98 protein-coding genes and 2 pseudogenes (1 of these 100 running past the window's edge) are annotated in these 115,343 nt (G+C 72.4%); 53 read left to right on the top strand and 47 right to left on the bottom strand.

Going from position 1 to position 115,343, the window contains the following annotated elements:
- The 3 genes in view from metH to ahcY are tightly spaced (each overlapping or abutting the next) and all read left to right on the top strand, a layout consistent with a single transcriptional unit that may run on beyond the window.
- Positions 1-876: the end of a methionine synthase gene (gene metH / locus MDN94_RS31200; protein ID WP_482729213.1), read on the top strand. It extends 2,628 nt beyond the left edge of the window; the window shows 876 of its 3,504 coding nt (coding positions 2,629-3,504); its start codon lies beyond the left edge, outside the window; its stop codon occupies positions 874-876.
- Entirely contained in the window at positions 873-1,775 is a 903-nt protein-coding gene (gene metF / locus MDN94_RS31195) for a methylenetetrahydrofolate reductase [NAD(P)H] (protein WP_441267636.1), read from the top strand. The genes metH and metF overlap by 4 nt, the downstream gene beginning before the upstream one ends.
- Positions 1,753-3,198: an adenosylhomocysteinase gene (gene ahcY / locus MDN94_RS31190; RefSeq protein WP_482729212.1), complete on the top strand. Its 1,446-nt coding sequence runs from the start codon at positions 1,753-1,755 to the stop codon at positions 3,196-3,198. Before metF ends, ahcY begins: the two co-directional genes overlap by 23 nt.
- A 214-nt stretch (positions 3,199-3,412) precedes the next feature.
- Here ahcY and MDN94_RS31185 read toward each other — a convergent pair whose 3' ends face one another.
- Complete coding sequence (locus tag MDN94_RS31185; protein ID WP_482729211.1) at positions 3,413-4,651, bottom strand: FAD-dependent oxidoreductase; 1,239 nt, start codon at positions 4,649-4,651, stop codon at positions 3,413-3,415.
- A 96-nt stretch (positions 4,652-4,747) separates the two neighbouring features.
- Here MDN94_RS31185 and MDN94_RS31180 point away from each other — a divergent pair, with 96 nt between their 5' ends.
- Complete coding sequence (locus tag MDN94_RS31180; protein WP_482729210.1) at positions 4,748-5,827, top strand: helix-turn-helix transcriptional regulator; 1,080 nt, start codon at positions 4,748-4,750, stop codon at positions 5,825-5,827.
- Positions 5,828-5,976: 149 nt separating this feature from the next.
- Here MDN94_RS31180 and MDN94_RS31175 read toward each other — a convergent pair whose 3' ends face one another.
- The 17 genes from MDN94_RS31175 to MDN94_RS31095 form a co-directional block, all read right to left on the bottom strand.
- Positions 5,977-7,596: an amino acid adenylation domain-containing protein gene (locus tag MDN94_RS31175; protein ID WP_482729209.1), complete on the bottom strand. Its 1,620-nt coding sequence runs from the start codon at positions 7,594-7,596 to the stop codon at positions 5,977-5,979.
- Positions 7,597-7,632: 36 nt separating this feature from the next.
- Complete coding sequence (kamE, locus tag MDN94_RS31170; protein WP_482729208.1) at positions 7,633-8,499, bottom strand: lysine 5,6-aminomutase subunit beta; 867 nt, start codon at positions 8,497-8,499, stop codon at positions 7,633-7,635.
- Positions 8,496-10,118: a lysine 5,6-aminomutase subunit alpha gene (gene kamD / locus MDN94_RS31165; RefSeq protein ID WP_482729207.1), complete on the bottom strand. Its 1,623-nt coding sequence runs from the start codon at positions 10,116-10,118 to the stop codon at positions 8,496-8,498. Before kamD ends, kamE begins: the two co-directional genes overlap by 4 nt.
- Positions 10,115-11,239: an L-erythro-3,5-diaminohexanoate dehydrogenase gene (gene kdd, locus MDN94_RS31160; RefSeq protein ID WP_482729206.1), complete on the bottom strand. Its 1,125-nt coding sequence runs from the start codon at positions 11,237-11,239 to the stop codon at positions 10,115-10,117. Before kdd ends, kamD begins: the two co-directional genes overlap by 4 nt.
- On the bottom strand, positions 11,197-12,609 hold the full coding sequence (locus tag MDN94_RS31155; RefSeq protein ID WP_482729205.1) for a KamA family radical SAM protein: 1,413 nt from the start codon (positions 12,607-12,609) through the stop codon (positions 11,197-11,199). Before MDN94_RS31155 ends, kdd begins: the two co-directional genes overlap by 43 nt.
- A gap of 65 nt (positions 12,610-12,674) precedes the next feature.
- Complete coding sequence (locus MDN94_RS31150) at positions 12,675-13,406, bottom strand: GNAT family N-acetyltransferase (protein WP_482729204.1); 732 nt, start codon at positions 13,404-13,406, stop codon at positions 12,675-12,677.
- Positions 13,403-14,431 (bottom strand): pyridoxal phosphate-dependent aminotransferase, encoded by a 1,029-nt coding sequence (locus tag MDN94_RS31145; RefSeq protein WP_482729203.1) that lies wholly within the window; start codon positions 14,429-14,431, stop codon positions 13,403-13,405. Before MDN94_RS31145 ends, MDN94_RS31150 begins: the two co-directional genes overlap by 4 nt.
- A complete protein-coding gene (locus MDN94_RS31140; RefSeq protein WP_441267603.1) occupies positions 14,428-14,799 on the bottom strand; it encodes a cupin domain-containing protein in 372 nt (123 codons plus the stop codon). The genes MDN94_RS31145 and MDN94_RS31140 overlap by 4 nt, the downstream gene beginning before the upstream one ends.
- A gap of 173 nt (positions 14,800-14,972) precedes the next feature.
- Positions 14,973-16,286, bottom strand: coding sequence for an ATP-grasp domain-containing protein (locus MDN94_RS31135; RefSeq protein ID WP_482729202.1), 1,314 nt, complete (start codon positions 16,284-16,286; stop codon positions 14,973-14,975).
- A 47-nt stretch (positions 16,287-16,333) separates the two neighbouring features.
- Positions 16,334-17,083, bottom strand: a complete 750-nt coding sequence (locus MDN94_RS31130; protein WP_482729201.1) for a GNAT family N-acetyltransferase — start codon at positions 17,081-17,083, stop codon at positions 16,334-16,336.
- 56 nt (positions 17,084-17,139) lie between these two features.
- Positions 17,140-18,534 carry an MFS transporter gene (locus MDN94_RS31125; protein ID WP_482729200.1) on the bottom strand — a complete coding sequence of 465 codons (1,395 nt, stop codon included), beginning with the start codon at positions 18,532-18,534 and terminating at the stop codon, positions 17,140-17,142.
- Positions 18,531-19,613 carry an SAM-dependent methyltransferase gene (locus tag MDN94_RS31120; protein ID WP_482729199.1) on the bottom strand — a complete coding sequence of 361 codons (1,083 nt, stop codon included), beginning with the start codon at positions 19,611-19,613 and terminating at the stop codon, positions 18,531-18,533. The genes MDN94_RS31125 and MDN94_RS31120 overlap by 4 nt, the downstream gene beginning before the upstream one ends.
- 42 nt (positions 19,614-19,655) lie before the next feature.
- Positions 19,656-20,996, bottom strand: a complete 1,341-nt coding sequence (locus tag MDN94_RS31115; RefSeq protein ID WP_482729198.1) for a CurL C-terminal domain-containing protein — start codon at positions 20,994-20,996, stop codon at positions 19,656-19,658.
- A gap of 8 nt (positions 20,997-21,004) precedes the next feature.
- On the bottom strand, positions 21,005-25,642 hold the full coding sequence (locus MDN94_RS31110; RefSeq protein ID WP_482729197.1) for a non-ribosomal peptide synthetase: 4,638 nt from the start codon (positions 25,640-25,642) through the stop codon (positions 21,005-21,007).
- A complete protein-coding gene (locus MDN94_RS31105; protein WP_482729196.1) occupies positions 25,639-25,953 on the bottom strand; it encodes an acyl carrier protein in 315 nt (104 codons plus the stop codon). The genes MDN94_RS31110 and MDN94_RS31105 overlap by 4 nt, the downstream gene beginning before the upstream one ends.
- A gap of 22 nt (positions 25,954-25,975) precedes the next feature.
- Positions 25,976-26,893 (bottom strand): hypothetical protein, encoded by a 918-nt coding sequence (locus tag MDN94_RS31100; RefSeq protein WP_482729195.1) that lies wholly within the window; start codon positions 26,891-26,893, stop codon positions 25,976-25,978.
- Between the two features lie 32 nt (positions 26,894-26,925).
- Positions 26,926-28,197, bottom strand: a complete 1,272-nt coding sequence (locus tag MDN94_RS31095; RefSeq protein ID WP_482729194.1) for a tryptophan 2,3-dioxygenase — start codon at positions 28,195-28,197, stop codon at positions 26,926-26,928.
- Positions 28,198-28,521: 324 nt separating this feature from the next.
- Here MDN94_RS31095 and MDN94_RS31090 point away from each other — a divergent pair, with 324 nt between their 5' ends.
- The 4 genes from MDN94_RS31090 to MDN94_RS31075 all read left to right on the top strand — a co-directional run bounded on the left by MDN94_RS31090 (position 28,522) and on the right by MDN94_RS31075 (position 31,809).
- Positions 28,522-29,361, top strand: a complete 840-nt coding sequence (locus tag MDN94_RS31090) for an NmrA family NAD(P)-binding protein (RefSeq protein ID WP_482729193.1) — start codon at positions 28,522-28,524, stop codon at positions 29,359-29,361.
- Between the two features lie 103 nt (positions 29,362-29,464).
- On the top strand, positions 29,465-30,115 hold the full coding sequence (locus MDN94_RS31085) for a hemerythrin domain-containing protein (protein WP_482729192.1): 651 nt from the start codon (positions 29,465-29,467) through the stop codon (positions 30,113-30,115).
- Positions 30,116-30,196: 81 nt separating this feature from the next.
- Positions 30,197-30,688 carry an anthrone oxygenase family protein gene (locus MDN94_RS31080; protein WP_482729191.1) on the top strand — a complete coding sequence of 164 codons (492 nt, stop codon included), beginning with the start codon at positions 30,197-30,199 and terminating at the stop codon, positions 30,686-30,688.
- Between the two features lie 125 nt (positions 30,689-30,813).
- Positions 30,814-31,809 (top strand): AraC family transcriptional regulator, encoded by a 996-nt coding sequence (locus MDN94_RS31075; protein WP_482729190.1) that lies wholly within the window; start codon positions 30,814-30,816, stop codon positions 31,807-31,809.
- A gap of 327 nt (positions 31,810-32,136) precedes the next feature.
- Here the strand turns inward: MDN94_RS31075 and MDN94_RS31070 are convergent, their stop codons facing one another.
- From MDN94_RS31070 to MDN94_RS31050, 5 genes are all read right to left on the bottom strand, one after another.
- A complete protein-coding gene (locus MDN94_RS31070; RefSeq protein WP_482729189.1) occupies positions 32,137-32,979 on the bottom strand; it encodes an alpha/beta fold hydrolase in 843 nt (280 codons plus the stop codon).
- Positions 32,976-33,461, bottom strand: coding sequence for an SRPBCC family protein (locus MDN94_RS31065; protein WP_482729188.1), 486 nt, complete (start codon positions 33,459-33,461; stop codon positions 32,976-32,978). Before MDN94_RS31065 ends, MDN94_RS31070 begins: the two co-directional genes overlap by 4 nt.
- Before the next feature lie 78 nt (positions 33,462-33,539).
- Positions 33,540-35,033 carry an FAD-binding protein gene (locus MDN94_RS31060; protein ID WP_482729187.1) on the bottom strand — a complete coding sequence of 498 codons (1,494 nt, stop codon included), beginning with the start codon at positions 35,031-35,033 and terminating at the stop codon, positions 33,540-33,542.
- Positions 35,030-36,016: a 3-oxoacyl-ACP synthase III family protein gene (locus MDN94_RS31055; RefSeq protein WP_005321909.1), complete on the bottom strand. Its 987-nt coding sequence runs from the start codon at positions 36,014-36,016 to the stop codon at positions 35,030-35,032. The genes MDN94_RS31060 and MDN94_RS31055 overlap by 4 nt, the downstream gene beginning before the upstream one ends.
- Before the next feature lie 15 nt (positions 36,017-36,031).
- Positions 36,032-36,286, bottom strand: coding sequence for a hypothetical protein (locus MDN94_RS31050; RefSeq protein ID WP_005321911.1), 255 nt, complete (start codon positions 36,284-36,286; stop codon positions 36,032-36,034).
- Positions 36,287-36,458: 172 nt separating this feature from the next.
- Here MDN94_RS31050 and MDN94_RS31045 point away from each other — a divergent pair, with 172 nt between their 5' ends.
- The 3 genes from MDN94_RS31045 to MDN94_RS31035 all read left to right on the top strand — a co-directional run bounded on the left by MDN94_RS31045 (position 36,459) and on the right by MDN94_RS31035 (position 39,801).
- Positions 36,459-37,337: a class I SAM-dependent methyltransferase gene (locus MDN94_RS31045; RefSeq protein WP_159682277.1), complete on the top strand. Its 879-nt coding sequence runs from the start codon at positions 36,459-36,461 to the stop codon at positions 37,335-37,337.
- Between the two features lie 11 nt (positions 37,338-37,348).
- Positions 37,349-38,914: a flavin-containing monooxygenase gene (locus MDN94_RS31040; protein ID WP_482729186.1), complete on the top strand. Its 1,566-nt coding sequence runs from the start codon at positions 37,349-37,351 to the stop codon at positions 38,912-38,914.
- 131 nt (positions 38,915-39,045) lie between these two features.
- Positions 39,046-39,801: an SDR family NAD(P)-dependent oxidoreductase gene (locus tag MDN94_RS31035; RefSeq protein WP_356624051.1), complete on the top strand. Its 756-nt coding sequence runs from the start codon at positions 39,046-39,048 to the stop codon at positions 39,799-39,801.
- 458 nt (positions 39,802-40,259) lie between these two features.
- On the opposite strand, the gene MDN94_RS31030 is transcribed toward MDN94_RS31035, so the two are convergent.
- Complete coding sequence (locus MDN94_RS31030; protein WP_482729185.1) at positions 40,260-40,514, bottom strand: type II toxin-antitoxin system Phd/YefM family antitoxin; 255 nt, start codon at positions 40,512-40,514, stop codon at positions 40,260-40,262.
- 147 nt (positions 40,515-40,661) lie between these two features.
- The gene (locus tag MDN94_RS31025) at positions 40,662-41,534 is read right to left on the bottom strand and encodes an AfsR/SARP family transcriptional regulator (RefSeq protein WP_441267156.1); all 873 of its coding nucleotides are present in this window, start codon (positions 41,532-41,534) and stop codon (positions 40,662-40,664) included.
- 354 nt (positions 41,535-41,888) lie between these two features.
- Between MDN94_RS31025 and MDN94_RS31020 the strand changes: the two genes are divergently transcribed.
- The 8 genes from MDN94_RS31020 (at position 41,889) to MDN94_RS30985 (ending at position 49,530) form a co-directional block, all read left to right on the top strand.
- Positions 41,889-43,106, top strand: a complete 1,218-nt coding sequence (locus tag MDN94_RS31020; protein ID WP_482729184.1) for an aminotransferase class I/II-fold pyridoxal phosphate-dependent enzyme — start codon at positions 41,889-41,891, stop codon at positions 43,104-43,106.
- 48 nt (positions 43,107-43,154) lie between these two features.
- Positions 43,155-44,390, top strand: coding sequence for a beta-ketoacyl-[acyl-carrier-protein] synthase family protein (locus MDN94_RS31015; protein ID WP_441267155.1), 1,236 nt, complete (start codon positions 43,155-43,157; stop codon positions 44,388-44,390).
- Positions 44,387-45,205, top strand: coding sequence for a MaoC/PaaZ C-terminal domain-containing protein (locus MDN94_RS31010; protein ID WP_482729183.1), 819 nt, complete (start codon positions 44,387-44,389; stop codon positions 45,203-45,205). Before MDN94_RS31015 ends, MDN94_RS31010 begins: the two co-directional genes overlap by 4 nt.
- Positions 45,202-46,536: an AMP-binding protein gene (locus MDN94_RS31005; RefSeq protein ID WP_482729182.1), complete on the top strand. Its 1,335-nt coding sequence runs from the start codon at positions 45,202-45,204 to the stop codon at positions 46,534-46,536. Before MDN94_RS31010 ends, MDN94_RS31005 begins: the two co-directional genes overlap by 4 nt.
- Complete coding sequence (locus MDN94_RS31000; protein ID WP_159682266.1) at positions 46,533-46,790, top strand: phosphopantetheine-binding protein; 258 nt, start codon at positions 46,533-46,535, stop codon at positions 46,788-46,790. Before MDN94_RS31005 ends, MDN94_RS31000 begins: the two co-directional genes overlap by 4 nt.
- A gap of 2 nt (positions 46,791-46,792) precedes the next feature.
- A complete protein-coding gene (locus MDN94_RS30995; protein WP_482729181.1) occupies positions 46,793-47,839 on the top strand; it encodes an anthranilate phosphoribosyltransferase in 1,047 nt (348 codons plus the stop codon).
- 142 nt (positions 47,840-47,981) lie between these two features.
- Entirely contained in the window at positions 47,982-48,356 is a 375-nt protein-coding gene (locus MDN94_RS30990; protein WP_441267151.1) for an ectoine synthase, read from the top strand.
- A gap of 28 nt (positions 48,357-48,384) precedes the next feature.
- Complete coding sequence (locus MDN94_RS30985; protein WP_482729180.1) at positions 48,385-49,530, top strand: acyl-CoA dehydrogenase family protein; 1,146 nt, start codon at positions 48,385-48,387, stop codon at positions 49,528-49,530.
- A gap of 31 nt (positions 49,531-49,561) precedes the next feature.
- On the opposite strand, the gene MDN94_RS30980 is transcribed toward MDN94_RS30985, so the two are convergent.
- Positions 49,562-50,932: an MGH1-like glycoside hydrolase domain-containing protein gene (locus MDN94_RS30980; protein WP_482729823.1), complete on the bottom strand. Its 1,371-nt coding sequence runs from the start codon at positions 50,930-50,932 to the stop codon at positions 49,562-49,564.
- Between the two features lie 728 nt (positions 50,933-51,660).
- On the opposite strand from MDN94_RS30980, the gene MDN94_RS30975 reads away from it, so the two are divergent.
- Together MDN94_RS30975 and MDN94_RS30970 are read left to right on the top strand one after the other, a co-directional pair.
- On the top strand, positions 51,661-52,362 hold the full coding sequence (locus MDN94_RS30975; RefSeq protein WP_482729179.1) for a beta/alpha barrel domain-containing protein: 702 nt from the start codon (positions 51,661-51,663) through the stop codon (positions 52,360-52,362).
- A gap of 100 nt (positions 52,363-52,462) precedes the next feature.
- Positions 52,463-53,314: an alpha/beta hydrolase gene (locus MDN94_RS30970; protein WP_482729822.1), complete on the top strand. Its 852-nt coding sequence runs from the start codon at positions 52,463-52,465 to the stop codon at positions 53,312-53,314.
- A gap of 67 nt (positions 53,315-53,381) precedes the next feature.
- Here the strand turns inward: MDN94_RS30970 and MDN94_RS30965 are convergent, their stop codons facing one another.
- The 3 genes from MDN94_RS30965 to MDN94_RS30955 all read right to left on the bottom strand — a co-directional run bounded on the left by MDN94_RS30965 (position 53,382) and on the right by MDN94_RS30955 (position 56,230).
- Positions 53,382-54,020 carry a DUF6875 domain-containing protein gene (locus MDN94_RS30965; RefSeq protein WP_482729178.1) on the bottom strand — a complete coding sequence of 213 codons (639 nt, stop codon included), beginning with the start codon at positions 54,018-54,020 and terminating at the stop codon, positions 53,382-53,384.
- Positions 54,017-54,616 (bottom strand): hypothetical protein, encoded by a 600-nt coding sequence (locus MDN94_RS30960; protein ID WP_482729177.1) that lies wholly within the window; start codon positions 54,614-54,616, stop codon positions 54,017-54,019. Before MDN94_RS30960 ends, MDN94_RS30965 begins: the two co-directional genes overlap by 4 nt.
- 234 nt (positions 54,617-54,850) lie before the next feature.
- The gene (locus MDN94_RS30955) at positions 54,851-56,230 is read right to left on the bottom strand and encodes a pyridoxal phosphate-dependent decarboxylase family protein (protein ID WP_482729176.1); all 1,380 of its coding nucleotides are present in this window, start codon (positions 56,228-56,230) and stop codon (positions 54,851-54,853) included.
- 260 nt (positions 56,231-56,490) lie between these two features.
- Between MDN94_RS30955 and MDN94_RS30950 the strand changes: the two genes are divergently transcribed.
- Positions 56,491-57,942, top strand: a complete 1,452-nt coding sequence (locus MDN94_RS30950) for a multicopper oxidase family protein (RefSeq protein ID WP_482729175.1) — start codon at positions 56,491-56,493, stop codon at positions 57,940-57,942.
- Here the strand turns inward: MDN94_RS30950 and MDN94_RS30945 are convergent.
- Positions 57,935-59,407, bottom strand: coding sequence for an MFS transporter (locus tag MDN94_RS30945; protein WP_482729174.1), 1,473 nt, complete (start codon positions 59,405-59,407; stop codon positions 57,935-57,937). The two genes, MDN94_RS30950 and MDN94_RS30945, sit on opposite strands and share 8 nt — an antisense overlap.
- Before the next feature lie 278 nt (positions 59,408-59,685).
- Here MDN94_RS30945 and MDN94_RS30940 point away from each other — a divergent pair, with 278 nt between their 5' ends.
- Entirely contained in the window at positions 59,686-60,342 is a 657-nt protein-coding gene (locus MDN94_RS30940; RefSeq protein WP_482729173.1) for an anthrone oxygenase family protein, read from the top strand.
- A gap of 47 nt (positions 60,343-60,389) precedes the next feature.
- Here the strand turns inward: MDN94_RS30940 and MDN94_RS30935 are convergent.
- Positions 60,390-60,737, bottom strand: a pseudogene (locus tag MDN94_RS30935) (LbetaH domain-containing protein); the annotation flags it as partial.
- 585 nt (positions 60,738-61,322) lie between these two features.
- Between MDN94_RS30935 and MDN94_RS30930 the strand changes: the two are divergent.
- Genes MDN94_RS30930 through MDN94_RS30920 form a run of 3 tightly spaced genes read left to right on the top strand, consistent with a single transcriptional unit; the run spans position 61,323 to position 63,824 of the window.
- Positions 61,323-62,687 carry an MBL fold metallo-hydrolase gene (locus MDN94_RS30930; RefSeq protein WP_482729172.1) on the top strand — a complete coding sequence of 455 codons (1,365 nt, stop codon included), beginning with the start codon at positions 61,323-61,325 and terminating at the stop codon, positions 62,685-62,687.
- Between the two features lie 28 nt (positions 62,688-62,715).
- Positions 62,716-63,075: a rhodanese-like domain-containing protein gene (locus MDN94_RS30925; protein WP_482729171.1), complete on the top strand. Its 360-nt coding sequence runs from the start codon at positions 62,716-62,718 to the stop codon at positions 63,073-63,075.
- A complete protein-coding gene (locus MDN94_RS30920) occupies positions 63,072-63,824 on the top strand; it encodes a sulfite exporter TauE/SafE family protein (RefSeq protein WP_482729170.1) in 753 nt (250 codons plus the stop codon). Before MDN94_RS30925 ends, MDN94_RS30920 begins: the two co-directional genes overlap by 4 nt.
- Positions 63,825-63,848: 24 nt before the next feature.
- Here MDN94_RS30920 and MDN94_RS30915 read toward each other — a convergent pair whose 3' ends face one another.
- Positions 63,849-64,130, bottom strand: a complete 282-nt coding sequence (locus MDN94_RS30915) for a metal-sensitive transcriptional regulator (RefSeq protein WP_085573762.1) — start codon at positions 64,128-64,130, stop codon at positions 63,849-63,851.
- Between the two features lie 75 nt (positions 64,131-64,205).
- Here MDN94_RS30915 and MDN94_RS30910 point away from each other — a divergent pair, with 75 nt between their 5' ends.
- Positions 64,206-64,775, top strand: a complete 570-nt coding sequence (locus MDN94_RS30910) for a rhodanese-like domain-containing protein (RefSeq protein WP_482729169.1) — start codon at positions 64,206-64,208, stop codon at positions 64,773-64,775.
- A 168-nt stretch (positions 64,776-64,943) separates the two neighbouring features.
- On the opposite strand, the gene MDN94_RS30905 is transcribed toward MDN94_RS30910, so the two are convergent.
- The 3 genes from MDN94_RS30905 to MDN94_RS30895 form a co-directional block, all read right to left on the bottom strand.
- Positions 64,944-65,666 carry a transglutaminase-like domain-containing protein gene (locus tag MDN94_RS30905; RefSeq protein ID WP_482729168.1) on the bottom strand — a complete coding sequence of 241 codons (723 nt, stop codon included), beginning with the start codon at positions 65,664-65,666 and terminating at the stop codon, positions 64,944-64,946.
- Positions 65,657-66,712 carry a ketoacyl-ACP synthase III family protein gene (locus MDN94_RS30900; protein WP_482729167.1) on the bottom strand — a complete coding sequence of 352 codons (1,056 nt, stop codon included), beginning with the start codon at positions 66,710-66,712 and terminating at the stop codon, positions 65,657-65,659. The genes MDN94_RS30905 and MDN94_RS30900 overlap by 10 nt, the downstream gene beginning before the upstream one ends.
- Positions 66,713-66,830: 118 nt before the next feature.
- Positions 66,831-72,182 carry a type I polyketide synthase gene (locus MDN94_RS30895; protein ID WP_482729166.1) on the bottom strand — a complete coding sequence of 1,784 codons (5,352 nt, stop codon included), beginning with the start codon at positions 72,180-72,182 and terminating at the stop codon, positions 66,831-66,833.
- Positions 72,183-72,531: 349 nt separating this feature from the next.
- Here MDN94_RS30895 and MDN94_RS30890 point away from each other — a divergent pair, with 349 nt between their 5' ends.
- From MDN94_RS30890 to MDN94_RS30865, 6 genes are all read left to right on the top strand, one after another.
- A complete protein-coding gene (locus MDN94_RS30890) occupies positions 72,532-73,158 on the top strand; it encodes a 5' nucleotidase, NT5C type (RefSeq protein ID WP_482729165.1) in 627 nt (208 codons plus the stop codon).
- A 476-nt stretch (positions 73,159-73,634) separates the two neighbouring features.
- Positions 73,635-75,329 (top strand): phytoene desaturase family protein, encoded by a 1,695-nt coding sequence (locus MDN94_RS30885; RefSeq protein WP_482729164.1) that lies wholly within the window; start codon positions 73,635-73,637, stop codon positions 75,327-75,329.
- Between the two features lie 23 nt (positions 75,330-75,352).
- Positions 75,353-76,687 carry a cytochrome P450 family protein gene (locus tag MDN94_RS30880; RefSeq protein WP_482729163.1) on the top strand — a complete coding sequence of 445 codons (1,335 nt, stop codon included), beginning with the start codon at positions 75,353-75,355 and terminating at the stop codon, positions 76,685-76,687.
- Positions 76,688-76,696: 9 nt separating this feature from the next.
- Positions 76,697-77,530, top strand: coding sequence for an NmrA family NAD(P)-binding protein (locus tag MDN94_RS30875; RefSeq protein ID WP_482729162.1), 834 nt, complete (start codon positions 76,697-76,699; stop codon positions 77,528-77,530).
- A 417-nt stretch (positions 77,531-77,947) separates the two neighbouring features.
- A complete protein-coding gene (locus MDN94_RS30870; RefSeq protein WP_441267130.1) occupies positions 77,948-78,223 on the top strand; it encodes a hypothetical protein in 276 nt (91 codons plus the stop codon).
- Between the two features lie 86 nt (positions 78,224-78,309).
- Positions 78,310-78,807 (top strand): GNAT family N-acetyltransferase, encoded by a 498-nt coding sequence (locus MDN94_RS30865; protein ID WP_482729161.1) that lies wholly within the window; start codon positions 78,310-78,312, stop codon positions 78,805-78,807.
- Between the two features lie 886 nt (positions 78,808-79,693).
- Here the strand turns inward: MDN94_RS30865 and MDN94_RS30860 are convergent.
- The gene (locus MDN94_RS30860) at positions 79,694-80,425 is read right to left on the bottom strand and encodes a helix-turn-helix transcriptional regulator (RefSeq protein ID WP_482729821.1); all 732 of its coding nucleotides are present in this window, start codon (positions 80,423-80,425) and stop codon (positions 79,694-79,696) included.
- Between the two features lie 113 nt (positions 80,426-80,538).
- On the opposite strand from MDN94_RS30860, the gene MDN94_RS30855 reads away from it, so the two are divergent.
- A complete protein-coding gene (locus tag MDN94_RS30855) occupies positions 80,539-80,976 on the top strand; it encodes a hypothetical protein (protein ID WP_482729160.1) in 438 nt (145 codons plus the stop codon).
- A 75-nt stretch (positions 80,977-81,051) separates the two neighbouring features.
- On the opposite strand, the gene MDN94_RS30850 is transcribed toward MDN94_RS30855, so the two are convergent.
- A complete protein-coding gene (locus MDN94_RS30850; protein ID WP_482729159.1) occupies positions 81,052-81,675 on the bottom strand; it encodes a hypothetical protein in 624 nt (207 codons plus the stop codon).
- 481 nt (positions 81,676-82,156) lie between these two features.
- Here MDN94_RS30850 and MDN94_RS30845 point away from each other — a divergent pair, with 481 nt between their 5' ends.
- Positions 82,157-82,765 carry a superoxide dismutase gene (locus MDN94_RS30845; RefSeq protein WP_482729158.1) on the top strand — a complete coding sequence of 203 codons (609 nt, stop codon included), beginning with the start codon at positions 82,157-82,159 and terminating at the stop codon, positions 82,763-82,765.
- Positions 82,766-82,991: 226 nt separating this feature from the next.
- Here MDN94_RS30845 and MDN94_RS30840 read toward each other — a convergent pair whose 3' ends face one another.
- Complete coding sequence (locus tag MDN94_RS30840) at positions 82,992-83,783, bottom strand: class I SAM-dependent methyltransferase (protein WP_482729157.1); 792 nt, start codon at positions 83,781-83,783, stop codon at positions 82,992-82,994.
- Positions 83,784-84,164: 381 nt separating this feature from the next.
- Between MDN94_RS30840 and MDN94_RS30835 the strand changes: the two genes are divergently transcribed.
- Both MDN94_RS30835 and ctaD read left to right on the top strand, forming a co-directional pair.
- On the top strand, positions 84,165-85,808 hold the full coding sequence (locus MDN94_RS30835) for an alpha/beta hydrolase (RefSeq protein ID WP_482729156.1): 1,644 nt from the start codon (positions 84,165-84,167) through the stop codon (positions 85,806-85,808).
- 182 nt (positions 85,809-85,990) lie between these two features.
- Complete coding sequence (gene ctaD, locus MDN94_RS30830; RefSeq protein WP_482729155.1) at positions 85,991-87,724, top strand: aa3-type cytochrome oxidase subunit I; 1,734 nt, start codon at positions 85,991-85,993, stop codon at positions 87,722-87,724.
- A gap of 139 nt (positions 87,725-87,863) precedes the next feature.
- Here the strand turns inward: ctaD and MDN94_RS30825 are convergent, their stop codons facing one another.
- On the bottom strand, positions 87,864-89,267 hold the full coding sequence (locus MDN94_RS30825) for a DEAD/DEAH box helicase (protein WP_482729154.1): 1,404 nt from the start codon (positions 89,265-89,267) through the stop codon (positions 87,864-87,866).
- A gap of 220 nt (positions 89,268-89,487) precedes the next feature.
- Between MDN94_RS30825 and MDN94_RS30820 the strand changes: the two genes are divergently transcribed.
- Positions 89,488-90,021, top strand: coding sequence for a GNAT family N-acetyltransferase (locus MDN94_RS30820; RefSeq protein WP_482729153.1), 534 nt, complete (start codon positions 89,488-89,490; stop codon positions 90,019-90,021).
- A 368-nt stretch (positions 90,022-90,389) separates the two neighbouring features.
- On the opposite strand, the gene MDN94_RS30815 is transcribed toward MDN94_RS30820, so the two are convergent.
- Entirely contained in the window at positions 90,390-91,247 is an 858-nt protein-coding gene (locus tag MDN94_RS30815) for a hypothetical protein (protein ID WP_482729152.1), read from the bottom strand.
- A 428-nt stretch (positions 91,248-91,675) separates the two neighbouring features.
- Here MDN94_RS30815 and cas1e point away from each other — a divergent pair.
- Positions 91,676-92,500 (top strand): annotated as a pseudogene (cas1e, locus tag MDN94_RS30810) (type I-E CRISPR-associated endonuclease Cas1e); the annotation flags it as partial.
- Between the two features lie 33 nt (positions 92,501-92,533).
- The gene (cas2e, locus tag MDN94_RS30805) at positions 92,534-93,094 is read left to right on the top strand and encodes a type I-E CRISPR-associated endoribonuclease Cas2e (protein ID WP_482729151.1); all 561 of its coding nucleotides are present in this window, start codon (positions 92,534-92,536) and stop codon (positions 93,092-93,094) included.
- A gap of 43 nt (positions 93,095-93,137) precedes the next feature.
- Here the strand turns inward: cas2e and MDN94_RS30800 are convergent, their stop codons facing one another.
- Complete coding sequence (locus MDN94_RS30800) at positions 93,138-94,310, bottom strand: RNA-guided endonuclease InsQ/TnpB family protein (protein WP_482729150.1); 1,173 nt, start codon at positions 94,308-94,310, stop codon at positions 93,138-93,140.
- A 322-nt stretch (positions 94,311-94,632) separates the two neighbouring features.
- Between MDN94_RS30800 and MDN94_RS30795 the strand changes: the two genes are divergently transcribed.
- The gene (locus tag MDN94_RS30795) at positions 94,633-95,985 is read left to right on the top strand and encodes a glutamine synthetase family protein (RefSeq protein WP_482729149.1); all 1,353 of its coding nucleotides are present in this window, start codon (positions 94,633-94,635) and stop codon (positions 95,983-95,985) included.
- 251 nt (positions 95,986-96,236) lie between these two features.
- Here MDN94_RS30795 and MDN94_RS30790 read toward each other — a convergent pair whose 3' ends face one another.
- Positions 96,237-96,833, bottom strand: a complete 597-nt coding sequence (locus tag MDN94_RS30790) for a TetR/AcrR family transcriptional regulator (RefSeq protein ID WP_482729148.1) — start codon at positions 96,831-96,833, stop codon at positions 96,237-96,239.
- Between the two features lie 159 nt (positions 96,834-96,992).
- On the opposite strand from MDN94_RS30790, the gene MDN94_RS30785 reads away from it, so the two are divergent.
- Both MDN94_RS30785 and MDN94_RS30780 read left to right on the top strand, forming a co-directional pair.
- Complete coding sequence (locus MDN94_RS30785) at positions 96,993-97,955, top strand: alpha/beta hydrolase family protein (protein WP_482729147.1); 963 nt, start codon at positions 96,993-96,995, stop codon at positions 97,953-97,955.
- 357 nt (positions 97,956-98,312) lie between these two features.
- Positions 98,313-98,957, top strand: a complete 645-nt coding sequence (locus MDN94_RS30780) for a dihydrofolate reductase family protein (RefSeq protein WP_482729146.1) — start codon at positions 98,313-98,315, stop codon at positions 98,955-98,957.
- A 278-nt stretch (positions 98,958-99,235) separates the two neighbouring features.
- Here the strand turns inward: MDN94_RS30780 and MDN94_RS30775 are convergent, their stop codons facing one another.
- Positions 99,236-99,418, bottom strand: coding sequence for a hypothetical protein (locus MDN94_RS30775; protein WP_482729145.1), 183 nt, complete (start codon positions 99,416-99,418; stop codon positions 99,236-99,238).
- A 373-nt stretch (positions 99,419-99,791) separates the two neighbouring features.
- On the opposite strand from MDN94_RS30775, the gene MDN94_RS30770 reads away from it, so the two are divergent.
- Both MDN94_RS30770 and MDN94_RS30765 read left to right on the top strand, forming a co-directional pair.
- Positions 99,792-99,965, top strand: a complete 174-nt coding sequence (locus MDN94_RS30770) for a hypothetical protein (protein ID WP_482729144.1) — start codon at positions 99,792-99,794, stop codon at positions 99,963-99,965.
- Positions 99,966-100,425: 460 nt separating this feature from the next.
- Positions 100,426-100,836, top strand: a complete 411-nt coding sequence (locus tag MDN94_RS30765; RefSeq protein ID WP_482729820.1) for a RidA family protein — start codon at positions 100,426-100,428, stop codon at positions 100,834-100,836.
- A 122-nt stretch (positions 100,837-100,958) separates the two neighbouring features.
- Here the strand turns inward: MDN94_RS30765 and MDN94_RS30760 are convergent, their stop codons facing one another.
- Together MDN94_RS30760 and MDN94_RS30755 are read right to left on the bottom strand one after the other, a co-directional pair.
- Positions 100,959-101,099, bottom strand: a complete 141-nt coding sequence (locus MDN94_RS30760) for a hypothetical protein (protein ID WP_482729143.1) — start codon at positions 101,097-101,099, stop codon at positions 100,959-100,961.
- The gene (locus tag MDN94_RS30755; RefSeq protein ID WP_482729142.1) at positions 101,096-101,404 is read right to left on the bottom strand and encodes a hypothetical protein; all 309 of its coding nucleotides are present in this window, start codon (positions 101,402-101,404) and stop codon (positions 101,096-101,098) included. Before MDN94_RS30755 ends, MDN94_RS30760 begins: the two co-directional genes overlap by 4 nt.
- Positions 101,405-101,844: 440 nt before the next feature.
- Here MDN94_RS30755 and MDN94_RS30750 point away from each other — a divergent pair, with 440 nt between their 5' ends.
- From MDN94_RS30750 to MDN94_RS30735, 4 genes are read left to right on the top strand one after another with little or no spacing between them, the layout of a single operon-like run.
- Positions 101,845-102,183, top strand: coding sequence for an antibiotic biosynthesis monooxygenase family protein (locus MDN94_RS30750; protein WP_482729141.1), 339 nt, complete (start codon positions 101,845-101,847; stop codon positions 102,181-102,183).
- Entirely contained in the window at positions 102,180-103,067 is an 888-nt protein-coding gene (locus MDN94_RS30745) for an NAD(P)-dependent oxidoreductase (protein ID WP_482729140.1), read from the top strand. Before MDN94_RS30750 ends, MDN94_RS30745 begins: the two co-directional genes overlap by 4 nt.
- The gene (locus tag MDN94_RS30740) at positions 103,064-104,047 is read left to right on the top strand and encodes an amidohydrolase family protein (RefSeq protein ID WP_482729139.1); all 984 of its coding nucleotides are present in this window, start codon (positions 103,064-103,066) and stop codon (positions 104,045-104,047) included. Before MDN94_RS30745 ends, MDN94_RS30740 begins: the two co-directional genes overlap by 4 nt.
- Entirely contained in the window at positions 104,044-105,276 is a 1,233-nt protein-coding gene (locus MDN94_RS30735) for a cytochrome P450 family protein (RefSeq protein WP_482729138.1), read from the top strand. The genes MDN94_RS30740 and MDN94_RS30735 overlap by 4 nt, the downstream gene beginning before the upstream one ends.
- Before the next feature lie 467 nt (positions 105,277-105,743).
- Here MDN94_RS30735 and MDN94_RS30730 read toward each other — a convergent pair whose 3' ends face one another.
- Entirely contained in the window at positions 105,744-106,874 is a 1,131-nt protein-coding gene (locus MDN94_RS30730) for a hypothetical protein (protein WP_482729137.1), read from the bottom strand.
- A 255-nt stretch (positions 106,875-107,129) separates the two neighbouring features.
- Between MDN94_RS30730 and MDN94_RS30725 the strand changes: the two genes are divergently transcribed.
- The gene (locus MDN94_RS30725) at positions 107,130-107,546 is read left to right on the top strand and encodes a hypothetical protein (RefSeq protein ID WP_482729136.1); all 417 of its coding nucleotides are present in this window, start codon (positions 107,130-107,132) and stop codon (positions 107,544-107,546) included.
- A 155-nt stretch (positions 107,547-107,701) separates the two neighbouring features.
- Positions 107,702-111,382 carry an nSTAND1 domain-containing NTPase gene (locus MDN94_RS30720; protein WP_482729135.1) on the top strand — a complete coding sequence of 1,227 codons (3,681 nt, stop codon included), beginning with the start codon at positions 107,702-107,704 and terminating at the stop codon, positions 111,380-111,382.
- Between the two features lie 148 nt (positions 111,383-111,530).
- Here the strand turns inward: MDN94_RS30720 and MDN94_RS30715 are convergent, their stop codons facing one another.
- On the bottom strand, positions 111,531-111,680 hold the full coding sequence (locus MDN94_RS30715; protein WP_482729134.1) for a hypothetical protein: 150 nt from the start codon (positions 111,678-111,680) through the stop codon (positions 111,531-111,533).
- A 220-nt stretch (positions 111,681-111,900) separates the two neighbouring features.
- Here MDN94_RS30715 and MDN94_RS30710 point away from each other — a divergent pair, with 220 nt between their 5' ends.
- Positions 111,901-112,785 (top strand): hypothetical protein, encoded by an 885-nt coding sequence (locus tag MDN94_RS30710; RefSeq protein ID WP_482729133.1) that lies wholly within the window; start codon positions 111,901-111,903, stop codon positions 112,783-112,785.
- 606 nt (positions 112,786-113,391) lie between these two features.
- Entirely contained in the window at positions 113,392-113,832 is a 441-nt protein-coding gene (locus MDN94_RS30705) for a hypothetical protein (protein ID WP_482729132.1), read from the top strand.
- The last annotated feature ends 1,511 nt before the right edge of the window (positions 113,833-115,343 follow it).

Below are 115,343 nucleotides of genomic sequence, written 5' to 3'. Positions count from 1 at the left end.
AAGGCCACGACCACGATCGTCGACGAACGCCCCCCGGAGCGGCCCACCCGCTCCGACGTCGCCACCGACAACCCCGTCCCCACCCCGCCCTTCCGGGGCACCCGGGTCGTCAAGGGCATCCCGCTGGGGGACTACGCCTCCTGGCTCGACGAGGGCGCCCTCTTCAAGGGCCAGTGGGGCCTGAAGGCCGCCCGCGGCACCGGCCCCACCTACGAGGAACTGGTGGAGTCCGAGGGCCGCCCGCGGCTGCGCGGCCTGCTCGAGCGGCTGCAGACCGACAACCTCCTCGAAGCGGCCGTCGTCCACGGCTACTTCCCCTGCGTGTCCAAGGGCGACGACCTGATCATCCTCGGCGACGACGGCTCCGAACGCACCCGCTTCACCTTCCCCCGCCAGAGCCGCGGCCGTTACCTGTGCCTGGCCGACTTCTTCCGCCCCGAGGAGTCCGGCGAGACCGACGTCGTCGCCCTCCAGGTCGTCACCGTCGGCTCCCGCATCGGCGAGGAGACCGCCAAGCTGTTCGAGGCCAACTCCTACCGCGACTACCTCGAACTGCACGGCCTGTCCGTCCAGCTCGCGGAGGCACTGGCCGAGTACTGGCATGCCCGGGTGCGCGCCGAACTGGGCTTGGCCGGCAGCGACCCCACCGGCCTCGACGGCATGCTCCGCACCGAGTACCAGGGCTGCCGTTACTCACTCGGCTACCCCGCCTGCCCCGACCTCGAGGACCGCGCCAAGATCGCCGCCCTCCTCGAACCGGAACGCATCGGCGTACAGCTGTCCGAGGAGTTCCAGCTCCACCCCGAGCAGTCCACCGACGCGATCGTCGTCCACCACCCCGAGGCGAGCTACTTCAACGCCGGAGGCCGCTCATGAGCACCCTGCGCGACGCTCTCGCCTCGGGCCGGCCCTCGTTCTCCTTCGAGTTCTTCCCGCCGAAGACCGAGGCCGGCACCCGCACCCTGTGGAACGCCGTCCGCCGCATCGAGCCCCTCGCGCCGACGTTCGTGTCCGTCACCTACGGAGCCGGCGGCTCCTCCAGGGACCGCACCGTCGCCGTCACCAAACGCATCGCCGCCGAGACCACCCTGCGCCCCGTCGCCCACCTGACCGCGGTGGACCACTCGGTCGCCGAACTGCGCCACATCATCGGCCAGTACGCGGACGCCGGCGTGCACGACGTCCTCGCCCTGCGCGGCGACCCGCCCGGCGACCCGAACGCCCCCTGGACACCGCACCCCGACGGCTTCACCCACGCCCACGAACTCGTCTCCCTGGTACGCAGGTCGGGCGACTTCAGCGTCGGCGTCGCCGCCTTCCCCGAACGCCACCCCCGCTCCACCGACTGGGACGACGACATCCGCCACTTCGTCGCCAAATGCAAGGCCGGCGCCGACTACGCCATCACCCAGATGTTCTTCCACACCGAGGACTACCTGCGCCTGAGGGACCGGGTCGCGGCCGCCGGCTGCGACACCCCGATCATCCCCGAGATCATGCCGGCCACCGACGTGAAGCAGATCGCCCGCTTCGCCCAGCTGTCCGGCGCCACCTTCCCGGCCCACCTCGCCGCCCGCCTCGACGCGGCCCGCGACAACCGGGCCGACGGCCACCGCATCGGCGTCGAGTACGCCACCGCCATGGCCGAGCGCCTCCTCGCGGAAGGCGCCCCCGGACTGCACTACATCACCCTCAACCGCTCCACCGCGACGCTCGAGATCCACCAGAACATCCAGAACTCAAGGAGTGCACATGCCCTCGCAGCCGGCCGCTGACTTCACGGATTTCAAGGTCGCGGACCTTTCCCTCGCCGCCTTCGGCCGCAAGGAGATCACCCTCGCCGAGCACGAGATGCCCGGCCTGATGTCGATCCGCAAGGAGTACGCCGACGCCCAGCCGCTCGCCGGCGCCCGCGTCACCGGCTCCCTGCACATGACCGTGCAGACCGCCGTCCTCATCGAGACGCTCGTCGCGCTCGGCGCCGAGGTCCGCTGGGTGTCCTGCAACATCTTCTCCACCCAGGACCATGCCGCCGCCGCCATCGCGGTCGGTCCGAACGGCACCCCGGAGAACCCGCAGGGCATCCCGGTCTTCGCCTGGAAGGGCGAGACGCTGGAGGAGTACTGGTGGTGCACCGAGCAGGCCCTGACCTGGCCCGGCCACGCAGGCCCCAACATGATCCTCGACGACGGCGGCGACGCCACCCTCCTGGTCCACAAGGGCGTCGAGTTCACCAAGGCCGGCGCGGTCCCCGACCCGTCCACCGCGGACAACGACGAGTACCGCGTCATCCTCGAACTCCTGCACCGCTCCACCCTCGACTGGCCCCGGCTCGCCGCGGAGATCCGCGGCGTGACGGAGGAGACCACCACCGGTGTCCACCGCCTCTACGAGATGCACCGCGACGGCGCCCTGCTGTTCCCGGCGATCAACGTGAACGACGCGGTCACGAAGTCGAAGTTCGACAACAAGTACGGCTGCCGGCACTCGCTGATCGACGGCATCAACCGCGCCACCGATGTGCTGATCGGCGGCAAGACGGCGGTCGTGTGCGGTTACGGCGACGTGGGCAAGGGCTGCGCGGAGTCGCTGCGCGGCCAGGGCGCCCGGGTGATCATCACCGAGATCGACCCGATCTGCGCGCTGCAGGCGGCGATGGACGGCTACCAGGTCACCACGCTGGACGAGGTGGTGGAGAGCGCGGACATCTTCATCACCACGACCGGCAACAAGGACATCATCATGGCCTCGGACATGGCCCGGATGAAGCACCAGGCCATCGTGGGCAACATCGGCCACTTCGACAACGAGATCGACATGGCCGGCCTGGCCGCGATCGACGGCATCGTCAAGGACGAGGTCAAGCCGCAGGTCCACACCTGGACCTTCCCCGACGGCAAGGTCCTGATCGTGCTGTCCGAAGGGCGCCTGCTGAACCTCGGCAACGCGACCGGCCACCCCTCCTTCGTGATGTCCAACTCGTTCGCGGACCAGACCCTGGCGCAGATCGAGCTGTTCACCAAGCCGCAGGAGTACCCGACCGACGTCTACGTGCTGCCCAAGCACCTCGACGAGAAGGTCGCCCGGCTCCACCTCGACGCCCTCGGCGTCAAGCTCACCACCCTGCGCCCGGAGCAGGCCGCCTACATCGGCGTCGACGTCGACGGCCCGTACAAGCCGGACCACTACCGCTACTGACGCCTGTCGGCGTCCACACCGACAGGCAGGGGAGGGCCGCCGCCGCCGGCCCGGCCCTCCCCGAGGGGCGCTCGCACACCGTCCCACGAGGCAGCGGTACTACAGGCTGCCGCGGTCGCCGGCCGTGCCCTCGAGCTGACGAACGGCGTCGCGTCCGTTCGGCCCAGGAGACGGCTTCAGCCGGTACTTGAGCGGCTTGCACCGACACTGATCGTCAATGGCGCAGCCGGGCTGCCGCGGCCAGGATCGGGGTGGCCACGGCGGTAGCGGCGGCGCCGAGTGTGGTGTCGGTGGCCAGGACCAGGCGGACCGTTCTCATGGCCAGGGTGAGGATCTCGCTGCCGCGCTGGCGCGTGCCCGCCTCGAATCGGTTCACGGCCTCGGTCAGCATGGTACCGCCGTCAGTGACGTCGCCCAGGTGCTGAAGCAGGGCGGCAGCATCGCGGATGGCCGCGCCTGCGCCCATTCCGGCGGTGGGCGGTGTGGCGTGAACGGCGTCGCCGAGCGCGGTGATGCGGCCTGTGGGCCATGGTGCGAGATCGGTGGCTCGGGTCGAGGCGGCGTTGAAGCGGTACGCGGCCAGGCTGTGCGGGTCGGCGCGGGCGATGACCTCCAGCGTGTGCTCGGCCCAGCCCCGCTCGCCAAAACGTCTCACCAGCGCGGCCTGCAACGCGCCGTCGCGCAGGCCGCGTAGGGAGTCGGTCGCGGCGGATTCGGGGAACATGGCGCCCCAGATGTAGGTGGGGCCGGTGGTGAGGGACATCCGCAGTTCGGGTGCGTCGAGCGCGGCGTTGCCGACCGGGTCGAGGAAGCCGACGTAGAGTGCCGCCCCCCGTGGGCCGATCGCCAGCCCTGATCGTCGTCCGAGCCGTTGCTGTTCACTGGGACCCAGGTCGGTGCGCAGCGTGCGGCCGGAGAACCCGATGATGCCCGCCGGGCTGTTTGTCGGGCCTCCCGCCAGGTGTTGGGCAACCAGGGAGTGGGTACCGTCCGCGCCCACCACCAGATCCGCCGAGACAGCTGTGGCGTCGGTGAACAGCACTCGGGGCGCGCCGTCGTCGCCCTGGCCGACGCCGGACACGGTCCGCCCCAGATGCAGGTCGTCGCCGACCGCCTCGGCCAACAGCATGCGCAGGGTGATCCGGTCGATGTCGACGCCGGCAGCGCCGCTGAGATCCGGCCCGCGGCCGAGCAGCCGGCCGCGGCGGTCCCAGAACGCCTCGCGGTCGCGCAGCCGCAGCGCCGAGGCCGATGCCAGCAGCCGCCGCATGATCTGCGGCGCCACCAACTCCCGCAGCGCCGATTGGGCCCGCTCGTCCAGGGTGATGTGGTAACCGCCTGTCGCCGCCACGTCGGTGTCGCGGTCGAACACCGCCACCTCGTACCCCCGGCGGCGCAATCCCGCCCCCAGCGCGAGTCCGCCGATCCCACCACCGACCACCACAACACGCATACCGAACCGTCCTCTTCCGCCACCGCTTGCCTCAACGGGCCCCACCCTGACACCGGTAGTGGACACCGAGTGGCCACTACCGGTCATGATGGGACGATGGCGAACACCTCACGACGGGCACTTCGGCTCCTGTCCCTGTTCGGATCGCGCCGACTGTGGCCACTTCGTGAACTCGCCAGCAGGCTCGGAGCCAGTGAGCGCACCGTCCGCCGGGACATCGAGACGCTGCGCCGGCTCGGATACCCGATCACCACCGTCCACGGACCCGATGGCGGATACCGGCTCGACGCAGGGCACCCCCTCCCCCCACTCGTGTTCGACCACGATCAGGCCCTCGCGGCCGCGGTGGCCCTGCAGACCGCGCCCAGCACAGTGCTCGGCCTGGGAGACGACGCGGCGCGGACGCTGGCAACCCTGGAACAGGCCATGCCCGCGGCGTTACGGGCATCCCTGAAGTCCCTACGTCTGACCAGGCTGCAGAACTACTGGGAGTTCCTGGCGCCCCCCATCGACCCGACCGCGCTCACCGCCGTGGGAGCCGCGGTGCGCCACCGCCACGTCCTCGTCACCGAAACCCTCCGTGCCGATGGCTCACGCCCCGAAACCGGCGACGACGACTTCCTGCCCGCCCGCCGCATCGAGCCCCACCATCTGGTCGTCTGGGCCGGCCGGTGGTACCTGGTCGCCTACGACCTCGAAGACGACCAGTGGCGAGTGCACCGTGTCGACCGGCTCCGCCCCCGCCCCACGACACATCCCTTCAGCGCACGCGAGCTCCCCCACGACGACCTCGCCCGCTTCGTCATGAGCAGTCACGACCGCGGCGACACCGTCGCCGCCTGGCCGTGCACCGGCACCGCGCGACTCCACCTGCCGGCCGACGTCGTCGCTCGCTGGGCACCAGGTGGCTCGGTCGTCGAACACCTCGACACCGAGCACTGCCGGCTCACCCTCGGAGCCTGGTCCTGGGCCGGCGTCGCCGGAATCCTCGCCACCTTCGACACCGAACTCACCGACCTCCACCCGCCCCAACTTGCACAGGCATGCCGACGCGTTGCCCGCCGATTGGCCACCAGCGCGGTCGGTCCGGCGGCGCCGGAGCCGGACGGGGTTGCTGAGCCGCGCGGATCCGCAGCCAAATCCCCGTCCAGCAGCGGCAGTGGCGCCACGAAGTAGTCGCACACGGCGGTGGCGCTGATCTCTTCGACGGGATCGCCAAAGCACCGGACGCGGAGAGCACGGCTTCCACGCATGTGAGGGGCTCATCGGGGTTGATGGCCCCGGAGCACACCCGGGGAGCCGCCGGGCCGGTGACCGCCGCGCGCCTACCCCGGCAGCGCGGCCCGGTCGAGCTTGCCGTGGGCGGTCACCGGGAGACGGTCCAGGTGGCGCACCTGCTGGGGGACCATGTGGGCGGGCAGGCGGGCGGCCAGTGCCGCGCGGACCGTGGCCGCCGGCACGTCGGCGCGGTCGGCGACGACGTACGCGGCGAGCGACTGGCCGCCGTGCCGGTCGGTGACGACCCGGCAGGCCGCGCCCGCCACGCCCGCGACCTGCCGCAGTGCCGCCTCGATCTCGCCGAGCTCGATGCGGAAACCGCGCAGCTTGACCTGCCCGTCCTGGCGGCCCGCGTAGTACAGATGGCCGTCGGGGCCGGCGGCGGCCCAGTCGCCGCTGCGGTAGAAGCGGCCCTGTTCGGTGTCGACGAACCGGTCGGCGGTCAACTCCGGCCGCCCGAGGTAGCCGTGGCCGACCCCGGGGCCGCCGACCCAGACCTCACCGGGCTCGCCCAGCGCCACCGGCCGGCCCTCCCCGTCGCGCAGAGAGACAGTCAGATGCGGCAGCGGCACACCGATCGGGGTGTGTCCGGCGGCCGCGGCCACGAGCACGTCCGGCGTGAGCGGGCAGTAGGTGACGTGGACGGTGGTCTCCGTGATGCCGTACATGTTGACCAGCTGCGCACCGGGCGCGATGCCGGCCTGCCACCAGCGTTCGACGTCGGCCGCCACCAGCGCCTCGCCGCCGAAGACGACGCGGCGCAGCGCCGGCAGGCGCAGGTCCTCCGCGACGGCCTCCGCGGTCAGGTTCGCGAACGCGGAGGGCACCTGGTTGAGGACGGTGACGCCCCGGTCCGCGAGCAGACGGGCGAACTCCAGCGGGTCACTGGCCGCTTCGCGGTCGACGACGACCAGCCGGCCGCCGGACAGCAGCGGACCGAACAGCTCCCAGACGCTGAAGTCGAAGCTCAGCGAGTGGAACAGCGTCCACACGTCCTCAGGGCCGGCCTCGAGCAGCGGCAGGGCCGCGTCGAGGAGGGCCAGCACCTGGGCGTGGCCGACCATGCAGCCCTTGGGGTCCCCGGTGGAGCCGGAGGTGTAGATGACGTAGGCGGTGTCCTCGGGCACCGGCGGCGGCCCGGACGGGCCGTTCTCACCTGCCGGGGCGGCCGGGCGGGTGGCGAGGACGAAGGGGCCCGCCTTGGCGAGCGGTGTCTCGCCGTCGAGCAGTTCGCCGTCGGAAAGGATCAGTTCGGCGCCCGAGTCGTGGAGCAGGTACTCCTGGCGGGCGGCCGGGTAGGCGGGATCGACCGGCAGGTAGGCGGCGCCGGAGCGCAGGACGCCCATCACGGCGGCGGGCGCCCAGCGGCTGCGGGCCACCCGCAGGGCCACCAGCCGGCCCGGTCCGGTGCGGCCCTCGAGGCGGCGGGCGATGTCGTCGGCGAGGCACTCGAGTTCGAGGTAGGTGACGTCGCCGTCCGCGTCCACGGCCGCCGTACGGGCGGCGTTGCGGGCGGCGGTGGCGGCGAAGCGGGTGTCGATGCGGTGGGCCGGCTGCTCGGCGGCGGTCCCGGTCAGGCCCAGGACGTCCAGCAGGGCGCCCACGTCGCCGGCGAGCCGGTCGAGGTCGGGCGGTGTACCGGGATTTTCGCCGGTGTAGGCGTTCAAAGGACCCTCCTCAAGGGGCGGTTGCGGGTCGACGGTTCAACCGACGCCCTGGAGAACAGCAGAACCTGCGGAACCTGCGGAACCTGCGGAACCCGCAGAACGAGCAGGAACGGCAGGAACCTCGGGACCGGCGGGGCCGGCGGCACGCGGCGGTGCGACGGCCAGAGCGTGCACCAGGTAGCTGGCGACGTCGCCCGGGGTGGTGCCGCGGCCGAAGACGCGGTCCGCGCCCAGCGTCTGCGCCGACCGTGCGTCGAACCGGGGCCCGCCCACCACCAGCAGCGGCCGCTCGTCGTCGGCGAACTCGGCCCGCAACTCGGCGCTGAGCTCACGCACGTTGGTGAGGTGGGCGTCCCTCTGGGTGACGGCCTGGGACACCAGCACGGCGTCCGCCCGCTCGGCGCGAGCCGCGCGCACCAGGTCACCGACCGGGACCTGCGCGCCCAGGTTGATGACCCGAAGCTGCTTGTAGTACTCGAGGCCCTTCTCGCCCGCGAAGCCCTTGATGTTGAGGATCGCGTCGATGCCGACGGTGTGCGCGTCGGTGCCGATGCAGGCACCGATCACCACCAGCCGGCGGCCCAGCCGGTCGGCCACCACCTGGTCGGCCTCCTTGGCCGACAGCAGCGGATAGTCGCGCTCGGCCACGGTGACCTCGGCCAGGTCCACCGCGTGGGTGACGGCCCCGTAGACGACGAAGAAACTGAAGTCGGTACCGCCCACCGCGGTGCTGTGCACCAGCAGCGGGCGCTCCATCCCCATACGGCCGGCCAGTTGGAGGGCCGCGCCCTCGGCGCGCGGACCGTGCGGCAGGGGCAGGGTGAACGACAGCTGCACCATGCCGTCGTCGGGGGTGTCGCCATAGGGCCGGACCGCGCCGGCGGCCGGGAACGGAATGCTCATGTCGCCTCGCTCGTGTCGCGGTCGGTCTCGTGCGGTCGGTCCAGGAGTTCCAGGGCCGGATTGCGGTAGCCGGGCGCGCGGGGCACCACGCCGTCCGCGCCGCGCCCGCCCCCGGCCGGGCGCCGCACCCCGCCGAACGTGCCCTGCCCGATGGCCTCCAGCAGGCCCCGGTCGCAGATCCGCTCCAGCAGTCCGACGGCCTCGTCGAGGACCTGATGGGCGCGGCGGACGATGAACCCGTCCGCGGCGGGACGGAAGTCCTCCGCCAGCGAACCCGCCGCCCCGAGCACGTAGCGCACATTGCGCAGCGCCAGGTCGCGGTCGGCGATCAGCGGCGTGACGACGGCCTCGGTCATCATCCCGACCAGCAGGATGCTCTGCCCCGTCAGCGCCCCGGCCAGGTTGAAGAAGCCGTTGAGGAGGTAGCCGCGGAACACGTCGCCACTCATGTGCCGTGTCGGCGGCATCCACTTGAGCGGCGCGTCGGGAAACACCTCACGCGCCAGCAGGGCGTGCGCCAGCTCCAGCCGGAACGACTCGGGCCGCTCCGGGTCGATCTCGAAGGCGTGCCCCAGCCCCAGCTGCCCGTCGGCGAGCCCGGCCTCCTTGGCGAAGTACTCGTTCAGCAGCTGACTGGCGGTCACCGTGTGCGCGGCGTCGACCGCGTCGGCAGTGGTGAGGTAGTTGTCCTCGCCGGTGTTGATGACGATGCCCGCCCGTGCGTGCAACTGCCGGGAGAACCGCTGGTCGACGAAGGTGCGCACCGGGTTGATGTCGCGGAACAGGATCCCGTACATCGAGTCGTTGAGCATCATGTCGAGCCGCTCCAGGCCCGCCAGTGCCGCGATCTCCGGCATGCACAGCCCGGACGCGTAGTTCGTCAGCCGGATGTAGCGGCCCACCTCGGCCGACACCTCGTCCAGCGCGGCGCGCATCAGCCGGAAGTTCTCCCGGGTGGCGTACGTGCCGGCGAACCCTTCGCGGGTGGCGCCCTGGGGGACGTAGTCCAGCAGCGACTGGCCCGTCGAGCGGATCACCGCGATGACGTCCGCGCCGCCGCGGGCCGCCGCCCGGGCCTGGCGGATGTCCTCGTGGATGTCGCCGGTCGCCACGATCAGATAGATCCACGGCGCGGGCGGATTTCCCCACCGTCCCGCCATCCGCTCCCGCTCCGCACGCCGCGCGTCGATGACGCCGATCCCGCCGGCCACCGCCCTTTGTGCCTCGGCGGCCGCCGCCTCGGCGGCCGCCCCGTCCGGGAGGCGGAAGCGCACCGTGCGGGCAGCCGCGCAGGCCGCCAGGTCGGCCAGGTCCCGGTATCGGCCGCCGCGCAGCGCGTCCCACACCGGCAGGCACACCCCGTGCTCCAGGCCCACGGTGTCGGCCACCGCGTCGACGAGCCGGTTCACCCACGGGATGCCTTCGGCGTCCGCGCCGTCCAGCCCGGCCAGCCGCAGCGTGGCGCGCTCCACCGACACGGTGGTGCGGGTGCGGGCCAGTTCGACGACCGGCCCGCCGGCGCGGGCCGCCAGCGCACGGGCACGGGCCACCGTGCGGGCGTCGAGGCCCAGCTTCCCCGCCACGGCGGTCGTCGGCACCGGGGCCGTCACCGAGGTCATCGCACGGCCCCCGCCCCTGCCCGCGCGGGGCCGCAGGTCCGGTCGAACAGGGCCCGTACGCCCGGCTCCTGGCGCACCAGGTCCAGCGCGAGTGTGTGGTGCCCGGGCTGGTAGCCGTTGCCGATCAGCATCGTCACGTCGCGGGCCATGCCCTCCGCGCCGAGGGCCGCCGCGCTGAAGGAGGTCGCCATCGAGAAGAAGACCACCGAGCCGCCGTCCGCCGTGGCCAGGATCGCCGCGTGCTCGCAGCCGGCGACATCGGTGCACACGACCGTCACATCGGCCTCACCGCCGTGCCGCTCCAGCGCCGTGCGCAGGGCCAGAGCGTCCCTGGCGTCGGCCCGCACCACCGTGTCGGCGAGGCCGGCGGCCTTCAGCGCCGCCTCCTCGGCCGCATCCGGCACCACCCCGGTCACCCGCCCCGCCCCGGCCCGCCGGGCGGCCGCCAGCGACAGCGACCCGGACTTGCCGGACGCGCCGAGCACCAGCACCGAAGGGGCACGTCCGCGCCGCGCGTACGAGGCGACGACCCGGCCGGTCAGCGCGGGCGCGCCGCACACGTCCAGCACCGACAGGGCCAGCGGGTCGGGCAGGTCACCGGGCAGCCGCGCGGCGATCGACCGGCCGAACAGGATCGCGTGGCCGCGGGCCGGCACCCGTTCGCTCAGCCCGTCCCAGTCACGCAGCCCGTCGGTGATCACGAGCGGGGTCAGCGTCAGCGACACCAGCGTGGCCACCCGGTCGCCCACCCGCAGCCCCAGCGGCGAACGGGGCCCGCACGCGGCGACGGTGCCGATCAGCATGCCGCCGGAGCCGGTCACCGGGTTGTGCATCTTGCCCCGCTCACGCACCAGTTCGCACACGTACGCCCGTACCGCGTCACCGTCGCCGTGGTGCCTCTCGCGCAGCTGCCGCAGCGACGCGGCGTCGAGGTTCAGGCACTCCACCGCGACGCGGACCTCGTCCGCCGCCGGCCGCGGGTCGGTGTCCAGCCGCAGCGCCGCCTGCGGCAGCACCCCGCGCGGTTCGCGCACCCGGTGCAGCCCCAGCGGCGAACAGGCCTGCGCCCCGGGGCCGTTCACGACGCCCCGCAGATCAGGGAACTGGCGCTTGTCCACCACTGCCGGCCGCTCTCGGGCAGCGTGTGCACCGGGTCGTAGTAGTGGTGCACCCGCTCCAGACCGGTCGGGTCGTCCTGGTCGAGCGTCGTACGGTAGTTCTTCGTCCACGACGAGATCCCGCGCTCACGGTCGTAGGCGTCCACCTGGTCCACCCACCGCTTGCCGACGTACGGCACGTCGCACACCAGCCGCGGCGTGGCGAACCCGGGCAGATATCCCATGATCGACCGCTGCAGCGCCTGGGTGCGCTCCAGCGGCAGCCGCCAGTGCTCGGCGCCGGGGACCATGTCGCAGAGGTAGAAGTAGTACGGCATGATCTGCGCCGAATCCAGCAGCGCGAAGCACAGGTCGAGCAGCGCCTCGGGTGTGGCGTTGACCCCGTCCAGCAGCACGCCCTGGTTGCGCACGTCCCGCAGACCGGCCCCGAGCAGCGCCCGCGACGCCTCTGCGACCAGCGGCGTGATCTGCTGGGCGGCGTTGGCGTGCGTGTGCAGGGCCAGCGACACGCCGCGCTCCCGGGCCTTGGCGGACAGCGCGGCGACACCGTCGAGGACCTGACCGGCCAGCCAGTGCTGCGGCAGGCCCACCAGCCCCTTGCTGGCCAGCCGGATGTCGCGCACCGAGTCCAGCTCGAGGAGCCGGTCGACGAACGACGCCAGGCGCGGCCACGGCACGTTGGCCACATCCCCGCCGGAGACGACGACGTCGCGCACCGACGGCGTCGCCCGCAGATACTCGATCATGCGGTCCAGACGGTCGGCCGGACGCAGCACGAAGCGGTACTTGGTGATCTGCGGCGTGGAGGTGCCCACCAGATCCATCCGCGTGCAGTGCCCGCAGTACTGCGGGCAGGTGGTCACCAGCTCGGCCAGGACCTTCGTCGGATAGCGGTGGGTGAGCCCCTCCACCGCCCACATCTCCGCCTCGTGCAGCGAGTCGCGGGAGGCCAGCGGATGACTCGGCCACAGCGGATGCCGGTCGGACGCCAGCGGCAGCATGTAGCGGCGCACCGGGTCCTCGTACCAGGCGGCCGTCCGAACGGCCGTGTGCGGCGCCATCGTGTTCAGCACGTGCGGCGTCAGCAGGACGGGCATCGTCGCGTGCTCGCGCTGGTCGGCCTCCAGATCGGCGTAGAACGCCTCGTCCAGGCCGCCGCCGGCGACCCGGGCCAGGTCCTTCACACCCTTGACGCAGTGCGCGCGCTGCCACTGCGGATCGCGCCACTGCTCGTCCGTGACGTGCCGCCAGCCCGGGAACCGGCGCCAGTCGGGCTCGACCGCCTCGTGCCGGGCATAGGCGTACGGCTGGGGGAGGGGCTCGGCGGCGGTGTCCGCGGTGACGGACCCGGTGCTCAGTGGACGGGACACCATGCTCCTCGGTGTGTTGTGCCTGCGGTTCGTCGGAACGTCACAAAGAAGGGGCCGGGGGAGACGGTTCAGCGGGAGAGCCGGAAGACGAGCAGCCCCTCGGCGTCGCGCCCGTCCAGCAGCTCGAAGCCCACCCGCCGCATGACGTGCTGGGACTTGGTGTTGTCCTCGGTGGTCGTGGCGACCACCGTGCTCACCCCGCTCCGGCCCAGCGCCCAGTGGGCCAGCTCGCCCAGCGCCTCGGTGGCGTAGCCGTGGCCGCGTGCCTGCTCGGCGAGGTCGAAGCCGATCTCCACGCTGCCGTCGCAGGGCGGCCCGTGGAAGCCCATCGCGCCGACGACCAGGGCGTCCTCGGCCCGGAACAGCAGATACATGCCCCAGGCGGCCACATGCGCGCCGGCACCGGCCGCCCTGTCGAGCATGCGGGCCGCGACACGGGTCTGCTCGCTCGGCGCGCCGCCCAGCCAGTTCAGTCCGGCGTCCGCGCCCGCGGCGATCTGCCGCGCCTCTTCGGGCAGCACCTCACGCAGCCACAGCCGTGCGGTGGCCAGCAGTTGCACGGCGGGCCGCCGCGCGTCCTCGGCGGCGGCCCGCCGCACCGGAGTGGGGCGGCCGTCGGTCCACAGCTCGGCGATCCGGTCCAGACAGGCCTGCTCGCCCCCCGACCAGCCGGTGGCCTGCCAGCCCGCCGGCAGGCCGGTGCCGCTGGGCCACACCGCGTACTGCTGCCGGGCGTTGACGATCACTGCATGGGTCACGGGGTGCTCCTGTGAAGGCGGTACGGGTGCGGGCCCGGTCACCGGACCGGGTCGATCACGTCGAGGGCGTCCAGCAGCCGGGTGAGATCGGCGACGGGCCCCAGGGAGACCCGCAGATGCCCGGCGAAGCCGAACCGTCCGGCGTCGCGGACGAGGATGTCGTGCTCCGCGGCAAGCCGCTGCTCCGCGGCGGCGGAGTCGCGGACCGCGACGGCGACGAAGTTGGTCGCCGACGGCAGCGACGTACGCCCGCGGGAGCGGAGCGTGCCGCGGAACCATGCGCGGCGCAGCGCGTTCTGCCGGCGCACCTCGTCCAGGTGGGGCCGGTCGGCGAGCGCGGCCACGGCGGCCGCCTGCGCGACGGTGTTGACGCTGAACGGCAGGGTGGCCTGGGCCGCGCGCAGCGCGGCGACGAGATCGGGCGAGCCCACCGCGTAGCCGATCCGCAGCGCGGCCAGACCGTACGCCTTGGAGAACGTGCGCAGCGACAGAAGCGGCGCCCCGCTGCCCAGGTAGTCCCGCACCTGCGGGGTCCCCGCCGGGGCGAACTCCAGGTACGCCTCGTCGACGACCAAAGGCGTGCCGGTCACCGCCGCCCGCTCCACCAGCATGCCGAACCGGTCCCGGTCGAGGACGGCGCCGGTCGGGTTGTGCGGGTGGCACAGGTAGACGATGCCCGCCTGCTCCATGGCGGCGGCGATCGCTTCGGCGTCCGCTTGCGCCTCCCGCAGGGGGATCTCCCTACAGCCACGCCCGGCCTGCGTCAGACAGATGCGGTAGCCGGGGAACGTCCCGGCCGACGTCACCCCGGGCCGGCCGCGGTCGCCCAGCGCGAGGGCGCTCAGCAGCACCAGTTCGTCGCTGCCGTTGGCGACGGCCACCTGGGCCTCCCCGACGCCGACCCGTTCCGCGATCGCCGCCACCGGCACGGCACGGCCCGGATCGGGGTAGACGGAAGCCGGATCGAGGGCCTCGTGCGCCGCGCGCACGGCCATCGGGCTGGGACCGTAGGCGTTCTCGCTCAGGTGCAGCCGGGCAGGTGCGACCCGGGCCGGCGCCGTGGTCATGCCGCTTCCCCCAGAAGGATGCCGAAGCAGTAACTGCCCGGCTCCGCCTCCAGGGTGACGAAACGGTGCTCGGCCCCGGCCGGCACGTGCAGCAGCGCCGGGGAGGACAGCTGATGCGTCCGCCCGTCGACCGTCACCTCGATACGCGCGCCACCGGGGCGGGGGGAGACCAGGAAGTAGATCTCGGCGACCTCGTGCCGGTGCGGGTCGGCGACCGGACGGCCCACCAGATGGTCGATCGGGCCGCCCGCGACCTGCACCGGGACCCCGCCGAACATGTCGGCCGTCAGATAGAAGGGTGCGGGTTCGTGATGACCGGCGACCGGTAGGAACTGCGGTACGTCGGTACGGATCTCAGCGGCTGCCACAGGGCCACCTTCCCTTCCGGCTACGGGCCTCGACGGTGGTGAGACTCCACGACCCGGCTCGAGCGGGACTGGAGCTGCGGTCCGGCCGCACCGGCCCCCGCGGCGAGAGGGACCGGAGCGCGGCCAGCGGCGCCCGCCGCGAGGGGAGGGGCAGCGACGCGGGCCGCGGCCGCTCACCGGGCCGGCACCGGCCCGGCGGCGGGCGCCGCGGACACCGTCTTCGGTGCGCCGCCGGGACCGGCGAACGTGAACGACAGCGCCTGAAGAGCACGCTCCGCGGCCTCGAACATCGCGCCGTGGTCGGCCACCCGGCCCTCCACCCAGGCCAGTTCACCGGTGTCCACCCCGGCCGGCAGCACCGTGCCGGGAGCGTGCCGGGCCACCACACCCACCACCCCGTCCACGGCGAGCGCCTCGCGCAGCCCCCGCATCCCCAAAAAGGTCCCGCCGCCGGCGGGGGAGGGCACCGACCGGGTGAACACCACCGGGCCGTCCGGGGCCCGCAGCCCGGACACGTCCTCACCGAGCGCCACCCGCCCGGCCAGCGTCACCGCGTCGAAGCCGCCGCTCAGATGCGCCAACTGCACCTGGAACCCGCCCAGACGCCCGTTGACCTCGATGATCCTCGGCCCGTCGGGCGTCAGCTTGATCTCGGTGTGCGTGACACCCGTCGTCACCTCCAGCGCCCGCAGCGCGCCGCTCACCAGACCGAGCACCTGCTCCCGATCCGCCGCCTCCAGCGGCGCCGGCCACAGGTGCCCGGTCTCGCGGAACGGCGGCGCCAGCGGGAACTTCCCCGTCACCGCCCAGTGCGAGACGCGGCCGCCGGTCACCGCCGACTCCACCGAGATATGGTCGCCGAACGGCCCGCAGTCCCGGCCGCGCAGATACTCCTCCAGCACCAGCGCACTCTCACCCGGCCCGCCCTCGGCCTCCCCCGCGCCGCCGGACAGCAGACGGGCGGCCAGCTCCGCCCCCCGTGAGGCGTCGGTGACCAGATGCGTACTGCGGCTGCCCTCCCCGCGCGCCGGCTTGAGGACCGCCGGCAGGCCCACGGCCGACAGCGCCGCCGACCAGTCACCGGCCTGCCGCAGCAGGAAGGACCGCACCCCCTCCACGCCGCGCTCCCGCAGCCTTGTGCGCTGCGCGTACTTGTCGCGCAGCAGCTCCACGGTGGCCGGCGAGTGGAACGGCAGCGACAGGCGCGCGGCCAGCGCGGCCGTCTCCGGCAGCCGGGACTCGCTGAAGGTGAGGATCGCGTCCGGGGCGAGTTCCCGCAGCCGGGCGGCCGTCGCGTCCAGGTCCGCCGGATCCAGCCGCACCACCGGCGCCAGTTCCTCGGCCAGCGGCGCCACCTCGTCGCTGTGCGGGGACGGGCACAGCACCAGGACCACGTCGCCCAGCACCTCCAGACCCTCCACGATGTGCAAGGGGGAGGCCGAGCCACGGTCGTAGACGACGGCGACGAGCGGGCGTCGCTGAGCCATGAGGAGGCTCCTTCACTTCGAGGGACGGGGGAGAGGGGGGCGGTGGTTCAGGCGGCGCTCTGGTCGGACTCCTCCGCGAAGCGCACCCCGGACAGCACGCTCGCCAACGGCACGCCCTCGGCCCGGCCGGACGACGCGGCCCCCGCGTCCGGGGCGACGCCCGCGCCGAAGAACGGCAACGCGTCCGCCACGCCGTGCACCTCGGCGCCGATACGCCGGTGCGCCTGCCAGCGGGGGCGGGTCAGCCGGAAGCGGTCGCTCACCACCTGCTCGCCGCGGACCGCGTTGATCTGGCTGCCGTCCCGTTCGAAGCCGAACTTGCGGCACACACCCTGCGAGGCGTCGTTGCCGCGCCGCACGACGGAGAACGCCTGCTCGGCGCCCAGCCCCGTGAACGCCAGCTCCAGCGCCGCGGCCCTGGCATGCCCGCCGAGCCCCTCGCCCTGCCGGCCGAGCGCCAGCCACGAGGTCAGCAGCACCTCACGGGTGACGCCGAAGTCCCGGCCGCCCAGGCTCTGCGAACCCACGACCTGCCCGTCGGCGACGACGACCAGATACAGCGTCCAGTCCTCGGGCGTCCAGGACGCCATCGCCTTCCAGTGACGCTGCAGCACCCGCTGGGCCACCTGGGCCGGCGTGCCGTCCGTCCACTGCGAGAAGAACGGCATGAAACCCGGTGCGTGCACCCCCTCGACGGCCCGGTCCGCGAGCGCGTCGAGATCCTCGGGCGTCGGCCAGCGCAGCTCGACGCGCCCTGTGCGCACCGTGATACCGGTGAGCGGCCAGTTGTTCATCATCGTTGGCACCTCGTCGGGACGGAAGGAAGCATGAGGGGGACGCCGGGCCGGGCCCGTCACACGGGTGAGACGGCACTCTCGGCGGGACGCGCCGCGCCGGCCGGCACCGGCTGCGGCGGTGCCGGAAGCGGCTCCTCCACCCCGGCCTCCGCCTGCGGCTCCACCCCGGCCTGTGCTTGCGGCTCGGCCTCGGGTTCCGGTGCCGGCAGGTCCGCCTGCGCGCTCAACCCCGTACGCAGCCGCACCGCCACCGCGACGACCCCGACGCAGCCACCCAGCAGGACCGCCATCAACGCGATGCCGTCCGCCCACGGCAGCGTGGCGCCGGCGAGCGCCGGGCCGGCCACCGAACCGGTCGAGATCGCCACCGACAGCAGCGCGTTGACCCTGCCCCGCACCTGCTCGGCCGCCAGATCGTTCAGCAGCGACGTCACCACCGGGAAGACCAGCGCCTCGCCCACCGACAACAGCACCACACCCGCCAGGGCGAGCGTCAGCGCCGCCGAGCCGTGCGTGAACCCGGCGACCGCCACCAGGGCCCAGGCCGCCGCCCACACCGCGCCGGAGACGGCGAGGACCGTGGAGCGGCGGATCTTCTGGATCCGCTCGGCCAGCAGGAACTGCGCCCCGACCGCGACCACGATGTTGACCGCGAACGCGCCGGAGATGCCCTCGGGGCCCAGCGCACCGCCCTGCGTCAGATAGCCCGGCAGACCCGAGCGGAACTGCCCGTACGAGACGAGCGAGCAGACCACCAGAGCGCCCAGCAGCGCCGCGATATGACGGTGCCTCAGCACCTCGCGGTAGCCCGCCGGCCGCCGGCCCCCCTGCGCGCCCTTGTCCTCGCCCGCCTGGACCACCTTCGGCAGCAGCCAGAACAGCACCGCCCCCGCGAGCAGGAACGTCGCCCCGTCCGCCAGGTACAGCGCGGCGAACCGGGCCGCCCGCGACCCCGCGTCCATCGACGCCACCACACCGCCGGCCAGGACACCCAGCCCGGTCATCGCGTTGAACACCGCGTAGTCGGCGCTGTAGGCGAGACCGCGCTCCCGTGCGGAGGCGGCCCCCGCGTACAGGAACCGCAGCACCGTGCCCACGCCGCTGATCCCGAAGCCGTACACCAGCGCCGCGACCAGCGCCGAAGGCGCCCCGTCCGCCTGCGCGTACAAAGCGGTGCCCGCTCCCGCCACGGCCATCACCAGCGGCACCGTGGTGCGTGGCGGGAACCGGTCGAGCAGCGCCCCCCACAGCAGCCCGCCGGCGACCGCGGTCGCCGCCTGGACGGCCAGGGTCACGGCGGGCACCCAGGCGGGCAGCCCGTGCACATCGCTCAGATAGATCCACAGGAAGGGCAGGACGAGGCCGCCGCCGAAGGAGTTGACGGCGTTGACCGCGAGGACGACACGCGTGCGCGGCGAGAACTCCCGCAGCAGGGCGAGGGGACTGGTCACCGTGCCTCCAGCACATAGAGCCACGAGTGGGGGGTGCCGAACGGCACCGTGCGGCGCGGCACCAGGCCGGCCGCGGCGAACAGCTCCTCGTACGTCTCCTTGGTGTGCAGCGGCACACCCATGAGCGCGTGGGCCAGTTCGTAGCCGAGCGAGAACACCGGCAGTGTCCGCGCGTCTTCCGCGTCCGGGCGCAGCATCGTGTCGGCGAACACGAAGGTGCGGGCCGCCGGGAACGCCTCGCGCAGCCGCGTGAAGGTGTGCGGGCGGGTCGCCGGGTCGGCCAGCAGGTCGTGCAGCAGGAAGAAACTCATCACCGTGTCGACCTCGGCGAGCTTGTCGTGGTGCGCGGCCCGGTGGCACACGTCGAGCACGTCGGTCCTGATCGCCTCGACCCGGCCGCTCAGCCCGGCCTCCGCGATCGTGCGGTGGCCGAGTTCGGTGGCCGGGCCGCTGATGTCCAGGCCCAGACCGCGGGTGCCGGGACGGTTGCCGACGACGCGGCTGACCCGGGCGGAGATCCCGCTGCCGAGGTCGGCGAGGGTGGAGAAGTCGACGTCGGCCAGGACCTCGTCGAGGGTGCCCGCCATGAAGGAGCGGTCGTTCTGGCCGGAGCCGAGCGCCACCATCGCCTCGTCGCGCAGCACATCGGTGCCGAACTCCGCCTCCCCGGACACGATCCGGTGCGCCTGGGCGAACACCTCGGCGTAACCGCCGACCCCCCAGGTGAAGTAGCCGCGCATGCGGATCATCTCCTGGCCGGCGGTGGTCAGCAGCGCCGTGCCGCCGTCGTCCTGAAGCCGCAGCCAGCCGCAGCCGGCGGCGGCCCGCACCACTTCGCGCAGCACCCGCTCGCGCACGGCCGGTCCCGTCTCCGCGGCAAGGGCACGCAGGTCGAGCAGCGGGTCGCGTTCCAGCCGGTCCCAGATGCCGAGCCGGTCAAGGGCGTGGACGACGGTGGCGGCGACGTAGCCGTTGAAGGCCGCATCGACGCCTATCGGGGCCGGCGCGGCACCTGCCCAGTCGGCGGGTACGGCGGCCGGCGCTGCGGGTGCTGCGGCATGGTCCAGGGCGGCGGTCATGGCGGGTCCTTCCGGTGTGCGGACGAGGGTGGACGGGGAGGTTCAGGCTGGCGCGGCGGCCGGCAGCGCGGCGGCGCCGGCCAGTTCGGCCCAGTGGGCGAGGAGCTCGTCCGCGGACGAGGCCCCGGCGACGGGGGCATAGGCGGCGAAGGCCACCGCCCAGCCCTCGCCCGCCGGGGCGAGGGCCAGACGCACAAGAGGCACGTCGGCCGCGGCGAAGGTCTGTCCGGCCACGGCGGCCCGCACCCGTTCGACCGGGTCGGCGCCGTCGTCCGGGGCGAGCACCGTCACCGGCACGGGCCGGGCCGAGGCACGGGCGTACCAGCGCCCGCCGTGCCGGGTGAAGACGGTGCGCAGCGCGGGGCGGGCGTCCAGCAGCGCGCCGAGCGCGGCCTGCGCCTCCCGAACGGCGGGCTCGGGCCGCGGCAGGACGGCCGTCGCGCACAGCGCGTGCTCGGCGGCGCTGCCCGAGCGCACCAGGTCGTGGAAGAGCCACCGCTGCTCGTGCGGGGTCAGGGCCCGCAGCCCGGCCGGCGGTGCGATGCCGGCCGCGGAGCGCGCGCGCCGGAACGGATAACCGGGCAGCCGCACCCGCCGCCCCGCCCGCCCCAGCGTGCAGTCCATGTCGAAGCCGTGCTCCCACAGTCCGGCGAACACCCGCGCGTACGAGGCGGGATCGGCCGGGTCCAGTGCGAAGACCGCACCGTCCGCGTCCCGAAACCCCCCGCTACCGGCGCCCGTGCGGCGGGCCGGGGCCCGGTCGACGGCGGGAACACCCACACGGAGCACCACCGCGCCGTCCGGCAGCGCCCCCGCCGCCGGCACCCGCGCGCCCGTCGCCGCCGCCCGCAGCGCGTCCGTCGGCGGCAGCTCGCCGCGCAGGGCCGCCGCGGCCGCGGCGCCCGCGCCCCGGCCGAGGACCGTGTCCGGGCGCAGCCCGTGCGCCGACAGCCACGCTCCAATGCCGTGCAGGGCCGCCGCCGTGCAGGCCGCGAGGCGGTCCGCACCGGCGGGCAGGGACAGATCGCCCGCCACGGCCGACGCCTGCGCGACCTGCGCCAGTTCCGGGCCGCCGCGCAGCGCCGAACCGTCCCCGAGGTCCAGGACCAGCGCCGGAACCGGCCCCGCCGGGCGCGGCCGGCCGGCCGACTCCCGCAGCGCGGCAGCCAGTTCGGCGAGGTCCGTGCCAATCACCGCATGCCGTACGGGAAACCGCTCCCGCCCGTGCGTGAGCGTGGCCGCCACGTCGTCCACCGCCGGCGACGGGTCCTGCTCCAGCCGCTGCGCGAGCCGAAGGCACGCGGCCGCGGCCGTCTCCGTGTCCCGCGCGGAGACGGCCAGGACCCGCGGCGCGTCCGGCCCCGTCAAGAACGTCGTCGTCATCGCCGACCTCACACCCTTTCCCTGACGTGTTCCTGGACGACCACATGGGCGTTGGTACCGCCGACGCCGAAGGAGCTGACGCCCGCCGTCCGCGGCCGGCCGGCGGGCACGTCCCACGCCCGGCCCTCGGCCAGCAGAGTGAACCGGCCGCCCGGCCCGGCCAGCTCGTCGATCGGCTCGCCCACGTTCGGGGTGGCGGGCAGCACCCCGTGGTTCACGGCGAGCACCGCCTTGATCAGGCCGGCGATGCCCGCGGCCGTGTTGCAGTGGCCGATGGACGCCTTCACCGAGCCGACCGCGACCTCGGGGCCCGCCGTGCCGAGCGCCTCGCCCAGTGCGGTGGCCTCGATGGCGTCGCCGAGTCGGGTGCCGGTGCCGTGCGCCTCCACGTACCCGACGGCGTCCGGGCCGATGCCCGCCGCGGCGAGCGCGGCACGGATCACCCGCGCCTGGCCCTCGACGCCGGGCGCCGAGTAACCGACCCGCGCCCGCCCGTCGTTGTTGACGGCGCTGCCGCGGATCACGGCGTGCACCGGGTCGCCGTCCCGTTCGGCGTCGCTCAGCCGGCGCAGCAGCAGCGCACCCGCGCCGAACCCGCCGACCGTGCCCGAGGCCCGCCGGTCGAAGGGCCGGCACACCCCGTCGTCGGCGTACAGGAACCCGGGCCGGTAGGTGTAGGCGCCGTCGAACGCGCCGTCCAGGGACACCGCTCCCGCCAGCGCGTAGTCGCTCTCGCCGCGAAGCAGCGCACGGCAGGCCAGGTGCACCGCGTACAGGCCGGTGGAGCAGGCGGTGTCCAGCAGCAGCGCCTCGCCCCACAGGTCGTGCAGATAGGCGAAGCGGGAGGCGACGAACGTCGGGTCGAGACTCACGACGTCGTCCACCCGCGCCTCGCCGTCGGTGCGCACCACCTTGGGACAGCCCGCGTACAGGCTGGTGCGGCGGGAGATGTCGGACAGCCGCAGCGACGCGTCCTCGACGGCCGCCCACAGCACCTCGTGCAGCACGCCCTGCTGGGGGTCGCCGCCCTCGACGTCTTCGGGGGTGAAGCCGAGCAGGCCCGCGTCGTAGCCGGTGCCGTCGGCGAGCATGCCCCAGCGTGCGATGCGGCGGGTGCCGTCGGGGTGCTCGGTGACCAGCGGCCCCGGCCCCTGACGGAAGCAGTCACGGCCCGCGACGAGGTTGTCCCAGTACGCGGCCAGGTCGGGGGCGCCGGCGAACCGGGCGCCCATGCCGATCACGGCGATCGCGTCACCGTCACCGCTGCCGCGTGCCGCGGCGCGACCGGCGCCCCGCAGCGCGGCCGTCGCCGTGTCCGTCGCCGTGTCCGGTCCGGCGGCCGCGTCGCCGCCGAGCAGCCGGGCCTGTGCCCGCACGGTGGTGTGCCGCATCAGGTCGGCGATGGACGGCCCGGTGCCGGTGGCCTCGCGCAGCGCGTCCTGGAGGCGGACCAGCAGCAACGAATGGCCGCCCGCGTCGAAGAAGTTGGTGTCCGGGCCGATGTCGGCGGCGGGCAGCACCTGCCGCCAGGCCCGCATCACCGCGTCTGCCGCCCCGCCGTCCGCCCGGGCCCTCACGCCGGCCCCGCCGGGCCGGTCGGCGGCCGTGCCGGTCCGCACGGCCGGCTGCGGAGCCCGGTGCGCCGCGGCGGGCGCCGCCGCCTCCGGCGGCACCGGCAGCCGCTTGCGGTCGATCTTGCCGTTCGCGGTCAGCGGCAGCTCGTCGACCGCCAGCAGATGCGCGGGCACCGCGAACGGTGGCAGCACGGTCCGCAGATGGGCCCGCACGGCATCCAGCGCGGCCCGCCGGCCGAGCACCGCGTATCCGACGATCTCCTTCTCGCCCCGCCCGTTGACGCGGCCGGTGACGAACGCGCCGCGCACCTCGGCATGTGCCCGCAGCGCCGCCTCCACCTCGCCCAGCTCGACCCGCTGACTGCGGATCTTGACCTGGTTGTCGGCACGGCCGATGAACTCCAGCTGCCCCTCGGCCGTCCAGCGCACCCGGTCACCCGTGCGGTACAGACGCGCGCCCGGCTCACCGCCGAACGGGTCGGGCACGAACCGTTCGGCCGTCCGCCGCGGGTCCCCCAGGTAGCCGCGGGCCACCCCGGCGCCGCCCAGGACCAGTTCGCCCGGCACATAGGCGGGGGCGGGCACCAGCGTGCCCTCCCAGACCACATGGAGGCGGGTGCCGGGCACCGCACGCCCGATCGGCACGGTCCGCGCCCCCTCGGGCACCTCCTCGATCGCGTGCCAGGAGGAGGTGAAGGAGTTCTCCGTCGGTCCGTAGCTGTGCAGCAGGGTGCCGGGCCGCGCCCAGCGCAGCGCCTTGCGGATGTGCGGCACGGAGACGATCTCGCCGCCGAAGTAGACGCGGTGCAGCGACTGCAGCAGATCCGGGGCGTCCTCGATCAGCCGGTTCAGCAGCGGGGTGGTGACCAGCAGCGTGGTCACGTCCGACTCGCGCAGCGCTGCCCGCAGTTCGCGGGGACTGAGGACCAGTTCCTTGTCGAGTACCGCCAGCCGCGCACCGTGGGTGAGGGCGCCCCAGATCTCGTACGTGGCGCCGTCGAAGTTGAGCGGGGACAGATGCGAGACGGTGTCGCCCGGGCCCAGCGGCACGAACTCGGGCCGGTGCATCATCCGCAGCACGCCCCCGTGGTGCAGCACCACGCCCTTGGGGCGGCCGGTGGACCCGGAGGTGTACAGCACGTTGAACGCCGTGTCGGGGCCTGCCGAGGTGAGCGGCGCGGACACCGGCAGCGCGGCCGATGCCGCCCGCACGGCCTGCGGCGTGTGCACGGGCAGCCCCCGCAGCCGCCCCTGCTCGCCCTCCTCGGCGATCAGCAGCCGCGGCCGCGCGTCGGCGACCACCATCTCCAGCTGGGCGTCGGGATACGCCGGATCCAGCGGCAGGTACGCGGCCCCGGCCAGGGCGACGGCGAGCATCACCGTCACGGTGTCCGTGCCCGGCCGCAGCACCAGCGCCACGATGTCGTCGGTGCGCACCCCTTGGATCCGCAGCCAGTGCGCCATCCGCGCGGCGTCCCGCACCAGCTCGCCGTAGCTCAGGCGCCGCCCGTTGTGCAGGACGGCGACGGCGTCCGGCGCCTTTCGCGCCTGCTCCACGACCAGTTCCGCGACACCGGCCGCCGCGGGCTCCGCCGTGCTCCCGGCGGCGGCCGTGTTCCCGGCCCCGGCCGATACCCCGCTCCTGGCTCCTGCCCTGCTGTTCGCCCCGGCCGTCTTCCCGGCCCCGACGAGGCTCCCGGCCGCCCCGGCTCCGCTCGTGCTCCCCGCCACGCGGGGGGAGCACGGTGCCGCCCCCGGCACGCTGCTGCCCGGCGCGTCGGCGTGCGGCGCGGACTCCGCCCCCGCCGCGGCGTCGGCGTGCGTTGCGGCCAGCGAGGCCAGCAGGTCGCGGCAGGTGCCGTCCGGCCGTGAGGAGGCGGCCCGGAGCAGCGCGTCGACCTGTTCGACCATCAGCTGCGCGGTGGCGGGCGTGTAGAGGGCCCGGTCGTAGTCGATGCGCAGCACCAGCCCGTCGTCGCCCTCCACGGCAGCGAACGCCAGGTCGTACTTGGCCACGGCACTGTGCGGGTGCAGCAGGCGCACCTCGGCGTCGGGCAGCTGCCAGGACGCGGAGCGCCGAGGTTGGTGCAGGAAGACCGCGGAGAAGACCGGCGCGGTGCCGGGCGGCAGGTCGCCCGCCTCGGCGTGCGCCTCCATCGAGGCCAGGACCTGATCGCCGAGGACGGCCGCGTGGTCGGCGAAGGGCCGCTCCGGCTCGCAGACGGAACGTACCGGCAGGACGCGGGTGAACAGGCCCACCGCGTCCTGCGTGTCCTCGTCACGGCCGGCGAACGGCATGCCCAGCAGCCCGTCCTCCTCGCCCGACCAGGCGTGCAGCAGCAGACTCCACACCGACAGCAGCGCCACGGCCGGACTGAAACCCCCCGCGGCGGCAAGGGCCCGCACCTGCGCCAGCCGCTCGAGCGGCAGCTCCCGCTCGCAGAACCCCGCCTGCCCGCGCAGGCCGTCCTCGCGGCGCACCAGGTCCGGCAGCGGCGCCAGCAGCGCCGGCTCGCCCTCCAGCAGCCGCGTCCAGTACGGATCCGGTGCCGCGGCCACCGGAAGCGGATCGGGCACGGGCACCGGCGCGAACCCGGGGTCCCGGCCCGCGGCCCTCGCCCGGTAGGCGGTGACCAGGTCCTCGGCCAGCACCTCGACCGACCGCCCGTCCGCCACGATGTGATGCACCGTCAACGTCACCAGCGCACCGTCGTCGTACCGCAGCACCTCCGCCCGCAGCAGCGGCGCCGTCCCCGGGTCCAGCGGCCGCGCCGCGGCGTCGGCGGCATCCTCGAGAGCCGTCTCGCGGTCGTAGCGCCCGGGCCGCTCCACGATCCGCAGCGGCACCACCGCGCCCGGCTGCGCCACACGCAACAGCGTGCCCTGCGCCGTCTCGAAACGCCCCGCCGGCGCCGGATGGCGCTCCAGCACATCGGCGAGGGCGGCGCGCAGCGCCTGCTCGTCCGGACGGGGGGTGAACTCCAGGCACAGCGGGATGTTGTAGCGGCCGGACTCCGGCTCGCACCGGTCGGCGAGCCAGATCTCCAACTGCGCGGAGGAGGCCGCGCTCACGCCCCGGCCCCCGCAGCGGCCGGGCCCGTCTTCGCTTCGCCGCCCGCGGCGCCGGCGCCCGCCAGGTGGGCGGCCAGCCCGTTCACGGTCGGGTGAGCCAGGAACTGGCGCACCGTCAGCGGATGCCCCAGCCGGTCCTTCAGCGCCCGCACGATCCGCACAGCGCACATGGAGTGCCCGCCGACCGCGAAGAAGTTGTCGTCGTCGTCGAACTCGTCGTGCCCCAGGCCCTCGGCCCAGGCGGTGCGCACCAGCACCACCGGCGCGGCCGGCTCGTGCGGCGTGGACGGTGTCTCAGGCATCGATGTCATGGCTGCGCGGGCTCCTTCGTTCTCAGGACGTCTCGTCGGCGGGGGCGGCCGGGGCGGCGGGTACGAACTGCCGGTAGACGGCGTCCACGGAGTCCCACAACTGCGGGAACAGCGTCCGCTCGGACATCGTCATCAGGCTCTGCGTGGACTGCCCGCGCAGGCTCGTCGGGAGCCCGTCCGCGCCCTCGCCCCGGCGGGCGCCCGCATCCTGCGGCGTGTGCGGGCACGACGGATTCCCCGGGGCGCGGTGCGCCGCCGCCTCGGGATGGCCCCCCAACTGGCCCCACACCATCCGCAGATGCAGCTGTTTCCAGTCCCCGACCGCGCCGTCCAGACGCATCAGGGCCTGACGCACCAGGGCGAGTGCGACCGCGTCCCGTTCCGCCTCGGCCGGCCGGGCCGTGCGGCCCTGCACGCGGATCAGCTCCTCCATGGGAAGAGCGGCCCGCTCCAGCGCCCGCACGAACGCCTGCCACAGCGGCTGCGCCGCCCGGCGCAGGTTCCGCGCGCCGGGGGAGTCCAGGCCGGTGGTGTTCTCCGGGAACGTCTCACGCATCGTCAGCAGCGCGGTCTGCGGTAGAAAATCGGTCAGCACGGCCAGTGCCTGCACCGGGATCCGGCCCAGGGAGGCGGCCCGCTCCAGCACCTGTGCGGCCAGCAGCGCGTCGCCGTCGTCGAGCAGCGCGAGGGCCCGCCCCATCTCGAAATGCATCGCCGCCCACGCGTACTCGGTGATCAGATGCACCGACTGGAACAGCCGCTGGTCGGGGTGGACCAGTTCGCTCTCCGGCAGCAGGGCCGACAACGCCTGCGTGAGCCGGGTGTCCTGCTCGTAGTTGCTGCCGCGGTCGTACTCGTAGACGAGCAGGTGGTCGGCCGCCTCCGGGTTCAGTGCGCGACGGGCGGCACCCGGGCGTCCGGTCATGGCACGCTTGCTCATCGGCTTCGCAGTCCTTCGGTCGGGATCGGGCATCAGCCGCCTGCCGGCTGCTGCTCCATGGCGGGGAAGAGACGGTTGGCGATCACCGATTCCAGATACGGCACACCCTCGGTGGACCCGGTGCCGGTGCGGGTGCCGATCATCCGCACCGCCAGCCGGAAGTGCGTCTGCTTCCACCGCTGGTGCACCGCCTCCAGATGCCGGGCGGCCGCCCGCACCGCGGCGGCGTCCGGCTCCGCGAGCCAGCCACTCGAGATCACGTCCTCCCACGTGCCCTGGACGCTCTCCCGCCCGGCCAGCACCTCACCGCGCACGCCCGGTACCGAGGTGAACGCGGCCGAGTCCAGCCGCGCTCGCGCCGGGGTGGAGCAGTAGCTCTCGAACCGCTTGTAGCCCTCGGACTGGATCGCGCTCGCCCCGTCGGTGAACCGCCGGAAGCTCTGGAACGACGCCGGTTGCATGGTCGCCAGCAGCGAGAACAGCGGCAGCGACTCGCGCAGCACGTCGGCGACCTCGGCGATCAGCGCGGCCGCGTCCCCGGGCCGCTCGCCGCGCAGCACCGACACCGCCGTACGCAGCGTCGCCGACATGAACGTGAACGTCGCCTCGAAACTCTGCAGCACACGCAGGAACAGGTACTCGTCGTGCAGCACGTGGACCGGCTGCACACTGGCCCGCAGCAGCAGCCGCTCGGCCTTTGTCGCCGTCGCCAGCACCGCGTCCGCCAGCTCCCCGGCCGGGGTACGGCCGGGCGTCGCCGCCAGCGCGACCGGGTCGACCGCCCCCTCCAGCACCCGCAGCGCGGCCGGCTCCATCACCCTCACCGCCAGCCGCAGCCGCTTGGTCAGCAGCACCGGCGAGGGAAGCATGCCCCGCGGGTCGGCGGGACGGCCGTCCAGGACCAGCGACTCGAAGCCGATCAGATCGGCGAGCAGCAGCAGAACCGTACGGTCCCGCCGGTCACGCAGCGCCCGCCCGCCCTCCGGCACGTCCTTCGCCGCCTCGTCCCAGCCGTGCGACAGCAGGGGCAGGGCCGTATAGCTGGGATAGTCGTAACGGCCGTCGAACTTGTCCAGCAGCACATCGAGGAACCGGTCCAGAAAGGCATCCGGAAAAGCCGCCGGATTCCGCTCCCGATTCAGTGAACGGCACGCCGCGAGAAGCTCCAGGAGTTCCCGTCCGAGAAAGTGCTTTCCCACTGCACGCAGATGGTCGATGGTGCTGTCGTAAGGAAAAGGCGCTTCACCGCCCAAGGAACGCCAGACGGCGAGTTCACGCCGCAGCGGCCCGTCGGTGACGTTCATATCGCGTATCCCTTCGCCCCACCGGTGAATGGGACGAGATTCGCCAAGGACCCTGGAGAACCACTCAAGTACCGCTCTACGAGGGGCCGTTGCCGGCCCGCCACGATCCGCGCCCGAGCCCCTCCGGCCCGGCGCCTGGAGACGCGCTCGCGACCCGCTCGAGAACCGGACCGGGCCCATGGCCGCCCCGGCACCGCGCTGCCTACCCTGACCCGGGCACCGCACCAGCACCCATCCGGCCTTCGCTCCTCCTGAGACGCACGCTTATGGAGCTGAGCGCTTGGACTATGGCTCGTCTCACCGCACTGGAGTTGACTCATCACCATGACGAACACACAGAACACGCAGACGACCGGAACGAAGACGACGCTGGTGATCGGCGGCACCGGCAAGACGGGCCGCAGGGTCGCCGAGCGGCTCACCGCACAGGGCCTCCCGGTGCGCGTCGGATCACGCTCCGGCGAGCCGCCCTTCGTGTGGGAGGACTCCTCCACCTGGGAGGCCGCCCTCGAGGGCGTCGGCGCCGTCTACGTCACCTACTACCCTGACCTCGCCTTCCCTGGCGCCGACGAGCACATCGCCGCCTTCTCCAAGCTCGCCGTCTCCAAGGGCGCCACCCGCCTGGTGCTGCTCTCCGGCCGCGGTGAGGAGGGCGCCGTGATCGGCGAGAACAAGCTCAAGGAGTCCGGCGCCGACTGGACGATCGTGCGCTCCAGCTTCTTCAACCAGAACTTCGATGAGAGCTTCTTCCTCGAGCCCGTCCTGGCCGGCGAGATCGCCCTGCCGACCGGTGACGCCGTCGAGGCGTTCGTCGACGCCGACGACATCGCCGACGTCGTCGTCGCAGCCCTTACCGACCCCAAGCACATCGGCAAGACCTACGAACTGTCCGGGCCGCGCCTGCTGAGCTTCCGCGACGTCGCCGACGAGCTCACCAAGGCCACCGGCCGCCAGATCCAGTACATCCCCATCACCAAGGACGAGTACCGGGCCGCCCTGGTGGAGCACGGCCTGCCGGCCGACTTCGCCGAGCTGTTCGAGAACGTCCTCGACGGCCGCAACGCCCACCTCGTGCACGGCGTCGAGGAGGCCCTCGGCCGCAAGCCGAAGGACTTCGCCGAATACGCCAAGCAGGCCGCCGCCTCCGGCGTCTGGAACGTCTGACCCGGAGCCCCAGCCCCGGTGCCGCGACCGCGGACCGACGGACGCACCCGCGGCCGCGGCACCGGACCAGCCCGAACCGACAGCCACCCCCGAGGAGGCGGCCATGAGCACCCCCATGTCGAGCGAACGCCTCGACACCCTGCCCGGCCACTTCCACGGCTTCGCCCTGATGCACGTCGCCATGCGCCGCGACGCCCACCGCCTGACCACCGCGGCCCCCCGCCTCACCGCCCGCGGCGCCGGCCCCGCCGGCCAGTGGTGGCAGCGCCTGCGCGACGTCATCGACTGGCACCACCGCAGCGAGGACGACTTCCTGTGGCCCGAACTGCTGCGGCGCCACCCGCAGTTCCGGCCGCAGGCCGACGAGATCGCCGGCGACCACACCGAACTCGACCGGGCCATGGACCAGGTCACCGCCGCCCTCACCGCCACAGGCGGCCCGGCCGCCCTGCCCGCCGCGGCCGAACACTTCCGCCAGGTCCTCACCCACCACCTCGCGGACGAGGAGAAGACCGTCTTCCCGATCTTCGCCCAGCTCCCCGCCCGCGACTACCTCACCCTCGAACAGCGCCTCGTGCGCACCGCACCGCCCGGCGTCCTGACCTACCTGCCGCCGTGGATGTTCGACGGCGCCGACCGGCGGTCCGTCGACCTCGTCGCCGCCACCATGCCGCCCCCCGTACGGCTGCTCGGCCGCACCGTCCTGCGCCGCCGCTACGAACGCGGCCTCGGCGCCGTCCTCGACCCCCGCTGAGCCACGGTCCGGACCGCCCCGGCCCGGACCACCCCCGCCCCGCCCGGGGCCCCCGCGAACCGCCCGCCGGAAGGAAGCCCGATGCCCACGGCCGCCCAGCCCGCGCTCCACGCCGCCACCATCGCCATGGGCCTGAGCGCCGGCCTGTACTTCTCCTTCGACGTCTCCGTCCTGCCCGGCCTCGACCGCGGCGACGACCACACCTACGTCGCCGCCATGCAGAACATCAACGAGGCCATCGAGAACGGGCTGTTCGGGCTCGTCTTCTTCGGCGCCTTCCTCGCCACCGGAATCGCCGGCGCCCGCCTGACCCGCATCGGGCAGCGCACCGCCGCCCGCTGGACCTGGACCGCGCTCGCCCTCTACACCGCCGCCGTGATCCTCACCATGCGGATCAACGTCCCCCTCAACAAGCGCCTCGCCGCAGCCGGCCTGCCCCAGGCCGCCGGCGAACTCGCCGCCCTGCGCGACACGTTCAAGAAGACCTGGGCACCCTCCAACGCCGCCCGGACCCTCGCCTGCACCGCCGCCCTGCTCTGCCTCGGCCGTGCCCTGTCGACGCTGCGCCACTGAACCGGCGCCGCGTCCCCACAACTGCGCCCGTCCTGCCGGACGTCCCCCGCACGGCAGGGCGGGCGCGACCCTTTCCGTCCCCCGAGGCCTCCCACGCCTCGCCCCAGCCGATGGGTTGAACACCAATGGATGCTCTCACCGGCCTGCTCGAAGGCCCCAAGGCCCGCGGCGCGTTCCTCATCAAGTCGGTGTTCAGCCCGCCGTGGGCCCTGCGCGTCGAGGACCGCGCCCCCATCTCCCTGGTCACCATGGTCCGCGGCGACGCCTGGGTCCTGCCCGACCGCTCCACCCCCGCCCTGCTGCGCCCCGGCGACGTCGCCGTACTGCGCGGCCCCGACCCGTACACCATCGCCGACGAGCAGGACACCGGCGTGCAGATCGTCGTCGGCCCCGAACAGCGCTGCAACACCACGGAAGGCGAGGACGTCACCGACACCATGGCCCTCGGCGTGCGCACCTGGGGCGACACACTCGGCCAGGGCTCCTCCGTGATGCTCAGCGGCACCTACCAGGCCCCCAGCGAGATCGGCCGCCGGCTGCTGAACGCCCTGCCCGCCCTGCTCGTACGGCCCGCCGGGGCCGAGGACAACGCACTCGTCGCCCTGCTCGCCGAAGAGATAAGCCGCGACGAACCCGGCCAGGAACTCGTCCTGGACCGCCTGCTGGACCTGCTGTTCGTCAGCGTGCTGCGCACCTGGCTCGCCGAACCCGGCGCCGGCGCACCCGCCTGGTACCGGGCCCAGTCGGACCCCACCGTCGGCCCCGCGCTGCGCCTGCTCCACGACAACCCGGGCCAGGCCTGGACGGTGGAGACCCTCGCCCGCAAGGTCGGCGTCTCCCGCGCCGGCCTGGCCCGCCGCTTCACCGCCGTGGTGGGGGAGCCGCCCATGTCCTACCTGGCGACCTGGCGCCTCACCCTCGCCGCCGACCTGCTGCGCGAACCTGACGCCACGGTGGCCACCGTCGCCCGCCGCGTCGGCTACAGCAGCGCGTTCGCGCTGAGCGCCGCGTTCAAACGGGTCCGCGGCATGAGCCCCCAGGAATACCGCACCAGCCGCACCGCCGACCAGCCGATGCCTGCCGGCACCCCCGCCCAGACCGTCGTCCTGGGCACCGGCTGAACCGGCCCGGCCGCACCGGTGAGGGCCGAGGCCGCTCAAGGCCTCGCACCGACGCCGGCCGACGCGGAGCTCCGGCCGCCGGTGCGCCGCCGGTCGGGTTCAGGACCCACCGAATCGCTACCAGGCGCAGCCGTCCGTGAGGTCAAGGAAGAGACGGCCGCGCCAGTTGTCGATGCACCGCACCCAGCTCAGGCTGAAGACTTGCATCCATGCAAGTGGCATGGATGCAAGTCCTTGGAGGGCAGACCTCCGCCTCCGAACATGAAGCGGCGCCGGGCCGACCGGAAGATCCGGCGGCCCGGCGCCCGCGTGCGGGGGAGCCGGCCGTCATCCCACCCGGCCGGCCACCTCCCCGACCGCCCGCACGATCGCCTCGGGGGCCTCCAGCGGCAGCATGTGGCCGGCGCCCTCGATCTCCTCGAAGCGGGCGCCCGGCAGCGCCTTTGCCACCGCCCGCCCGAGCGCCGGGGCGATGACCTTGTCGCCGCCGCCCGCCAGGACCACCGCCGGGACGGTGAGCGCGGCCAGCTGCCCGCGCAGGTCCATCCCCCGGGAAGAGGCGAACGCCTCGGACCGCACCCGCGGCGACGCGGCCGCGAACATCTGCCGGTTGACCTCCCGGGCACAGGCGTCGGCCCGCTTGCCCAGCATGTTCTGCCCCAGCAGCAGACGGCCCAGCGCCGGCCGCCGCACCGCCCACGAGAACAGAGGGCTGCCCATCATCTTCACTTCGCTGTCGGGCGTGTCCTGGTCGTGCGCGGCGGTGCCCAGCAGCACCAGACCGCCCAGCCGGGCCGCCGGCGAGACGGCGTACGCCATCGCCGCGAACCCGCCGCCCGAGTGCCCCACGACGATCGTGTCGCCGGGCGCCCCGACATGATCCAGGACCGCGCCCAGGTCCGCCCCCAGCCGGGGCACCGAGAACGGCTCCCGGCCGGACGTGGAAGCGCCGTGACCCCGCAGGTCGTACAGCACGACCCGGTGCCCGTCGCGGATCAGCCGGTCCGCGACCGTACCCCACACCCGCCGGGCCGCGGCCCAGCCGTGCGCGAGGACGACCGTGCGGCCCGACGGCGCGCCCAGCGGGGCGAGGACGCTCACCGCCAGGCGGGCGCCGTCGTCGGTGACGAGTGCGCTCTCCGTGGCGGGCGGCGCCGTCGTCGTCGTCATCGCGCCCCCTCCTTCTCCCTGGCCAGCACGCCGCCCAGGGCCGCGAACGCGGCGCTGGTGGCCTTGGAGTGCTCCGCGCCGATGTCTGCGACCTTGGCGAGCACCTTCAGCCAGCCGTGCGGACGGCCCCGGAAGTGCATGCCGAGCCGTGTGCGGCGCCCGCCGTCCAGCGGTTCGAGCAGGAAGTCGCTCGGCCCGCGGAACACCCCCTCGACGTACTCGACCGACAGTCGCCTGCCCATCTCGACAGCCGTCGTGCGTGAGGTGAACCGCAGCTTCGGACCGCCCTTGTCGACGCCCTTGGTGTGGACCGTCACCTTGACCTCGCCGCCCACCTCGTCCGGTGAACCGGACGCGGCGACGAAGGTGTTGGCCGGCACCCACCACTGCGCGCCGCCGCGGAACTCGGCGAGCAGCGCGTCCCAGACGACGTCCGGCGGAGCGTCGATGACCGCCTCGTCGATCAGGTCGTAACTCGTCATGTCCTTCTCCTGTTGGTGTACGGGTCAGGGTGCGGGCCCCGCGAAGGGCCCCGGGGACGGGGCCCGCGGCCGGACACGTCAGCCGAAGAAGCCCTGACCGGGGGTGAGGATGTTCGCCGGGTCGTAACGCCGCTTGGCCTTGTAGAACTCCTCCCAGCGGTAGCCGAAGTGAGTCCTCCAGTCGGCGGTGGTCATCCGGGGGATCGCACCGACCAGGTACCGCTTGGCACCCATCGCCACGGCCTTGTCGTACAGGCGGCGGTTCTGCTCGAGCATCTGCGAGATGTTCGGGTCGCCCGGGTTGGGGAACCGCAGCAGGTCGAAGAGGTAGCCGACGGACTCGTTCGGCTGCACCGCCAGCGGCCGGGTGATCTTGCGGGTGTAGTACGGGTAGAACAGCAGGAACCCGCCGCCCAGGTCGGAGGCGGTCAGCTCCTGCTCCACCAGCTCCATGAACGCCTTGGTCTTGGACGCCGGCAGGAACAGGCTCAGCCACGGCTTGGGCTGGAACCAGTGGCCGGTCTCCTTCAGGTAGACCTCGTAGCCGTCGAGCCGGAACATGTAGTCCCGGTAGGCGACGTCCTCGATGACGGCCTGGGCCCGGTTGTCGCGCAGTCCGGCCAGCAGGGCCGCCCGGTCGGGGACGGCGGTGCCGGAGTAGTTCGCGGCGACCTCCATCTTGTAGCGCCAGCCGGTGTCGTCGGGGCGGCGCAGCATCTCGCCGGCCTGGACGTGGAACCGGTTCTCCGCCATGACCTTCTCGCCGTCGGCGAGGTAGGTCGCCAGGTCGTCGTAGAAGAGGCTGAAGACGACCGACCGCTGGGGTGCGGGGGCGAGCTTCACCTTGGCGCGCAGGATGATCGCGGTCTGGCCGCCGCCGGACAGGATCGAGTGGAACAGGTCGGGCCGCGCCGAGGCGGAGACGGTGACGAGCTCACCGGTGCCGGTGACGACGTCCATGGAGTGGACGGTGTCGGCCAGCAGGCCGAACTTCTGCACCGTGCCGCCGATGCCGCCGATGGAGACGGTGCCGCCGATGGACAGGTGCAGGTAGTCGGGCAGCGCCGGCGGTGTCTTGCCCACCTGCAGCGCGGCGTCCGTCAGCTGCCCCCAGGTGACACCGGCCTCGACGACCGCGTTGGTCGCGTTGATGCTGAGGATCTTCGACATGGCGCGGGCGTCGATGGATATGCCGCCCTGCGGCACCGCCGCCTGGCCGTACACGGAGTGGGACTCCATGTCGTCGCCGGTGCCGCCCTGCCCGTTGACGGCGATCTTCAGCTTGTTGTTCCGGGCGTAGTTGACCATCTTGACGATGTCCTGGTCGGAACCAGGACGCAGGACCGCCCACGGCGCGGACGGCTTCAGCCGCCCGAAGTCCTGACGGAATCCGTCCAGGTCGGTCGCCGACGTGGTCAGCGTCCCGTCCAGGGCGGGCACTTGTCTGACGTCGATGTACTGGCCGCCGTCGACTTCGGCGGCCGTCGCCCACGTCTGGTTGGCGACGCTCCAGCCGACGACCGTTGCGGCGATGCCGCCCAGTACCTTGCGCCGCGAGAGTGCGTTGTTCATTTCTGTCCTCCGACCCATTCCAGCAGGACCGATCCCCAGGTCATGCCCGCGCCGAAGCCGGCCAGCAGGACCAGGTCGCCGTCGTTGATGCGGCCTTCGTCGAGTGCCTCGGTCAGGGCGATCGGGATCGACGCGGACGCGGTGTTTCCGTACTTGTGCAGATTCGTGACCAGGGCCTCGGGCCGCAGGCCCGTGTGGCTGAGGATCGAGTTGATGATCCGGATGTTCGCCTGGTGCGGGATGACGTGGCGGACGTCGGCCGCCTCGACCTTGGCGCTGGTCAGCGTCTCCCGCACCGTGCGCACGGTGTAGCGCACGGCGTTGAGGTAGATCTCGTTGCCGTTGATCTGTGCGTAGTGCAGCCCTTGGCGGACGGTCTCCTCCGTGGTCGGCATCCGGCTGCCGCCGGCCAGGACCTTGAGGCTGCCGGCGCAGCTGCCGTCGGCGCCCAGGTTCCAGCCCAGCACCGGGTCCGACGGGGCCGGCCGGAGCACCACCGCGCCCGCGCCGTCACCGACGAGGATCGACAGGTCCCGGTCGGCGGGGTTGGCGGTGAGGGTGTGGGTGTCGGAGCCGATCAGCAGGATCGGCCGCGGGTCGATCTTGATGAGTGCCATGGCCTGGACGAGGCCGTAGACGAAGCCCGCGCACTCGGAGTTGACGTCGTGCGCGCTGCCGGCGATGCCCAGTTCGTGGTGGACGAACGCGGACGTGGCCGGCGAAGGCTGTTCGGGGGTGGCGGTGGCGACGATCAGATGGGCGATGTCGCCGCCGCTCAGCCCCGCCTTGTCCAGTGCGCGCCGGCCGGCCTCGACAGCAAGGGAGGCGGTCGTCTGGCCGGGCCCGACGGCCCGGCGTTCGTGGATCCCGCACCGGCTGACGATCCAGTTCTCGTCGACGCCGAAGCGCTGCGCGAGCTCCGTGCTGGAGACCACGCGTTCGGGTACGGCCATGCCCCACCCGGTGATGTCGAAGCCGTTCACAGGACTCTCCCCTGATCAGGCCTGGGCGGGCACGAGCTGGACGATCCGGTCGTGGACGACGCGCAGCGTCGTGGTGTCGTCGATGTCGGCGAACAGCGACTCGTCGGCCGGGATGTGCGGGTACTGGTTCTGGAACCCGTACAACCACTCCATCAGGTCCAGCGAGTCGACGTCGGCGATGTGCTGGAGCGGCTGGTCCGGGTCGACCTTCTGGGCGCCGGAGACGGCCTCGAGCTGGCTCGCCAGTTCTTCGACGGTGGGCAGCGACATGGGGTTCGGTCCTCTCTCGCAAGGCTTGGGGTGTTACGCCTAGGAATCGAACCGGCAGCCGCGCAAGCGGGGCGCAACACCGCCGGCCCGGCGTCGTCTTGCACATCTGTTGCGAGCACTTCGCTTTCCTCGACCCCGACAGCCGCGCACCCCGACAGGAGTTGAGGAAGAGATGACGACGGTCGCTGACAGGTCGGTCCCCGAGGTCGACGCGATCAGGCACCACTACGAGGTGAGCAACGACTTCTACCGCCTCCTGCTGGGGCCGACGATGATGTACTCGGGCGGCTACTGGGAGGAGGGCGAGGGCCTTACCGAGGCCCTCGACGAGGCCCAGGAGCGCAAGCTCGACCGGTTCGTCGAGCTCGCCGGCGCCGCCGGCAGCCGGCGGGTGCTGGACGTGGGCTGCGGCTGGGGCACCATGCTCAACCGGCTCACCACCGTCCACGGCGTCGAGCAGGCCGTCGGCCTGACGCTCAGCCGCACCCAGGAGGCGTTCATCGCCGGCCTGGACAACCCCCGCATCACCACCCGGGTCGAGTCGTGGGAGGACCACACGACCGACGACCCCTACGACGCGGCGTTCTGCATCAACGCGCTGGAGCACTTCGTGTCCTCCACGCTCCCGCCTCGCGAGCGGACCAAGAAGTACCGGGTGTTCTTCAACAAGGTCGGCGCGGCCCTCAAGCCGGGCGGCAGGTTCGTCCTGCACACCATGACCGCGGAGGCGCTGCCGATGAACCGGCAGCTGCTGGACGACCTGAAGTTCCTCCAGCGCTCCGAGTTCGAGAACTGCCACATCCCGCACCTCCACGAGCTCACCCAGGCCGCGGAAGGCCTGTTCGACGTGGTCGAGATCGTCAACGAGCGCGAGTCGTTCGCCGTCGCCTGCCGCGCCTGGCTGAAGCTCCTGGCCGCGCGCCGGGACGAGGCCGTCGCCCTGGAGGGCGAGGAGGTCGTGGCCCGCTTCGAGCGCTACCTCGACATCTTCGCGTACACGCTCGAGGACAAGTTCTTCAACAACTTCCGCGTCACCATCGCGCGCCGCTAGAGGAGGCCCACGTGACGAGCATTCTGGAACCCGCGCGCAGCGACGGGAGTCCCTCGCCCGGCGGGCGGGCGACGGGCGGCGGCCCCACCCGGCATCTGCGCGTCGCGGTCATCGGCAGCGGCTTCTCCGGCCTGGGCATGGCGGTGCGCCTGCTGCAGAAGGGCATCGACGACTTCCTCGTCTTCGAGCGTGCCCACGAGGTCGGCGGCACCTGGCGGGACAACTCCTACCCGGGCGCGGCGTGCGACGTGATGTCGCACCTGTACTCGTTCTCCTTCGCGCAGAACCCGGGCTGGAAGTCCACGTTCGGCAAGCAGGCGGAGCTGTACGAGTACCTGCGGGACGTCGCCGACCGGTTCGGGGTCCGCCCCTACATCCGCTTCGGTCACGAACTGCTCGCCGCCCGCTGGGACGAGACCGCCCGCCGCTGGCACGTGAGCACCTCCCAGGGTGACTACACCGCCCAGGTGCTGGTGTCGGGCACCGGCTACCTCTCCGAGCCGGCCGTGCCCGCCATCGCCGGCCTTCAGGACTTCGAGGGGACGGTGTTCCACTCCTCGCGCTGGGACCACGAGCACGACCTCGCGGGCCGCAACGTCGCCGTCATCGGCACCGGCGCCTCCGCGATCCAGTTCGTGCCGAAGATCCAGCCGGAGGTGGGACGGCTGGACCTGTACCAGCGCACCCCCGCCTGGATCGGGCCGAAGAACGACAAGCCGACCAGCGCGCTGCAGTCGAAGCTGCTGCACAACGTCCCCGGCTACCAGCGCTTCCGCCGCAACTTCAACATGTGGGGCCGTGAGGTCCTGGCGTTCGTGATGAAGCGGCCCAAGGTCGCGGGCAAGATGCAGAAGATGGCCAGCGACCATCTGGCGAAGTCCGTCGCGGACGAGGAGCTGCGGGCGAAGCTGACGCCCGACTACGTGATGGCGTGCAAGCGCCTGCTGTTCTCCAACACGTGGTATCCGGCGATCCAGCAGCCCAATGTGGACCTGGTCACCGACGGCATCGACCATGTGCGGGCGAAGTCGATCGTCTCCTCGGACGGCACCGAGCGGGAGGTCGACACGATCATCCTCGGCACCGGCTTCAAGGCCACCGACCGGCCCGTCGCCGGCCGGATCACGGGCCGCGAGGGCAGGCTGCTGCGGGACGTGTGGCGCGAGGGCGGCATGGCCGCGCACCGCGGCACCACGGTCGCCGGGTTCCCGAACCTGTTCCTGCTGCTGGGCCCCAACACCACGCTGGGGCACTCCTCGCAGGTGGTGATGATCGAGGCGCAGATCGGCTACGTCATCGACGCGCTGGGACAGATGGACAAGCGCGGCCTGGCCAGTGTCGAGGTCCGCGCCGAGGCCCAGCAGCAGTGGAACGAACGGCTGCAGGGCCGGCTCGAGGGCACCGTGTGGAACGCCGGGAACTGCAAGAGCTGGTACCTGGACGAGCACGGCCGCAACCCGTCGATCTGGCCCACCTACACGTGGCGGTTCCGCCGCGCGACGCGCCGTTTCGACCTGGGCGAGTACCAGCTCGCCACCACCGTCAACGCCGGCCGTCCGGCACTGGAGAACGCCTGACGCCACGCGGCCGGCCGGCCCGCGGGCCCGTCCCGCGCGGCGGCCGGTCCTGACGGCGGATCACTTTCCCCTGCCCTGCCGGCAGGAGTCGCTTCCGCCGTGAAGTGCGGATTATCCACGGAGGTAACGCCATGAGTACGGGCCCACAGACCGGAAACCGCCCCGAGCAGCCGGTGGCGCTGGTCACCGGCGCCTCGGGAGGCCTCGGCCAGGCCCTGGCCCTCGAGCTGGACGCACTGGGTTGCAGGGTCGCCGTCCACTACAACAGCTCGAAGGACGCGGCCCGGGCCGTGCAGGACAAACTCACCAACGACTCGGTCCTCGTCAGCGGCGACGTCGGTGACTACGACGCCGTCACCGCGCTGTACCGGGAGATCGGTGAGCGCCTCGGCCCCGTCGACGTCCTCGTCAACAACGGTGCGATCCGCAAGGACGCGCTGATGGCGATGCAGAACCCGGACGACTGGGCCCAGGTCATCCGGACCAACCTGATCGGCTCGTTCCACACCGCACGCGTCGCCGTCCCGCACATGCTGCGCCAGAGGTGGGGCCGCGTCATCAACGTGGTCTCGCCCTCGGGCCTGATCGCGACCGCAGGACAGACGGCGTACTCCGCCTCCAAGGCTGGCCTGATCGGCTTCACCCGCACGCTGGCCGCCGAGTGCGGCCGGCGCGGGGTGACCGTCAACGCCCTCTCCCCGGGCTTCATGATCACCGGCATGACCAAGGACCTCCCCGACCGCGTCGTCGAGGGCATGGAGGGCAAGGCCCCCATTCCGCGCTTCGTGACCGTGGAGGAGGTGGCCCGCAGCGCGTCCCTGTTCCTCGACCAGGACTGCATGACGGGCCAGGTGATCAGCATCGACAGCGGCGTCTCCATCACCTGAGACCCGCTTTCCCGCGAGCGGCCGGCCCTGTCGCCGGCCGCTCGCCCCTGCATGGGGTGAACAACAGTCGTATTTTTTATCAGTAGTTATCTGCCCTCATCTGTGGATTCGTCCTGGACCGGGACGCGAACGCAGGCCACAACCTGGCCGCCCTCGCGGCGGCCAACAGTGAAACGGGTACCGGAGTGGCCGGAGACCCGGGCGCCACCCTGGCGGTGGTGCCGAAGCCTCGTGGAGCCAAGCAGAAGACCCGCACCGCCCGAACCCGCAAGGGGACGGGCACGCGGGCGGCTGGCGCAACACCCCGCCAGGGGACGGAAACGAGAGATCGTCGACAGGGCACCAGACGCGAGCAACCCGCGCTCTGGTGACACCGTCACGAACCTTCCCGGCGGAAACGCCCGGAATGCTGAGAGTCACTGAGACTCAAAGCAACGGCTCTCAGATGACGCGGTAGGTCACGAAGCGTCCCCGAAGACCCGGCGATGAGCTTCTTCATGAGCTACGCCGGGACCGGTCTCACCGCGCTCCTTGCGGGCCAGGTACTCCGCGGTGACCCGGTGGTACTCGAGTTCTTCCAGCTCGGCGGGGCTGATGAGCACGGCCGTGGTCTGGCCCCGGTCGGTGAGAGCGACGTGCTTCTGCTCCGCGCTGACCTGTCGGGCGAGCGCTCCCAGCTTGTTGCGCGCCGCAGTGATGGGACAGGTGTCCATGCGCAGAAGTCTGCAGTAGTGCGCACTTCTGCACGGGTCCCTGCCCGGGCCCTCCCCGCAGCCCGCGCGCCTTGGTACACGCACGCACACGGACGCCGGGCGGCCCGGCACCTGGCAGGTGCCGGGCCACCCGGCGTCGTGGCGGGCTCAGCGCGTCGGCAGCGGCGCCGCCGGTGGCGGGGTCAGGGCCTCGAACGCTCCCATCAGCAGCGGGTCCAGCGCGTCGGCCGTCATCCGCCCCGCGGGGGCCCGGCGCTGCGGGCCCGCGGGCTCGGCGCGCAGCAGTTCCAGATAGGCGGCCTGGGTCTCGGCCGCCGGGTCGATGCCCAGCTCGTCCGCGAGGACCTCCCGCAGCTGCTGGTAGGCGCGCAGCGCGTCCGCCCGGTTGCCCGCGGCGGCGTGCGCCGTCATCCGGCAGCGGTGCGCGCTCTCGCGGAACGGCGCGCGCCGTACCGCCTCGTCGGCGTAGCGCACCGCGTGGTGCTCCGCGCCCAGCGCCGACGAGGACAAGCTCGCCAGCTCCAGTGACATCAGGCGCAGTTCGTCGACCCGCTCACGAACGGCGTTGACCCACTCGCCTTCGTGCGCCGGCAGGAACGAGCCGCGCAGGTTGGACACGGCGCCCGCCGCGAGCTGGTGCGCCACCGCGTGGGCACCGTCCGCGAAGGCCGCCCTGGCTTCCGTCATCGCGGCCTCCGCCGCCTCCAGGTCGACCGCCGCGTCGTCCGGCAGTCGCAGTATGTACCGGCCGCTCTGTGCGATCAGGGGCGTCCCGCCCGGCTTCTGCTGCGGGCCGGTGACATAGGCGCGGACCCGGCTCACCACACTGCGCAGCGCGGAGGCCCACGTGTCGGGCAGCCCTTCCGGCCACACGGTGTCCGCGAGCTGGTCGCGGCTGGTTCCCGACGTTCGCTCCAGTATCAGTCGAGCGAAGGCCACTTGGGCCTGCGCGCTCGACAGATGCTGGGGCGCCGTCCCGTCGTGTTCGATGGTGACAAGACCTACGAGTCTGATCAGCAACGCTGAGTCCCCCAAGACTTCGGCTGCACGCGGTCATCGCACGTGCGGGGGCGCGATTTTCAGGAAAGGGAGGCCGCGAATTCGCGCCCCGGCTTCGCAGCCAGATCTCTGTTCGTACTCACTTTCCCGTGGATTCGACCGTACCGGCCAATTGTCGCCACATTCAACCGTGGCCAAAAACATACCGGGGGGAATAACTGGGAATCAGCGCCTCCGGTATTCGACCTGAAGGTCGACTTCCCCCGCCGGCAAGGGAATTGCGGTGCCGAAAACCGTGTTGCGCCCGCCTTGCGGCCCGGCGCATAGAAAGGACGGCGCGCCTGGAGCAACCGAGAAGTGGATGAGGAGACGCACGTGAACGCATCTGGAGGATGGGAACGCCTCGAGCCGAAGCTGGCGGCAACACGGCGCCGCGTCCAGGCACTCGAATGGGAACCCGACCGCCGCAACAGCTTCGTCGCCTACACCGTCGAACGCGACAGCGCCTACGCCGACCTCGACGGCCGCCGGCTGCTGATGATGTCCGGCTACAGCTACCTCGGCCTGGCCGGCGACGAACGTGTCGTCGCCGCCGCCAAGGCCGCCGTCGACCTCTACGGCACCGGCAACCACGGCGTGCGCGCCCTGGCCGGATCCATCCCCCTGCACGAGGAACTCGAGGCAGAGGTCGCCCGGTTCGCCGACCGCGAGTCGTCCATGGTCTTCGGCTCCGGCTACGCCGCCAACACCGGCACCGTCGGCGGCCTCGTCGGCCCCGGCGACACCGTCTTCATCGACAAGTACGACCACGCCTCCATCGTCGACGGCTGCCGCCTCTCCGGCGCCACCGTCACCCGCTTCCGCCACAACGACGTCGACCACCTCGAGCGCCGGCTGCGCGCCGCGAGCCCCGACGGGGTACGGCTCGTCATCGTCGACAGCGTCTACTCCATGGACGGCGACATCGCCCCGCTGCCCGAGCTGCGCAAGGTCTGCGACGAGCACAACGCCCTCCTCATGGTCGACGAGGCCCACGCGCTCGGCGTCATCGGCGCCACCGGCCGCGGCATCGAGGAGCACTTCGACTGGCAGGCCAGGGTCGACGTCAAACTCGGCACCCTCTCCAAGGCCATCCCCTCCATGGGCGGCTGGGTCGCCGGCCCCGCCGAACTCATCGGCCACCTGCGCTACGCCGCACGCCCCTTCCTGTTCTCCGCCGCCCTCGGACCCGCCCAGGCCGCCGCCGCCCTGGAGTCGCTGCGCATCCTGCAGCGCGAACCCGAACGCGTCGCCCACATCCAGCACCAGTCCGCCCGCCTGCGGAAGATCATCAACGCCGAGGGGCTGCGCACCCAGGACAGCGAGACCGCCGTGCTGCCGCTCATCGCCGGCTCCGACGACGCCGCCTACGACCTGGCCACCACCTGCCGCAAGAACGGCGTCATCGGCCTGCCCGTGGTCACCCCCGCCGTCCCCAACGACCTCGCACGCCTGAGGATCGCGGTCACCGCCCGCCACACCGAGGCCGACATCGACTTCGCGGCCCAGGCGTTCCTCACCTCCGCCCGCGAGTGCGGCATCCTCCCGGCCTGAAGAGGGCCGGCCCGTACACCGAAGGCAGACAGGAACGGGAAACCAACCATGGCAACCTCCACCCCACCCCCGGTCGTGATCACCGGCATCGGCGTGGTCACACCGGCGGGCTGCACCCCGGACGCACTGTGGGCCGCGCTGCGCGCCGGCCGCTCCACCGCGGCCCGCCTCACCCACCTCGACCTCGACCGCCACCGGGTACGGATCGGCTGCCGCGTCAGCGGACTCGACGACGTCGGCCTCGTCGGCGCCAAGGACGCCCGCCGGATGGACCCGTTCGCCCTGTACGGAACGACGGCCGCCCTCGCCGCCCACCGCGACGCGGGCGCCCCCGCCCCCGACCCGCACCGCACCGCCGTCGTGGTGGGCAACGCGGTCGGCGGACGGGCCACCAGCGACCTGGAGTCCGCCCACTTCTCCGAACACGGCCCGCACCGCGTCAACCCGCTGATGCCGCTGATGACGATGCCCAACGCGGCCGCCGCCCAGATCGCCATGCGCCTCGCCTGGACCGGCCCCGCCACCACCATCGCCACCACCTGCGCCAGCGGCGCCGACGCCATCGGCCAGGCGCGGCTGCTGCTGCAGACCCACCGCGCCGACGTGGTCATCGCCGGCGGCTGCGAGTCCACCCTCACCCCCGTCACCCTCGCCGGGTTCGGCAACCTCAACGCCGTCTCCCTGCGCAACGACGAACCCGAGCAGGCCAGCCGCCCCTTCGACGCGGACCGCGACGGGTTCGTGATGGGGGAGGGCGCCGGCTTCGTCGTCCTCGAACGCGCCGACGACGCCCGCGCCAGAGGCGCCCGCCCCTACGCCGAGGTCGCCGGCTACGGCGCCACCTGCGACGCCCACCACCTGTCGATGCCCCTGCCCGACGGCTCCGGGGCCGCCGGTGCCATGACCGCCGCCCTCGCCGACGCCGGTCTCACCCCCGCGGACATCGCCCACATCAACGCCCACGGCACCTCCACACCTCACAACGACCGGGCCGAAGCAGCCGCCCTGGCCAAGGTGTTCGGCACCGCCTGCCCGCCGGTCACCGCACCCAAGGGCGTCCTCGGCCACCTGATCGGCGCCGCCGGCGCCGTCGAGGCCGTCGCCGCCGTCCTCGCCATGCGCGAGCGCGAGGTACCGCCCACCGCCAACCACCACCGCCTGGAGCCAGGAATGGACATCGACGTGGTCCACCACCGTCCCCGAACCATCGCCTCCGGGCCCGCCCTGTCGAACTCCTTCGGCTTCGGCGGCCACAACGCCGCACTGGTGGTGGCGCCGGTATGACGACGACCCCCGCCCTCGCCCGCACCGCGGAGCGCACCGCGAGCGCCGCCGAGATCGACGCCTACCGCACCGCCGTCCGCCCCGGCCTGCCGCCGGCGGCGAGCGGCGACGCCTCACCCGTGCACACCTTCGTCCTCGCCCACACACTCGCCGACAAGGCCGTGCGCGCGCTGACCGCGGGGGAGGAGACCACCTCCGTCGTCCACCTCGGCCAGGACATCCGCCTCGAGCGGCCCGTGCGGCCCCGCGAACAGGTCACCGTCCACCTCGACGTCACCGGCGCCCGCCGCGAGGCCCGCGGCACCCGCATCGCCGTACGCAGCCGCCTCACCGGCGATGACGGCACCGCCTTCGCCGAACTCACCACCCACGCCCTGCTCCTGGGCGCCAAGGGCACCGAACCGTTCGGCGACATCCCCCCGGCCGCCGCCCCCGGCCCCGCCGGCCCCGGCGGCGAGCCGGCCACCGCCCGCCACACCCTCACCGAGGAAACGATCCGCGCCTACGCCCACGCCTCCGGCGACCTCAACCCCATCCACCTCGACGCGGAAGCCGCCCGCGCCGCCGGCTTCGACACCGTCATCGCCCACGGCATGAGCGTCGTCGCCCTGGCGCTGGAGGAGATCGCCGACCGCTACGCCGACGGCGACATCGCCCGCATCCACGCCGTCGGCGGCCGCTTCTCCGCCCCCGTGGCGCCCGGCGTCCCCCTCGACATCGCCCTCCAGCCCGACGACACCCGCACCGTGGTGCGCTTCACCTGCCGCACCCCGGACGGACCCGCCGTGAAAAGCGGCTGGGCCCAACTGCGATGAACGCCCCCGCCGGCCTCGTCGCCGGCTTCCTCACCCAGGTGCGCCACCACCCCGACGCCACCGCCCTGATCCACGGCGGCGAACACACCACCTACCGCGCCCTGTACGAGGCGGCCGGCCGTGAACGCGAACGCCTCGCGGTGCTGGGCACCGCACCCCACGACACCGTCGGCGTCCTCGCCCGCACCTCACCCGGCGCGATCGCCCTGGTCCTGGCCGGCCTGCTGTCCGAGCGTCCCCTTCTGCTGCCCTCCCCGGCACCGGCCGGCCGACTCGCCGACCTGGCCGCCCAGGCAGGCTGCGCCCGCGTCCTGGTCCCCGCCGGCGAAGTACGCCCCGTCCGCCTGCCGCCGTCGGCGGCAGGCGCGCTGCCCGACCCGCCCGGCGAACGGCCCGCCCTGCTGTTCACCACCTCCGGCACCACCGCGCCGCCCAGGATCGTGCCGCTCGCCCGCACCGCCGTGGACCGCTTCACCACCTGGGCCGCCCGCCGCTTCGGCATCGGCCCCGGCACCACCGTCCTCGGTGCCGGCACCCTCGCCGCAGGCTCGAGCCTCCTCGACCTGTGGACCCCCCTCGCCGCCGGCGCCACCGTCGTCCTCGCCGAACCCGGCCGGGCCGCGGACACCACCGCCCTGCTGGAACTCCTCACCACCCACGACATCCATGTCGTGGCCGCCCGCCCCACGCTCTACGGGCCGCTCACCGACGCCGCCCGCGCAGCCGGCGCCACCCTGAACGGCGTCCGCCACGCCGTGCTCACCGGCCGCGCCCTGCCCGACCGCACCGTCGCCGCGCTGCCGCGCCTGTTCCCCGGCGCACGCCTGCACAACCTCTACGGCTGCACCGAGACCGGCCCCAGCCTCGTCCACGAGACCGGCCCCGGAGCCACCGTCTTCCCGCCCGTCCCCGTCGGCCGGCCCCTGCCCGGCGTGCGGACCCTCCTCATCGGCGCCCACAGCACACCCGTCCACGGCCCCGGCACCGGCGAACTGTACGTCTCCACCCCCTTCCAGTCGCCCGGCCACCTCGGCCGCACCGCCCACCGCGACCCGTTCACCGCCCACCCCCTGGGCGCCGACGACGGCCGCACCTGGTTCCGCACCGGCGACCTGGTCCGCCGCGACGCCGACGGCCTGCTCCACCTGACCGGCCGCGCCGGCGACGCCCGGACCACCGTCCGCGGCACCCGGCACCGGACCGGCACGCCCGCCCCCGCCGCCCGGCGGGTCACCGCCGCACAACGGCCCCCCGCCACCACCCGACGGGCCGGACGCGCCGCGCCCGGCCGACCGCACGAACCGATCCCAGTCCAAGGAAGGACGTCATGAGCCACAACGACACCATCAAGAAGTTCGTCATCGAGGAATTCCTGCCCGACCTTGGTGTCCACGAGCTTGCCGACGACCACGACCTGCTCTCCGACGGCGTCATCGACTCCCTCGGCGTGCTCAAGCTCATCGCCTGGGTCGAGGACCACTTCCAGCTCGCCGTCGGCGACGCCGACCTGGACCCCGACAACTTCCGCAGCGTGCGCGCCATCGACGCCTTCATCGAGGACGCCCGCCAGGGGGTGAGCAGCTAGCCATGCATCCCGCGCTCACCGGCCTGCTCGCAGGCGCCCCGGTGACCGAGCGCGAGACCTGGCGATCACTGTGGGACCGGCTCGGTGACGGCACGCTCGAAAAGGAGCAGGCCGTCGCCCTGCTGGCCTCCCTGACCACCAGCCTCCCCGGCCACCAGACCCTTGACGCCCTGCTGGAGACCCTGCGGGAGCGCAGAACCACGCCCCCGCCCGGCCCCTGGCCCGGCACCGTCAACATCGTCGGCACCGGCGGAGGACCCGCCACCTTCAACATCTCCACCGCCGCCGCGGTCACCGCCGCGGCCACCGGCGTACGGGTCGTCAAGACCGGCTCCCGCGCCTACACCTCCAGCCTCGGCTCCGTCGACCTGCTGGAGCGGCTCGGGATCCGCCTGACCGCCTCCTACGGGCAGACCGAGCAGATGCTCGAGCGGCACGGCATCGCGTTCGCCGGCCCGTTCGTCTACCCGGCCGAACTGACCCGCCTGGCCCGCACGGTGGCACCGCTCGGCATGAAACCGTTCGGCCGCTTCCTCAACGCGCTGGGCCCCTTCCTCGCCGACCTGCCGGTCACCGCCCAGGTCACCGGCGTCAGCGCCGCCATGCCGCTGCCCGTGCTGCGCGAACTCGCCCGCACACTCCCCGGCCGGCGGATCTGGCTGACCTCCAACGACCAGGGGGCCGACGAGCTCCTCGGCTTCGCCGACAACACCGTCCACCTCGACGACGGCAGCGTCCGGCGGCTCCCACCCGGCGAACTCGTCGCCCCCGGCGGCGGATTCGACGACCTGCGCCCGGTGCCGCCCGCCGACGCCGCGGACCACTTCCTCGCCGTCCTCGCCGGCACCGCCCACCCCGCCGCCACCGACACCGTGTGCCTCAACGCCGCGGCCCTCGTCCTCGCCTCCGGCCACCCGGGCGACTGGCCGAGCGCGCTCGCCGCCACCCGCGAGGCCGTCGCCTCCGGCGCCGCCCGCGCCCTGGCCGACCGGCTGCGCACCGCACCACGCACCCCCGCCCCGGCGGCGGGCGCACCCGCCGTCCGATGAACCCGCCGCATCCGCGGCGCCCCCATGCGTCCCCGCCGGCCGCCGGCCGCGGGGCCGGGACACGAGCAGTGGCCGCCGGCCACCCCCGGGTCCTTCCCAGCGTGCGGCACCGCGCCGCACACGACCCAGATCGGAGTTGACCATGATCATCCGCGACATCGAGGACGTGAAGACCGTCGACTGGGGCAACGGAGTCAGCCGCCGCTTCCTCCTCGCCTCCGACGGCGTCGGGTACTCGCTCACCGACACCGTCGTCCTGGCCGGCACCAAGTCCCGCCTCGAATACCGCAACCACCTCGAGGCCTGCTACTGCATCGCCGGCTCCGGAGAGGTCATCGAGCTCGACGGCACCTCCCACCCCATCACGCCGGGCCGCATGTACGCGCTCGACAAGCACGACGCCCACTACCTGGTGGCCAGCCCCCACGAGGACCTGCGGCTCGTGTGCGTCTTCAGCCCGGCCCTCAACGGCGACGAGACCCACAGTCTCGACGAGCACGTCTCCTCCGCGTACTGATGACGCGAAACCCTTGAAGGGATCCGAAGTGATCCGATGGAACACCGAACAGGCCGAGCTCCGCGAAGGTCTGGCACGGTGGGGCGAGGCGCTCAGCGCCGACCACATAGAGCTGGACGAGCAGGCCACCTTCTCCTGGGACAAGTGGAAGCTGATCCAGAAGACCGGCATCCTCGCCCTGCCCTTCGAGGAGGAACACGGCGGCCTCGGGCAGTCCCTCCTCACCACCATGTACGTCCTCGAAGGCCTCGGGGAGCACTGCCAGGACGCCGGCCTGAACTTCTCGGTGACCACCACCCTGGCCAGCACCGGCATCCCCCTCACCCGGTTCGGCACACCCGAACAGAAAGAGAGGTACCTGCCCCAGATCTGCTCCGGCGAGGCGATCGGCGCCCACGCCATCACCGAGTCCGAGGGCGGCTCGGACGCGATGGCGATGACCACCCGCGCCGAACGCGACGGCGACCACTTCGTGCTGAACGGCAGCAAGACGTTCGTCAGCAACGGTCCCGTCGCCGACGTGTTCGTCGTCTACGCCCGCACCCGCCCCGACGGCGGAGCGCTCGGTGTCAGCGCGTTCCTCGTGGACCGCGACACCCCCGGCCTCACCGTCGGCAAGCCGATCAAGAAGATGGGACTGCGGACCTCGCCGCTCAGTGAGCTCTACTTCGACGGCTGCCGCATCCCCAAGACCCGGGTACTGGGCCGGGTCGGCGGCGGGTTCATCGTCCTCGACCACGTGATGAAACGGGAGGTCCTCTTCTCCTTCGTCGTCAACGCGGGCGAGATGCAGCACCGGCTGGACCGCTGCATCGAATACGCGAAGACCCGCCGTTCCTTCGGCAAACCCATCGGCTCCTACCAATCGATCGCCAACAAGATCGTCGACACCAAGATCGGCCTGGAGACAGCCCGCAAATGGCTGTACGACACCGCCCAGCGCCTCGACGACGGCGAGAACGTCACCATCGACCTGGCCATCGCCAAACTCCTCACCAGCCAGGCCAATGTGGCCAGTTCCCTGGCCGCCGTGCAGATCTTCGGCGGGCACGGATACATGTCCGAGTACGGGCTCGAGCAGGGCGTGCGCAACGCGGTCGGCGGCACGATCTACTCGGGCACCAACGAGATCCAGTACAACCGCATCGCCTCGATGCTGGGCCTGGGCACCTGACAGCATCCCCGCCCTCCGGGGCGGGGAACGGTCACTCCCCGGCCTCCGCCACCGCGGCCGCCGCACCGGCCGCGGTACCGGCCTGCGCACCCGCCTTCGCCTGCGCGGACGGGCCGGAGCGGGCCAGCAGATCGAGGACGACGGAAGCGGTCCAGCTGAAGCCGGCCGCCCCACGCGCCTGCCCGGTGTGCGGATCGACGTACTCGGCGAAGCCGGAACCACCGGCGAAGGCGAGCACCGCCTGCTCCAGGGCGTCGGCCAGGCCCGCCTCGCCGTGCTGCCGCAGCCCCCGCTCCAGGAGCCAGTTCACGTTGAACCAGGCCGGCCCGCGCCAGTAGCGGGACGCGTCGAACGCAGGGCCCCGCAGGTCGTAGCTGGGCACCAGGCCACAGACCGAACCGAGCCCGAAATGCGGCCCCGTCATGGTGCCCACCAGAGCCTGCGCGACGGGCCCGGGAAGCGAGGGAAGCGCCAGCGGCAGCAGACCGGTGACGCTCCTGTCGCGCAGCAGGGCGCCGGTGCGCACGTCCCGGCACAGGAACATCCCCGCCTCCTCGTCCCACAGCCGCTCCACCAGCGCGGCGGTCAGCCGCTGCGCCCGCGACCGGTGCGGCGAGGAGTCCCGCCCCAGCTCGCCGGCGATGGCCGCCAGGGCATGCTCCGACAGGGCGAGCAGCGCGTTGAACCCGGGGTCCTCGACGACGAACGCGTGCTCCGTGCCCGCGTCGCGGTAACCGTGGTCCCGGTAGTGCGCGGCCAGAGCGACGTACCGGCCGTAGTCCAGATCGGTGGGCCGGTCCGCACGGTCGCCGTGACCGAGGTCGGCCCGCCGGAAGGAACCGGCCGGGGCCGGTTCCACCCGCTCGAGGGGCTCGTCCCAGCAGGGACTGTTGTCCATGCCGGGCTCCCACGGGTGGAGCACGGCCGCCAGCCCCCGGCCGCCGAAATCGCGGCAGCGCAGCAGATAGTCGTGCCAGGCCACCAGCGCGGGCCACGCCCGCTCCAGGAAGCCCCGGCGGCGTGAGGCGCCCGGGTCGCTGCGGTGGACCAGCCAGGCGGCCAGCGCGTGCACGGGCGGCTGCACGATGCCGGACGTCTCCGTCGCGGCCGGGGCGCCCGCCGCCCGGCCCGCCGTGGAGGACCGCCAGAAGTCGGGGCTCGGGAAGTACGCACCGAGCGGCACGGCCGGGTTGAAGACGATGTGCGGGATGCGCCCGTCGGCCCACTGCGCGGCCAGCAGCGTCTCCAGCTCGCGCTGGGCACGCTCGGGCGACAGATGACGCAGCCCGATGGCGATGAACGCCGAGTCCCAGCTCCACTGGTGCGGATACAGGGCGGGGGAGGGGACGGTCGAAGCCCCCGTCCAGTTGCCCACCAGCACCTGTGCGGCCCGCCGGCGCAGCTCCTCGAGCCCGGCGTCCGGAGCCGCGGCGACGGCCTGCGCGGGCCCGGCCTGCGGCGGGACCACGCCCTGCGCGGGACCTGGCTGCGGCGGGGGGACCTGGGCCCCGGCAGGGACCTGCGGGGGGCCGGCCTGCGGCGGGACGAGGTGGCTGTGCGGCCCGGAGGCGTCGGCGGGAAGCTCACCGGGCGGCAGGGGCGCCTTCGGAGCGGCCTGCCCGGGAACGAGCGGGCCGCGGACGCGTTCCACCAGGGAGCTCCAGATGCTCGGGACCGCACGCAGCGGAGGACAGCGACAGGGTATGCGCCGCCCCTGCGGGAATCACCACCCCCGCACAGTGACATTCCCGACATAAACTCCCCGCGGATGTGCGGCCGGCCCCACGCGCCCCGGGCGGCCCGCCCGCGCGTCCAGTCGCCTCCCCACGCGCCCCGGGCGGCCCGGCCGGGGCTCGGCCCGCCTCACCACGCGCCCCGCAACACCGGCGCAACGCCCCGCCCGCCTGCCCCGCCCGCACTTCCCGCGCGCCGGGCGGACCCGCCCGCGGACCCCTTGCATCCCGCTTGCCCCCGGCACGCTTTGCTGCCCTGAGGGCCCCCGGCGCTCCGGCGCAGTGCCGGTGCCCTCCACCGGCACTGCGCCCCCGCTCCGGTGCGCCGGTCCACCCTGCCTTTCCGGCGGCCGGGCCGGCACACCGCACCGCACCTCTCGCACGCGAAGGAGCCCCCATGACGTCGTCCCGCTTCATCGAAGCCCTGCTCGGCGCCGAACGCCCCCTGGTCATGGAGGTCAAGCGGCGCGACGCGCACGGCATCGACCTCATGTCGGGCCGCACGCCCGCCGACATCGTCGCCGGCTACGAGGCGGCCGGCGCCCCCTGTATCTCCGTGGTGACCGGACGCTGGTTCGGCGGCACCCCCGACCTCCTGCGCGACGTCGCCCGCCTCACCGAACTCCCACTGCTCCAGAAGGACTTCATCACCCGTCGCGACCAGCTCGAGACCGCCAGGACCCTCGGCGCGTCCGCGGTGCTGCTCACCGCCGCGCTGCTGCCGGCCTCCAGCATGCGCTCCCTGGTGACCGCCGCCCTGCGCACCGGCCTCACCCCGTTCGTCGAGATCACCGGCGAGGCCGAGCTCGGACACGTCCCGCACGCCGACGAGTGCGTGATCGCCGTCAACAACAAGGACATCAAGACCCGAGAACAGGACACCGGCGACATCGGCCGCAGCCTCGCGCTGCTGCCCGCCCTGACCGCCGCCGGCACCCCCTGCCCGGTCAGCGCCAGCGCGATCGACACCCCCGAGACCGCCGCCCGCCTGCTGCGGGCCGGCTACCGGGGCCTGCTCATCGCCACCGCACTGCTGCGCACCGAGGACCTGCACGCCTGGCCCACCGTCAGCAGCGCCCGCCATGCCCCGGCCGCCTGAACCCCCCGCCGCGCCCGTACCTGCGCCCCGGGCGGCAGCCGCCCCCGCCGGGCCCGGGCCCGCCGCCCGGCCGGGGACGGCGGCCGCCGCGAGCCAGGGCGTGCGGATCGAGGAGATCACCCTCGACGCCGGCGCCCTTCAGCTGTCCGCCCTGTACGCGAGACCCCACCCGGCCGCCGGTGAGCCACGGGCCGTCGTCGTCGCCGTCCACGGCCTCGGCATGCACGCCCGCTACTTCCACTCACCCGCCCACCCCGATCTGTCCCTGCTCACCCTCGCCGCGCGCCTCGGCCACCCGGTCCTCGCCGTCGACCGCCCCGGCCACGGCCGCCTCGCCGCCCGCCACCCGGACGGCCAGCCGCTCGCCGAGCAGTCCGCGACCCTGCACCGGGCCCTCGCCGCGTTCGCCCGGGAACACCCCACCGGCGCCGGGTTCTTCCTCATCGCCCACTCCTACGGCGGGAAGCTCGCCCTGCACGCCGCGGCCGACGACACCGACGACACCCTGATCGGCCTCGACATCTCCGGCCTCGGCGACCACTACGCCCCCGCCGCCCGCGGCTTCCCCGCCACCCTCGGCGGTGGTGCCTGGGGTCTCAACTGGGGCCCCATGCACCTCTATCCGCCCGGCACCTTCCAGGGCGCCCGCGACCTGATGGCCCCCACCCCGCGCCGCGAGGAGCACGACCCCGGCCCACCCTGGCCGCTGCGCTACCGGCAGCTCGCCCCCCGCGTGCGGGTGCCCGTACGCCTCACCTTCGCCGAGCACGAACAGTGGTGGCACACCGACGACGCCGCCCTCACCGCGATGGCCGCCCGCCTCAGCGCCTCCCCGCGGGTCCGCGTCGACCGCCAGGAGGCGGCCGGCCACAACATCAGCCTCGGCTGGGCCGCCCGCCCCTACCATCTGCGCGCCCTCGCCTTCCTCGAGGAATGCTGCCCCAACCGCTGACCGCCCACCGCACGACGCTGCCCCGGCCCCTTGAGACAGGGACCGGGGCAGCAGCGTTTTCCACTGGTCAGGACACCACCCGGCTCACCAGCTCGTCCCGCATCCGCGCCGGGATCCCCGGCGCGAACTGCCGCAGATAGTGCGACAGATGCAGATCCGTGTTCACCAGGAACGGCAGGTCGAACACCAGCAGCCGGCGCACCGCCAGCAGCGGCACCGGCGAACGCAACGGCCGGAAGTCCTCGTTCCACAGGCCCGGCTCCGCACACACCGGATGGAACTGGCCGATCATCAGCCCCTCGGCGACGAACTCGTCCTTCGCCGCCCGCTGCAAAGCGTCCAGCGGCGCCGAGTCCGACCGGTCCAGATGCGGCAGCACCATCAGCAGCGTGAGCAGCTCCCGCTCCTCCGCGTCCAGGTCCACCGCCAGCTTCTCGTACCAGACCCGCAGATGCGCCACCGCGTCGGCGAGATCGGCCTCCTCCGTCCCCCCTGCCGGCACGGCCAGCAGGAACAGGTCACGGCGCAGCGACGGCTGCGTGTACGGGCACACGGGGCCGCTGCGGCCCAGCGCCGGATGCCCGCTCACCAGGAACTCGCGGCTCCATTCCAGTACCTGCCGCAGCGGCCCGGCATGCTCCGGCGGCACCGTGTCCTGCTCCACCTCGGAGGCGGAGAAGATTCTCAGCGTCTCGTCGCCCCTCACCGCGGATCCCTCCACAGCGGCTCCAGCGACGGCCCGCCGGGCAGCGTGAGCGCCGGCCCGGCCGACGTGAAGCCGTGCCGCAGGCACGCCGCCCGCCCGCCGGGCGAACTCGCCTCCGTGTACACGCCGACGCCCTGGGCGTCCGCCCACGACGTCACCTCACCCACCAGCGACGCCAGCACACCCGCGCCGCGCGCCCGGGGGGACACCGCACCGAACGACAGGTAGTAATGCGGCCGGCCCACCGGATGGTGCGCCGCCTGAAGAGCGGTGATCTCCGCCAGCCGGGCCGCGTCCTCGCCCAGCACCTGGGCGAACTGCCGCCCGTAGGCGTCACCGTGCCGCTCCACCTCCTCGAAGCCGCCCGGCGGCAGGAACGTCATCACCGCATCCCGCCCGGCGGTGGTGCGCACCGAGTCGAACGCGAGCGACATGGAAAGGAACACCCGGAAGAAACCGGGCAGCACCGCGGCGCGGCGCCCGTCGTCGGGAGTGATCCACCGGGCGAGGGGATCATCGAAGAAAGCATCGGCCAGCAGCGCGGCCAGCACATCGGAATCGGACCGCGACGCGGGCCTCCCGACACGCGCAGGCACCACCGGAACTGTTGACGAGGACAAGGGACCCATCCCTCCAAAGAGAACGGCGCCGGCCGTCCGCGCCCCGCACGCCCCGCCCCGCGGGCCCGGCCGGGCTCACGGGCCCCGCCGCCGGCCCGCCGCGCCGCCGGCGCCGGACACGGCACAAGCCGTGCCCGCGCCCGCGCATCACGGAGGGCGGCACCAGGTCCCCGCTCGCCGGCGGACCGGCCCGCGAAGGAGAAAAGGGGCCTACTGCCTCCCGGCGGCCAGGGCGGCCAGCTGCTCCACCCTGGCGTGGAGCCGGTCGAGACGGAGCTCGGCCTCCGGCTTTATCAGGACACTGCGCATCACCCGCGCCGCACCGGCGTCCCGCACAACCCGCGGATGACGCCGGGCGAACGCGTCGGCGTCCGCGCGCAGCACACTCAGGAACACCGGATCGTCGGCCGCGTACATGCCTTCGTGCAGCAGCCGCTCACAGGCCGCGTCGACGGACAGCAGCGAGAACGGCCGCACCGCCGGCACATACGTGACGATGTCGAGATCCGGCCGCTGGTACAGCTCCAGCACATCGGAGCCGGCCAGCAGATCCGCCCAGCGGAGCGCCGCCCGGCGGCTCGCGGCGAGCATCTCGCCGAAGCCCTCCCGGTTCAGCGGCAGCAGTTGCAGCGTCAGCCACAGACCGGCCGCCGCCGCACCCGCCCGCGAGCACTCCAGGCTGATCTCGCCCAGATGCAGCTCCGCCTGCGTGAAGTACGTGTAGGGGGAGTCGTGCGCGAAATGCCGCCCGGCCCCCGGGTCGTTGAACAGCACCGCCCCGCAGCCGTAGGGCTGCAGACCGTGCTTGTGCGGGTCGACCACCACCGAGTCGCACCCGGCGACCGCCGCCCACGGCCGCGGGTCCAGGCCCACCGGGTCCGCGGAACGGCCCAGCAGCGCGTAGAAACCGCCGTACGCCGCGTCCACATGCACCCGCGCGCCGTGGCGGCGCGCCATCGGCAGCACCTCGTGCACCTCGTCGACCGCGCCCAGCCCCGTCGTCCCCAGCGTCACCACCACGGTCCCGACCCGGCCCGTGGCCAGCAGCCGCTCCAGCGCCTCGAGGTCGATACGGCCCCGCGCGTCGACCGGCACCCGGTGGCCCTCCACGCCCAGCACATGGCACATCCGCTCATGCGTGTAATGGCACTCGGAGCTGTAGGCGACACCCCGCCCCGGATGGGACTCGCGCGCCACGTACAGCGCCTCCAGGTTCGCCATCGTGCCGCTGGTCGTCAGATGGCCCAGCGGCTCCTGAAGACCGAACATCGCACCGAGCGCGGCGACACACTCGCGTTCCATCTCCGTCGTCGCCGGACCGCCCTCCGCGGCATGGTTGTTCGGGTTGAACAACATCGCCGTCACATAGCCGACGACAGCCGCCGGATGCGGCGCCTTGACCATCTGCCCCGCGTACGACGGGTGGAAGAACGGATAGTTGTCGTCCATCCGCTTGGCGAACCGCTCGAAGACCGGCGTGAACGCCGCGTCGTCGATCCGGTGACTGGGATGGGCGGTGAACGGGCCGAACCGCTCCCCGAACCGCTCGAAGACGTCCACCGCACGCGGAAGCCAGTAGCGAAGATCCACGACAACGTCCTCCCGGGGCGGCACGACCGACGCACCAGGTATACGGACAGCGGCGCAACGCCCCCGCAACTCCGCGCCCGCTCCCGGCCGCCACCCGCCCGGACGCCGCGCACATCGCCCCGCCGGGACGCCACGGACCCGGGCGCCGCGGCGCCCTGGCCCCCGGACCCGTCCCGCCCGGCGCGGGCCTGCCCGAGTGCCGTGCGAGCCGCCCGTGCTGCACTCAGCCCGCCCAGCCCCTTCCCTCAAGGGAGAACACCATGGTCACCAGACGCCGCGTGCTCGGCGCAGCGCTCGCCACCACCGGAACCTCACTGATCACCGCAGCCGCTCTCACCCCGCTGCTCCAGGCCCGCAGCGCCCAGGCCGGCACCCGTACCGCGAGCGCCCCGCTGTTCGCCACCGCGATGCCCGTACCGCCCGTCCTCACCCCGCTGTCCACCGCAGGCGGCAAGGACACCTACGCCCTCACCCTGCGCCGCGCCCGCACCGAGATACTCCCCGGCATCAGCACCGAGGTCCTCACCTACAACGGCCACTTCCCGGGCCCCACCATCAAGGCCAGATCCGGCCGCCCGGTCGTCGTCCACCACCGCAACGCCCTGGACAACCCCGCCTCCGTCCACCTGCACGGCGCCTCCGTCCCGCCCGGCGACGACGGCGCCCCCATGGACACCTTCGCCCCCGGCACGACCCGCACCTACACCTACCCCAACCGGCAGCCGCACGCCCCGCTCTGGTACCACGACCACGCCCACCACCACGAGTCCGAACACGTCTACCGCGGCCTGTCCGGCTCCTACCTGCTCACCGACGACACCGAACAGGCACTGCCGCTGCCAGCCGGCTCCTACGACATCCCCATCGCCCTGCGCGACGCCCGCCTCGATGAAGGCGGCCGCCTCGTCTACGAGATGGACGACGCCCTCGGCCGCACCACCCTCCTCGCCAACGGCAAGCCCTACCCCTATCTCCAGGTCGCCGCCCGCAAGTACCGCTTCCGGCTGCTGAACTCCTCCAACCTGCGCTTCTTCCACCTGCGCCTCGCCGACGGCGGCCCCTTCACCCAGATCGGCTCCGACGGCGGCCTGCTGCCCGCCCCCGCCACCCTCGACTCCCTGTGGCTCTCACCCGCCGAACGCGCCGACATCGTCATCGACTTCTCCCGCTACCCCGTCGGCACCCGGCTCGTCCTCGAGAACACCCTCGGCCCCGGCAGCCCCGAACAGGTCGGCCAGGTCCTGCGGTTCGACGTCGTGCGCACCGCATCCGACCCCAGCCGCGTCCCGGCCGTGCTGCGTACCCTGCCGCCACTGCCCACCGCGACCGCCGAACGCTCCTTCGAACTGCGCATGAACGACGAGAGCGGCGCCCCGACCGCCCAGGGCCTCATCAACGGCCAGGTCTTCGACCACGACCGCATCGACACCCGCATCCGCCACGGCGCGAGCGAGATCTGGACCGTCACGAACCCCAACACCCTGGTCCCGCACAACTTCCACCTGCACCTCGTGCAGTTCAGGGTCCTCGCCCGCAACGGGCAGGCCCCCGGCCCCTCCGAGTCGGGCCTCAAGGACACCGTGCGGCTGCTGCCCGGCGAAACCGTCCGCCTGCACGCCACCTTCGACACCTACCGCGGCACCTACGTCTACCACTGCCACCTGCTCGACCACTCCGCGATGGGCATGATGGCCCAGATGCGCATCAGCTGACGCCGGCCGCCGGCCGCCCCCGCAACCCGGCGGCGGCCACCAGCGCCACCGCGGCGAAAGCGGCGCCCGCGACGAACCCGGCCGCCGCCCCGCCGCCGTGCGACGCCACCGTCACCAGCGTCGCGAGCCCCACCGAACCACCCACGCTCTGCACCGCGTTCAGCACCCCGGACGCCGCCCCCGCCCCGCCCGGCGCCAGCGACGACGTCGCCAGCACCGTCAACGGCAGCACCCCGCACGCCATCCCCGCTCCCAGCAGCACCAGCGCCGGCAGCACCAACGGGTAGGGGCCCGTCGCCGACAACGCCAGCCACCCGTTCCCGCACACCAGCAGCCCCGCGCCCACCGCCAGCATCCGCCGTGCCCCCAGCCGCCGCAGCAGCCGCTCACCACCGGCCGCGGCGAGCGCCGTGGTCACCGGCAGCGGCAGCAGCGCACACGCCGCCACCAGCGCCGACCAGCCCCGCCCCGCCTGGAAGAACTGGTTGAGGAAGAAGTACGTGCCGATCACCGCGCCCGGCACCGCGAGCGTCGCCCCGTACGCCAGCAGCCGGTCCCGGTCGGCGAACAGCGACGGCGCCACCAGCGGCTGCCGGGCCCGCCGTTCGACCACCGCGAACAGCACCAGCCCCACGACTCCCGCCAGCACACTGCCCGCCACACTCATGTCGCCCCACGGCCGCTCGGCCGCCCGCGCCAGCCCGAACACCAGCGCCGCCGCGCCCAGCGCCGACAGCAGCGCCCCCGCCGCGTCGAGGCGGCCCCTCACCCGCGGCGTCTCGGCGAGCACGAACGGCGCCGCCACCACGATCGCCACCCCCACCGGCACATCCAGATACACCACCCACCGCCACGAGCCGAGCGAGGTCAGCGCACCGGCCAGCAGCAGCCCGCCGGCCGTGCTCAGCGCCCCGGCCGCCGTGCACACCGCGATCGCCCGCGTCCGCGCGGGACCCTGGGGGAACATGCTCAGCAGCAGCGCGAGCCCGCTGGGCGCGGCCAGCGCCGCACCCACGCCCTGCACCGCCCGCACCGCGATCAGCATCTCGCCCGACGAGGCCGCGCCCCTTAGCGCCGCGGCGGCCGTGAACAGCCCCACCCCGGCCATGAACACCCGCCGCCGGCCCAGCAGATCACCCAGCCGCCCGCCGAGCAGCAGCAGCCCGCCGAACGCCAGCAGATAGGCGGTCAGCACCCACGACGCGCCGACGGCCGACAGACCCAGGTCGGCCCGCATCCCCGGCAGCGCGATGTTCACGATCGGATCGTCCAGCTGGATCATCGCGTTGCAGCCGGCGATCACCGCGAGCGCGCCGGCGGCCCGCCGCTTCTTCCCCGCACGCCCGCCCGCACCGGGCCCCGACCCGGACGCCGGCCGGGCCACGGACATGGACCGGGACGCGGTCGTGGGCCGGGGCCCCGCCGGGGCGGCCGGCACCGGCTGGTCGGAGAGCTGCGCGGTCATGGTTCGGCCTCCTCGAGATGCTTCCGGCGCCCACAGCGCCCCCGGCACGCTCTCAGGGACCGCTCGAGGAACCGTCGACACCCGCTCGCCCCGGTGTTCCGCCCCGCCCGGCGCCACCGGCCGCCGCCCGCCGGTCGGCCGGTGCCGTCTCGAGGCCCGGTCCAGATCCGCTCGGACCGCCCTGGCCGGTCACCGGGCCCGCGCCTAGGCTCCCGACGCCCGTGTGCGCGTCGCCCGACACCTGCCGCGAGCCTCGCAACCGACCGAGTGAGGACCCCATGGCTGCCAACCCGTACCACCCGTACGGCCCCGCGAACCCGTACGCGCCCGCGCCGCCGCCCCCGCGCCCGGCCCGCCGGCCGAGCAGGACGACCGGCCCACTGCTGGTGACCTCGACCGTCACCATGGGCCTGATGGCCGGCCTGTTCTTCACCTTCGACGTGTCGATCATGCCGGGCCTCGCCCGGACCGACGACCGCGTCTACGTCGAGGCGATGCAGAACTTCAACCAACTCATCGACAACAGCGGCCTGTTCGCGCTCGTGTTCATCGGCGCGTTCATCGCCACCACCACGGCCGCCGTCCTCGACTTCCGTCGCGGCCACCGCTCACCGGCGCTGTGGGCCGCGATCGCCGCGTCCCTCTACCTGGTGGCACTGCTCATCACGTTCTCCGTCAACATCCCCCTGAACATGGAACTCGCGCAGCTCGGCGACCCGGCGAAGGCCACCGACTTCGCCCTCGTCGACAAGTTCAAGGGCATCTGGGAGACCACCAACATCATGCGGACCCTGCTGTGCGTGTCCGCGCTGGGCTGCCTGGCCCACTGCCTGAAACTCCACGGCCGCGCCACCGCCGCCGCCGGCGCCCCGGCCCCTGCCGCCCCGCAGGCTCCGCCGCCGCACTTCCCGCCGTACGCCCCGCGCACCCGCTGACCCCCCCCCGCGCCGACCGTCGGGGGCGTGGCATGGGGGCGCCCGATTCAGGGCCGTGGAGCGGCCTTCTCGAGGTCGTCGACGCCGAGTCATGACGGTGCGGATGTGCTCGGTGAGGTGTTCCGCGGGCCAGTCCCACCAGGCGGGGCGCAGCAGGCGGGCGACGTCCTCGTCGGTGTAGCGGGTACGGATGACCTTGGCCGGGTTGCCGCCGGCGATCGCGCAGGCGGGGCCGTCGTCCACGACGACGGCCCCCGAGGCGATCGTGCCGTGCCCGATGCGCACTCCGGGCATGACCATGGTGTCGTGGCCGAACCGGACGTCGTTGCGACGACGGTGTCTCCTCTGCCCGGCAGGCCGGTGCTCAGGTCGAAGTGCTCGGCCCGGGCCGCACCCGCCCCGACACCCGGCCGACAGCGGTGACGAAACCTCCCGCCGCCGGGGCCGGCGCGAGGACTCCGGCGGGACGGACCCTGCGGATCGGCCCTGCGAGCAACGTCCGGGCCGCGATGGCGGGGGCGCCTTGAACGCCCGGGCCGCGCACGCCGTGCTCGCCCGCGCGCTGTACCCCCGCGGCCCCGCCTGCACCGCTGCCACCCGTGCATGGGCGCCCCGGAGCCTGCCGGACGACCTACCCCGGCAGGGGAGCGGGCGGGGCCCAGGCGTGCGTCCGGGTGGGGCCTTCCCGCCGGTCCCGGTCAGGACGCCCGCCCCCGGTCGGCCAGGGCCTCGCGGACCGAGGCGGCGCGGCTTGGAACCGGCGGTCTCCCCGGCGGACGGCGCTGCCGTACATCACACTGCGTGGCTCCTCCGGAGTGCGGAAGCCCCGGATTCCCTGGTACCCCGCCGGGTACCCGCGCCCCGTGGGAGGCGGCGCCGCACGGGTGACCCCGACCCCTGAAATACCCCCCTGGGTATTTTTGTTAGGGTGAGCGTCAGATACCCCCGGGGGTACATCGTCCCGTAAAGGAGCCGTAGTCGTGTTCTTCGTCGACACCCTGGAGTTCGAGGGCCTGGGCAACCGCAGCTACCTGGCGGGTGGCGCCGACGGTGCCGTCGTGATCGATCCGCCGCGCGACATCGACCAGGTGATCGCCGCCGCGGCCCGGCGCGGGGTGCGGATCGCGTACGTGGCGGAGACCCACGTGCACAACGACTACGTCACCGGCGGCCTGGAGCTGGCCCGTGTCACCGGCGCCGACTATCTCGTGCCGGCCGCGGCCCACGTGTCCTTCGCCCGCACGCCCGTCGCCGACAACGACACGGTCGCGGTGGACGAAGGCTTGGTGCTCCGGGCGATCGCGACCCCCGGCCACACCCCGCACCACACCTCCTACGTACTGGAGGAGGCCGGGCGCGGTGTGGCCGCGTTCACCGGCGGCTCCCTGCTGATCGGTTCGGTGGGCCGTCCGGATCTGGTCGAGCCGCGGCTGACGGAGGAGCTCGCCCGCGCCCAGCACGCCTCCGCCCACCGCCTGGCGGCCGAGCTGGACGACGAGGTGCCGGTGCTGCCCACCCACGGGTTCGGCAGCTTCTGCTCCTCCTCGCAGGCCGAAGGGGACGCCACCACGATCGGCAAAGAACGGGCCACCAACGACGCGCTCACCCTGGACGTCGACACCTTCGTCGCCAGGATGCTGGCCGGGCTGGAGGACGTGCCCGCCTACTACGCCCACATGGGCCCCGCCAACGCCGCCGGCCCGGCGCCCCTCGACCTGACCCCGCCGGAGCGGGCCGACGCCGCGCAGATCGCGCGGCGGCTGGCGGCCGGCGAGTGGGTGGTGGACCTGCGCAGCCGGGTCGCCTTCGCCGAGGGGCACGTGGCGGGATCGTTCAACTTCGAGGGCGAGGGCAAGCTCGCCACGTATCTCGCCTGGCTGATTCCGTGGGGCAAGCCCGTCACCCTGCTCGCGCAGACCCCGGAGCAGATCGCCGCGGCCCAGCGCGAGCTGGCGCGGGTCGGCATCGACCGCCCGGCCGCCGCCGCCACCGGAGAACCCGGCGACTGGATCGGTGAGGGCGAGGTGCTCGCCTCGTTCCCCCGCGCCGTCTTCGCCGACCTCGCCGCGAGCCGTGAGCGCGGTGAGCGGGTGGTGGTGCTGGACGTGCGCCGCGACCTGGAACGCGCCGCCGGACACGTCGACGGCTCGGTGCACATCCCGATCCACGAGCTGCACGGCCGCATCGGCGAGGTCCCGGAAGGCACCGTGTGGGTGCACTGCGCGGGCGGAATGCGCGCGGCGATCGCCGCCTCGCTCCTGGACGCCGCCGGGCGGCAGGTCGTCGCGGTCGACGACGGCTTCGACGCCGCCACGGACGCGGGCCTGGCCGTCACCCGCGCCTGACCCGCCCCCCACGTACCGAAGGCACAGCATGTTCCTCCTCCGCCGCGGTGGAAACCGCCTCACACCCGACCAGGCCCGCACCCGCACCGGTGACGGCACCGCCGTCCTGCTCGATGTCCGCGAGACGCCGGAGTGGAAGGCCGGGCACGCGCCCGGCGCCCTGCATCTGCCGCTGACCCGACTGCTGGCCGGCGCCGCCCTCCCGGCAGACGTGCGAAGCCGGCCGGTGGTGGTGATCTGCCGGTCCGGTCACCGCTCCCAGCAGGCCGCCGCTCTCCTGTCCGCACGCGGCGTCGACGCCGTCGATGTCGCCGGCGGCATGAACGCCTGGGCGGACGCCGGGCTGCCGGTGGTCGACGAACGCGGGCAGGGCGGCCGGATCGCGTGAGCACCCTGATCCTGGCCCTGATCGCGGGAGCCGTGGTCGGCCTGGCGCTCGGCGCACTCGGCGGCGGCGGCAGCGTCCTGGCCGTGCCCGCGCTGATCTACCTGCTCGGCTTCACCCCTGCGGCGGCCACCACCGCAAGCCTGATCATCGTCACCGCCACCTCCCTGACCGCCCTGTACGCCCGCGCCAGGACCGGCCATGTGCGGTGGAAGGCGGGCGCGGCGTTCGCCGCCGCCGGCATCCTGCCCGCGGCACTCGCCGGAGCCGCGGCAGCCCGCCTGCCCCAGGCGGCGCTGACCGCGGCGTTCGCCGCCGTCGCGGCCCTCGCCGCGGTCAAGATGCTGCGTCCCGGCCCCCTGGCCGCCGACGGGGCGTCGGATGCGGTCAGGCCCGGAAGGGCGGCCGGGGCCGGCGCGGGGCTGGGCGCACTGACCGGGCTGCTCGGTGTCGGTGGCGGCTTTCTCGCCGTCCCGGCCCTGGTGACGGTCCTGGCCTTCGAGATGCAGGCCGCGGTCGGCACCAGCCTGCTGGTCATCTCGACGAACTCGCTGGCCTCCCTGGCCACCCGCGGTGCCACGACGGCCGGCCTGGACTGGGCGGTGATCGCACCGTTCACCGCGACCGCGATCCTGGGCGCCTGGGACGGCAAACGCCTCGGCCAGAAGGTCTCCGGCCCCCTGCTGCAGCGCGTTTTCGCGCTGGTGCTGCTCGCCGTGGCCACGTTCATGCTGGTGGACGCCATGACCTGACCCGCTGCGACCCCCGGGTGTACCTCACGCCAGGGACAGGAACAGCTTCTCCAGCCGTGCCCGCATCTGCTCCCGGTCACCACTGGCCGCCATGTCCGAGTCGGTCAGGCAGTGCTGCAGACCGGTGGCGATGATCGCGAAACCGGCCTTGTCGAGCGCCCGTGAGGCAGCCGCGAGCTGGGTGACCACGTCCTCGCAGTCCCGGCCCTCCTCGATCATCTTGATCACCCCGGCGATCTGGCCCTGGGCCCGGCGCAGCCGGTTGACCACCGTCTTCAGTTCCTCGGCCGCCATCGCCAGTTCCACAAGCAACTCCTTCGATATACCCCTACGGGTATCCTACCCGCAGGGGGACGAGACCCCGGAAAGAAAAGGAAACCAGTGACCACCAACGCCCTCGCCCCGGACCAGGCCCGCGCCCAGCTGCACGAACTGACCGTCATCGACGTGCGCACCCCCGGCGAATACGCCTCCGGTCACCTCCCGGGCGCCCACAACATCCCCCTCGACGCCCTCGACAAGGCCCTGCCGGCCCTGAAGGAAGCGGCGGCCCGCGGCGACCTCCTCGTGGTGTGCGCCTCCGGCGCCCGTTCCGCCCAGGCGACCGAGCGCCTCGCCGCGCGGGGCATCGCCGCCGCCACCCTCACGGGCGGCACCGGAGCCTGGGCCGCAGACGGACACGACCTGCACCGTCCCGAGCAGTCCACCCGCACGGTGTGGGGCATGGAACGCCAGGTCCGCCTCACCGCCGGCGCTCTGGTCCTGACCGGCCTCGCACTCGGCCTGCTCCACCCGGCCTTTCAGCTCCTGTCCGCCGGCATCGCGGGCGGCCTGGTCTTCTCCGCTCTCACCAACACCTGCGGCATGGCCGCCGTCCTCGCCAAGCTGCCGCACAACCGCCCCCGCAGGGCCGACCTCGACGCGACCCTCGCCGCCCTGCGCAACAGCTGAACCACGACGCCACCACCCCGTCCCGCGACGGCCCCGGGCAAACGCCCCGGGGCCGTCGCCGCACATCTTCGGCCCGACGACCGCTCCGCCGGCGCCCGGCCGTCACTCCTTCAGGGCGGACCAGGTCACGCCGGCGCCGGTGTTCCGCCGAACGCCGAAGAACCCGCGCTACGGGCCGGTCCGCCGCGCCGCCGGCCCCGCGTCCGGCAGCTGCCGGTACTCGTCCAGCCCCGGGTAGCGCTGCGGGATCTGCGTGGTGAGGAACCGGGCCGGCACGTCGTGGAAGCTGCCGTGCCGGGCGGCGTAGGAGAAGAACGCCGCGCCCCGCCGGTCCCGGTCGGGCAGCAGCGCGTCGCCGCGGCCGTCGAAGTCGGTCGGTTCCACGCCCAGCCGTTCGCACAGTGTGCGGTGGAACATCGGGGTCGCCTTCACCCAGCGGCCCTCCAGCCACAGTTCGCTGTAGCCGTGCCAGGCGAACACGTCGGTGCCGGTCGCCGCCCGCAGCCGCCGCCCGGTGTGATGGTGGTTGACCACGTCGGCGAACGCCACCCGGGCCGGGATGCCCGACGCCCGCGCCAGCGCCGTCAGCAGCGACGCCTTGCTCACGCAGAAGCCGTGCCCCTCGGCCAGCACACTGCTGGCCCGGTAGGTCTCCTGGTCCCGCAGATACGCGCCCATGGAGATCGCCCGGCCCGGCGGGATGCTGCAGTAGCCGATCCGGTCGCGTACCTGCTCGTACAGGGCACACGCCTTGTCGACGCCGTGCGCGCCCGGCGCGATGCGGGCCGCGGCCTCCCGCACCGCGGGGTGGGCGCTGTCGACATAGCGGCCGGGTTCCAGACAGCGGCGCACGTCCTCGGGCATCCGCACCACGGCCGGCGTCAGCGACATTCCCCGGCCTCCGGTACGGCGGGTACGGCGGTGAACTCCAGCACGGCGACCGTGCAGTTGTAGCCGCCGCCCAGCCCCGCGACCAGCACCCGGTCGCCCGCCCCGATCGCGCCGGAGACGATCAGGTCGTCGAGGGCGGCCAACTGGTCGGTGCAGCCCACATGTCCCACCCGGCGGGCGAACGGCCAGGTGGAGCGGTCGATGTCGATGCCCAGCGGGTCCAGGCACTGCTCGTACAGCGCCTCGCGTCCCAGCGCCGGCCCGGCCACCCACCGCACGTCGGCGGCGGTGATCCCGGCCTCCGCCATGGCCTCGGCACCCGCCCGCTGCATCAGGTCCGCCATGCGCCGCTTGGCCTCGTCGAGCCCGCCTGCGAGGGTGTCGGAGAACTCCATCACCCGGTCGAAGAAGCCGATCGGGTAGCCCGCCCGCGGGTCGGCGGAGAACGGCATCGCGCCGCGCTGCATGCCCTCCAGGCCGGTGTCGGCGACGGACACGGTGGACACGACCCGGGCGAAACCCTCACCACGGGTCACCACGGCGGCGCTCGCCCCGTCACCGAAGACGAACACCGGCGGCGCGGCACGCCACCGGTCGAAGGCGCCGTCGCCGAACCGGTCCGCCGCGGTGATCATCGCCGCCCGGCCGGCCGGGCCGGCCGCCAGATGCGTGCACGCCAACTCCAGCGCGCCGACAGCCGAGTTGGACAGCTGGTGGATCTCCAGCGAGACACCGTGCCCGTCCAGGACGTGATGCTGCAGATAGGAGGCGGCGTTCCAGCCGGGCAGCCCGTTGTGGGTGGCCACCGCGTGCAGCAGCAGCGCGAACCGTTCGGCCCCGATCCCCGACCGGCCGAGCGCGGCCCGCGCCGCCCGCATGGCCATCGCCGGCTGCGAGTCGTCGTCGTCGCAGACGGCGACCCGCTGCTGCCCGGTCGCACGCTGGTACTCGCGGCTGTAGCGGCCGTCGGCGATCGCCTCGTCGACCGGCACCGTCTTGGGGTGCCAGGCACCGGTGGCGGCGAGATGGATGTCGTCGTGGCGCATGGGACGGTCCTTTCGTGACGGCACAGGAACGGGCACGGGGAGGGGGACGGCACAGAGCGGGAACGGGCCGGGGGACGGGGGCGGGAGCAGCTACGCGGGGGACGGGGGCGGGGATGCGTCACGCGGGGGAGGGGGTGGCCAGCCGCGACGTGAGGAACGCGGCGACGGCGGCGGCCGTGGGGTGCTTCCACACCAGCGTGGCGGGCAGCTTCAGACCCAGCCGCCGCTCCAGGCCGCGCCGCAGGACCTGCGTCATCACCGAGTCCAGGCCCAGTTCGGTCAGTGGCCGGTGGACGTCCAGTCGCTCGGCGCTCAGACCGAGTTCGGCCTCGATCTGCCGGCCCACCTCGGCCAGCAGCAGCGCGCCCAGCTCCTCCTGCGTGAGCCCGTCGGCCCGGTACGCGGCCGCGTCGTCCGGCCCGTCCGCCGCCTCCCCGCCCGGCGCGGACAGCTCACCGAGGACGGGCAGGCCGGTGGCGCCGGTCACCGGCAGGACGGCGACATAGGGCCGCACACCGCAGCCCAGCGCGTACTCCCAGGTCCGCAGCGCGTCGGCCGGCTCGACGGAACCGCTGCCGCGGTCGGCGAGTTCGGCGTCGACGAAGTCGCTGACGGCCATTCCCGCGCCGCGCCACGACGTCCACGCGTAAGCGGTGCTGCCCGTGTCGCCGGCCGCCTGCCGGTGGCGGGCGAGGGCGTCGAGGCAGGCGTTGGCTGCGGCGTAGCTGGACTGGCCGGTCAGGCCCAGCTGGTAGCCGACGGAGGAGAACAGCACGAAGAAGTCGGTGCTGCCGGGCGGGAACAGTTCGTGCAGCACCAGTGCCCCGCCCGCCTTGGGCGCCAGCACCCGCTCCAGCGACGCTTCGTCGAGGTCGCCGAGCATCCGGTCGTCCAGGACTCCGGCGGCGTGCACCACACCGCGCACGGGCGGCAGGCCGAGCGCGTCGGTGTCCAGCGCCGCGCGGGCCGCCGCCTTGTCGGCGATGTCGACGGCCACGCTCGTCACGCTCACGCCGCGCGCCTCCAGCCGCCTGACCGCCTCGATACGCCGCACGGTGACCGGGTCGCTCTGGGCGGGCCAACTGCGGCGCGGCGGCAGGGCCGTGCGGCCCGCGAGCAGGATCCGCCGCGCACCCCGGCCGGCCAGCCAGTCGGCGACCTCCAGGCCCAGCGCGCCGAACCCGCCCGTGATCAGGTACGTCCCGTCCGCCCGGCACGCGCCCGCACCCGGCCCGGCGCCCTGGCCGTCCGGGTCCGGTACCAGGGGAGTGAGACGGGCGGCCCGCACCCCGCCCTCGCCGACCCGGTAGACGTCCGCCTGTGGCGCGGAGCGCAGCAGTTGCGCCAGAGGCCCGGCGAGGAGAGCCGGCGGGGTGCCGTTGTCGAGGTCCACCGCGCGGGCGTTCAGCTCCGGGTGCTCGCCCGCGACGATGCGGACGAGGCCCAGCAGGGCGCTCTGCGCGACCGCGTCGCCGCCGGCGGCCTCCCAGGCGCCGCGGGTCAGCGCCCACAGCCTCGGCGGGAGCGATCCGCAGCGCTCCAGCAGCAGTTGGGCGGTCGACGCCAGCCGCCAGGCGGAGCGCCGCGCCGCCTCGGCCGGCGGACCGGCTGTGTCGGGCAGGACGACGACCGCGTCCCCCGGGCCGAGTTCGTCGACCAGCCCGCCGAGCGCGTCGGCGTCCTTCGCGTGCAGGCAGCGCAGTCCGGCCTCGCCGAGCGCGCGGGTGACATCGTCGGCGAGCCCGGCGGGGGCGCCCTCGCCGACCAGGGCGACGGTCCGCAGCCGGGTACGGGGCTCGGCGGTGAGCGCGGCCGCGGACCAGCCGAGGGTGTGGGCCAGGCGCTGCGGCGGGAGCCCGGGGCCGCTGCCCGCGCCGCCGTCAAGGGTGGCGAACACCAGTCCCTCGAGAGTGCCGAGGACCTGCCCGTCCTCGTCGCGGACGACCGCGTCGATGGCGTCGCCGCCCGTGGGGGAGGGGACGATCCGCACGGTGACCGCCTCCGGCAGAGCCAGCGGCAGCCGTACCCGCCGCACGGCGGCCGGCATCCGCAGCCGACCGTCGGCGGGGAAGACGAGCGGGGCGACGGAGAAGACGGCGTCGAGCAGCGAGGCGCGGGCCAGGGCGGGGGAGAGGTCCCCGCCGGGCGCGGGCAGCACCCGGGCACGCAATTGCCCCCGTGAGGAGGCGAGTTCGGTGATCCGCCAGGGGAATCCGACATCGGCGACACCGACCGCGTGCAGCCGCTCGTTCACCGCCCCGGGGTCCAGTGCCACGGCTGCCGACCCGTCCCATCCGCCGTCACCGGCACGGTCCGCGACCTCACCGCCCCCGCCGTCACCGCCGCCGGGGCGGCCGGAGGTGAGCCGCGCCGTGGTGTGGGTGCTCCAACCCGCCTGCGCCGCACCGCCGGCCGTACCGGCGGCAAGGTCAGGGGAAGCGGCGGCGGTGCGGCGGGAGGCGAGACGGATGCCGCTGTCGTCGCGCACCACGTGCACCTCCAGTTCGCCGGTGACGGCGACCGGCACCTTGAGCGCCACGTCGTGCAGCGTGTCGGTGCCACCGGCGGCGAGGAAGGTGTTCAGCAGCACCGCGGCGGGGACGACCTCGACGCCGTGGATGGGGTGCGAGCCAGGATAGGGACGGCAGTCCTCGTCGAGCCGGGTCCGCCACAGCCGCGGCGAGACGCCGCCCGCCCACGTCACCTCCCCGCCGAGCAGCGTGCCCGAGCCGGTGTCGTGCTCCTCCGCCACGGGCCCCTGCGAGGACGGGGTGCGCCAGTAGGGCACGTGCTGCCAGGCCCGGCGGGGCAGCGCGGTCAGCGGACCGCGCGGCACTTCCAGACCCTCGGCGGCGCCATGGCAGTGCAGGGCGCCCAGGTGGGCGAGGAGGGTGGCCCGCTCGGGCCGCTCACGGCGCAGGGTGGCGGTGACGAGCACGTCGTCGTGACCGGCCGCCTCCAGCGTCTCGCCGACGGAATGAGTGACCACCGGATGCCCGGACAGCTCGACGAACACCCGGTGCCCGTCCTGCGCCAGCGCCCGCACCGCACCCTCCAGGCGGACCGGGTTGCGCAGGTTCGCCGCCCAATAGGCGCCGTCGCGCACCGCCGCCGACCGCGGGTCCTCCAGTGCCGTCGAATACAGCGGCACCACCGGCTCCCGCACCTCCAACCCGTCGGCCGCCTTGGCCAGTTCACCGAGCAGCGGATCCATCTGCGGGCTGTGGAAGGCGACGTCGGAGGCGACACGACGCACCATCACGTCCATGGCCTCCAGGCGGGCGCACACCTCCTCGACGGCCTCCGGCGTGCCGGAGACGACGGTCGAGGCGGGGGAGGCGGCGATCGCGGCCACCACGTCGGTACGGTCCCCCAGGAGGCCCTGGACGGTCTCGAACCCTGCGCCCGCCATCGCCATCGCGCCGCGCCCCATGACCCGGCGCAGCAGGACGGAGCGGCGGCAGATCAGCCGGGCGGCGTCCGCCGCGCCGAGCACCCCGGCGCTGACCGCGGCCGCGATCTCGCCGACCGAGTGGCCCACCACGGCGGCCGGCGTCAGGCCCTTGGAGCGCAGCAGGGCGTCCAGGGCGACCTGCACCACGAAGATCATCGGCTGGACGTGGTCGGTCCCGCCCAGCGGCCCCTCGCTCAGCACCCGGCGCGGCGAGATGCCGAGCTCCGCGGCGAAGACCGGCTCCAGCCGGTCGACCGCCGCGGCGAACACCGGCTCGGTGGCCAGCAGTTCGCGGCCCATGCCCTCCCACTGCGAGCCGTGCCCGGAGAACACCCACACCGCGCCGCCCGCGCCACCGGGCAGGACCTGGCCCGCGACCGCGGCCGGCGCGGTGCCGCCCTCGGCGATCACCTCGAGCGCCGCGGCGAGCCCGCCGTGATCCCGCGCGACGGCCGCGGCCCGGTGCACCGCATGGCTACGACGGACCATCAGCGTGTGCGCGACACCCTCCAGGGGCGCGCCGGCGCCCTCACCCCGCAGCCAGGCCGCGAGCGAGGCGGCCTGCGCCCGCACATCGTCCCCGGACGCCCCGGACACCACGAACAGCCCCGGACCCGCCGCATCGCCCGGCCCCTCGGTGCGTGCGGCACCCGCAGCCGCGTTCCCGGCCGCCGCGCCCGTCCCCGTACCGGCCGTGGCGGTGTCCGCCGTGGCCGGGGCCTGTTCCAGTACGACGTGGCCGACGGTGCCGCCGTAGCCGAAGCCGGACACCCCGGCCCGCCGCACCATGTCCTGCGCGGGCCAGGGCACCGGCTCCGTGGGCACGGCCAGCCCCGAGGCGGCCCAGTCGATGTCGGGGTTGAGCTCATGGACGTTCGCGGTCGGCGGGATCACGCCGTGCTGGAGCGCCAGCACGGCCTTGATCACCCCGGCGACCCCGGCGCCCGCCTCCAGGTGCCCGATGTTGGCCTTCACCGACCCGATCAGGCACGGTCGCTCCGCGGCCCGTCCGGCCCCGAACACCCGGGCCAGCGCGCCCACTTCCACCGGATCGCCCACCCGGGTCCCGGTGCCGTGCGCCTCCACGAAGGACACCGACAGCGCCTCGACGCCGCCCTGTTCGAGCGCGGCCCGCACCACCCGCTCCTGCGCGGCGCCGCTGGGCGCCATGATCCCGTTCGTGCGGCCGTCCTGCGCCAGCGCGCTGCCACGGATCACGGCCCGTACCGGGTCACCGTCGGCGAGTGCGTCGGAGAGCCGCTTGAGGACCACGACCCCCACACCCTCACCGCGGCCGTAGCCGTCGGCCGACGCGTCGAACGACTTGGAGCGCCCGTCGCGGGAGGTGGCTCCCGCGGCGTCCAGGACCATCGACAGCCCCGGGGCGGCCACCAGGTGCACCCCGCCCGCCAGGGCGTGCGTGCACTCGCGGGCCCGCAGGCTCTGACAGGCCAGGTGCAGTGCGGCCAGCGAGGACGAACAGGCCGTGTCGACGACGAGGCTGGGCCCGCGCAGATCAAGGACGTAGGAGAGGCGGTTGGCGATCGCGCACAGCGACGCGCCGATCCCCGACCAGGCCTCGATCGCGGGCAGGTCCTCGAGCATCTGCCGCCCGTAGTCGTCGGACCCGGCGCCCATGAACACGCCCGCGTCAGAACCGGCCAGGGTGTGCGGGGCGATCCCCGCGTCCTCCAGCGCCTCCCAGCCCGCCTCCAGCGTCAGCCGCTGCTGAGGGTCCATCAGCTCCGCCTCGCGCGGGGTGATCGAGAAGAACGCGGCGTCGAAACCGGCCGCGTCGGCGAGGAACGCGCCCCGCCGCGGTGCGCCGGCCAGCGCACGTGCCGCGCCCGGCCGGCCCCGGTAGGCGTCCCAGCGTCCCTCGGGCAGATCGCCGACGGCCTCACGGCCCTCGGTCAGGAACGTCCAGTACGCGCCGGGGGTGTCGATCCCGCCCGGCAGGCGGCAGCCGATCCCGACGACGGCGATGGCTTCGGCATGTTCGTGCTGCTGCGTCACCTGATTTCTCCCAGGAGGCTCCGGCCTTCAGGCCGGGGAGGATTGGTCCTTGGGGCGAAGCCGCGAAGCGGCGGAGTTCTCTGTGTATCTGTTCCGACCTGCACTCTCTTTCGTTGTCAGTGGGGCCTTTCGGCGTTGGCGAACGGTCCCGCGTCCGCAGGCCAGCAAATCCCGCCGGGAGCAAGCGCGGTGCAAGTCCCCCCGCCCCGTCCTGCCGGCCCGCCCCTTGCGGGCCCGTTGCGACCGCGTTGCGCACGGCGGTCCACGATGCCGACCGGGCGGCACCGCCCCCCGGGAGATCCGGGAGCCGGCGGCCGTCTCCACGCGGTACGAGGTCAAGGAGGCAGCCGTGACCCGCACACTGGACATCGGTCTCGACATCGACGGGGTGCTCTACCCCTTCGTCGACGTCGTCGCCCGCTACGCCGAGGACACCCTGGGACGCCCGTGCTCGGCGAAGGCCGAGTCATGGGACTGGTACGTGCACCAATGGGGCCTGAGCGAGCAGGAGTTCTTCGCGCTGTGCGGGCGGGGGGTGCACGACAACGTCGTGTTCACCGAGGGCGCCCCGCTGCCCGGCGCGCTCGAGGCGGTCCGCGAACTGGCACGCGCCGGCCACCGGCTGCACTACGTGACGGCCCGCGCGATCACCGGCGTGCCCGCGCAGCTGGCCTGGAACCGCACGGCGGCGTGGCTGGCCGCCTGGGACTTCCCCGTCGACTCGCTGACCATCGCCGCCGACAAGGCGTGCCGGTTCACCGACGTCTTCCTCGACGACTCGCCCGGCAACTGCGACGCCCTCGTCGACGCCGGCCACCCGCGTCCCGTGCTGTGGTGCCACGGGCCGATCACCGCCCACCGGGCGGAACGGGTCTTCGACTGGGACGAGTTCCTCGCCCTGGTGGCCGCCGAGAGCGTCGCCCCCGCGGCCTGCCCCGCCGTCCGCCGGCCCGCCCGCCTCGCCGCCACCGCCTGAACCTCTCGGGTCAGGGAGCGGGCCGCGGCCCGACACCCGCCGCGTACCGGCGCCGGCTCCGGCCGGGAGCCGGGGACGTGAGCCCGCCCGGGTCCACCAGCGCAGCGACAACGACCGCGCCGGCCACCTGGCGATGCTCGAACCGCGACTGGAGGGCGCCCGCCGCCCCGAACCGGCCGCCGAACTCAAGTAGGCCCTCGCCGCGGAACTCGTGACGAGCATCCGATTCCACCTCGACGGCCGCGCCCCGCCCTCATCGGCGAACTCACCCCCCGCCTGCTCGGCCCCGCCCCTCCCGCCACCGACGCCTGACGGCGGCCGCTCCCGCACCCGAAGACGCTCCTGGAGCACACCCGCCCGGGCCGCACCCCCCGGGACCACAGCCGCCTTCGGGGCCCGCACCCGCCCCCGGACCGGAGCGCCGCAGTCCGCGCCGCCTTGCACGCCTGTTGCGAGCCGCCCGCTTTGCTCGCAACATGGCGAAACGCAAAGAGTGGGATGCCGTCGTCGTCGGCTCCGGCATCGGCGGCCTCGTCTGCGCCGCCTACCTCGCGGTCAGCGGACTGCGCGTCCTCGTGCTCGAACAGCACGACGTCGCCGGCGGCAACAGCCATGTCTTCCGGCGCCGCCGCCGCTACGAGTTCGACGTCGGCATCCACTACCTCGGCGACTGCGGCCCCGGCGGCCTGCTGCCGTCCGTCTTCGGCGGCCTCGGCCTCGCCGACCGGATCACCTACCTGCCCATGGACCAGGACGGCTTCGACCGCATCGTCGTCCCCGGCCTCACCCTCGACGTCCCCGCGGGCTGGGACGGCTACCGCAAACGCCTCAAGGAGGCGTTACCCGGCGATGCCGCCGGCATCGACACGTTCACCTCGATCTGCTCGGCCGTCGGCGCCGAAGGACGCAGCGCCCTGCTCGGCGACACGGACCTCACCGACGAGCAGTTCGCCGCCCGCAGCCCCGCCTTCACCGCCTGGGAACAACGCACCCTGGCCGACCTGTTCGACCACTGCGGCCTCTCCACCCGGGCCCGTACCGTCCTGGCCGCCCACGCTCCCACCTACGGACTGCCGCCCGCCCGGTGCCCGCTGCCCACCCACGCGGCGATCATCGACCATTACCTCCACGGCGCCTACTACCCCAAGGGCGGCGGCCAGATGCTGCCCGCCGGCCTCGTCGAAGTCATCGAGTCGCACGGCGGCGAGGTCCGCACCCGCACCCGGGTCGAATGCATCCTCGTCACCGCCGGCCGCGCCCACGGCGTCACCCTGACCGACGGCGAGGTCCTCACCGCACCGCTCGTCGTCTCCAACGCCGACTACACCCGCACCGTCCAAAACCTCGTCGGCGAGGAACACTTCGACCCCGGCACCGTCGAACGCACCCGCGGCTCCAGCATGTCGCTGCCCTTCGCCGTCCTGTACGTCGCCCTCGACACCACCCTCCCCGAGCGCCCCAACGCCAACCTGTGGTGGTACCGGCACACCGACATCGACACCGGCTTCCGGCAACTGGCCGAGCACCGCATCGACCCCGTGCCGTTCCTGTTCGTGTCCTTCTCCTCCCTCAAGGACCCCGGCGCCCGCAACATCGCCCCCGAAGGCCACAGCAACTTCCAGGTGATGACCCTCGTCCCGCCCGACCACGCCTACTGGGGAGCCGACGCCGCGCCCGCCGACGGCGGCCGCTACCGCCGCACCGACCTCTACCGGCGCCGCAAACAGGAACTCACCGACGCCATGCTGAACGCCGCCGAGGAGGCACTCGGCCCCTTCCGCGGCCACATCACCCACCTCGAGGCCGCCACCCCCCTCACCCACGAGCGCTACATCCACTCCCGCGGCGGCACCCCCTACGGCCTGGCCGGCTGGGGAGCGACCGGCGAACGCCCCGACACCACCACCGGCGTCGAGGGCCTGCACGTCGTCGGCACCAGCGTCCGCTACGGCTCCGGCATCGAAGGCGTCGCCACGGGCGCCATGATGTGCGCCTCCACCATCCTCGGCCGCCGGCTCGTCCCCGAGGTCACCCGCGGCGCCGTCCTCGCCGACCGGTCCCTGCTGCCGCACCGGGGCGACGACTTCGACCCGCTCGCCGTCTCCCGCGGCAAGGCCCGCCACCACGCCCGCGGCCTCGCCCGCATCGACACCGCCCCCCGCCCGGCATGAGCCAGAGCCCCGAGGAGCACCCCATGGCCCACCCGCACCCGCACCCGCCCGCCACGCCCGGCCCCCGGCCGTTCGTCCTGGACCCCGCCGGCCGCGACCTGCACGGCGAGGCCGCCCGCCTGCGCGCGCTGGGCCCCGCCGTCCTCGTCGAACTCCCCGCCGGCATCCAGGCCTGGTCGATCAACACCCACGACCTCCTCAAGACCCTCCTCACCGACGACCGCGTCTCCAAGGACCCGCGCCGCCACTGGCCCGCCTGGCAACGCGGCGAACACCACGACACCTGGATCCGCACCTGGGTCGGCGTCCACAACATGGACACCGCCTACGGCCCCGAACACCGCCGGCTGCGCAAACTCGTCGCCCCCGCCTTCACCGGCCGCCGCACCCAGGCCATGCTGCCCCGCGTCCGGCACGCCGCCGACCGCCTCCTCGACGCCCTCGAGGACACCGCCCCCGGCGCCGTCGTCGACCTGCGCGCCACCTACGCCCACCCGCTGCCCATGCAGGTCATCTGCGACCTGTTCGGCGTCCCGGAAACCTCCCGCCCCCGCCTCGCCCACCTCATGGCCCGCGCCATGGACACCACCCTCACCCCCGACGAGGCCGAACACACCGTCCACGAGGTCGACCGGGCCCTCGCCGCCCTCGTCGCCCACCGGCGCCGGCACCCGGGCGACGACCTGACCAGCGCCCTCGTCGCCGCCCGCGACGACGACGGATCACACCTGAGCGAAAGAGAACTCCTCGACACCCTCCTGCTCGTCATCGGCGCCGGCAACGAGACCACCGTCAACCTCATCGGCAACGCCGTCCACGCCCTGCTCACCCACCCCGACCAACTGCGCCTGGTCCTCGACGGCACTGTCTCCTGGCACGACGCCCTCGAGGAGACCCTGCGCTGGGCCCCCAGCGTCGCCAACGTCCCCCTGCGCTACGCCGTCGAGGACATCCCCCTGCCCGGCGGCCCCACCATCCGCAAGGGCGAGGCGATCCTCGCCGCCTACGCCGCCGCCGGCCGCGACCCCGGCAAACACGGCCCCACCGCGGACCGGTTCGACATCACCCGCCCCGGCAGGGGAGCGGCCGAACACCTCGCCTTCGGACACGGCGTCCACTTCTGCCCCGGCGCCCCCCTCGCCCGCATGGAAGCCGCCGTCGCGCTGCCTGCCCTCTTCGACCGCTTCCCCGGCCTCCAGCTCGCCGCCGCACCCGGCGGACCGCCCCCCACCGAAGGGTTCATCGCCTACGGACACCACACCCTCCCCGTGCGCCTCACCGCCGCACTCCACCCGGTCGCCAGGAATCCTCGGCTCCGACTCGAGGGACCTGGCGCGGCCCGGAACCGCTCGGTTTGACTGGCACGCATGACACCTGACGCAGTCACAGCAGACACCCGTCCGACCCTCGTCACCGGCGGCACCGGCAAGACAGGACGCCGCGTCGCCGAGCGGCTCTCCTTACGCGGCCTGCGGCCCCGTACGGGATCGCGCACCGGCACCCCGCCCTTCGACTGGAACGCCCCCGCCACCTGGGACGCCGCCCTCGACGGCATGGGCTCGGTCTACCTCAGCTACTACCCCGACCTGGCCTTCCCCGGCGCCGCCGACACCGTCGGCGCCTTCTGCCGCACCGCCGTCGCCGCCGGCGTCCGCCGCATCGTCCTGCTCTCCGGCATCGGTGAGGAAGGCGCCCGCGCCGCCGAGGACCAGCTCAAGGCCTCCGGCGCCGAATGGACCGTCGTGCGCTCCAACTGGTTCGACCAGAACTTCTCCGAGTGCTTCTTCCTGCCGCCGGTCCTCTCCGGTGAACTCGCCGTCCCCGCCGCCGACACCGTCGCCCCCTTCGTCGACGCCGACGACGTGGCAGACGTCGCCGTCGCCGCCCTCACCGACCCCGCCCACACCGGCCGCACCTACGAACTGTCCGGCCCCCGGCTGCTCAGCTTCGCCGACATCGCCGACGAACTGTCCAAGGCCACCGGCCGCACCATCACCTACCGCCCCGTCACCGTCGAGGAGTACCGCACCATCCTCGAGGACGCCGGCCAGGACCAGACCTACGCCGACGTCTTCGCCGTCTTCCTCGACGGCCGCAACGCCCACCTCGTCGACGGCGTCCGCCAGGTCCTCGGCCGCGAGCCGCGCGACTTCACCGACTTCGCCCGCGAGACCGCCGCCACCGGCGTCTGGACACCCTGACCCGCACCCGCCCCCGGGGGGTGTCCGGGACACGTCCCGGACACCCCCCGCACGCACCCGCCGACAGGTGCATTCAGGCAGCCCCCACCAGCGCCGACAACCCCTGCACCACCGCCCACACCGCCTGGACGCCGCACTGCTGCGCATGGGTCCCTACGGCGAGTGCCAGCGGCTGAAGACCTACGCGGAGACGGGACCCGGCCTCCGGCCTCTTGACCTTCGGCCCTGCCCGCACCGGCCCGCCCACACGTCGGGCGGGCCGGTATGTCCGTCACACCACCACTGTTGTGACGAACTGTCATGTGACGAAATGCCATAGGGGGCATTCGGGTGGCGATCCTCCCGCACTGCAACTGCCGCCGCCCGCAGCGCAGTCCTTGCCACCACACACACCGCACCACCCTCAGGGAGGCAGACATGACCGCCTGGCACACCACCACCGGGACCACCACCATCGACCCCTACCGCTTCCCCGGCGCCCCCGACGACTACCTGCTGCCCGCGCCCCGGCCCGGACAGCGCGTCCCCCTCCCGCTCGAGCCGGCCGACCGCCGCCGCCTGGACCTGCACGCGGCCCTGACCACCGCCGGCATCGCCCCGCTGCCCGGCGACCTCGCCGCCATCGACGCGCTCTGCGCCCTCGACGACACCACCCACGCCGCCCTCCAGCGCTGGATCACCCGCACGCCGTGACCACGACCGCCCCCACCGCACCGGGTGGCCGGGCCACGTCCCACCCGGCCGCCCGGCCCCACGCCCGGCCGCGTACCGTTCCCTCCATGTCCCGCCTCGAACCCCTGCACGCCGGCCACGCCGACGCCCTGCTCGCCTTCGAACGCGACAACCGGGCCTACTTCGCCGCCCACGTCCCCGACCGCGGCGACGACTACTTCACCCACTTCGCCGACCGCCACGACGCCCTCCTCGCCGAACAGGCCGCGGGAACCTGCCGTTTCCACGTCCTCGTCGACGACACCGGCGCGATCGTGGGCCGCGTCAACCTCGTCGACCTCGCCGACGGCGAAGCCGAACTCGGCTTCCGTATCGCCGAGAAGGCCGCCGGACGAGGCCTCGCCACCACAGCCGTCCAGCAGATGTGCGCACTCGCGGCCACCGCCTACGGCCTGAACACCCTCCACGCGGCGGCCACCGTCGCCAACACCGGCTCGCGGACCGTCCTCGCCCGCAACGGCTTCACGGAAACGGGCACCACCGTCCTCGACGGGCACCCCGCCCTGCGCTTCACCCGCACCCTCGCCCCACCCGCCCCGGCCTAGCCACCGGCACCGGGGACCGGCACACCGGGCCCGCCCCCGAACCGGCCCACCGGCCGTACGCGAGCGCCCTACCCGGCGCCGGGGCTCGGCCTCGTCACCGGGGCCCCGGCCGGGGGACGTCGGAGCCGCACGGCTCCGGTCGCCCGCTGCCCCGGACTCCGGCCGTCACGCCCTTGCCGGCGGGGCACCGGCCGGCCCGTCCGCTCACGCGACGCCGGAACTGCCCGCGAAGAGGGGGGCCCGTCGGCTCGTCGTCCAGTGAGTGGCGGATCTTGTCCGTCAGGGTGCCCTGCTACTGGTCCGGCCCGCCGCGCGGGCGCGAAGGGCCCGGCGGGCGGCCGGTACGGGTCATCCGTGACGGCCGCCGGACCCCACGGCCTCCACCGCGGCGTCGATCCGGTCCGCGAGTTGCACCTCGAGATGACGGCCGGCCTCGGCGATCAGGTCGGTGACCCCGTCCCCCGACGGGGGAACGGTGGCATACGCGGCGTCCTGCCCCGGGAAAGGAAGATCCCGGCTGGACGGGGGGGGACCAGCCGGGATCGGCACAGGGTGGACACGGAGGGCGGTCGCCTCTCGGCGAGGGCTCCACAGGGCTTCAGCCGAACGATCTTCCCCATGGGCTACAGGTGAGGCCCGGGGACACTGTCCCCTCCGCGACCACATACAGATGAACGGTAAACCATCCCGGGTTGTTCCCGGCAACCCCACCACCCGCCCCACCGGCCCCGACCGCCCGACGCGCTCTCCCGCCCGACCGCAACGCTCCACTGAGGTCAACCGGCTCCTGGCCGCCCGGCTCTCCGCACTGCCCGCCTGACGCCTGCGGTCCGTGAAGCTGCCGCGGGCGGCACTTCACTCCCGTGATCCGAATCCACCCGGACACTCAGCGTCCGGCATCCGGAGAAGGCTCCGCGCACGGGGAGGACGCCGGCTCCAGGCGGACGCAGCACCGGCCGGGGGCGGGCGCCAGACACGCCTGGAGGCCGTCCTCGCCGAGCCCTTGGAGCACGCCGCGCAGCAGGTGGAGGTTCATGCCGCACACCGTCTCGGTGTGCTCGCGGGCGAGTGCGTGGAAGGGGCAGTTGCCCAGAACGACGGCGTCCCCGTCGTGGCGGGGCTCGAATCCGTACCGCTCCAGCAGGTCGAGCACATCCGTGGCGTCCTGCCCGGCGAGCTGTGCTCCGAGCCGGTGCGCTTCGCGGTGCAGGACGGTCCTGACCGGTTCGCCGGTGGCCTCGGACGCCTCCACGGCCTGCGCGAGGAGCCGCCCGGCCAGTTCGTAGTGACGCTCGGGCAGGCTGACGGCGACCTGCTTGGCCGAGCGCTTGTACAGCTTTGCGGGCCGGCCCGCCCCCGGACCGGTGCGTCCGCTGCGCCGCTCGTAGACGACGTCGAGCAGCGATTCGTCGGCCAGGCGGTCCAGGTGGAAGGCGGCCGTCTGCCGGGCCAGGCCGAGAGCTTCGGCGGCCTCGTCACGGCTGACCGGTCCCGGCCGGCGCGCGACGTGGTCGTAGAGCCTTCTGCGGGTCGGCTCGTCGAGGGCGGCGACGGCGGAGACATCCGGGTCCGGCGCGGCATCCGGGCGGGGTGCTTCTTTCGGGTGGTCCACGAACACCAGTGTAAAACCAACAGCCATTGACTAAAGAAGTGATCCGCGCTTCTATCGATAGTGAGAGTTGTCGATAGAAGGTCGGCAGAGAACCGAAGACGGAAAGAAGGGCGCCCACCATGTCGTCCCCCACCACAACCACCCCGTCCGCCCCCGTACGGCGGGCCGCGCTCACCGACCCCGGCTATCAGGCGTTCGTCATCCTGCGCATCGGGTTCACCGTGGCGCCCGTCCTGTTCGGGCTGGACAAGTTCACCAACCTGCTCGTCGACTGGCCCGTCTATCTCGCGCCGTGGATCAACGACATCGTCCCCGGCAGCGCACAGCAGGCCATGTACGCCGTCGGCGCCATCGAGATCGTGGCAGGCGTCGCCGTTGCGCTCGCACCGCGCTTCGGGGGCTGGCTCGTGGCCGGCTGGCTCGCCGGCATCATCGTCAACCTGCTGACCGTCCCGGGCCACTACGACATCGCGCTGCGCGACTTCGGTCTCCTGCTCGGCGCGGTCGCCCTCGCCCGGCTCGCCCAGCACTACCACGGCACCCGGCGGCCGCACTGACGAATCCGCGACGGGCGGGCCCCGGGCCCCGACCGCACCCGAACGGCCGGGGCCCGGGCCCACCGTGCGGGCAGGTCAGGGCCTTGCCGGGGGCGGCAGTTCGGCGTGCACGACCGTGTAGCCGCCCTTGGTCACCGGGGCGTACGGCGCCGGCGCCATGCACGTACCGACAGGGGCCTCCTCGGGGGCGGTCGCGCCGCCCGGCAGCAGATTCACCCCGTTCCACGAGAAGCCCACACGGTCGCCGGAGCGGTTCTTGCCGTCCTTGCCCCCGTCGTGGACGCTGAATCCGAGCCGCCGCCCGATGTCGAGGGGCCCGCCGGGACCCACCTCGGTGATGACGGCCGTCAGTGTCGCCGTGCGAGGGCCGGTGACCAGGCAGTCCACCCGCCCCTCGGCCGTGTAGGTGACGTCCCGTGCGGCCGAGTAGTGCGAAATCCTGACCGTTCCCCGGGCGTCGGTGGGAAGACCCGTGGGTATCCCGGGCAGCGGCCGGCTGTACGGAGCGGCGACCGCGTCGAAGCTGAACGAGCGGACGTCGTCGTCCTGGTGGTAGGGCAGCACGAAATCCGCACGGCCGGTGACACTCGCGATCGACTGCGTGCCACGGCCTGCGGCGGAAGCGCCGGAGGCGTCAGAGGCCCCCGACGTGCTGGAGGCGCCGCTCACGGCGAGCGCTGCGACTGCCGCGGTCAGCACGGCCACGGTCCTGCGTGGTGACGGAGAAAGCACGGTGATCTCCCGGGAGTCGGTGTGTTCCGGCGCGTCACATCCTTCACACCGTCCCCTCCCGGGCCATCGGCCCAAAGCGGCAACTCCCCGCGCCCGCCTCGGCCGTTCGGCGGACCCGTGGTCGCTCTCAGGTCGCGCGGACCGGCGCGACGAGGCGCGCAGGTCCCGGCGGCGGGCGCGCCGCGCCGCCGCCGGGTCGGTGTCGGAGGACCACGGCGGGGGCCGCCCGGGCCGGGGGAGCGGGGTCGGCGTCCGGCGGGCGCCGGTGAGAAGACGATCACCTCTCGGAGGAACGGCAGCACGTCGAATGCCGCACCGCCGAAAGCTGACGTGCCGACCCCGCCCCCCGGCCATATTGATGCAACAGGTACGTTGTTGCAAGTAATGCGCAATAGAGGTTGGGTGTCCCTGGACGATCACCCACACGGAACGAAAGAGGACGTGCCTGATGGGCACCTACGCGCTTCCCGACCTGCCTTACGACTACTCCGCTCTGGCCCCGGCCATCACGCCGGAGATCCTCGAGCTGCACCACGCCAAGCACCACGCCGCCTACGTCAAGGGAGCCAACGACACCCTGGAACAGCTCGCCGAGGCCCGGGAGAAGGACCTGATCACCCCCACCGGACTGGTGGGTCTGGAGAAGACCTTCGCCTTCAACCTCTCCGGGCACGCCCTGCACTCGATCTTCTGGCAGAACCTCTCCCCGGACGGCGGTGACCGCCCCGTAGGCGCCCTCGCCGATGCCATCGACGAACACCTCGGCGGCTTCGAGGCGTTCAGGAAGCAGCTCACCGTCGCCACCACCTCGGTGCAGGGGTCCGGCTGGGGCGTGCTGGCCTGGGAGCCGCTCGGCCGCCGCCTGATCGTCGAGCAGGTCTACGACCACCACGGCAACGTGGGCCTGGGCAGCACCCCGCTACTGGTCTTCGACGCCTGGGAGCACGCCTACTACCTGCAGTACAAGAACGTCCGCCCCGACTACGTCACCAAGCTGTGGGATCTGGTCGACTGGGAGGACGTCGGCGCCCGTTACGCGGCAGCGGCCGGCGCCTGACCTTCACGCGGGCCGTGCCCGACCGCAACGGCGGGCACGGCCGAGGGGGCGAGGGGACGACCCGGGAATCCAGATGCCCGGGCATTCGGGTGAACGGCGTACGGAGCGGGCGCATCCGCCCCGCGACCGCACCGTACCCGCTTCCGCTTCCGCAGCCGCACGGCGTCGCCGCCCCGCACCGCCGGTCGGCACCGGCCACCGGGGGAGCGGGCCCCCGCGGGGCCGCTCACGCGGCGTGGGTGACGCGCAGTTTCGACTGGCCGTGCGGCAGTTGCTCCCAGTCGTCCATGAAGCGGGCGGTGAGGCCGTGCCGGGCGGCCAGCCGGACCAGCGTCTGGGTGCGGTAGTAGAAGTCCTCGCCCAGCACCTGGTGCTCGCGCGTCTCGGTGCGGTCGTAGGTGAAGTCGAAGAACCCGCCCGGTGCGAGCACCCGCCCCACGTTCGCCAGGCATTCGTCGATGATCTCCAGCGTCGAATGCGAGAAGACGCTGTGCGCGTGCACGACCGTGAACGCGGCGTCGGGGAGGAAGTCCAGCGTCAGGTTGTCGACGGGCGTCAGATACGGAAGCTTGTGCTGGAGCCCGTAGCGCACGAGGGTCTTCTTGGCCTCGATGAGAATGTCGGGGGAGATGTCGATCCCGTAGTAGTGGCCGGGCTCCAGATGGTCGATGAACCGCCAGCCGGCCCGCAGATTGCCGCAGCCGATCTCCAGCATCCGGTCCTGCGGCGCCAGCCCGTGCTCGCGCAGGTAGTCGAACTGCATCTGCCCGATGGCGAGCCAGCGGTCGTGCGAGGGCCCGCCGCCGACCGCCGCCTCCGGGCTCCTCGCGGTGTCGGAGGCCATCACCGCCCGGTAGTAGGCGACGTGGCCGCCGCGGTGGCGCAGCCGCAGCCATGTGTCCCGGCCCGCCCGGCGCAGGTAGGGCAGGACGCGTCGCGGATGCCGCAGCGCGTACTGCGCCTTGTGGCCGAGGCTCGACCGGTTCGTCGACAGGCGGGATGCGGGTCGTTGCGGCATGACGGCCTCCGTGCCATCGGTGGGCGTCCCCCTTCCCGGATGCTAACCACGTGCGGCCCCGACGGCCGCGGGCTCACCCGTTCGGCACACACTCCACCCGGATCCCGACGCCCCGCCCGGCCCTTCTGCCCGCACGCGATGTGCGCTCCCGCCGCACGCCGCCAGGACCGGAATGCCGCACCGGCCGGCCCAACAGCTCTCCGACCCTTGCGCGTACCGCTCGGCGAACTGCCGCGCGGACCTCGCGGCGAACACCAGCGGCACAGGGCGTCTCCCCGGCGAACACCTGCCCGCACAGGGCGCCTCCACGGCGGCCCGCCCACGGCCCCCGAACGGACGCCGTGCCGTGCGTCTCCGGCATGGCCGCCAGAGGGTGAAGCCATGCCCTCCACACGAGCGATGTCCGCCGCCGTCCTGCTGTCCACCGCCACCCTGCTCTCCTGCTCCCTCACGGCCTGCACGCCGGCGGCGCAGGACGGCGACCAGGGCGGCCGCGGCGGCGCAGCCGCCGACGGACAGGACACAGGCCGGTTCCGGCAGCAGCCCCTGGACTGGAAGGACTGCCCGGCGCCCTCGCCCATCCAGGGCGGCGGCCGGGCCCCCGAGCCCCTGCCGGACGGCACCCGGTGGCAGTGCACCACCCTGCGGGCGCCGCTGGACTGGCAAAAGCCCTCGGGGGAGTCGATGGGCATCGCGCTGATCCGGGCCCGATCCAGCGCCGACGCCGGCGACCGGATCGGTTCGCTCCTCTTCAACTTCGGCGGCCCCGGGGAATCGGGAGTCGCCACCCTGCCCCGCCTCGCCCCCGACTACGAGAAGCTCCGCTCCCGGTACGACCTGGTCAGCTTCGACCCGCGCGGCGTCGGCAACAGCCGGGGCGTGCGCTGCCTGGACGCCGGCGCCGCCGACGAGGACGAGGTGGACGACACCCCCGACGACGGCGGCGACGAGAACAACGCGCTGGTCGCGTTCAACCGCGAGACGGCCGCGGCGTGCAAGAAGAACTCCGGCGACATCCTCCCGCACGTCGGCACCACAGAGGCCGCCCGGGACATGGACCTGATGCGCCACGTCCTCGGCGACAAGTTGCTCCACTACTTCGGGATCTCCTACGGCACCCGGCTCGGCGGCGTGTATGCCCACCTGTTCCCGAAGAACCTCGGCCGGGCCGTTCTGGACGGCGTCGTCGACCCCACCCGCACCACGATGGAGGAAGCCCTCGGGCAGGCCGCAGGGTTCCAGCTCGCCTTCGAGCACTTCGCCGCCTGGTGCGCCGAGCAGGGCTGCACGCTCGGCGACAGCGGCGAGGAGATCGTGGACACCACCGTCGAGCTCGAGGCCGACCTCGACGACGCTCCGCTCCCCACCTCCGACGGCAGTGAACTCGACGGCAACAAGCTCACCGGCGCGATCATCAGAGCGCTCTACCGGCAGGAGTTCTGGCCCGCGCTCCTGGTGGGCCTGGAAGCAGCCGCCGGCGGCAACGGCGACATCCTGCTGGACCTGGCGGAGGAGCTGAGACAGCGCGGCGCCGGCGGCGACACCGCCGGCAACGACGACGAGAGCAACGCCAACGAGAGCAACGAGGACGACGCCTTCAGAGCCATCACCTGCGACGACTCCAGCGACCGCTACACCGTGGCGGACGTGGAGGCAAAGATGCCCGAGTTCGTCGAGACGTCGCTCCTGTTCGGACCCGCCCTGGCGTGGGGCACACTCGCCTGCGACGGCTGGCCGGTGCGGGGAGAGGCCGAACACCCCGAGGTGAGCGCGCCCGGCGCGCCGCCGATCCTGCTGGTCGGCAACACCGGGGACCCCGCCACCCCCTACGAGGGCGCCGCCCGCATGGCGCAGCAGCTCGGCAAGGGCGTGGGCTTCGAACTCACCTACAAGGGCGAGGGCCACGGCGCCTACGACAGCGGGAACGCGTGCGTGCAGAACACCGTCAACGCGTATCTGCTCGACGGGAAGCTCCCGAGGAGCGGCGCGGTGTGCGAGGCGGAGCCGCTGCCGCAAGGCAAGTAGCCGGCACGGTCCCCGCCCGCCGACCCGCCCGCTGACCCGGCCGAGGGCAACTGCGAAGGCACCGGGCGCGGCTTCGCGGCATAACGTGTGGCATCGCGTTGGCTGGGCACTCCACCGCTTCCGAACCGCCGCTTCCGAACCGCGCACGAAGGAACCGCCAGAACCGCCCGGGGGTCACACACATGGTCACATCCACCCGCACGCCGGCGCCCGTTCCCGTGAAGGGCCGCACGCGGGGCCAGGTCGTCATCGTGTGGCTGACGACCACGGATCACAAGAAGATCGGGCACCTCTACCTGATCGCGTCGTTCCTCTTCTTCGTCGTCGCCGGGGTGATGGCCCTGCTGCTCCGTGCGGAACTGGCCCGGCCGGGTATCCAGATCCTCTCGAACGAGCAGTACAACCAGACGTTCACCATGCACGGCACCATCATGCTGCTGCTGTTCGCGACGCCCACGTTCGCCGGTTTCGCCAACGCCGTCATGCCGTTGCAGATCGGCTCTCCCGACGTGGCGTTCCCACGGCTGAACATGCTGTCGTTCTGGCTGTTCTTCTTCGGCGGCCTGATCGTGCTGAGCAGCCTGTTCACCCCGCAGGGCGCCGCCGACTTCGGCTGGACCGCCTACACACCGCTCAGCGGCGGCGAGCGCTCACCGTACGTGGGCGGCGACCTGTGGATCATGGGCCTGGCGCTGTCCGGGTTCGGCACGATCCTCGGCGCGGTCAACTTCATCACGACGATCATCTGCCTGCGCGCCCCGGGAATGACGATGTTCCGGATGCCGATCTTCACCTGGAACATCCTGTTCACCTCGGTCCTGGTGCTCTTCGCCTTCCCCGTCCTCGCGGCCGCGCTGCTGGTCCTGGAGGCCGACCGGCGTTTCGGCGCACAGGTGTTCAACCCGGAGAACGGCGGCCCGCTCCTCTGGCAGCACCTCTTCTGGTTCTTCGGCCACCCCGAGGTCTACATCATCGCCCTGCCGTTCTTCGGCATCGTCACGGAGATTCTCCCCGTCTTCTCCCGGAAACCGATCTTCGGCTACATCGGCCTGATCGGGGCGACCATCGCGATCACGGGCCTGTCGGTGACCGTGTGGGCCCATCACATGTTCGCGACCGGCGCCGTCCTGCTGCCGTTCTTCTCCTTCATGACGTTCCTCATCGCGGTGCCCACCGGGGTGAAGTTCTTCAACTGGATCGGCACCATGTGGCGCGGGTCGCTGTCCTTCGAGACGCCGATGCTGTGGTCCATCGGCTTTCTCGTCACGTTCCTCTTCGGCGGCCTGACCGGCATCATCCTCGCCTCGCCGCCCCTCGACTTCCACATCACCGACAGCTACTTCGTCGTGGCCCACTTCCACTACGTCGTCTTCGGCACCGTCGTGTTCGCCATGTTCGCCGGCTTCCACTTCTGGTGGCCCAAGATGACCGGCACGATGCTCGACGAACGCCTCGGCAAGATCCACTTCTGGACGCTGTTCACCGGCTTCCACACCACGTTCCTCGTCCAGCACTGGGTCGGCGCCGAAGGCATGCCGCGGCGCTACGCCGACTACCTCGCCGCCGACGGCTTCACCGCCCTCAACACCCTCTCCAGCATCGGCGCGTTCCTCCTGGGCGCCTCCACGCTCCCCTTCTTCTACAACGTCTGGAAGACGGCCAGGAACGGCAAGCGCATCGACGTCGACGACCCCTGGGGCTACGGCCGCTCCCTGGAGTGGGCCACCTCGTGCCCCCCGCCGCGGCACAACTTCACCACGCTGCCCCGGATCCGTTCCGAGTCGCCCGCCTTCGACCTCCACCACCCGGCCGTAACCCAGCTCGACGCGGCCGAAACCACCGGCCGGCGCGATGTCGTCGAACCGGGCAAGGGCGTGGCACCTCTGAGCCGGGACGAGAACAGCACACAGGATTGAGACGCGAAATCCCGCACCTCAGGGCGGGGTGCGAGCACCCGGTACAGGGGACCCCCGCCGAGCGAAAGCCGGAGCGCCGAAGGGCTGTCACAGGAGGAGAACCGCTCTTCCTGTGACCGCAGTTGCTGCTGAAGAGCCGTCAGCGGCCTCTGCGGACCCGGGCCGCCTTACGGGCCTCCGCGAGACCCCGGGCCTCGGCCGTCCTGCGCGACTCCTTCGGGGCCCGGGCGCCCAGACCCCGGAACGGCGCGTTGCCGCCGGCGGACCTGTCGGCGACAGGCGGCCGCTTCGCCCCCGTGATACCCGTCAGCTTCTCCTCGCCGGAACGCACCTGGGTGACCACCGGCCGGATCCCGGCATCGGACATCATCCGGTTCACCTCACGCCGCTGCCCCGGCGTGACCAGGGTGACCACCCGACCCGACTCACCCGCACGCGCCGTACGGCCGCCCCGGTGGAGATAGTCCTTGGGATCGGCGGGCGGGTCGACGTTGACGACAAGGTCGAGCGCGTCGACATGGATGCCCCGCGCCGCCACATTGGTGGCCACCAGCACGGTGACCTCACCGCTCTTGAACTGGGCGAGCGTGTGCGTGCGCTGCGGCTGCGACTTCCCGCTGTGCAGCGCGGCGGCCCGGATCCCACTGCCGCGCAGATGGCGGGTGAACTGGTCGACCGCGTGCTTGGTGTCCAGGAACATCAGCACCCGCCCGTCCCGGGCGGCGATCTCCGTGGCCGTGGCGTACTTGTCCGCCGGATGGACGTTCAGCACATGGTGCTCCATCGTGGTCACCGCGCCCGCCGCCCGGTCGACCGTCGCGAGCACCGGATCATGGAGGTAGCGCCCCACCAAGAGATCGATGTTGCGGTCGAGGGTGGCCGAGAACAGCATGCGCTGCCCGCCCGGCCGCACCTGGTCCAACAGCTCCGACACCTGGGGCAGGAACCCCATGTCGCACATCTGGTCCGCCTCGTCCAGCACCGTGATCCGCACCTGGTCCAGGTGGCAGTCCCGGCGCGCCACCAGGTCGGCCAGCCGGCCCGGGGTCGCGACGACCACCTCGGCGCCGGCCCGCAGCGCCGTCGCCTGCCGCCCGATCGACAACCCGCCGACCACCGTCGCCGACCGCAGCCCCAGCGCCGACGCGTACGGGGCCAGCACGTCACTCACCTGCTGCGCCAGTTCCCGGGTCGGCACCAGGACCAGCCCCAGCGGCCGCTTCGGCTCGGCACGCCGGCCCGCGGTACGGGTGAGCAGGGCCAGCCCGAAGGCGAGCGTCTTGCCGGACCCGGTCCGCGCACGGCCGAGGATGTCCCGGCCGGCCAGCGCGTCGGGCAGGGTGGCCGCCTGGATCGGGAACGGTTCCGTCACCCCGGAGCCGGCCATCACCCGCGCCACTTCCGGGGGCAGGCCCAGTTCGGCGAAGGACTGCGCGGGCGGCGAACCGGGCGTCAGCGTCACCGCGGAAAGCTCACCCTGCACGGCCGCAGGCCGGGTCTTGCCGGCACCGAGGCGCCCGGCGGCTGATGGCTTCGCATTCATGGGGGGACCCTTCCGTGGTCTGGCGCCCGGAACGAGCCGGGGCCCGCACCCCTTGGTACGGGCCCCCGGAACGACGAAGCGTGACCCCATTTTACCCGGACGCCACCCCCGGCCGGGCCCGCCCACCCCGCCCGGCGCACGGCCCCGCACCGCGGCCCCCGCGGACCGGCACGGGCACCGATTAACGGTGACCCCCCTGCCTCCGGCAGGATGAGCCCCCATGACCGAGATCCGCACCCCCCGCCTCATCCTCCGCCGCTGGGACGACGACGACCTCGTGCCGATGGCGGACATCAACGCGGACCCCCAGGTCATGCGCTGGGTCGACGATTCCTCCCCGCACGATCTCGAGCGCACCGCCGAGGCGATCGAGCAGTGGGAAGAGGAATGGGACGAGGAGGGCTTCGGTCTCTTCGCCGTCGAACTGCTCGCCTCCGGCGAGCTGGCCGGCTTCACCGGACTGTCCGTACCCGAGTTCCTGCCGGAGGTGATGCCCGCCGTGGCGATCAGCTGGCGCCTCGGCTCCCAGTTCTGGGGCCAGGGATACGCGTCCGAAGCCGCCCACGCGACGCTCGAGTTCGCGCTCCAGGACCGCGGAATCGACCGCGTCATCAGCATCAGCCGCGCCGGGGACGACGCGTCCGAGAACGTCATCCGCAAGCTCGGCATGGTGCTCGAGCGCGAGACGGTGCACCCCGTGTACGGCTTTCCGCTGCGCGTCCACAGCATCGACCTCACCGAATTCCACGCCTGAGCCGCCGGCCCGCCCGGGCACCCGGCGCCGCCCTTTCAGGCCAGGCACTCAGGCCGGGCGGCCCCGGGCCCGCCCGGCCCCTGCAGGTCCGGAAAATGCGGCATTGCTCACCGGCCACACGGCCCTGTGTGTCCTGCCCGTGCGCCCGTGAAGAAGCACAGGAATTTCCGCCACCCGCCACGAGAGGCGGTTCACCCGCATCCGCAGGATCGCCACACCCTGCCTCCGCCTCCTGGGGGCCGACCCGCCACGGCCGCCGCGAACCCCGCCGGATACCCCCGCCTGCGCGAAGACCACGTGCGGCAGATGCGCAGCGGGATGCCGTGCGTCGGAACACCCCCGCCTGCGCGGGGACCACGGGCTCGCCCTCAGACTGCCGGCGGAATGGGAGGCTGGTGATCGTCAGCGTGGCTCCACACTCGGGCGATGGGGGCCGACGCTTTCTTGTCTTCTCCGCCAATCAGTTCCTTCGCCAAAGTGGCCGCCGCAACAAAAAACGAGAGCAGCGTGACGACGAGGGCGGCCAGGGCGATTCGGTCAGTTGTGGAAGCACGGCCCCACCAAGACCCATGTGGAACGTTGCCTGTGGGCTTCAGGATTGCCCGGTTGGCTCGTCGCCAGATGGTAAGCCCCGCGAACATTGCCAGGAAGACGACGACTCCGCCGAGAACTGCGCCAATGAGGCGGATTCTGGAGATGTCCTGTGAGCCCGCGCCGGATGGAATTCCAGAGTTCGCGATGATGGCGCCCACGAACACGCCCACATAGGGTAGAGCGCCTCCAGCTAGCGCCCAGAGCATCCTCTTCTTGCGTGCTCTGAGTGCCGCATCGTCGGACCTCTTCGTTCCGCCTGCACCACGCAAGAGCTTTTCCGTGCGGGCTGCTTGGCCGTACACCCAGGTCGCGTCGCTCCCGGAAACGTGGACCTCAACGCGCTGAGTGTCTATCGAGATATTGACGTTACGATCCCCGGTGCCGTCGTGCGCCTCGAGGGCAAGGTTCTCCCATTCGTCGAGGTTCCCCGATGCGTTGGCGTTGCGCACGTGATCGATCAGGTCGTCGAGCGTCTGCGCACTGTAACGGGTGTTGTCGCGCTGGGTTGACACGACGGCTGAACCGGCGGGGATGCCTTCGGGTGCGAGGGCGAAGAGGCGGCTGAGTTCGCTGTGGCCGAGACGGCAGGTGACGAAGACCATGCGAACTTCGGTCTGTTGGCTGACGGACATGCGGCGGATCTTTGTGCATTGAGATCCGCCGCCGCCACCGAGTGTGGCAACCCGTCACCAACTTGTGGCACGCCTACGCCGCGCCCCGCCTCTCGGCGAGCGGTAGGTTCAACGCTTTGGCATGCCCAGGCTGCTGTTCACAAGTGGGGCAGCGGACGCCGGTGTCCAACGTGATGCCGAGGGTCTGGCCGCAGGTACAGACGACGGGGACGAGGCGGACCCGCTCCCGCCTGCGCGGGGACCACGCCCAGGGCGACTCCGCCGAGGTCGACCTGCCCGGAACACCTCCGCCTGCGCGGGGACCACGCCACATCCGGCATCTGTCCCCCGGCTAACCGCGGACCACCCCCGCCTGCGCGGGGACCACTGCTGCATGCGGCACGCCGCACGAGCCACCGGCGGACCACCCCCGCCTGCGCGGGGACCACGGAACCTCGATCACCCAGCCCGCACTGTCCACCTTCGCCCGCCACGGAACCACCGTCGTGTGCAGCGGCTCCGGCGGCGTCCGCTGCTACTCGGCAACGACCTCCGACGCCCTGACCACCCGCTGGCTGGAGCACCAGGTCCACCAGTGGAGCGACCCGGAACGCCGCCTCGCCGTCGCGCAGCGCATGTACCTCAAGCGCTTCAACATCTCCGTCCCACCCGACACCCCGCTGAACAAGCTGCGCGGCCTGGAAGGACAGCGTGTCAAAGCGCTCTACAAGCTGCTCGCACAGCAGCACCGCATAGGCCGCTTCCGACGCAACTACGACCCCGCCTCGTGGGACGAACAGGACCCCGTCAACCTCGCTCTGTCCTCGGCCAACACATGTCTGTACGGCATCGTCCACGCTGCCATCGTCGCGCTCGGCTGCTCAACCGCCCTCGGGTTCGTCCACCAGGGAAAACAACATGCCCTCGTCTACGACATCGCCGACCTATACAAAGCCGAACTCACCATCCCGCTCGCCTTCTCCCTGCACGACTCGCCCCATCCCGAAGCCATGGCACGACGCAGCTTCCGCGAGGAACTGCGCCTGTACAGACTGCTGCCACGGATCGTCGCAGACGTCCAGTCCCTTCTTGCTCCGGACGAGACCGCACCGCTACCCGAGGGCCACGCAGTGGAACTGGTCAATCTGTGGGACCCGGGGACGGGATCTGTCCCTGCGGGTGTGAACTACGCATCGGAGGCCAGCGCACACCCTGCAGACGCACCCCTGCCAGATGGCGCAGTCAACGAGGGGGAGCCCGATGTCCGGCGCTGAAAGCCCTCGAGAAGGGGCCGCACCATGCCGTCCATGACCGTCCTCACCACCACTGCGGTCCCCGATCACATTCGCGGCGCACTCACCCGGTGGATGATCGAACCCATGCCCGGCCTGTATGTCGGCACACTGTCGGCACGAGTCCGCGACGAACTCTGGCGCGTGGTCAGCGCCTCCATCGGAGCAGGCGCGGCAGTACTCGTCCACCCCGACTCCAACGAGCAGGGCTACGCACTGCTGACCGCCGGCGAACGACGCCGCATCCCCGTCGACTTCGACGGTCGCACCCTCGTCGCCTTCCGCCCCGAGGACTACACCGACCCGTCAGGCAGTCCTGTCGAACGGCACCAGGAATCTGCCGATGTCGGTACTTCTCGCGAGGAGAGCCACCTGGGCGGACTCCTGAGAGGAGAGTCCAGGAACACCCCTCGCGCAACTCGCGGACCTGGTCCCAGGCACCGGGTCGCCGTGGCTCAACGCCACGACGGCCGACAGGAATCTGCCGGAGAGGACCTCTATCCCGGCGTGGTAACCATCATCAACCCGACGGGATTGCTGTCCGTCCTGCCGGTCCTGCAGCTCTGCGTGACCTGACGACCTTGAAGTGCTCTCCCGGCTGAAGCCGGGAGATTCCTGCTTACCTTGTGGCAGCGGGCTTGACGCGCTTCGCGCGCCTGACGACTGCCCTCCCGGCAGCCGGGATGAGCGCGAGGCCCATCCGGTAGAGGTGCAAGACGTTCCGGGCTGCGTTGTGGTCGGCGTTGCCCGACCAGCCGCAGTCCGGGTTCTTGCACACGAACACGGCCTGGCTCTCCCGGTTGCCGGGCGCGGTGAAGCCGCACGCGGAGCAGCGTTGGGAGGTGCCGGGGGCGGGGACCTTTACCAGGGTGCCGCCGTGCTGGGCGGTCTTGTACGTCAGCATGGTGACCGTCCGGCCCCATGCCTCCTGAGCGATGGAGCGGTTCAGCCCAGACTTCTGGGCGACGTTCTTCCCCGGCTCCTCGATGGTTCCCTTGGCCGACTTGACCATGTTCGTGATGGTGAGTGCTTCGACCACGACGGTGCCGTATGTGCGGGCGATGACGGTGGTCGTCTGGTGCTGCCAGTCCAAGGCCCGGCGCTTGGCTTTCGCGCGGAGTCCTTTGATCTGGTCGTAGGTGCGGTGCAGCCGGCGGCTGGTGCGCTCGCCGGGCTTGCGGTGCTGCTTACGCTGCGCGGCGCGCTGCTCCAGGTGCAGGAGCTTGGCCTTCTCCTTCTTGGTCAGCCATTCGCCGTGCTCGTACGTTTCGCCGTCCGAGAGGGCTATGGGCACGGTGACGCCCACGTCGATGCCGACGTCCGGCCCCTGGTGTGGTTCGGGTTCGACCTCCAAGGCCTGGATACGGAAGGCGATGTGCCAGCCGAGCGCGTCCTTGATCAGCCGTGCCCCGGTGATCCGGTTCTTTGCGCCTGCCCGCTTGCCCACCGGAAGGTGTTTGGTCCACCGGAAGCGGACCCGGCCCACCTTGGGAATGTTGACCATGCCCCAGCGTCGGTGCACGCGGGTGATGTTCAGGTCCCGGCCCTGCGGGATGTCCACGGACATCACCGTGCGGAGGCGGCCCTTGAAGTTCGGGGCGTCGGCGCGGCCCTCCCAGCAGTTCTTCCACGCCCGGAAGTACGTCTTGAGTACCGCTTGCGCGGCCTGGGCGGGGAGGACGGCCAGGAAGTCGATGTCCTTGCGGGCCTGTCGGATCGCGGCGTCCGCGTTCGCGAGAGTCCGCATTTCCTTCGGCATCATCCGCCACCACGCGTGGAGAAGATTCCACATCGTGCGGGCCGCGTGCGCCTGATCATCCGCCGCGCGAGCCCCGGCAGGACGCAGAGCACTCCCGCGCTCCGCGCCTCCGGGCCAAGGATGGCCTTCACCCCCGCCCTTGAAGGGCGGAGCACTGGCCAAGACCAGAGGTAGAACGCGGACAGGCCAAACGGACGAGCCGGTAGCCGTCCGGGTCGGCGACCGTCACCCGTGGCTCATGCCGCGCGGCGCGACGCGCGGCTCGCGCATGAGACGGGGCCGGGGAGCGCGAATCGGCAACCATGAACGCAGGTGTCCCGGCGATGGACACCCGCGCGGTGGGAGGAGGCGTTCGGTGGAAGCGGCAGAACGGGACGAGCGGCGGTTGTCGGCCCGCCACGAAGCGGCGCGGCTTGCCGCCGAAGGCGTACGGGCCGTCGCGATCAGCTGGGTCGACAACGCGGGCGTCAGCCGGGTCAAGACAGTGCCCACCAGCAGACTGCCGCAGGCGGCGCACCGAGGCGTCGGCATGTCCCCGGTGTTCGACGTCTACACCTCGGACGACGCCGTCGTCAGCTCCCCGCACATCGGCGGCCCCGACGGCGACCTGCGGCTCCTGCCCGACCTGGAGCGGCTCACTGTCCTGGCGGCGCAGCCGGGTTGGGCCTGGGCCCCGGCCGACCGCTATGACCAGAACGGCCTCCCGTATGCGGCGTGCCAACGGCAGTTCGCCCGGCGCATGGTACGGCTGGCCGAAGCGCAAGGCCTGGAAATGCGGATGGGCTTCGAGACCGAATGGGTGGTCCTCAAGGACGACGGCAGCGAAGGTCATGCCGGCCGGGGTCCCGCCTACGGACTGACCCGGGTGGCCGAGCTGTCGGACTATCTGCTGGCGGTCCACGACACGCTCGCCGCGCAAGACATCGAGGTCCTGCAGCTCCATCCCGAGTACTCGCCCGGGCAGTTCGAGGTCTCCACCGTACCGGCCGATCCCGTCCGCGCAGCCGACGAGCTCGTCCTCGTCCGCGAGAGCGTACGGGCGGTCAGCCTGGCACACGGCCTGCGTGCCGTCTTCGCGCCGGTGGTCGTCGCCGGCCAGGTCGGCAACGGCTGCCACCTGCACTTGAGCCTGCGCCAGAACGGGCGGAACCTGCACCGTGACCGCACCGGCGCCCACGGTCTCGCCGCCACGGCGAACATTTTCCTCGGCGCCGTCCTGGACGCCATGCCCGCCCTCTGCGCCATCGGCGCCCCTTCCCCTGCCAGTTATCTGCGCCTGATTCCCTCTCATTGGGCGGGTGTCCACCGCTGCTGGGGCATCGAGAACCGCGAGGCCGCGCTGCGTCTGGTGCTCGGCGAGCCCGACGACCTTGAGGGCGGGCACGCCGAGCTCAAGCCCTTCGACGCCGCGGCGAACCCCTATCTCCTGGTCGGGTCCGTCATCGCGGTGGGCCTTCAAGGCCTCGGCGACGGCGGTCCCGCGCTTCCCGCCCCCGTAAGCGGCGACCCCGCCGGCCGCGGCGACCAGGAGCGGCTGCCGACCTCGCTCGGCGAGGCGCTCACCCACTTCGAACGGAGCGGAACGCTGCGTGCGGCGCTCGGGGAGGCGTTGTACGGGGCAGTGCTGGCTGTTCGGCGCGCCGAGGCCGAGGCCCTGGCCGAGCACAGTCCGGAAGCGCTCGCCGAGGCCACGCGATGGCGCTGGTGACGGGGCGCTGATCGAGCTGCCGCCCTGGATGGACCACCACTGCCACGGCGTGGTCCACCGGACCTCGGGCCGCGGTGACCGCCGGACGCGTTTCCTCAGTCATGATCACGACCCTAGGGCCCGAAGTGCCCTGCGGTGCGGGTCATTTCGATGCCGAAACCGTGGGTCGGTCCGTTCGGTCACGATGGGGGACGAGACCGGGATCCAGGCGGTCGCGGAGGGACCGGGCCGCGATGGCGCTCGCCGGCGTGTCAGGACGCCTGAGGTGGCTGGAGTCCCTGGAGGAGGAGAGCGATCAGGCGTCGGGGGTCGTAACGGGGGTCGTCGTCGCGTCCGATGCAGAGGTTGCCGATGCCGCGCATCAGCTCGTACGGCTGCAAGCCGGGCCTGATGTCGCCGGCCTCCACCGCGGCGTCGAGCAGTTGGGCGCAGACGGGCAGCAGGCGGTCGAGGAAGTAGGTGTGCAGAGCGGCGAAGCGGTCGCTGTCGGACTGCAGGGCGTCGGCGAGGCCGTGCTTGGTGACCAGGAAGTCGACGAAGAGGTCGATCCACTCGCTCAGCGCGTCGAACGGGGAGTCGGCGCCGGCCAGCAGGTGCGGGCCGGCCTCGGCGCAGGCCTCGATCTGGTGGCGGTAGACGGCGGTGACGAGATCCGCCCGGGTGGGGAAGTGGCGGTAGATCGTGGCCATCCCGACGCCCGCCCGGGCCGCGATTTCGCGGATCGGCGCGTCGACCCCGGAGGTGACGAACACCTCCGCGGCGGCAGCGAGCACCGTCTCCCGGTTGCGCTGCGCGTCGGCCCGCTTACCTCGGGACGGCGACTTGCCGGCAGGGCTGTCGGTGGCCATCACGTAGTCCTCCACACCGATTGACAAAACGGAGCAGCGCTCCGAATACTAAATGGAGCAGCGTTCCGTTTCAGGTTAACCGAAGCGGGACGCTCCTGACCGCCCTGCCCGCCACCGGCCGCAGGAGACCGGCAGCGCCACCGAAAGGGAACCCACATCGTGAGCACACCCACCACCAGCACCGACACCATGAGCACGCCCGCCCCGGTCCTGTCCTACAGCCCCGTAGTCCTCACCGTGCCCGGACGCCCCGTGGACCTCCAGGTACGCGTCTCCGCACCCGCGACCGGAACCGGCCTCCCCGTCCTCCTCCTCTCCCACGGCCACGGCCCCTCGCACCACCTCTCCTCCCTCCACGGCTACGCACCGCTCGCCAACTTCTGGGCCGCTCACGGATTCGCCGTCATCCAACCCACCCACCTCACCTCCCGGACACTGAGCCACCTGGTCGCCGACGCACCCGGCGCACCCGACTTCTGGCGCTCCCGCGCCGAGGACATGACCCACATCCTCGACCGGCTCGACACGATCGAGCGCACCGTGCCGCAGCTCGCCGGACGGATCGACCCCACCAAGGTCGCCCTCGCCGGGCACTCGCTCGGCGGCTTCACCGCCGCCCTCCTCCTCGGCGCCAAACTCGCCGACCCTGACACCGGGAACGTGGTGCACCTCCTCGAACCCCGCATCAAGGCAGGCGTACTGCTCGCCGCCCCCGGCAGAGGCGGCGAAGTCCTCAACGGGCCCATGGCCGAGCAGTGGCCGATCATCGGAGCCGTCGACTTCTCCACCATGACCACACCCACGCTGGTCGTCGCCGGCGACAAGGACGACCCCCGGCACTTCACCGACATGGGGCCGCAGTGGCACGCCGACCCCTACACCCTCGCCCCCGGCCCCAAGACCCTGCTCACCCTGTTCGACGCGGAACACGGACTCGGCGGGATCGCCGGATACGACGCCGCCGAGACCACGGACGAGAACCCCGAGCGAGTCGCCGCCCTCGCCCGTCTCACCGCGGCCTACCTCCACACCCGGCTCCACCCCGACGCCCCCACATGGCACACCGCGTGCGAGGCATTGACGACCGGCCCCGACCCGGTAGGACGAGTCGAATCCAAGTAAGCACGGAGAATCCGACGGGCGCGCACTCCACGACCGTGTCCGAGCAGCCGTCGCCCCGGCGCCAAGTGCCTCGCCACCCAGCCCCTCAGCCGAACCGACTACCTCCGCCGCCCGGACCCCCGCTGCCCGAATCGCAGCCCACCGCGCCCGCATCGGAAGTGGCGGCTTCGGCGCCGTGCCCGAGCGGAGCACACTGAGGGCACCTGGATGCCGCCGACGGGCGCACGTGAACAAGTCACATTGGGCACTCCTCGGAAAACTTACGGGCCGCTGTCGATCCGGCCACCTCCCGTTCGACGCCTTGATGCAGAGCGCATTGCCGTACGAGGGATGCGCGGGGACCTGATGAGGAAACACATGGATCAGCTACTGAGAGTGATGAACTTCAACGTCTCGAGTGATGGCATCGGTGCCGGTGAACACCAGAGCCTCGAGAGCCCGTTCGGCCATGCCCATCCCGAGAGACTGTTCGCCTGGGCCGGTGCCACGGCGAGCTGGCCCATGCGCACCGACCCCGGAGGGAGCCGCGGCCTCGACGACTACTTCACGCGGGACTTCGCACGCAACATCGGCGCCGAGATCATGGGCCGCAACAAGTTCGGCCCCCAGCGTGGGCCCTGGCGCGACCACGACTGGCAGGGATGGTGGGGCGACGAGCCCCCGTTCCACACCCCGGTGTTCGTCATGACCCACCACCACCGCCCCTCGATCACGCTCTCCGACACCACGTTCCACTTTGTCGACGGCAGCCCGATCACGGTCCTGGAACGGGCACGGGAGGCGGCGCAGGGCAAGGACGTCCGCCTCGGCGGCGGGGTCACCACCATCCGGCAGTTCCTTGATGCCGACCTCGTCGACACCATGCACGTAGCGGTCTCGCCGGTGAAACTCGGGTCGGGCCTCCGCCTTTGGCAGTCACCCGATGAACTCCTCGACCGGTTCCACCTCGAGGTCGTGCCCAGCCCGAGCGGCGTGACGCACCACCTGTTCTGGCGCAAATGACCCGGACGACCACTCGGGAATCCCGGCACGGCCGATGCGAGCGTTCCGGTGAATGAACGCCACGTTGTGGGCGAGCCACTACTGCACACCGCGGTACTCGCCCACAACCGGCGCCGCTTCTCTGCCGATCATCATGGCGGTGAGGCACGGGTCGATGAGCTGTCGAGCCGTCGTCCGGCCACCCGAGGACGACCGGCCGAGCGCGAGGAGAAGAACAGCGGCGGCAGGGTTTCCGTCGGCGGCCAGGGCGGCGTCCGGGTCCTGACTGCGACCCGACCTCACAAAGGGCTTTCGTCCTCGTTCCCCGATGATTCCCCCTCGGAGGACGCCTCTCCGGACTTGTCGGCTCGTTCCGCGGCGTCGCCCGTCTTCTCGCCGTCGGGCCGGCCCTTCCCGCCCCGGCGCTTCTCCTCCTCGAGCTGCTTGCGGACCTCTTCCGGCTTGTCTCCGAGCTGGTTCACGACCTGCTCCCTGGTCATCGATGACGTGGTTCCGCGGCCAGGTTCACACAGGCCCACACCACCCGCACCCGGACATGGCGACGCCGACAGAGCCCGCCCGGCCCCGCACGAACACCACCCGGATCGAGCAGGCGTCATGCCCCGTGCACGGCCGCCGGCGGAACGACCCCGACACCAAGAACGCGGTGCACCTCGTCGCCCCCCACCAAGGCAGGCGTACTGCTCGCCGCGCCCGGCAGGGGCGGCGCAGCGGCGGCCGGAAGGCCCAAGCTCTGGACTTGCTCAAGTCCGGTTGGGCCGTCGGTCGCCAGGGGCATCGTCCACGTACACGCGACGCGACAGGCACGCGTGCCGGAGACACACGGGGGACGACATGACCGACTTCCTGATCACCGCGGGCTTCGCCGTGATCGTGATCCTGCTCGTCGGGGCGGGCCGGAAGAAGAAGACGAAAGGCCGGGGCAGTCGCGGAGGCGGCGACGGCGGTGGCTACGGCTGCGGCTGCGGCGGCGGCTCCTCGTGCGGCGGCGGGGGCGGCGGCGACTGAGCCGCCCCGACCGGGACCTTGCCCCGACCGGGACCTTGCCCCGACCGGCACCTTGCCCCGGCCGGGACAGCCCGGAGCGCAGCGCCCTGTGAGGCCCGCTCCGCCTGCCGCCTCGACCGCCCGACCGGGACGAGCACATGGGCACAGGGCAGCATGGCTGTGTGGCGGATCATCGCGGACGAACAGCCAACGCCGCGCCCCGGCCGCGTTGTTCGACGCCTGGAACGATCCGCACCGCCCGGCGAAAGCGGTGCCCGGAACAATCCCCGGGCAGAGCTGACGGCTGGGAAGAGGGTCACCGACCCGGGCGGGCTCGTCGAACCCGTTGACCCGACCAACGCCACGGTGACACTCCGCACCCGACGGCGGGTGCCGTGGGACGGCGAAAAGGAGAAGACGGCGCCGACGCGCCCTTGGCAGGATGTCCGGGCTCAACACCCATGGAAAGGACACGACGACCGTGGCTCGTGCCGTCACCCTGATCCGCTCCGCCTCCCTGTCCGACGTCGCCGAGTACGCCTATGCAGCCACGGCGCCTGCCGAGGCCCGCCTGATCTTCCTCGCCGGGGCATGTCCACTGAACGACGACGGCTCGACGGCAGCGATCGGGGACTACGCAGGGCAGGCCCTGAAAGCCGTCGAGAACATGCAGACCGCTCTCACCGCCGCCGGCGCGTCCCTCCAGGACGTCATCAGCACGAGGGTCCTCGTGGCATCGGCCCGCCGGGAGGATTTGGTGAGTGCCTGGGAGGTGGTCCGGGACTCGTTCGCCGACCATGATGTCCCCAGCACTTTGATGGGCGTCACGGTGCTGGGCTACAAGGACCAGCTCGTCGAGATCGAGGCCGTCGCCGCGGTACACGACGTGTGACGGGCTTACCTGGCTCTGCCAGGAGTTCGGGTTCCGGCTCGACTACGGTGACACCGCTCCCGTCCCTGCACTGCTCGCCTGCCACACTGCCCGGTACCGCGTCGCGACCGGGGGACGGGTGTTCACCGCGGCGTTCTTCTCCGCCTCCTCCGGGGTCGTCCCGGGCGCCCCTCGAAGACCGCGGTCCACACGATCTGCTCGTCGGGGACGATCTCGCGGTACTCGCCGTGGAAGGCGATCTCGACGCCGCCCTCGGCCGTCATGACGTACCGCCAATGCCGCCGACCCGGAAGTCCATCTCGACCGTGTCCATCGTGCCGCGCTCGTGGACGGCGACAGCCGCCGCCCACGAGCCGGGGCGCGCAGACCGGAGTTCCGGCGAGTCCCGCACCCAGCGGCATCTCGCCTCGCGGTGCCAGCTGCGCTCGGCCTCGGCGATGCGTGGTGTGTCCGACTCCCCGGCCTTGCGGCTGGAGATGTACCGCTCGGCCCGCTTGCCGGGGCCGACATCGGGGAAGCCGGCCACCACGGAGTCGACGACTGTCCCGTCACCGGTGACGAAGTCCACCTGGACCGACTAGAAAGCCGCCTCGAGGTCCTTCCGGGTGCGTGATGTGGCGGTTCGTATCCGTCGGGGACGCGGACCTGGTCGCGCCGCGAGGGCCGGTCGCCATGGAAGTGCCGGACCCCTTGTCGCCGGAGCCGTGGGATGACGGCCCGCACTCCCTTTCACGGGGGATGCCCCTCAGACAAAAGGGGAACGGCCGCGGAACCGGCCCGCACCGCCCCCACCGGAAACAACTGCGCCCGCCCATCGGTCCACCGTCTCCACGCACGCGTTCGAATCTGCCTCGTCCGGGGCCCTCGTCCCAATACACCCGGACGGACCAGACGCCAGGGCACGACCCTTCTCCCGCCTGGGCCGTGCACCCATTGGAGTTGCGTCGTCACTGAGCCCATGAGTCCTTGGAAAGCGTGTCCTGCCGGATCTCACCATCAGGAGGAGACATGGGCACTGTGCAGAACAGCCAGACGGCCGAGAGGCTGTCCGTCGTTTTCGCGGTCCGTGTGATCGAGGGCGGCGAGCAAGGGTTCCTGGAGATGTACGAGCAGATGCGGAAATCCGTCGCTCGCACCCCCGGGCACATCGTCGAACGACTGGGAGAGCCGGTCGACGGCTCCCGCCAGTGGGTGATCACCAGCGAGTGGGAGACCCCCGAACACTTCTTCGCCTGGCAGCAGAGCGATGACCACCAGGAACTGGTGGCCCCGCTCCGCGACTGGGTCGACTCGACGCAGTCACTGCGGTTCCGGGTCGTCAAGGAGACCGTGAAGGAGAAGTCATGACCCACACCACGAACGGCCCTGTCGCCGTCCTCGGCCTCGGCACGATGGGCGGCGGCCTGGCCTCACGCCTGCTCGCGCAAGGCATACCCGTGCGGGTCTGGAACCGTACCCCCGAGCGGGCCGAACCACTCGTCCGGGCCGGCGCCTTCGGCGCCGGCCGCCCCAGCGAAGCCGCCGAAGGCACGAGCGCCGTCATCTGCACCGTCGCCGACGGCGACGCCCTCAAAGCCGTGCTGCGCGGCCCGGACGGCGTCCTGTCCAGAGGCACCTACCCCGGTGCCCTGATCTGCGCCAGCACCGTCGCCCCCGAGGAAGTCGTCCGCCTCGCCGACGATGTCCCCTCCGTCATGGACGTCGGCATGCTCGGCAACCGCGACCACGCCCGCGACGGCGAACTGCGGCTGTTCGTCGGCGGCGAGGAGCGTGTCTTCACCGCCGGCCGGCCCCTGCTGGAGATGCTGGGCAAGGAGGTCGTCCATCTGGGCGCACTCGGCTCCGGCATGCGGATGAAGCTGCTCCTCAATCTCCTCATGGGGATAGAAGTGCAGGCCATGGCCGAGGCCGCCGAACTGGCGGCCGTCTGCGGCCTCGACAAGCAGCTCGTCCTCAGGACGATCGCGGGCAGCGGCTTCGCCTCGCCGGTCATGTCGTTCAAGTCGCGGCGCCTGGCCACCGGACGTTTCGACGAGCCGGACTTCCGGCTGCGCCTGATGGCGAAGGACCTCATGCTCGCCACGGAGCAGGCGGCCACGGCAGGCCTGCGCCTTCCGCTCACCGCCGCAGCCGCACAGACCCACGCCCGTGCCACCGAGCAAGGGCACGGCGACGAGGACTGCGCCGCGGTGACCCGCGCAGTTGCACCGGAACCGGGAACCCACACATGATCATCGACATCCACGGACACCTGTCCCCGCCCCAGGCGGCCAGCCGCTTCCCCATGCCCCCGAGCCTCACCGACGTCGACGGCATGCTCGCGGCCCGCGCCGAGGCCGGGATCGACCTCACCATCATCGGCAGCCCGGTGGGCGCCGGCGCGATGGCGCGGGTCCCGGGCGTGGACAACTACAAGCAGCCGCGCGACCGGCTGCGTGGTTTCCACGCCTGGATGTCGGGTCTGATCTCCCGGTTCCCGGACCAGTTGCGCGGATACGTCTACGCCAACCCGTTCGGCGACGACGATCACCTGGAAGGGGTGCGGGAGACCCTGGCGGACCCCGCGTTCGTCGGCCTGATCACCACGTCCAGCGTCCACGGCGAGCTGCTCGGCTCGCCGCGGGCGGACTCCTTCTTCGCGCTGGCCGCGGAGGCGGGAGTCCCGGTCCTGGTACACGCACCGGCCGAACCGGCCGGCACGGAGAAGGTGGACACCATCGGCTTCGTCGAGCAGATCGGCCGATTCGGCGACGTCACCCTGGGCATGGCCATGATCGCGTTCGCGGGATGGCTGGACAAATACCCGGACCTGCGGCTGATCGGCGCGACCGGCGGCGGCGCGATGGCGCTGCTGCCGGAGCGCCTGCAAACGGCGGCGAGCCCCCGGCACTGGGGCGGCGGAGCACCGCCCTCCGCCGCCGCCCCCGGCCGGCCGGCCCCCGCCGCGCCGCCCTCCCTGTCGACCGACCCCGCCGCGGCCCTGCAGCGCATGTACGTCGACACCAGCCCGTTCAGCCCCGCGCACCTGAGCCTCAACGCGGAGGTCCTCGGACCCGAGCGGATGCTGTTCGGCAGCGACTCGCCGCCGCTGTCCGCGCCGCTGGAGGACCTCATCCGCATGATCGAGAAGCTGCCCCTGGACAAGGCGTCCCAGCAGCGCATCCTCGGCGGCAACGCCGAGACCCTCTTCGACCTCAGGAGCCGTCCGTGACCACCACGCAAGACCCCGTCACCACAGCCGAGCAGTGCACCGCCGACTTCCGGCGCAACCCGCACCCGGTCTACGCCGCCCTCCGGGACACTGCGCCCGTCTGCCCGATGAAGCCGCCGCACGGCGTCGAAACGTACCTGATCACACGGTACGAGGACGCCCGGGCCGCACTCTCCGACCCCCGGCTGAGCAAAGACATGTACGGGGCCATGGACGCCTACCGGAGAATCTTCGGCGACTCGTCGGTCTCGCTGGACGACAACATGCTCAACGCCGACGCGCCCAAACACACCCGGCTGCGCAAACTCGTCAACGCCGAGTTCACCCCGCGCCGCGTCGAGGCGCTGCGGCCGAAGATCCAGACGATCGTCGACCAGCTCCTCGACGCATGCCCCACCCGCGAACCGCTGGACCTGCTGCCCGCGTTCGCGTTCCCACTGCCCATCACCGTGATCTGCGAACTGCTCGGCGTACCGCCCGAGGAACGCGCCCACATGCAGCGCCTGTCCACCACAGTGGCGCAGACGGGCTTCAGCAAGGAAGCCAAACAGGCCCAGCAGAAGGCGGAAGAGGACCTGCACGCCTACTTCACCGAACTTGTCGCGCGCAAGCGCGAACACCCCGGCGACGACCTGCTCAGCGCGCTCACCGAGGCCCAGGACAAGGACGGCGGCCTCACGGAGAACGAGCTGATCTCGACGGCGTTCCTGCTGATGTTCGCCGGCCACAAGACGACCGCGTACCTCATCGGCAACGCCGTCCACCACTTCCTGGCCAATCCCGCACAACTGCACGCCGTGCAGAAAAACCCGGAACTGATGGGCCCCGCGGTGGAAGAACTGGTCCGCTACGACGGCTCGGTGGAAAGCGCTACGTTCCGGTTCGCGACCGAGGACGTGGAAATCGGCGGTACGCGGATCCCCAAGGGCGCACTGGTGCAGATCTCGCTCCTTTCGGCGAATCGCGACCCACGGAAGTTCGACGCCCCGGACGACTTCGACGTGAACCGGCCGGGAAACGCGCACCTGGGCTTCGGCCACGGCAGCCACTACTGCCTGGGCGCACCACTGGCACGGCTGGAGATGCAACTGGCCCTCACCAGCCTGTTCAGCCGGTTCCCCAGGATCGCTCCGGCCGCACCCGAAGCCGGCCCGAAGTGGATGGAAGTCCCCTTCCCGGCCTTCCGAGGCCTCGCGGAACTGCCCGTCGTGCTCGACCCGCAAGAGTGACCGGCAGCCCGGCCACCGTTCAACCCGGCACCACCGCCGCACCCCGCGCCAAGGGCCGGCTCCCCACCAAGGAGCCGGCCCCGGCCATTCCCTCTGAAGCGGCCGACCCCGACCACCTTCTTGCCGCTCTTCGGCCGGCGCGGCAATCCGGCCGACCCCGGCGCCGCCCGGACATCGTCCTGGGCGACCGAGGCTACGACCACGACAAGTAGAGCGATCGACCCGGCATGGGGAACTCGGCACGGAGGTACGGCTCACCCTCAAGGGCAGCGCCAAGACCCTGGCTGGCACGCGCTACTACACCGCCAACGGTCACACCATCGCCGTCCGCACTGCAACCAACGGCACCTCCGGCAGCGACCGCTGTCACGTCTCGCCGCGGGGGCTCTGGCTTGTCTGCGGTGCTGATCACCGGAGCCCTGCCGGCCTTCCGTCGCCCGTACTGCCGACATGACCGATCGATGCGGCTACCGGCCGGAGCAGGTCGGGCTATTGCCCCTCTGCGAGCACGCGCGCCGCGAACTCGAACGCGCGAACGTAGCACCGCGGAGGCGGCCGGGCTGGCAGGCGGCCTCATGGTCAGCCTGTGGGCAGGCGCCGCCGAACGCTAGGCCGCGCGGTGCGGCATTGTGCTGCCAGCGGTTTCGCCGAGTGCACTCCTGAGGAACCGAGGGACACCGTCTCGGTGCCCCGCCGGACTGGGAGTCGAGGCCGCGGGTGTGGTCGAGGCAGTGGGCGAGGGGGTCACCCTCGTCGCCGAGGGCGACCCGGTCACGTACACCGGAAGCCCGTGCTCTCCCGCTGGCGGCCGGGGAGTTGGACGTGGATGGTTTCGACCATGCCGGGGCTGCGTGTGTTGGCCAGGTGGCGGCGCGCGGCGTGTGCGGTGAGGGTGTCGGCAGTGCAGGTGAACTGACCGCTGTGGAAGGCCAGGTTGCGGGTGGATAGAGCCAGGCCAGCAGACCGTGGAAGACCCCTTCCTGATCATCGAGCCAGGCCGCCAGCGCACCGGGGCCGGCCAGGCGGGCACGCCGGAGCGCAAGGCTGTCCGCCGCAAGGCAGTCGGACAGTACCGCGAACCTCGCGACCGCCTTGTGCACGGCCGCAAGAGCGGGGTCGGCGTCCGGCTCCAACGGCAGGAGCAGATCCTGCCCGGCGTCGATGTTGAGCAGCCGGCTGGTGAGCTGCAGCGGCTGAGCCGTCAGATCACCGCTGAGCAGGTAGCGCTGGAGGTCTTTGACCAAGGGCAGGATCTGCGTCTCCAACTGAAAGACATCCTGGGTGCGTTGCTGCGAGTGGATACGCTGCTGCTCGGCCCGACGTTGCAGCTCTGCGGAGCATGCCTGTACTGCCGGGCTCATGTGCCCACTGGTGCGCTGCACCGCCCGCTCGGCGATGCCCAGGGCTCGCTCCGCCTCGGAGAGCTCCCACCGGGCGTGTTTGAGGCGGGCCAGCGCCGATTCCGTCAGCGCGAGATAGAGGCTGACCACCTGCTGCCACAGCGTGTGCAGTGCGCAGGCCTTGGCAAGGACGTCCAGGTCCGTGCTTTCCAAACCCAGCGAGTCGATCGCGCTCCAGGCCGGTGCAGCACTGGTCATGGGGGCGTCCGCCTGGGCCGGCCAAGTGGGCACTGCGCAGGACCGGACGCTTCTGACCGAAAGCGACCAGCGGATCGCCGATGTACCGGACGCCACGGCACCTCACAGAGACTCGAGCCGGCGCCTGTGACTCATGGCGGATCCAAGGTCACATACGAGCGACCTCACCAATCCGGTCCTTCAGGAATCAACAAATCTGCCCATTTTGCCTCAAATAGGTAAGTTGGTCATGAGAGGGAATTGAGGGTGATGGTGATGGATGCGATTGTATCGTCGGCGGCCATGTCCTTGGTGGGGGCGATGGCCACGGACGCATGGCAGCAGGTACGAGCGGCCTTCGCTGCCTGGTGGCGACGTGTACGTCCAAGTCAGGCAGAACAGGTGGACGCTGCGCTCGTAGAGTCCCGTGACCGAGTGCTGACGGCCCGCCGAGCGCAGGACGAGGATGCGGAATCACATCTCGTCGCAGCCTGGGAGGACCGTCTGACCGCACTGCTGCGGGACGACCCTGCGCTGGTGGATGAGCTGCGGCGACTGATCGAGGAGGAGATCACCCCGCTCCTGCGCCGCGAGGGCGGCACTCGCACCGGGTCGCATGAGTTCCGTGCCGAGGCATCCGGGCATGGCCGGGTGTACCAGGCCGGGCGCGACCAGAACATCTACGGGCCATGAGTGCCGCCGACAGACAGCCCTTACACGGAGAGGGAATCCGGCTGGAGGCTGAGGCCTCGGACCGAGCCAGGATCTATCAGGCGCGCCGGGATCTGTACGTCTCGGAGCGGGACCTGCACCTGCATTACGAAGATGGAGTACGCACGGCCCGCCGCGTGCACACCGCCGCTGTGTCTCAGGAGTGCCCGTATCCCGGGCTGGCCGCATTCAGCTCTGAACAGGCCCAGTGGTTCTTCGGCAGGGACGCGCTGGTGGCCAAGCTTCTTGTCCGGCTGGACACCTGCCTCGCGGTGGGCGGTGCGCTGGTCGTCGTCGCGCCTTCCGGGGCGGGGAAGTCGTCGCTGCTCAGAGCGGGACTCCTGCCCGAGGTTGCCCGGGGTGCCCTGCCGGGCTCGGCGTACTGGCCTCGCCTGTGGCTGACACCGACCGCACATCCGATGGCAGCCCTCGGCGCCCGCCTGTCGGAGGTGACGTGTGCGGGGCAGGGACAATCTGGCGACGGGGCGCAGGGGCCGGTGTGGCGACCGGATGTCCTGCGGCGCGCGCTTGCGGCGGGCGACGGCGACCCTGGCGCGGAACGCCGCCTGGTCCTGGTCGTGGACCAGTTGGAGGAACTGTTCACGCTGTGCGCCGACGAGCGCGAGCGGCGGGATTTCCTGGATGCGGTCCTGCGCCTGGCGGACACGGGCACTGGTGGCGAACAGCCGGTCGCCTTGGTCGTCTTCGGTCTGCGCTCGGACTTCTACACCCACTGCGCCACTCATCCGGGGCTCCTTGACGCCGTGGAACGTAACCAGGTGATTGTGGGGCCTCTGTCCCGGGCCGGGGTACGGGAGGCGATCCTCCATCCCGCCCGCGCGGTCGGATTGGACATCGAACCGGGCCTCGCGCAGGTCCTGTTGCGCGACCTGGGTGCCACGGAACCGGACCCCGCGCCTCCGGGCAGCGACGAAGCCGACGCCTACGAGGTCGGGCGGCTTCCGCTCCTCGCCCATGCACTGCGGGCCACCTGGCTGTGCCGGTCAGGCCACGTCCTCACTGTGGACGGTTACGAGTCCACCGGTGGCATCGCGCACAGCGTGACGGCCGAAGCAGACCGCTGCTTTGACCAGTTGGACCCGCAGGTGCAGCGGACGGCGGAGTCCGTGTTCCTGCGCCTGGTCAAGTTCGGCGACGGAACCCACGACACGCGCCGCCCGGCCCGGTACGCCGAACTGCTGGGCCACGGCGCACGCGCCGAGGAGACGGCCGAGGTCGTCGAAACCTTCACCCGGGGACGACTGCTGACCCGGGAACAGGACACGGTCACCATCACCCACGAGGTGCTGCTGCGGGCATGGCCGCGCCTGCGGCAGTGGAGCGAGGCCCACCGCGCCCATTACATGGCCCGCCAGCGGTTGGAGGACGCGGCCACTGCGTGGCAGGAGGCGAACCGCGACGCGGGCCTGCTGTACCGAGGCCACAGGCTGGACGAGGCCCGCGCCCTGGCCCACGACAAGGACACGGGCGAGTGCGGTCCAGTCGTGTCCGCGTTTCTGGCCGCTTCTGCACGGCAGCGGCACCGGGCACGCCGGATCCGCCAAGGGGTCATCGCCGGGCTGACGGCGCTGGCCGTGCTCGCCGCCGTCTCCGCCGCCCTCGCGTTCCACCAGCGCAACACGGCACAGGAGGAACGCAACACCGCGATCCTCGGCGAGACCAGGGCCCAGGCCGACCTGTTGCGCGAGACCGATGCCTCGCTGGCCGCCCAGCTGGATCTGGTCGCGCACCGCATGTCACCAGCCGCGTCGACAGAGACCCGGTTGCTCGGCGCCCAAAACGTGCCGCTGGCCACCGTGCTGAGCGGTCACACGGACCGGGTGAACGCCGTGGACTTCAGTCCGGACGGGCGCCTGCTGGCCAGCGCCAGCGGTGACGGCACGATCCGGCTGTGGAACACAGCCCGCACGGACCACCCGGTCCCGCTGGGCGCCCCGATCCGCGGATTCCGGGGCGGGCTACGGGCGCTCGCCTTCAGCCCCCGGGGACACCTTCTGGCCGCCACTGGCGACGACGGCACAGTACACATGTGGGACGTCCAGGACCCTCACCATCCAGCCGGTCTGGGCACCCCGGCGCGGGTCGGCACCAGCGCCCTGAACACGCTCGCCTTCAGCCCGGACGGCCACGCCCTCGCCACGGCGGGACACGGCGGCCGCATCCACCTGTGGGACACCACTGACCCACGGCACCCGCGGCCCCTCGCCGAGCCGCTCCCCGCCTCCGCAGACGAGGTGAACGGGGTGGCCTTCAGCCCCGACGGCAAGCTGCTGGCGTCCGGGGGGAGCGAGGCGACGGTGCGGTTGTGGAAGGTGGCGGACCGGCGGAATCCGTCCGCCGTGGGCCGGACACCCGACATCTCCTTCAAGGCCGGGAACCCCGGCTCCGCCCAAGCGGTCGCCTTCAGCCCGGACGGCCGCACACTGACCGCGGCCGGCAGCGACCAGACCGCACACCTGTGGGACGTCACGAACCCTGCCAAGCCGAGGCAGCTCGAGAGCCCTGTCAGCAACAACGTCGTCAACACCGTCGCCTTCTCCAACAACGGCCGACTCATGGCCTACGGCGGCGACGACAACACCATCTGGCTCGAGAACGTGATGGCTCCGAACAAGGTCTGGGACCTCACCCAGCCCCTGACCGGCCACACCGGACACGTGCTGGGCCTGGCCTTCGACCCGAAGGGCACCATGCTGGCCAGTGTGGGCGCCGACCACACCATCCGACTGTGGACGATCCCACGCACGGTCCTGAGCGGACACACAAGCTACGTCGACACCGTGGCCGTGAGCCCCAACGGGCATCTGCTCGCCTCCGGCTCCGAGGACAACACCGTCCGGCTCTGGGACGTCAAGAACCCGGCCACTCCACGCCCGCTCAGCGCCTCGATCCGCGGCCGCACCCCGTACGTCAACTGGACCGCCTTCAGCCCCGACGGAAAGACACTGGCCGTCGCCGCCGGCCCGGACGTCCAGCTGTGGGACGTAACCGTGCCAGCCACGCCCAAGCCACTCAGCGGGCCACTCCACAATCCCCGCGAGAACTTCCTGGCCGTCGGGTTCACCCCCGACGGGCGCACCCTGGCAGGAAGCAACGGCGACGGCACGGTCGCGCTGTGGAATGTCTCCGACCCATCCCACCCCACTGCCCTCGGACCGCCGTTGAACACCCGCGCGGGCCCGGTCAACCGCCTGGCCGTCAGCCCGGACGGCCGCACGCTCGCCGCCGCGGCGCAGAACGGCACCCTCCGTCTGTGGGACATCACAGAACCCACGCGCCCGACAACCCTGGGCCTACCTCTGCGCGCCAGTGCGGACCCGGTCCAGACAATTGTCTTCAGTCCGGACGGCCGTACCCTCGCAGCCTCCGGCAACGACGCCAAGATTCGCCTGTGGAACATCACCGACCGCACGCACCCCACACCGACGGCACCACCCCTCACCGGCCACAACGACACCGTTTACACGCTGTCCTTCAGCCCGGACGGGCAGACGCTGGTCAGCGGTAGTTTCGACAGGACGCTCCGACTGTGGGACGTCGATGAGGGAGGCCGCGCACGCCCCCACGGCCTGCCGGTGACCGGCGTCATCGACTACGTCAATGACGTCGCCTTCTCCCCGGACGGGCGCTTTCTCTTCATCGGCACCGGCAATGCAACGGTCCACATCCTGCCGCTGTCCACCCAGGCCGCCGTCAACTACGTGTGCCGGGTGACCGGGAACCTGCTGACGCCCGCGCTCTGGCGCACGTATCTCCCGCAACTGCCCTACGACCCGCCGTGCCCCGGGCAGGACTGAGATCGCCGAGGCGCCGCCTCGGCGACCAGGAGGTGGGCACGAAGGGGCCCTCCACGTGCGTGGAGGGCCCCAGACGGCCTGGCCGGGGTTCCAGGTCACCCTGGCACCAGCTCCCCGGCATGACCTTCAACGGCATGGCTTTCAAGGATTAGCGGCGGCGTAGAAAGTGATCGGCGAAGAGACCGAACGCCACGGCGACCGCCACTGCTCCGCCCAGTTGGGGGTTGCGGTAGGTGGCATAGGCCGCGACCGCGACCAGGGTGAAAACGAACGCGGTCCGCAGGTCGATACCTTCCATGAGGCTTCCTTTCGTTTCCGGCCGGCCGGACCGACCGCTGGTTAAGGCCCCGTTGTCGGGGGCCTTGACCACCGTGACTCGACGGACCGGCCGGTCGAACGAGCGGCCACGGTTCCCCACGGCCGCGGACGATCTGGCATGCTGCGCGGACGGTTCTGGACAGTTCTGGACGCAAGAGGGGCGGCGTACGGTGGGGCGGCCTGGGGAGTTGAAGCGGCCGGTGCTGAGTGCCGGCCCACTGAAGGATCTGAACGATGCGTTGCACGCGCTGCATCTGGATGCCGGGCTGCCGACGCTGAGCGCCATGTACCGGGAGTTGGGCAAGGAGATCAGCCGGAGCAGTCTGCACGATGCGCTCACCGGGACGGGCCGTCCGCCGTGGGAGACGGTGGTAGCACTGGTCGAGATCCTGGCGACGCGCTCACCGCGAACTTCTGCCGAGCAAGAGGTCGGCCGGTTTCACCAGCTGTGGGTCGAGGCCGCCCGGTCCGTCGTCGCCAGCGCACAGGCGTCCGATTCCGCAGCTGCGGAATCGGCATTGACCGCTTCCCACACGCCGCTGTGGTTCATGGCGATCGACATCTACGGGTTCGGCAATGCTATCCACGAGCACGGGGCGATGCGCGAGCGGCTTTTCGGGGACGTGGATGAAGCCCTGGACTTCGCGAACATCAAGGCGCACACGCAGATCGCTGACCGCGGAGACAGCTTGTCCGCCTTCGTTCCCATGGAGCACGCACCGCTGGGGTCGATCCTCGGCTTCCTGCTGCACCTGCAGCGACTCACCTGCCAAGAGGACAGCCGCCTAACGGATCTACGGCTACGGGTGGCGCTTTCCCAGGGGACGGCCCGGGTCTCGGAGATGGGGTGGATCGGCTCCGACCTGAACCAGGTCTTCAGGCTTCTGGACGCCGCCGCGTTTCGGGAACTCATGGCTGAGGACTCGTCGGTGCGCCTGGCGGTGGCCATCGCCGAGCACACCTACGACGAGCTGGTCCAACGCGCGCCATACGGGTTCCGGCCCGAGTGCAGGCAGCTGAAGGTTGCCACGAAAGTCGGCCCGATCACCGCGTGGACCTATACAGCAGGGCGCCTGCCCGCCTGACTGGGCGTGACGCAAAGTGCCCGGGCGTGAGATCCACCTGCACCTTCAACGCGGCTGGCCCAGTCCGCCTGCCTGGAGCGCGACGGTCGTGAGGCGTTGCTGACCTCCCGTCCCCGGGCCGGTTGCCCGGGCGTCGAGCCGATGGCGCCCCGGCGTGACGTTCGGCAGACAGCCGGGCGGGAGCTGTTCGTGCACACGGCGTACGCGCCGGCCCCCGGGAGCGTACGCGGGGCGCTCGCCTGCCCTGTTCAGGGCCGTGGTGCTCCTGCGGGTTCGTGTGACTAATGACTGTCCCAGACGGCAGGGCGGGTGCTGGGGTGCTGAACTGAAAGGGCCCGCGCACCGTCAGGCGCCGCGCCCGGCCTCTCGGGGCGGGCGCCGCGTTGTGGCGGCGCGGGCAGCCACATGCTTCTGCCGTCGCATGGGCCTTCGGGCTCTTTGAGTAAGCGCCCACCTCGACACCACCTTCAGGTCATGGCAGCGGGCCGATGACGCAGTCCCGGCGGAGCGGCTACACGGGTTCGTGCGGGGATTCGGACGGGCTCAGCACCCGCCGACCGAGCGAAGTTCCGTACTGAAGTTGTAGAGCGGGGAACAGTGCCTGACGTGACGAACCATGAGAAGCCTGATGCTGAGCACCAGCGACCCAAAGGTGTGTCCGACTCGACGGTGGAAGCGTTGGGAGCGCTGTCCAAGGCGCTGGAGATGACGGAGCGGGCCCGCGGCGCATTGTATGAGTTCCATCAACTGACGGGCACCGCTGACCTGATTTTGGACGATGCGGTTCGTCTGCTGCATGAGGCCGGGCATGCGGAGCAGGCGAAGCGGGTGGAGGAGGAGATCCTCGGCCGCAATGTCATCCCCGGCCACTGGACATTCCAGATTGTCGAGGCCTACAACAGCACCTACTACCGGCCGTTTCAAACGCTCGAGGCGGACCTCCGTAACCAGCTCGTCGACGGCAAAGATCATTTGTATGAGGCGGAGATGAAGGAAGCCCGCCGCACCAGAAACCACCCGCACCACACCGCTCGCCCGCAACCCTGATCACGCGCAGGCTCTTCCGCCGACGAAAAGCGGGCGGCATCTGAGGTGTGAAGCGCGCCGTCCACTCGATCTTCGGTCGGAACTGGATGCTTGCCCTGTCACATCCTGCCTTCTGTGGTCTCTCGGGCGACCATCTGGGCGCGTTGGCCGCCGAACTTGCCCGCGGTGGGAGGCGGTGTGGGTCCGGGCGCCGTGACCGGCGCGGTAGTGCCCGCGAGCGGGAGGTCGGGGACAGACCGAAATACGTGGCCGGTCGCGCCTCGCCTTCTGGGCGCTTACGAGCACCCCGGCGCGAACCGTTGTGCCGTCCGTGAGTTCTTTTTTTCACCGGCTGACCGGGCAGGGCCGCCCTCACCCTGGATGGCACCGTCCGAGCGACGCCGCGCACATCCCCGACGATGACGAACTCACGGACGCCAACTGCTGGTTCATGCTGAAGGAGGCTGGCCGCCTGGCACGTACTGCAGCCGGCCTCGCCGCCCGCCAGGCCGCCTGACACAGGTCGGATGCGTTCTGACCGGTGCTTCCGCGCGCCGATCGCCGGCATGAGGCGGCGGCCCGTGCCGGACACCCCTTCCGAGAGAGCCGCCACGTAGCGAATGGGTCCTTGGCGGGAAGTTCAGGCCTGCCCGAGCACACTGGCGCTGCGAGCGGGGGGTGAGGGCGCACGGGGCGTGGGCAGGGCACTGTGGAAAGTCCTGGGAAGTCCAGAGATCTGCAGCCCCTGGTCCGGATACCGTTTCCCCGGGCGGACTCAGGATCAGGCCCGGGAAAGGGAATCCAGCGTGTATGCGCCGGGCGTCCCAGGACGAAGGGGCAAGCGGCGCGATGGCGAAGCGGAGCTGACGGCCAAGAGCCAGCGGCCGGACGTGCGATACCCCCTGGTTCAGAACGGCCTCGACTATCTGCTCGAAGTCGGGGATCGGCTCGCCACAGACGCCGATCATCGGAGTCTGTCTTCAAACGGCCCCAGACGGCGACGCGGTTCGAGAGCGCGAACTTCGACAACTGCACGATGGACGAGGCCTCCGTGCGGCTGACGCACGAACCAGGCCGTGTGCGTCGGCAAACTGAGAGATGTCACCCCAACCTTGTAGAGGGCGCGTCAGCGTAGGAGAGCGACCGAAGATCCTATTGCCGAGCCGCGCCCTCGGCCTCTCCTTCGAGGGGCCGGCGGCTCCTCCCGCGGCCAGGCTGGCAACGCACCGCGTAAGCCCACCTGCGGCACACGACCCAGCGCCGCGACCCGGTCCCGGGCCGTGGCGTTCAACGGCCAGGGAGAGATGCGTCCTATAAGTCGCTGAGTAAGCCGAGGCGGCGCCGGCGAGCCAGTCAATGGAGGATAAATCTGAGGCTAAGAATATTACAAAGCTACAGCTAAATCCGTGGTAGGCTTTGCGTGGAGGTGAGACATGCCGAGCGAGGATGAGCTGTTCGCGGCGGTGGACGCGCTGCTGGAGGGTGAGCCGGAGATGCCGCCGCCTGCTGAGCGGGCTCGTCTGCGGGAGGCA

The organism is Streptomyces sp. WAC00040 (assembly GCF_056835925.1).
This window is presented reverse-complemented; position numbering and strand designations above follow the sequence as displayed.

What these genes read in the sequence shown, in the direction of transcription:
- MDN94_RS30885 (WP_482729164.1), top strand. Translation starts at nt 73,635, where the DNA reads ATGGCGAAACGCAAAGAGTGGGATGCCGTCGTCGTCGGCTCCGGCATC.
- MDN94_RS31105 (WP_482729196.1), bottom strand. Translation starts at nt 25,953, where the DNA reads ATGACATCGATGCCTGAGACACCGTCCACGCCGCACGAGCCGGCCGCG.
- MDN94_RS31030 (WP_482729185.1), bottom strand. Translation starts at nt 40,514, where the DNA reads ATGGACACCTGTCCCATCACTGCGGCGCGCAACAAGCTGGGAGCGCTC.
- MDN94_RS31080 (WP_482729191.1), top strand. Translation starts at nt 30,197, where the DNA reads ATGCCCACGGCCGCCCAGCCCGCGCTCCACGCCGCCACCATCGCCATG.
- ctaD (WP_482729155.1), top strand. Translation starts at nt 85,991, where the DNA reads ATGGTCACATCCACCCGCACGCCGGCGCCCGTTCCCGTGAAGGGCCGC.
- MDN94_RS30905 (WP_482729168.1), bottom strand. Translation starts at nt 65,666, where the DNA reads ATGTCGCTGACGCCGGCCGTGGTGCGGATGCCCGAGGACGTGCGCCGC.
- MDN94_RS30725 (WP_482729136.1), top strand. Translation starts at nt 107,130, where the DNA reads ATGGATGCGATTGTATCGTCGGCGGCCATGTCCTTGGTGGGGGCGATG.
- MDN94_RS31185 (WP_482729211.1), bottom strand. Translation starts at nt 4,651, where the DNA reads ATGCGTGTTGTGGTGGTCGGTGGTGGGATCGGCGGACTCGCGCTGGGG.
- MDN94_RS31000 (WP_159682266.1), top strand. Translation starts at nt 46,533, where the DNA reads ATGAGCCACAACGACACCATCAAGAAGTTCGTCATCGAGGAATTCCTG.
- MDN94_RS31045 (WP_159682277.1), top strand. Translation starts at nt 36,459, where the DNA reads ATGACGACGGTCGCTGACAGGTCGGTCCCCGAGGTCGACGCGATCAGG.
- MDN94_RS30995 (WP_482729181.1), top strand. Translation starts at nt 46,793, where the DNA reads ATGCATCCCGCGCTCACCGGCCTGCTCGCAGGCGCCCCGGTGACCGAG.
- ahcY (WP_482729212.1), top strand. Translation starts at nt 1,753, where the DNA reads ATGCCCTCGCAGCCGGCCGCTGACTTCACGGATTTCAAGGTCGCGGAC.
- MDN94_RS31010 (WP_482729183.1), top strand. Translation starts at nt 44,387, where the DNA reads ATGACGACGACCCCCGCCCTCGCCCGCACCGCGGAGCGCACCGCGAGC.
- MDN94_RS30750 (WP_482729141.1), top strand. Translation starts at nt 101,845, where the DNA reads ATGGGCACTGTGCAGAACAGCCAGACGGCCGAGAGGCTGTCCGTCGTT.
- MDN94_RS31135 (WP_482729202.1), bottom strand. Translation starts at nt 16,286, where the DNA reads ATGGCTCAGCGACGCCCGCTCGTCGCCGTCGTCTACGACCGTGGCTCG.
- MDN94_RS30770 (WP_482729144.1), top strand. Translation starts at nt 99,792, where the DNA reads ATGACCGACTTCCTGATCACCGCGGGCTTCGCCGTGATCGTGATCCTG.
- MDN94_RS30875 (WP_482729162.1), top strand. Translation starts at nt 76,697, where the DNA reads ATGACACCTGACGCAGTCACAGCAGACACCCGTCCGACCCTCGTCACC.
- MDN94_RS30815 (WP_482729152.1), bottom strand. Translation starts at nt 91,247, where the DNA reads ATGTCCGTCAGCCAACAGACCGAAGTTCGCATGGTCTTCGTCACCTGC.
- MDN94_RS31075 (WP_482729190.1), top strand. Translation starts at nt 30,814, where the DNA reads ATGGATGCTCTCACCGGCCTGCTCGAAGGCCCCAAGGCCCGCGGCGCG.
- MDN94_RS31085 (WP_482729192.1), top strand. Translation starts at nt 29,465, where the DNA reads ATGAGCACCCCCATGTCGAGCGAACGCCTCGACACCCTGCCCGGCCAC.
- MDN94_RS31145 (WP_482729203.1), bottom strand. Translation starts at nt 14,431, where the DNA reads ATGACCACGGCGCCGGCCCGGGTCGCACCTGCCCGGCTGCACCTGAGC.
- MDN94_RS31065 (WP_482729188.1), bottom strand. Translation starts at nt 33,461, where the DNA reads ATGACGAGTTACGACCTGATCGACGAGGCGGTCATCGACGCTCCGCCG.
- MDN94_RS31005 (WP_482729182.1), top strand. Translation starts at nt 45,202, where the DNA reads ATGAACGCCCCCGCCGGCCTCGTCGCCGGCTTCCTCACCCAGGTGCGC.
- kamD (WP_482729207.1), bottom strand. Translation starts at nt 10,118, where the DNA reads ATGACCTCGGTGACGGCCCCGGTGCCGACGACCGCCGTGGCGGGGAAG.
- MDN94_RS30925 (WP_482729171.1), top strand. Translation starts at nt 62,716, where the DNA reads ATGTTCCTCCTCCGCCGCGGTGGAAACCGCCTCACACCCGACCAGGCC.
- MDN94_RS30780 (WP_482729146.1), top strand. Translation starts at nt 98,313, where the DNA reads ATGGATCAGCTACTGAGAGTGATGAACTTCAACGTCTCGAGTGATGGC.
- MDN94_RS30940 (WP_482729173.1), top strand. Translation starts at nt 59,686, where the DNA reads ATGGCTGCCAACCCGTACCACCCGTACGGCCCCGCGAACCCGTACGCG.
- MDN94_RS30800 (WP_482729150.1), bottom strand. Translation starts at nt 94,310, where the DNA reads ATGTGGAATCTTCTCCACGCGTGGTGGCGGATGATGCCGAAGGAAATG.
- MDN94_RS30855 (WP_482729160.1), top strand. Translation starts at nt 80,539, where the DNA reads ATGTCGTCCCCCACCACAACCACCCCGTCCGCCCCCGTACGGCGGGCC.
- MDN94_RS31115 (WP_482729198.1), bottom strand. Translation starts at nt 20,996, where the DNA reads ATGACGACGACGTTCTTGACGGGGCCGGACGCGCCGCGGGTCCTGGCC.
- MDN94_RS31090 (WP_482729193.1), top strand. Translation starts at nt 28,522, where the DNA reads ATGACGAACACACAGAACACGCAGACGACCGGAACGAAGACGACGCTG.
- MDN94_RS31015 (WP_441267155.1), top strand. Translation starts at nt 43,155, where the DNA reads ATGGCAACCTCCACCCCACCCCCGGTCGTGATCACCGGCATCGGCGTG.
- metF (WP_441267636.1), top strand. Translation starts at nt 873, where the DNA reads ATGAGCACCCTGCGCGACGCTCTCGCCTCGGGCCGGCCCTCGTTCTCC.
- MDN94_RS30945 (WP_482729174.1), bottom strand. Translation starts at nt 59,407, where the DNA reads ATGACCGCGCAGCTCTCCGACCAGCCGGTGCCGGCCGCCCCGGCGGGG.
- MDN94_RS30730 (WP_482729137.1), bottom strand. Translation starts at nt 106,874, where the DNA reads ATGACCAGTGCTGCACCGGCCTGGAGCGCGATCGACTCGCTGGGTTTG.
- MDN94_RS30760 (WP_482729143.1), bottom strand. Translation starts at nt 101,099, where the DNA reads ATGACGGCCGAGGGCGGCGTCGAGATCGCCTTCCACGGCGAGTACCGC.
- MDN94_RS30975 (WP_482729179.1), top strand. Translation starts at nt 51,661, where the DNA reads ATGACGTCGTCCCGCTTCATCGAAGCCCTGCTCGGCGCCGAACGCCCC.
- MDN94_RS31130 (WP_482729201.1), bottom strand. Translation starts at nt 17,083, where the DNA reads ATGATGAACAACTGGCCGCTCACCGGTATCACGGTGCGCACAGGGCGC.
- MDN94_RS30745 (WP_482729140.1), top strand. Translation starts at nt 102,180, where the DNA reads ATGACCCACACCACGAACGGCCCTGTCGCCGTCCTCGGCCTCGGCACG.
- MDN94_RS30840 (WP_482729157.1), bottom strand. Translation starts at nt 83,783, where the DNA reads ATGCCGCAACGACCCGCATCCCGCCTGTCGACGAACCGGTCGAGCCTC.
- MDN94_RS30835 (WP_482729156.1), top strand. Translation starts at nt 84,165, where the DNA reads ATGCCCTCCACACGAGCGATGTCCGCCGCCGTCCTGCTGTCCACCGCC.
- cas2e (WP_482729151.1), top strand. Translation starts at nt 92,534, where the DNA reads ATGACCGTCCTCACCACCACTGCGGTCCCCGATCACATTCGCGGCGCA.
- MDN94_RS30900 (WP_482729167.1), bottom strand. Translation starts at nt 66,712, where the DNA reads ATGCGCCACGACGACATCCATCTCGCCGCCACCGGTGCCTGGCACCCC.
- MDN94_RS31095 (WP_482729194.1), bottom strand. Translation starts at nt 28,197, where the DNA reads ATGAACGTCACCGACGGGCCGCTGCGGCGTGAACTCGCCGTCTGGCGT.
- MDN94_RS31060 (WP_482729187.1), bottom strand. Translation starts at nt 35,033, where the DNA reads ATGAACAACGCACTCTCGCGGCGCAAGGTACTGGGCGGCATCGCCGCA.
- MDN94_RS31035 (WP_356624051.1), top strand. Translation starts at nt 39,046, where the DNA reads ATGAGTACGGGCCCACAGACCGGAAACCGCCCCGAGCAGCCGGTGGCG.
- MDN94_RS31070 (WP_482729189.1), bottom strand. Translation starts at nt 32,979, where the DNA reads ATGACGACGACGACGGCGCCGCCCGCCACGGAGAGCGCACTCGTCACC.
- MDN94_RS31100 (WP_482729195.1), bottom strand. Translation starts at nt 26,893, where the DNA reads ATGAGCAAGCGTGCCATGACCGGACGCCCGGGTGCCGCCCGTCGCGCA.
- MDN94_RS30845 (WP_482729158.1), top strand. Translation starts at nt 82,157, where the DNA reads ATGGGCACCTACGCGCTTCCCGACCTGCCTTACGACTACTCCGCTCTG.
- MDN94_RS31155 (WP_482729205.1), bottom strand. Translation starts at nt 12,609, where the DNA reads ATGGTGTCCCGTCCACTGAGCACCGGGTCCGTCACCGCGGACACCGCC.
- MDN94_RS30880 (WP_482729163.1), top strand. Translation starts at nt 75,353, where the DNA reads ATGGCCCACCCGCACCCGCACCCGCCCGCCACGCCCGGCCCCCGGCCG.
- MDN94_RS30820 (WP_482729153.1), top strand. Translation starts at nt 89,488, where the DNA reads ATGACCGAGATCCGCACCCCCCGCCTCATCCTCCGCCGCTGGGACGAC.
- kamE (WP_482729208.1), bottom strand. Translation starts at nt 8,499, where the DNA reads ATGAGCATTCCGTTCCCGGCCGCCGGCGCGGTCCGGCCCTATGGCGAC.
- MDN94_RS30715 (WP_482729134.1), bottom strand. Translation starts at nt 111,680, where the DNA reads ATGGAAGGTATCGACCTGCGGACCGCGTTCGTTTTCACCCTGGTCGCG.
- MDN94_RS30950 (WP_482729175.1), top strand. Translation starts at nt 56,491, where the DNA reads ATGGTCACCAGACGCCGCGTGCTCGGCGCAGCGCTCGCCACCACCGGA.
- MDN94_RS31120 (WP_482729199.1), bottom strand. Translation starts at nt 19,613, where the DNA reads ATGACCGCCGCCCTGGACCATGCCGCAGCACCCGCAGCGCCGGCCGCC.
- MDN94_RS31180 (WP_482729210.1), top strand. Translation starts at nt 4,748, where the DNA reads ATGGCGAACACCTCACGACGGGCACTTCGGCTCCTGTCCCTGTTCGGA.
- MDN94_RS30865 (WP_482729161.1), top strand. Translation starts at nt 78,310, where the DNA reads ATGTCCCGCCTCGAACCCCTGCACGCCGGCCACGCCGACGCCCTGCTC.
- MDN94_RS30825 (WP_482729154.1), bottom strand. Translation starts at nt 89,267, where the DNA reads ATGAATGCGAAGCCATCAGCCGCCGGGCGCCTCGGTGCCGGCAAGACC.
- MDN94_RS30790 (WP_482729148.1), bottom strand. Translation starts at nt 96,833, where the DNA reads ATGGCCACCGACAGCCCTGCCGGCAAGTCGCCGTCCCGAGGTAAGCGG.
- MDN94_RS30990 (WP_441267151.1), top strand. Translation starts at nt 47,982, where the DNA reads ATGATCATCCGCGACATCGAGGACGTGAAGACCGTCGACTGGGGCAAC.
- MDN94_RS30740 (WP_482729139.1), top strand. Translation starts at nt 103,064, where the DNA reads ATGATCATCGACATCCACGGACACCTGTCCCCGCCCCAGGCGGCCAGC.
- MDN94_RS31050 (WP_005321911.1), bottom strand. Translation starts at nt 36,286, where the DNA reads ATGTCGCTGCCCACCGTCGAAGAACTGGCGAGCCAGCTCGAGGCCGTC.
- MDN94_RS30870 (WP_441267130.1), top strand. Translation starts at nt 77,948, where the DNA reads ATGACCGCCTGGCACACCACCACCGGGACCACCACCATCGACCCCTAC.